This is a genomic window from Fibrobacter sp. UBA2449 (genome assembly GCF_002342555.1).
Lineage (GTDB): Bacteria > Fibrobacterota > Fibrobacteria > Fibrobacterales > Fibrobacteraceae > Fibrobacter.
Genome location: NZ_DDQF01000002.1, coordinates 57,672 through 142,267, shown reverse-complemented (window position 1 = coordinate 142,267; position 84,596 = coordinate 57,672). Strand labels below are relative to the sequence as shown.

The window sequence follows — 84,596 nt, the reverse complement described above, 5'->3', positions numbered from 1 at the left end:
GCAGTTCGCGCCACAAAACAGCCAGCAATTCTGCGCGCGATAGGACTAAACACAGCAAAACGAGCCATTTAGTCCTATTTTCAAAGCGTTCAGCCAGCATTTCTTGTCGCAGGCACCCCGCATAACCCCGGCAATTCTGCGCGCGGTAGGACTAAACGCCCCAAAACGAGCCATTTAGTCCTATTTTCACTGCTTTCTCACCACATTTCTTATCGCAGGCGCCCCCACAGGAGCGAAATTTCGCCGCATTTCCCCGTCACTTTGTAAACCTTTTGCAACAAACGATTCAAAAAGCCCCCTTCGCGCCCCATTTCCCTCAAAAAAATGCCCTTTTTTGCATGCTTTTTCGCAATTTCGCGTTGTAGGTGTTGTAAACCTTTACAATGGAATTTCATCCAAACTACTACCCGAACCCCGCTTCAGAATCTACATTACTACATGTAAACCAAACATCCCATACACCAACAACGGCATCCCCTTGCGGGGTGCCGTTGTGGTTTATAGAGCAAAAGTCTTCCCCCGTTTTCTTAAATTTATGCCGCTATGGATAATGTTTCGCTAAAGCGGCTTCGTGAATGGTTCAAGAAGAATGCGGCAGAGCTGCCGTGGAGGCCCGCCGACCTGGACGCCCCGCGCGACCCCTACGCGGTCTGGATCAGCGAAACCATGCTCCAGCAGACGCAGGTATCGACGGTCCGCGATTATTTCGTGAAATGGATGACGCGTTTCCCGGATATCGAGACGCTCGCGGCAGCTTCCGAAGACGAAGTTTTCCACTTCTGGCAGGGGCTCGGCTACTACAGCCGCGCGAGGAACATCCTGAAGACGGCGCAGGCCATTTGCGGCGTAAACCGGCCAACACGGGGGGCGGCAAAGTGCGAAATGCCGCGCACCCGTAAGGAGCTCGAAGCGCTGCCGGGAATCGGCGCCTACACCGCAGGGGCAATCTTGAGTCTCGCCTACCACCAGAAGGAAGCTATCCTCGACGGCAACCTGGTCCGAATTTTTTCAAGGCTATTCCTGCTCGATTTCCTGCCGACAGACAAGACACCCACCCAGAAACCGCGCAACAGTCAAGGCGAAAGCTGTTCCGAAACCTACTGGAACTACGCGCGCGAAATCGCGGACTCGCCCAAGGCCTACATGCACAACGAGGCGCTCATGGAACTCGGGCGCACCGTATGCAGGGTCAAGAATCCCGAGTGCTGCCTTTGCCCCCTCCAAAGCATTTGCCGAGCTGCGCTCGAAAACCGCACCGCCGAATATCCGCCTTCCAAAAAGCGCACGCAAATGGACTGGCACGGCACCGTCCTCGTCATAGAAAGCGCAGACCACAAGATTCTCGCCGTCCACGGCGGGCAGAAATTTTTCAGGAACCAGTTCACGCTGCCTCATTTCGAATCTCCCCGAGGCGCGACAGCGGGCATTCCCGCCGAAGCCGAAGATTACATCGCCGCAGACGAAATCTCTTCCGTCGAAACCCGCGATTCATTCCGCCACGGCATCACAGTCCACAAGATCGAGTGCGACGTGCTGCTGATCAGGCTAGGCACAACGGCAACAAACGCCACAAGGCATCTCGCCAAACAGCGCAGGGCACATCCAAAACTCGAATTCAAATGGATAGAGGCCAGCACGGCGCAAGCAGCGCTCGCCAACAGTTTCAGCCTCAAGGCTCTCAGGAAGGCTTTCGGCTAGCCGAACCAACAGAGGGCGAATACAACCACAAAGCATGCAATCAGATGAGCAAGCATGCGAACCATGGGATGCGACACGGCAACCGTCTTTTTAGAACAATGATTTTTTAATGTCCGAAAACACATTAGAACGTTTTCCTTACTGTACAAACAAATCGAAGCCTATCGTAATCACCGTTCGGCACCTGGATTACCTCGTCCGCAAGGACATGTATCAGGGTTCCCGTCAGGTACAATCCATGCCTCGGGAACTGCTGTTCGAACGTTGCATCCCAATACCAGTCTCCCTTCACGACTAGCGGGTCGGGGCTGCGCAGGTTCCACTGGGCATCGCTCCTGTAGCGAAGCGAATGCGACACCCGGAAGCTCTTGCGGATGAGCCAGTCCCCGGTAAAGGCGACAAAGTATTCCGCCGGAGTCACCTCGAAGCGTTCCGAAGGCCCGTCGATGCGTTCGAAACCAGCCAGCGCACGGAACTTGAACCAGTCCTCATACCACGTATCAAGCCAAAGTTCTCCAGTGACGCCCTTGATCCAGGAATCGATGCGCGACACATCGCCATAGCGGAACTCGAGAATGCCATCCTTCACAAAATCTTCCACGTCGAACGTCTCGGCGCCGTGTTCCGTCCAGAATGTAGCGCGGCCCCCGAGAGATACCGAAGCAATGGTATCGGCAAAAGCCACGTAGCCCTGCACCAGGTTCATCTGGCCCGAAGGCGAAAGATCCATCGTATCCGACACGCTTTTTACGTTGAAATACTCCTTGTCATCGGCAAGCGGGTTCAGGCGCGTACCCGAAATGTTCTTGACGCCAATCGTAACGCCGAGACCCTTCACGGGAACGGGCATACCCATCTCGACGCTATCCTGCACGAGCCAGTCGGAATCGTTCATGCCGAACATGGCATCGGCACGGAGCCAGCGGAACGGCTGCACGCGCAACTGCATGAACGGCCAGAGCACGCGGTCGTTATCCAGCCCGGTATAAACGTCACCGTCGTCACTCACGAACCGGAACGCGATTCCCGCAGACAGCTGGAACATACCCTTCTGGCAGGCGTTTCCGCACTTGTAGAGGACAGAGCCGTTCACCTCGTTGCGTTCGCCGGACTCGTCGACACGAGCGTCCTGGTATTCCGCATGCTCGTAAGCGGCAGTCAGCGCAAAATTCCAGAAATTCACCCGGCCTTCCACACGGGGCGCCATGTGTACCGGAATCCAGCGGGAAGATTCCATGTATTCCCAGAGATATTCCTCGCCCGCCAAGACGGATGCATTGACGAAATCGTTCGTAAAGCCCACGCCGCCGTATATGGAACTGAACATCGGATAATTTTCACCAAAGATGGCAAACTCATCGGAAACCATCTTTTTGCGGTAACTGTATGTGCGGGCAGAATAATGGTCGTCCTGGAAACCACGCGCCGTCGCCCAGAATCCCTTGAAACTCGGGCTTCTGAAGCCTCCTTCGAGAATTGGCGTGCGGTTCGTGGGCCTGTCCGTCTCGGTAATCACGTCCTGGTAAATCATGTCGCCGAGTTCGTTACCCGTCTTGACCCACACGGAGGGTTCCATCGGATTCCACGAGGGCAGCAGCGACATGCGGTTGAACAGCAATCGGTTGCGCAATTTCTGCGGGGTCCAGAGTTCGGTTTCGGAATGGATTCCACCTGCACCGAGAATGCGGTCAAAGAAATAAGTCGGGCCACCCACGAGGAAGGTGCCGTCGTCACGGCTCACCGCCTCCAAGCCCTCCATTTCGGGGTCCACCGCAGCACCCGCCAAAACTGCAGAAAGCGTAAGTACAGACAACGTTGTCGAGAGCGAGGATTTCATTACCAGACCCTCCTTTCTACATAAACGCCGATGGTCAAGGTATTGGACCTTTCGGGAAGCGTCCAGATCTGTTCCCAAAGCGCATTGAACCCTATCGTAAACGACCTGTAGTACAGGAACGGCATGTTGATCCGCGCGAACCAGCCGAACTCCGTCTCGTTATCGAGAAGCATGCCGCCACGGCCTTTCAAATAGTCATCTTCGCCATCATAATCGGCACGGGCCCAGTTGCAAGTAAAGCCAGCGCCAATCGCAAGCGGCTTGACATATTTCCAGTGCCAGTCGAGACCGAGCCTCCCTACGAACTGGTGGACTCCCGGATACGGGATTCCCTCGGGGCGCACCTTCACGTAGGCGTAGTTGAAGTTGACAAAGCCGTCGAAATCGTCCCAGTAAGAATAGCGGAATCCGACTCCCCCATAGAACGAATTCTCGACAGCATCGATCAAGTCTCCGAAGGGGTACATTTCGCCGCCTTCGATGGAGACATAGATTTTCGAGAAAGCGGAATCTGCCGGATTCTGCGCAAAGAGCGTGGAAGCACAGCACAGGACGATTGACGACAAAATAAGTTTCAGTTTCATACTTTTTTCCGTTCTATAGCCTGTGCAAAAAATCCGTCAAAACGATTATCCTGCGCGCCGGGAAGCACATGCTCGCCACGCTTGACAAACTCGGGATGAGCCTTCAAGAAACGGTTCACGACCTGGGTCGTTTCCAGCGGGTCGGGGCTGCACGTGGCATATACGAGAACGCCGACTTCCGCAAGGCGAGCAGAAGCGGCTTCAAGAATCCCGTACTGCAGTTCGGCAAGTTCCTTCATGGAATCTTGCGTAATACGGTACTTTGATTCGGGCCTGCGGGGCATAACGCCCATGTTGCTGCAGGGCACATCGAGCAAGATGCGGTCGAACTTCGACTGCTGCGGCGAAAGCGCGTCGATGCATTCCAGTCGCACGTTCTTGAGGCCCAGGCGGTCCACCACGTCGTGCATCTTTTCTACGCGGAAAGCGGAAACGTCGCTCGCGAGAATATCGAGTGAGCAGTCCATCTCGCCCATCAGCGCGGACTTGCCGCCGGGAGCGGCACACGCATCCCAAACCTTGAGGCCGGGCTTCAGGTCGAGCAGTTTCACGACCTCGTACGCGGCCGGATTCTGCATGCTGAACTCGCCCTTCGCGAAAGATTCCGATTCCAGAATCGGCTTGAGTTTCGCATCTTCGGGAACCTGGATGTAGCGGTCGTAGAGAATCGAAGCACCCGTAAGCCCGAGTTTCTGGGCAAGTACCGGAGCGGAAGTCTTCTGCAGGTTCACGCGAATCCATTCCACCGGGCGCTCGAGCGTCGCCTTCGCAAGCGATTCTGCACGGTCACCGCCGTAAATATCGAACCAGCGACGCACCAGCCATTCAGGCACGGAGCTTTCAATCGAGACGCGACGCACACGCTGTTGCGGAAGTGCGGGCAACCCGGACCTTCGCGCGGAATGCAGCACGGCGTTCACGAGCCGCGCGGAACCTTCGCCAAGGTTCGCCGCCTTCGTGAGTTCCACACTCGTCGAAACGGCGGCGTGGTCCGGGATTTCCATAAAGAACATCTGGAAGATTCCCATTTCAAGCACGGTCGCCACTTCAAGCGAGGGCATTTTCTTTACGAGAGTCTTTAAAAAGTATTGCAGGTACAGGTGCCTGCGGCACACGCCCAGGGCAAGTTCCATCGCGAAAGGAGAAAGCCCGCTTTCTTTAATAAAGCTACCGTCCTTCTGCCACAGCAGAAGCACGCGGTATGCGTCCATACGCTCTTTCAGGGAATCGTCTAGCAAAAGCAAAGTCCTTCGCGGTTCTGGATTCCACGCATAAAGTCGGCGACAGGCATCGGCTTCTTGCCTTCCGCCTGAATTTCAAGAACTTCGAGCAGGCCCTCGCCCGTACCCACGTACAGGCGGTTGTCCTTGAATTCCACGGCACCCGGGGCAAGCTTCGGGCCGTTCTCCGGGGTATCCGTCTTGCGCAGGTACACCATGCGGCCACCGAGCTTTCCGTAGCCGCCCGGCCACGGATTGAAGGCGCGGATGCGGTCGTGAATTACGGATGCCGGCAGGTTAAAATCGATAAGGCCTTCTTCCTTCTTGAGCTTCGGCGCGCCACTTGCCTGCGCGTGATCCTGCGTCAAGTCCTTCTCGCGACCTTCCATGAGCTGGCGGATTGCATCGTCCAGCGCGTCACAGCCGGGCACCACCATCTTTTCCAGAAGCGAAGCCGTCGTATCCTGATGGTCAATCGCCACGACCTTCTGCGCAAGAATCGGACCGTGGTCCATCTTCTCATCCAAGCGGAAAACCGTCACGCCCGTTTCCTTGAGGCCGTCCGCAATCGCGCGCTGCACCGGGGCGGCACCACGGTACTTGGGCAACAGACTGCCGTGAACGTTCACGGCGCCGAACTTCGCGACACCCAGGATGTTCTTCGGGAGAATCGAGTATGCAACGACCACGAAGAGATCCGCATCGTAGGCGCGCAGGGCGCTCTCGAATTCGGGCGACTTCAAGTCGACCGGTTGAAGAACCGGGAGCCCGAATTCGAGCGCCAGTTGCTTAACTGGCGGGGGCGTGAGAACGCGCCCGCGCCCTGCCGGGCGGTCAGGCTGCGTGACAACAGCCACCACATCCGCAAATTCAGATTCCTTGAGGTGCTTCAAAAAACAGGCCGCGAACTCCGGCGTTCCCATAAATACGACTTTCATGAAAAACAATGTAGAAAAATAGCCTACACGCGTTTCGCATGCAGGCCAATATTCGTGAATTGGTCTAGTATATTTTGAAATGACGGCCTAGTCCTTGATGCAGCGGACCGAGAACTCCAAATACTCGGGAGGGTCACGCACCCACGACCATTGCGCATCATTCGAAAAACGAAGCACCTTGATTCGACCGGCATTCATCCACAGGGTATAATCGGAGGGATACAGGTCAGTCGGAGCCTTGTCCCATCCGGCCATCCAAAGACCCGCACCTTCCCCCTTGCCGTCGCAAACCAAGTTCGAGGAGTTGCATTTGCCTGCAGGGAGCAGAGAGAATCCGACAAGATCCGTCCCCTTTTCAAGCCAATCCCATTTGTCCTTCGCCCTCAAGGCATTGAACGGCGAATCTCCTTCTAGATTCAACGAATCCAATAGTGACGCAATATAGAGTTTCTTAAGGGAATCGGTCTCGTCGGAATTCATCAACTCTTCAAAATCATCAGCCATCTGGTGCGCCATCGGATCATACCCTGTAATGGAATCCACATGGTTAAACAGGGTCAGCACTTCTTCGTGATTCGGCAAATGCCATCCATCGGGACAAATGCCCTGGACATTTTCACCGGCCTTGACCTTTTTTCCCAATGCGTCGCAATCTTCCGTCGGCATCTGTCCAAAGGCCATATCTATACCGCAGCCCGTCTTGACCGAATCCATCACGGCACCCCAGGTATAGAGCCTACCGTACTTGATGCAATTATCGGAATCTCCGCCGTAACAGGCATTCCCATAAATCGAACCACCCGCCTTGTAGGCATAATTCAGGTTTTCAGCCATCCATTCCTGTTCGCCAATTACAATCGTCTTATAGGTTCTGCCGTCACGCTTATCTGTCAACGTACCGTAATCGAAATCGAGGGAATCCTTATCGTCCGATTCGGAAGCTAGGCTCCATTCGTTCTTGGAGCAATAATAATTCTCGCCGTAGGTCGCACTCAGCTCGTTCTTGTTTTTCCGAGTCAAACCGGCAGATTCATCATCGCATTCACCCAATTCGAAATTATACCACCAGAATCTCTTGAAGAACTTTTCGAAGGCCGGGACATCCTCGCCCAATTCCCACGAACGGATGTTCGAACGGATCTCGGCCAGGTCCGCCGTGCTCGCCCAATCCGCGATATCGGTCTTGGTCGCCTCATCTTCCCACGAGCCATCCTTCTCAATGTCGCTTGCAAAGCCAGCAAACCTGTCGGAGAGCTTGCCTTCCGTAAGGTCGCCCTGCATCAAGATGCTTATGGCAAGGAGCGCCGCGTTATCGTCTCCGGTTGCAAAGATGTTCAAGTCTTCGGCAGAAGCATTCTTCACCTCTATACCAAAGGCTTCGAATACTTCAGATTCAGCCTTTTTCTTCGCCTCGGATATTTCCGTTCCATCGGCGACCAGCCCGATAACGCGTTCGTATTCGAGATGTGTCAGCAAATTGATGTTCGCCTTTTCCCGTTCAGAAAGATCCACCAGTGCGTTCAAGGTTATCTGGCTCTTGGACACGTCTCCTGTCACTTCGTTACGGTAGAAGCCTTCTGTTTCGAGCAGAGCAAACTGCGAAATGAGCGAGATGTCATTCACGGAAAATTCGCCCTTATCGTTTGAAATCTTTCCCTTGAAGCTCTTGCCTGTCTGGCGAAGTTTTCCCGATTCAACCAAGGCTTCGCCATCAAGTTCCTGCACCGTAATGCTAGAGCCCTTGAGGAAAGGTCCCTTCTGCGATACACCCGCCACAGTCTTATCCTCTATGGCGATAATCTGGGTCTCTTCGCTGGTTCCGCCAGCACCCTTATTGCTATTGTCATCACCACAGCCAACACACAGGAGTGCGAACAAAGTTGCAAAAAGGAACATTATAAAATTTTCATCAAATTTACGCATTTTGAATCTCCTGTATGTTTTTTGTCAAAGGAAAAAGTTGCAAGTTCAAGCGGTAGACTCTATCCATGCCATCGTCCTCGCTAGCGATGGCAACAATTTTCTTTCGGAACTCTGCCAGTTCCGCCACGATTTTCGTGTATGCCTTCTGGGTAAGCCCCATGGTGATTCCAGAAACGTTCCTTTCCGAAAGGGGCAAGTTCTTGATGGCATCCAGTGCGAAATTTCCCATCTGCAGGTGCATCTGCTGGATTGCAAGCGGGACAAAGCTCATCTCACCCGTAGAAACGGACTTGTCCGACTGTCTGTAGGAGCCATCCTTGTTTTTCTTCAAGAGCCCCAGATCGACCAGATAGCGCACGGACTCCTTGACCTCGGCGGCCGTCATCTTGGGCAAGCAGCAATCCGCCACCTTCTTAGGGAACATTTTCGGCATGTGGGGCACCAACTCGCGGAGCACCGGATTCTTCCAGGATTCATAATAACCCATGGACTTTCGCCCAAGAACATTCACCTTATGGGCTTGGGCCAGCGCCTGCATTTCGTCAAATGCTTTTTTACGCTGTGGGCCTATTTTCGATTGCGTGAACGTCACCAGGTTAATGAAATAGGCCTTTTCGAAACCTTCCAGATCCATAGCCTGTGCAACCCGTTCGACACCGCCCTTCCGCAAGGAACTTTTTCCTTCGCTTACCAACTTGAGGAACACCGGCGACACGTACCCCGCACGATGCGAAAAATCGCGCCAGGTAAGGCCATGACGCAACTTGTTCTCGGCAAACCAGAGCCGCATGAACTCTCGATAATCTTGAAATTCTACTACTGAACGCATACCAGCAAAGATACTTTCGCGCCCCCTTCTCCGCAACAATTTTTGATACAAATCAAGCATTTTTTTGCAAATTTTAGGAATGTATGATAATTTTAAACTTTTTACGATACAAAAACGTCAAATTTCAGCAAAAAAAGCCACTTTGGGTTATTCGTGAGCACTCTTTTTTTAAAGCGCACTTTTTCTAAATTTACGCCCGCAATGAGAATCCCGCTCCAACTTGCCGTCATTTTCGCCATCTGCCTTGCCGGGGAATTCCTCCACCGCATTGTGGGCGTGCCCCTCCCGGGGAACATTATCGGCATGGTCCTGCTGCTCATATTACTTTGTACAAAAGTCATCAAGCCGGAACAGATTTCGGGCGTCTCGAGCTTTTTCCTGAACCACCTGGCACTCTTCTTCTTGCCGCCTAGCATCGCCATCATGGCCGTCGGCGACGACGTACTTTCCAAGTGGCCGCTTTTACTGTTCCTCTGCATCGCCTTCACGCTCGTGAGCATTGCTGCCGGCGGCCGGGTCACGCAGTTTTTTATCCGCAGGCAGGAATACCGGGAAAACCTGGCCCTGCGTGCAGAACGCCTTTCCAAGCGTGCAGAGCGCAACGGCACAATCGGGGGCGAAAAATGAACGCCATCATCAATTCTCCCCTGTTCGGCATATTCCTCACGCTCGTCGCATTCGAAGCCGGCGTTTTCGTCAGCAAAAAATTCAAGTATTCCTTCCTGAACCCGCTCCTGATAGGCAACATCCTCATCGTCGGATTCCTGCTCATCACGGGCATCAGCCTCGAAAGCTACAACGTGGGCGGCGACTACATCTCGGTGATGCTCTCGCCCGCGACAGTCGTGCTCGCCATCCCGCTCTACAGGCAGATTTCAAAACTCAGGCAATTCTGGAAGCCCATACTTGCGGGCATTTTTGCAGGTAGCCTCACCTCGATTGCGTGCGTGATTCTTTTCAGTAAACTGCTCGGGCTGAGCAACACGCTCATGCTCTCGTTGCTCCCGAAATCCGTCACCATCCCGATGGGGAGCGTCATCTCGGCGCAAATCGGCGGCATTCCTTCCGTCACCATCATCGCCATCACCGTCACGGGAATCACGGGTGCGGTCGCGGCCCCCGCCGTATGCAGGTTCTGCCACATAAAGCACAAGGTAGCGCAGGGTATCGCCATCGGCACCGCAAGCCATGCGCTCGGCACCACCCGCGCCATGGAGATGGGCGAAGTACAGGGCGCCATGAGCAGCCTTGCCATCGGGATTGCAGGGCTATTCACCGCAGTCGTCGCACCACTGATTTTAGCGTGCTTGTCCTAAACGCTTCGTCTCTATAGGGAATTATCTAGCGGCCAACGAGAACTTCGGAAAGAAGCGTCTCCCTTTCAGGGAACTTGCAGAGTTTCCGGACTTCGTCTTCGCAAAAGAAGGGTTCGCGACGGGCAAACTTTCCTAGTCCGCGGGCCGATTCCCGAAGCATCTCGGCGATGAACCCCGCGTTCATGTTCAGGTAGCGGTAGGCGCGTTCCCCGAGCATGTTGCACGCTTCCTCGACATCCGCCGTAAAGAACACGGCAAAGGACGCATTCTCCACGGCCTCCGGCGAAAGATGCGCATTGCAGAACTTGCCCCGATTCACCGAGTTCGTCTGCAGATACAGAGTCTTTTTCAGCGGAACATAGCGATACAGGCCGGGAAACACCAGCATCACGTCAAAGCACACGACCCAGATTTTAAGGAGGCCCGCGCCGAACGTGTTCAGGTTGCAGATTTCCATCCAGCGCAGGATCGTCGAAAAGTCATCGAGCGACGCCTTCCAGGGCTTAAAATTCCTGTAGCTCACCTTACCCGGGCCCAGGAATTCATACTCGCGGAAAAAATACTCGTTCGGGAACTTGAGCGGCGTAAGCGGGAATTCCGCCCCGTCCGCAGGCTGGTTCACCACGCGGCATATTTTCATGCACCTCGACAAGTCCGTGATGCACTCGCCACGGTTCTGCCTCAAGAACCTCGATGCGTAGCGTCCTTCTCCTAGGTCGGAATCGCCCTGGATTTCACCCCTATTGGAATAGGCGAAATCCGAAACAGCCTCGTATTTCTTGAGCGATTTCGGCATCAGGCACAAAGCTGCGAGCGGTACCTCGGAAGCCCCGAGGCCAAGAGCCACGGCAACATCGTCATCGACAAACGCACCGAACGGTATCGCGATTCCCCCCAGCGAACGCGCAAGGATGGAGACAAGTCCCGCGATGGAACCCGTATCGATTTCCAGTTCCCTGTAGGCACCTTCCTTGTACCGCCAAACCGCACGGTCCAAGATACCGGTAAAGAAAAGCGATATGCCCGCAGCCTGCATTACCTCGTTCGGCGGGAACGCCGCGCAAAGCTTGTCGATGTTCGCCCTGCGCGCTTTCGCATTCTCGGCGGGGAGCAGCACCAGTTCGCCTTCTGCGTAGTCATAATAATAGAGCCCGTCCGGAAAACGTTCGCCGCGCAACAGCACGTAGATTCCAACCGAATGAAGCCCATCCGCGCTGACATCGTTCTTCAACTGCGAAAGCAGCCTGTTCAACATCGAAGACGACGCATTCACAAGCGAAAGCAGGTCACCGTCGACCACCTTTCCCTGCCCTTCTACCGGGAAACGCTTCGCTCCCGGATAGCTCTTGTCAGGAGGCGTCCTCCTGTCCCAATGAAGAGTAACGGGATCCCCCACATGGCGCAGGGAATGCCTTACGGATTCATGATAAGCGATGGAATAGAAGCCCACGGCATGAAATATATAAAAATAGCGAATCAAACACTTGATACAGTTAGCGATGTTTGGCTCTTACTAGACTCGTTTAGACCCATATCGTTATATATATTAGCGTAGAAAAGAGAAATCAGGACCATGTATAGTTTACCCTCGTAAACGCAAACTATACCGAAATCCTTTTTTTTCGCCCCATACCGATGTAGTTTTAGATTGCACAAAACCCAAAACGAGGAAACGATGAATTTCAAACTCAAAACTGGTCTTACCCTTTCCGCGGCCGCACTCTTCTTCATGAGCGCCTGCGGCGACGACTCCTCCAGCAATCCTTCCAACAAGGACCCCGAAAACGGTGTGCCGACCGATTCCCTGGATGTTCCCACGGATTCTATCCCGACAGACTCCATCCCGACAGACTCGATCCCGGCAGACAGCATTCCGCAAGGCACTGAGAATGTGAGCAAGGTCGTGATGCCCGAAGAGGCCGCCGACATCGTCGCCTCCATCGAAATTCCGAAGGACACCGGCAAGGGCCTCACCATTGACGACTTTGAAGACGGCAACAACGGCTCGCTGCAGGGTGAATTCTACTGGTACACCTACAACGACAACAACGGCGGTGCCGACGGTGACGGCGCATCCGAAATCAAGACTCCCATTGGCGAAGAAGGCTATCCGGTTGCCAGAAAATCCGACAACGGAACGAACTATGTCTGGGCTGTGTACTACTCCCTCGACAAGGGCGAATACCTGTGGGACCCGTACGTAGGCTGGGGCGTCGAGCTCGATCCCGAAATTGACTACAGCCGCTTCGGCGGAATCACCTACTGGTACAAGGGTGGCGCCCACGAAATCCACGTGGAAACTTCCGACGTGACGGACTACGACGTCCACCTCGCAAAGGTCAAGGCATCCCGAGTCTGGACCAAGGCTGTCATCCGCTTCAAGGATCTCGCACAGGGCGGCTGGGGCGAAAAGGTCGAATTCAATGCGGCAAACATTGAAAAGATCAGTTTCCAGGCCAAGGGCAACGGCAAGATTGACTCCGTGCTCATCGACAACGTCTACCTGCAGGACACGAGCGAAGTCGAAAAGGACAAGCCCGACATGACCATCATGGACCCCGAAATTCCGGAAGTGACCATCGGCGACATCAAGATTTCGAACCCGCTCCAGGCCAAGGCCATGAAGTACCTCAACAAGGGTCTCAACATCACCAACTGGCTTGAAGAAGACAAGACCTACTTCAAGGGCGAATTCAAGTTCGACGAATCCGATATCAAGCTCATGGCCGACAACGGAATCAAGTCGCTGCGTCTGCCCATCGACCTCGACAAGTACGTCACCAACCGCGACGAATTCGTGGCCGACACCACCGGCAAGACCGAACTCAAGTTCGACGACAAAAACCTCTTCGCCGTCCTCGACTCCTTCGTCGAATGGACCGGCAAGCACGGCATGTCCTTCGTTATCGACTACCACGAATATGACAACAGCTACAACGCCACAAGCGCCGCGAATCCCAACTACACCAAAATGATGGCAAACGTGTGGAAGCACGTGGCAGCCCACTTCGCAAGCAACGACCGTGAAGATATCTTCTTCGAGCTCCTGAACGAACCCGACATGAGCAACGGCAAGGTTTCTTCTGCAACTTGGCGCGTTGCCGCCCAGGAAGACATCGACTCCATCCGCACGGTCGACACGAAGCACACCATCATCTTCGGTGATGCCGAATGGTACGCCATCAAGCACCTCGCCGCAGGCGAAAAGCTCAATGACGACAACGTTGTCTACGCAATACACACCTACGAACCGTTCGTGTTCACACACCAGGGTGCCGACTGGTCCGAGACCAAGACCATCAAGAACCTGATGTTCCCCTACGATAAGGAAAAGTGGTCCGAATACAGCGCTGACTTCGGCGTCATTTCCACCGGTTCGACCAAGACCGCAAAGTGGGTCGCGGATGCCGTGAAGAACTACTACAAGAACGCAAGCAAGGAAGCCATCCTCAAACTCATCCTCCCCGCAAAGGAATGGGCCGTGAAGAACAACGTGCCGGTCATCATCAACGAATTCGGCGCCTACAGGCCGGCAAGCGACAAGCAGTCCGTCCTGAACTACATGGCCGCCATGAGGGATATCAGCGACACGCTTGAAATTCCGCTCACTCACTGGGGATACACCGGCGGCTTCGCCCTGTTCGAATCCGAAGGCGCAAGCCCGAAGGGCACCAAGCTCATCGAAGGCATGAAGGAAGCCTACGGCCTCTAATCGAAATACAAAGTTCTCCTCCTAACACATAGGTCGCGCGGGCAACCGCGCGACCTTTTTTCGTCAGGGAACGAGAAGGAACAACCCCCAATTGGGTTTTCAAGCGCGAATTTCCTAAATTTATAGAACAATGTTCTTCGACGCGAAAAAAATCCGCGCTATGGCTGCGGCTACTCTTGCAGGCACATTGCTGCTTGCGGGTTCTGCCTTTGCGGCCGGCTTCTACGGCAACCAGAGCGACATCAAGTGGAAGACCGCCGGCACGAAGCACTTCCAGTTCATCTACCCGCAGGAATACACCGAGCACGCTTCCGCGCTTTCCGCATACGCAGAAGCGGTCTACGATTCGGTGGTGGGCCGCTACAAGAAGGACCTGCCGGGCCGCGTGAACGCGGTGCTCAACAACGCTCTCTACAGTAACGGCAGCGCCGTCCCGAGCGAGAACGCGGTAAACCTGTGGCTCACCAACTGGGATTTCAAGGTCCGCAGCAGTCACGGCTGGCTTGCGGACGTGATTACTCACGAGTTCAGCCACCTGGTGAGCATCGAGAACGGCAGCAAGCTCAAGCCAAGCATCTACGGCATCCAAATCGGCTACACCGACTACTACAACGAGCGCATCACGAGCGACTTCGCGACATTCATTCCCTTCACGCTGCAACCGCTGTGGTTTGCCGAGGGCACGGCGCAGTTCGAATCGAGCCGCATGGGCTTTGACGCCTGGGACACGCACCGTGACATGCTGCTGCGCATCGCGGCCCTCAACGATAGCCTGCTCCCGCTCGAATACATGCACGACTTTTCGGACAACTCGCTTTTTGCGGAACTCGGGCCCTACACGCAGGGGTTCTCGCTTGTACGCTACATCGCGGAACACTACGGCGAAGACGCTGTCCCGAAAATCTGGACGGAACTTTCGAAGCTTTATCGCGTAACGCTCGACGGGGCGCTCAAGAAGGTTCTCGGCATCAGCGAGAAGGAACTCTACGAAGCGTGGAAAAAGGAAATCACCGAGGCGTACAAGGCGCAGAAGGATTCCCTCGGGCCGCTCGTCGAGGGCACGAAGATTACCGCAGACGCCTTCTGGCAGGACTTCCCCGTAGTCGCGGGCAAGCACCTCTACGGCGTATCGAATTTCGGCGGACCGTGGTTCGACGGTGCGGTTTTCAAGATGCCGCTGGAACCGGATAGCAGTGCCGCGGACAGTACTGCGAAGGAAGACGAAAAGATTGACGGCATCGAAATCGGCCAGATATCTATCGAAGAAGAAACTGACGAAGATTCCACCATCAATATCGGAGACTACGCGAAGAGCGGGTTCCGCGCGAAGAAGCCCTGGTTCGACAAGGGCATCGACGTGTACGACGCCCCGGAGAAAGGCCCGATTCTTGCCTACGTGACGTTCCAAAACCGCGACAAGGACGGGCACGCCCACTTCGACATTGCGGTGAGCGACACGAACAAGAACAAGCTCACCCTCACCCACCTCGTGGACGCGGTCTACCCCGCATTCAGCCCCAAGGGGAACGAAGTCGCCTTCGTACGGCGCGAACCCTACAGCACGCGCTTCGTGCTGAGCAAGGTTCCCTTCACCGCAGACTTCAGCGAATACACGGCAGAAGACCCGATAGACATCTATGTGCCCGACGCGAAGTTCAGGTACTACAACATCTATAGCCCCAAGTACAGCCCCGACGGCAAGCGAATCGCCTTCAGTTTCTTTGACGACGTGCACCGCGGTATCGCCGTGATAGACGCGGACGGCAAGAACATGAAGGTCGTGAGCACCGAGGGCTACGACGAGCGCGACGTGAACTGGATTGACGACAGCAAGATTGTGTTCGCGAGCAACAGGAACGGAATCTTCAACCTCATCGAGAAGAACATCGACACCGGGTACGAACGCCCGCTCACGAACGTGGTCGGCGGCGCATTCACGCCGGTACTCGCGGGCGACACTCTCTACTTCACGCAATACGACAAGGACGGGTTCTCGCTCTACAAGTTGCAGTACACGAGCATCGCGATGGTAAACGACACGACGATGAACATCATGGAACGCGACAGTACCATCCAAGTTGCCGATACCGTTTGGAACAACTGCGCGGCAGCTGATTCTACAAAGATCCCCGCCTCCGCGGGGATGACGAAGGACTCAGCCTCGGTTGACTCTACCGCGGCACTCGCAAACTGCACGACAGAGCCGACAGTCACGATGCGCGATTCAGCCATCAAGCTCATCGACACGACATACACGATCACGCAGAGGCCCGCCCCGAGCGAAATCGTGCTCAAGGGTTCGCCCCTCCCGCGCATAGAGAAGCATATCGAACTCGAAAGCCGCGAATTCGCCGGCACCGAGCGCGACTACAAACCCATCCCGACAGTCCCGCTGTTCATCCCGATGCTCTCGTTCAACGAGAACGCCCCCGACCTCACCGTATTCGGAGAAGGACAACTCAAGGCAAAGATCGGGCTTGCCGCCATCATCGCGGACCCGCTCAAGAAGAACACGGTGCAAGTCGGCCTCCTGCTCGAAATCGGCAACGGAATCGACTACATCAATTCGGGCGGAATCAACCCCAAGCAGGAAAAGGAGTTCTTCGTCGCATGGGAAAACAGGAGCACGCCCATCGACTTCGGATTATCCTATTCCTATGCGAACTACACGAGCAGGGACACCGTGCGCTACGAAGACGTGCGCGCCCACGACGGGGACAGCCTCGGCATCAGCAACTACGCCGTCCCGATGCAGTCGATTGTCGCAATGGCGGGTTACAGCCCGTTCAAGAGCGCCGACACGCTTCAAATTGCCGCAGGTTACGACTGGGCAGACTTCAACCTCTACGAAGACAACTTCGCATGGACCTACCAGAAGCGGTTCAGCGCGATGGCTCTCTTCGGCATCTACGGCGACAGCGAAGGCGAGGACGGCACGGGCATCAGTGGCCAGGGCGACGGGGCCGTCATCTCGTACCAGTATTCCAACAGCGACCTGTTCCGTCCGGGAACATTCGCCGAAAGTTTCTATGTCACCGAGAGCGGACAGGCAAAGCCCAAGTACAGGAATTTCAACATCCACGAGTTCGGCCTGAGCCTCTACGGGAGCATCCAGAGCCCGCTCACCGGGGCACGCCTCGCCGCGGGAGCAAAGGTTGGCGGCATATTCAGCTGGGACACCGACTCGAAGGATTCCAGCGGGGCAAAAGTAGACACGCTCGACTCCTACTACTACAGTCCCATCTTGCTCGAAGGCTACCCCTACCTGCGCAGTTCCGAAAACTACACGCGCGCAGGCACCAAGACCGCCATGGCCGAGCTCCACTACCTATTCCCGTTCTACGACGACTGGCGCAAGGGTTTCTGGATTTTCGAGACTCGCGATTTCTATATCGATGCTTTCGCGCAGATCGGCGCCGCCTGGAATTCCAAATGGTTCGACACCGACAAGTTCACCGACCATGATTTCTGGGACCGTTCCGTAGGGTTCTCGCTGCGCCTGAGCAACAGGATTTTCTACAGCGTCCCGCTCGACATCTCGCTCACGTTCGCCCGCGCCCTCAGCCGCATCAGCGACGAAAATGGCAGAAGCGAAAGCAGGAAGGTCAAACCCATCGACATCCCGCTATTGCCCGACGCGGCATCGCCCACAAAAATAAAGTTTGCTATCGGAATGGGATTTATAAACACCTGGCAATAGGCTGGTCGCCTGCAGCAGGGTCACTTTCTCGAAGCAACCACGAACTCGCGCAATTTTTCCATGGCATCGCTTTCGCGGTTGAACATCAGATTCTCGACGAGGCAACAAAGCCTATAAGGTATTTCGTCGTATGCGGGTTCCAGCTTGGAATCCACCAACACGAAATCCAGTCCCGCCTTGCGCGCATGGTGCAAAAACACGGAGTGGAACACGCCCCGCAAGCTATCGTCGCCTTCAAACAAGCGGCCAATCTTGCTTATGTCGCAAAGGATATGCGCATATGGCAGGTTCACCTTCACGAACTTGCAGATTCTAAAGAAGGTCTCTATTCCCGAGGCCAAATCGATATCCGAAGCAGGGACGTTCGGTTCGAAAAGGACATCCTCGGCATGGAAAGCAAGTTTACCGATAAGCAGGCGATACATCCGTTCCATAATGGCAGACTGACGTTCGAACGTAGTCGCCTCGCCTTCCTCGTCCTCGGCTCGGAACACGGCGGCAAAGCCATGCTTGCGAATTTCCTCGGCCTTGTAGAGGAACACTTCTTCCCCTTCTCGAAGGCTGACCGATCTTGCAATCCCCTTTCCAAGCACACATTCCATACCTGCGACAAGGGCATCCCACCTTTCCGAACTGACCATGACCGGCAACCGCGCGGATTCATCTTGCAGCAGCAAGCCGTCCAGCTGCGATTCCATGATTTTCTTGGCCTCTTTCTCATCCACATCGACGTCTACCGCAATAACCTTGGCATCGCAAGACTGTTTCCCGATGACAACCACGTCATTTTGCTTCGAGACATCCAGGGCGTCAAGACCGCTCAGAAGCGTGCTGTAACTGCGAGCTGGAATCTTGCGGGGCCGGCATCCCCGGAGCGCCTTTACGACCGTTTTCACCCTGGCCGGAGAAGATCCACGACCGCCACCGACAATGTTGACGACACGGGAATCGGCCAACTTCCACATTTCTTCGGCAAGAGCCCTTTCCAAAGCGTTTGCCGCGACCCCGGCGCACAGCCTCTCAAAATCAACGAAAGCACTTACACGCACCGACGCGAGCGAGAAATCCCGGAGGCTGGGCAATATATCGGAAACCTCGGAAGCACACTCCACCCCAAGGCCAAATATCGGGAAACTACTGACGCTATGCCGCAACGCCCCTACGCCCAGCCCCGATGCTAGGTGCGCACCGGAATCAGACACCAATGCCGAAACAATAATCGGATAGAGCATACCGCGTTCGTTGCAAATCTTAAGGACCGCATACAGGGCGGCCTTCGCATCGAGCGAATTCGATATATTCTCAAGCATCAGGACATCCGCACCACCATCCAGAAGTCCCCTGGCTTGTTCGCCGTAGCAATCCACCAGATCCCGGAAAGGAGCCCGCCGTGCCGACGCACCCATGCAGCCCACAACGAACTTGCGTTCGGGAACCTGGCCCAGCTTCCCTGCGCGAGAGTTGAGAATATCGTCGTTGTATTCTTCCACCGCCTGACGCGCGAGTTCCGCGCCCGCCTTCGCGATGTCATAGGCCATCTTGTCCAAGCGATATTCCGTCTGGCCATGGGCATTCGCGTTTCGCGTAACCGTGCGGACAAGGTCCACTCCCGACTCAAGATAGGCCCGGTGCATTTCTTTCACACGGGCCGGAGCCGTAAGACACAGGACCTCGAAATTGCCTTCAAGCGACACGGGATGATCAGCAAACTCGTTGCCGCGGAAATCCTGTTCCGTAAGCGATTGCGTCCCGAACGACGCCACGTAATCCCCGTCCATCACAAGGATCCGTCCGATGCTCGCACGAGAAAGCTCCTGATATGATTTCGAAAGGTTCATGGGATGATTATCGCCCGGACACTATCGTCTGTTCGGGACTTCGCCTGGAAGCAACTGTCCGGGGCTCGTGCGCTGGGCATCGCGGCCCCTGAAATTCGGGTTGTACTGTTTTACCTGCGAAGCCTTCACCTCGGCCTGCAGCTCCATCAAGTGCGTCTCCCACTCCTTCATGGAGTCGTCGAATTCGCCGCGAGCCTGCAGCATGAGTTCGCGGAGCTGCAAGAGTTCCTGCATCTGGTCTCGCTTCATGATCCACAGTTCCTCCTCCTCGGGCATTCGCTCGATGTTGAAGAGGATGTTCAGGTAACGCTCTTCCGCTTCCTTGTAGGCCTTATAGGTCTCCTTGTACATCATGTAACGGTCGTCGACCATTGTCTGCTGCGGCGACGGGTGCGTCGTGCATCCCGAAAGGACAGCCGCAAGGGATACGGCGGACAGGGCTATGATTATACGGAGGCAAGCGCGCATGGGCTATTCCTTTTCCGCGCGCTTGATGTTGAAGAGGCGTTCGTGCGTGATGTTGCTTTTGAAGGTGACCGTGTCCTTCGTGACCGGGTGCACCATGTAGTGCGTCCCCACCTTCACTTCGCGTTCCTGGCACGGGATGCCCGTCTCGGGGTCGATCATGATTTCGAACTCGGTGTCATATTCCGCCTTGTGGCCGGCAGTGTACGCCTTGAATTTCTCGGGCACGATATTGCTGTTCACGTGCTGCTCCCAGATGTAGTAGGGGAAGCTTTCCGTCTCATGCAGGTAAATCTTGTAATCCAGGCAACGACGGTGGTCACGGTTCTCGAAGCCCTTCGTGACAACAGAATCAATCTTGATGAGCGCAAAGTTCAGGCGTCCCTGGTCCTTGAGCATCTGCGTGATGTTCGCCTTCACGGGCACTGTACCCGTAAGCAGGTGGTCCATTTCCCAGCGATGCTTTTCGAGGCGGCGCAGGTGAGGCTTGTAATCGGGGTTCAGGAGCTGCTTGCGCCAGCGTTCGGGCATCGGGATGTGCGCGAGAAGCGTGTCGTAACCGTCATCGAGGCCCGTAATGCTCGTCACTTCGCGGTCAACGGCCGCAAGGTTCACCTCCTTCACGCGCCATGCAAGTTCGGAGGGCATAAAATTCTTGAGGTAGCCGCGGGAATTGTTCAAGCGGTACAGGCGCTGCACCTTCGTGGTATCGCCCGCAGTAGAGTAGTTCAGGTCCACATAGGCGGCGGTAATCGTGCCCATCTGCTCTTCGCCCTTCAGGTCAATCGTCGCGAAGTAGCTTTCGGTATAGACCTCCACATCTACAGGCTGTGCAAGCTTGTAGTTGAGCGTAACCTCAGATTCGCCGCACCCGGCAAGAGCAAACGGCAAGGCACAAAAAGCGGCAAGCACCCCAATAGAGGCGAAATGTTTTTCTCTAAACATCAAGACATCCAAATTATTTCACTTTGTTCTTTACGAGCGTCACTTCCTTAAACGCGAGGAGCCTATCGCCAGCAGTAGCTTCGATAAGAATCGACCCCGGAGCCTTATGACGCGTGAGTTCCGCAGCCGTCATCAGTCCACCGCGCTTGGAATGTCCCTGCAGCGTGTAGACGCTCACTTTCTCGTTCACCTTGGTCTCGTAGTGCCAGATTTCCTTTCCTTTGCTCTTTTCTGTACCTTCGTAGAAGGTTATCTTCAAGGCAGGGAAATCGAAGCCGGTGCCGTAGCGGAACTGGACAATCATCGGATTGATAAGTTCGAACTCGCTGGTCGTATCAACAACCACCTGGTTCGCCGGGTTCCACTCACGACCGCAAACAATCTTCGCTTCTTCAGTGGAACAGGCGGCAAGGAGCGCGCCAAAGGCAACCACAGCAAGCAAAATCAGTTTTCTCATTCTTAAGCCTCCCATTGAGACAAATGTCTACCTAACAAGGTAGCAAAAAACGCCCTGGAAAGCAAATCAGCGGGCAAGAACGAGCATCATTTCGAGGTGGGGAGTCTGCGGATAGAAGGCAAAGGCCTCGGCGCGCCGGATTTTGAAGCCAGATTGGGCCAAAACGGCGGTATCGCGGGCCAATGTGACCGGGTGGCAGGACACGTAAATCAGGCGGTTCACCGACGATGCGGCGATGGCATCGAGAGCCTCCTTCGGGAGGCCTGTGCGCGGCGGGTCCACGATGAGCGTCGCGGGGATGTTTACCACGTTCTGCGCGAGCCATTCCTCGGCCGGGGCGGAAACATTTTCGACTTTATTGTCGCGCGATGCAGACAAATTAACTTCTGCGTGCTTAAGGCATTTTTCTTCGCGTTCCACGGTCGTCACGCGCTTGAACTTGTCCATGAGCATCGCGGCGAAGAACCCAACCCCGCTGAAGAGGTCGATAAGCCATTCGTCGCTCGATTCGTCGCTTGCAAGGCCCTCGTCTACGGCATCGCGCACAGCTTGTACCAGCGCGGGCAAAAGCGCAAGGTTGCTCTGGAAGAACACGCTCGCATCGGCCTCGATTTTCTTCCCGCAAATTTCGGCGACGCTTACCGCATTCTCGCTGAATTCGCGGGCAGGCATACCTTCGTAATAGTACGAGATTTCGCCAGCACCGTTATCGAAAAGGTTTACTTCCATCTCGCGGCCGAGGCGGAACTTGCCTGCAAAAATCTCGCGGGCGCGTCCCTGCAAAAAATCGTTCAATGCGGGCGTCAATACAGGGCAGTTTTTGAACAGCGCCACGCTGTTGCTTTCCTGCTTGCGGAACCCGAAACGCACAATCGGCTTGTCGCCTGCCTGGTCGCAAACCACCACGACTCGGGCGCGGTTGCGGTACCCCCACGCGGGGCCCGTATGCACCGTAAAGCTTTCGGGCAACTCTATGCGGGCAATGCGCCGGAAGTTCTCGCGCTCGACTTGTGCCAGGTATTCCGCCTGTTTCTCGCTATCCAGGTGCTGCAAGCTGCACCCGCCGCACTTGCCATACAGCGGGCAGCGCGCTTCCACACGGTCGGGATTAGCCCCTTCCAGGACTTCCACGACATGTCCGCGGGCAAAATCCTTTTTCGTGAACGTCACCGCCACCTTGCAGAGTTCGCCCGGCAACGCGCCCGAGACAAAGCACACGCGGCCATCAGGCAGGCGCGCCATACCCTCGCCGCCCTGCACCATCTTCTCGATGCGGGCTTCGAACACCTCACGGGGAACCTCGGGGCGCTTGGGGCGTGGCCTGCGCGGCCTTCCCGGCTTGTCAAAACGGCGGAACATGGGCATAAAGATAGAAAAACAGCCCTGCGCAAAGGCAAAAAATTATATCTTTCCAGAAAAAAAGGAGGAAACACAAATGAAGCATTACGCTTTCTTAATCCCGTCTATTCTGTCTTTTACGCTTCTCGCCGCCTGCGGTGACGACGACAGCAGCTTTGCCCCGCGCGACAGCGATGACTCGTCCTCGTCCATTTGCGACGACTGCGACGATGAATCCTCATCGAGCGAGAAAGGGACTGCCACGACGAGCAGTTCCGCGAAATCATCGTCCAGCAGTTCCGGCGACCTTTCCAAGTACGACTTCGTATGGGACACCTTCGCCGAGGCGTTCAACACCACCTGCGACGCATCCCGCGAAGGCCAGGTCGGCCTCGCCCGCTACGCCGAAAACAGCGAACTCGTCTGCACCCACGACGAATACCTAGACAAATGGGGCTGGCTCTCGCCCTCGAGCAGTTCTGAGGCTTCCAGTTCTTCCATCGCCTACGTCGAAGAATATTACAAGCTCCCCAGAGCAGAGGCTTGCCAAACGGAATCAGAAGACAACTGCGAATACGGTGAACTCACGGACGAGCGCGACGACAAGACGTACAAGACGGTAAAAATCGGTGACCAGGAATGGATGGCCGACGACCTCAAGTACGAAGACAAAGACAAGTACACCTGGGAAGAGGCAATGTCCGCCTGCCCTGCCGGCTGGCACCTTCCCTCTTTCTTCGAACTCGAAAAGCTAATAGCCACTACGACCGGAGGCTCCGCATTTACCAACAACGCATCTTACGTACTGGAATTGCGCCCCTTCATGAACCGCGGGCACAATGACTACGGCTTTTCTGCGTACACGGGAAGCTACTGGTCTTCCACCAGGGCTATGCCATCGGACGAACCGACGGACGACAATGCATACATTATTAATTTTGATAACATCGGCGCCGACGCCTATATTTGGGATAGACCGAAAACATATACATATTATGCCCGCTGCGTCAAGGGAGAAATAGACACCTCGAAGGAACCTGCATACTCCGGGAAATACGGCACGGTCACGGACGACCGCGACGGGCAAACGTACAAGACCGTCGAGATTGGAACCCAGACCTGGATGGCGGAGAACCTGAATATCGAAACGCCGAATAGCAAATGTGCAGGCGACCTGCCCGAAAACTGCGAAAAATACGGACGGCTCTACCTGTGGAGCGAAGCCCTGGATAGTGCCGGCACCTGGAGCGACGGCGCAGACGGTTGCGGATACCGCATGTCTACTTGCAGGCTGACATCGCCGCTGCGCGGCTCGTGCCCCGAAGGCTGGCACCTGCCTACGGCTTTCGAATTCGACACGCTTTTCGCCGCGGTGGGTGGCATCGAAAAGGCCGGAAGGGTACTCAAGGCAACCGAAGGCTGGGCAGACGACGGCAATGGAACCGATGCGTTCGGCTTCGGTGCGCTCCCGGCCGGCTACTATGATGAAGATATCGGTACCGCTATCGGAAATCTCGGCTTCGGCACCGGCTTCTGGACAGCATCCATGCACGATGATTACTCTTACGCCTTCCGCATGTACCTGGTGCACGGAGCCGACGACGCGGGCCTGAATTTCTATCGCCGATACAACTGGCTCTCCATCCGCTGCGTAAAGGACTAAAAAAGGACGAACAAAATGAAGCGCGCCCTCTACATTGCATTTGCATTGACGCTTCTCGCCGCCTGCAGTGACGATGACAGCGATTTTATCGCGCGCCCTGATGGCGCAAAGTCTTCGTCGAGCATAGCAAGAAATTATTCCAGCACAACGGAACCTTACACCATCGTAGACCAATTTAACCCCAAGATTTCGTACGGCGAGATGGTTGATGACCGAGACGGTCAGACATACAGGACCGTAAAAATTGGGGACCAAACCTGGATGGCAGAAAACCTGAACTACCGAGACCTGCGCAAAGTATGGGATTATGATTCAAGTAGCTTCTGTTATAATGATTCAGCCATTTACTGCGAAAGATACGGACGTTTTTACCCATGGAGTACAGCCATGGACAGCATTGGGACTTGGAGTACTAACGGCAAAGGTTGTGGAGGAAACGGATGCACTCCGACTTATCCAGTACGAGGCATTTGTCCAAGTGGCTGGCACCTGCCAGACTCGACAGAATGGAGAATCTTGATTAACACAGCGGGTGGAGACTCAATCGCAGGCGAACATTTAAAATCCAGAAGCCCAGATTGGGAAACTCAAGTCAATTATGATGACAAAAAAAGATATGGAGGAAAAGACACTTACGGTTTTTCCGCACTTGCTTCTGGCACATATTGGGACATCCGTGTAGGTGTTGCATGCATTCCACGCCTTTCAACGGAAATATGGACATCAACATCTTACTATTCGACAGACGCATACGCCATACATTTGGATATATTCAACAACAACGCGTGGTATTATACCCCCGAAAAAAGATCAAGTAATCCTGTCCGCTGCGTGAAGGACTAGCGCATTTAGCCCAAAAAACAACGGCACTTTGTCGGCAAAACGCGCCCGCTATCCCCTTAATGGTCAAAAGCGGGCATTTTTTGGTGTATTTTTCTATATTTCGCCCGAAATTGTACCATGACGACTATTCTCTTGCCAGATACGCTCACGGCAGCGAACAGCAAAGACCTGCTCAGGAATTGCACGAAGCAGCTCCGTAGCGGTGCGCTGTGCCTTGACGGCAGCAATCTCGCAAGCATGGACTACAGCGGCGATGCATTCTTCGCGCTCCTCGCCGAACTTTCCGAAAAGACGGGCAACGCGCTCACCCTCGCCCACTTCAACGCCGACATCAAGGCGCACCTTTCGGCACTCCGCAAGATGGAGCCGCCCGCAAGGCCCGCGAAGGGTACGAACAACGTCCTCGAGATGCTCGGCGGCATCGGATTCGCCGTGCTGAAGGAATCCTTCGAAGTCCTGACGCTCCTGTTCATGTCCATCTACTGGACCATCTTTGGCCCGTTCGACAAGGGCAAGATTCATTTTGGCGGTGTCGCCAAGCAGATGTTCAAGCTCGGGAGCGAAGCCATGGGAATATGCTTCTTGATGGTCGCCCTCATCTGCCTTACGATGGCGCTCCAGAGTTCCATCATGCTGAATGCGGTGGGCGGCGGCTCCTACCTCGCCTCGGGCCTCGGCTTCCTCATCTTCGCAGAAATCGGCCCACTCCTCACGACCATCATCCTCGCGGGCCGCTCGGGCAGTGCCGTCGCCGCCGAAATCGCAAACATGAGCGTGTGCGAAGAAGTCAAGGCCATCAAGTCGATGGCTATCCCGCCAGTGCAGTACCTGGTGGTGCCGCGCTTTATCGCCATGAGCGTCGCCACGCCCATCCTCTCGTTCTGCGCCTCCATTTTCGGGTGCTTCTCCGGGTTCCTCATCGCGTACTTCTTCTGCGACATTTCGTTTTCCAACTACATGATGGGTATCCGCGACGGTATCGCGCCCATCACGTTCCTAAAGAGCAGCATCAAGGCGCTCGTCTTCGGCTGGATAGTGACGCTCATCGCCTGCAACAAGGGCCTGAACGCGCACGGCGGCGCAGAAGCCGTGGGCAAGGCAACCACATCGAGCGTGGTCGCCGCAATTTGCTGCATCGTGCTCGCCGACACCCTCTTCGCCTTCATATTCTACTAGGGAGCAGCAATGGAAGAAATCCTGAAAGTAGACCACCTGAAGGCAAGTTACGGGCGCGAGTCCATTCTGAAGGATATTTCCTTCGGGGTGAAGCGCGGCGAAATCCGCATGGTGCTCGGGAGTTCGGGCTGCGGAAAGTCGACGCTCCTGAACAACATCCTGAAGTTCATCAAGTCCGACGCGGGTACAATCACCTACTTCGGCAAGACCTTCGGGCCCAAGGATGGGCTCGACAGCGAGACCCGCATGCGCACGGGCGTGCTCTTCCAGAGCGGGGCCCTCATTGCCGACCTGACCATCGCCGAGAATGCAATGTTGCCGCTCAAGCGCAGCATGCCCTACATGCCCAAGAACCAGATGGAAGCCATCGTGGCCGACCGCCTGGAGAAGGTGCACCTGCTGCACGCCTTCCACAAGTACCCGGGCGAAATTTCGGGCGGCATGAAAAAGCGCGCAGCCCTCGCCCGCGCCATCGCGCTCAAGCCGGAACTGCTCTTTTGCGACGAACCTTCTACTGGCCTCGACCCGGTGACGGCCCGCTCCCTCGACGAACTTTTGCTCGAACTGCGCGACACGCTCAAGGTATCGATGGTCATCGTGAGCCACGAACTCGAGAGCATCAAGATTATCTGCGACCGTTTTGTGTACCTCAAGGACGGCTACGTGCTCAAGGACGCCACGCTGCAAGAAGGCATGGAGTCCGACGACCCCACGTTACGCCACTTTTTCAACCGGCAGTGCCCCAAGGAGGAATACTCCGAAGGACTCTACCACTTTAATTTTATAGATTGATTCGGAGAAACGATGGAAACCACCCGATCCGAAAGAATTAAACTTGGCGCGTTCATGCTGCTGTGCGGAATACTCATCTGCGTATTCCTGGGCTATGTGCTCAAGCGCTACCTGAGCGAACAGTACGACAACTACTACACCATCTTTGACACCTCGGTGAACGGGCTCTTTGTTGACGCAAAGGTCAAGCTGAACGGCATCGACGTGGGTAGCGTCACGCGCATCACGATAAACGAAGAGAACCTGAACGAAGTCGTGGTCGCCTTCAAGGTCACGCACGGCACGCCCATCAAGATTGGCACCCGCGCGGGCATGACGGCGGGCATGAACCTCACCGGCGAAAAGCAGGTGGTGCTCTCGGGCGGCTCGTTCTCGGAACCGAACGTGCCCGAAGGAGGGCTCGTGCCGGCGGAAGTCTCGCACTTCGACCACATCACGAGCCAGGCGGGCAACATCGTCGCACACGTGGATTCCGTACTCGTTAACATCAACACGCTGATCTCGGCCGAAAATGCGGAGAACCTGAGCAAGGCCATCAAGAATTTCGAAGCCATGACGGCGAACCTGAGCCGCGTCACGCAGGGCATGGCAAAGCCCATCGAGAACATTTCCAAGTCCGCCGAATCGATGCACCGCGTGATGGGTGAAATCGAAGAAGCGAAGATTGCCGCGAAGGCGGGCGAAGACCTCGACATTCTGAAGCAGAAACTCGACGCCATCGACACGAAGGCGATGAACGAGAATTTGACGAAGGCGATGGAATCCATCAGCCAGCTCTCGAAGCGGCTCGACGGCATGGTCTACAAGAACCAGGACCAGGTGGGCGAAGCCATCGTGGAACTGAACGCCGTGCTCGAGAACCTCGAAGAGTTCAGCCAGAAAATCAAGAACAACCCCTCCGCGCTCATCCGCGAACCCGCGAAGACCCGCCGCAAATAAGGAGAGAGCATGAAGAAGTTTACGTTTGCATTTTTAACCGCGGCACTTGCAGCCATGACGCTTACCGCATGCTTTGGCGGAAGCACGAGCGAACCCACCCGCTACTTCACGCTCGCCGTCGAAAACATCGACATGCCGGCCGCAGGCGATGCCAGCGGCCGCCTGCAGGTGCGCAAGTTCACCATCGACCAGGCCTACCAGAGGAACAACATCGTCTACCGCGAATCCGCTTACGACTTCATGTTCTACGACCTGGACCTGTGGGCATCTCGCCCCGAGCAAATGGTGGCGCAGGTCGCCGCAGAATACATCGTGAAAAGCGGGCTTTTCGCATCGGTCGATACCCGCGCCTCGGGCAAACCCGATTTTGAACTTCTGGGCCACATCGACGCCATCGAGGAAATCGACGAAGGCAGCAACCAGTATGCACGCCTTTCCCTCAAGCTTACGCTCCAGAAACCCGACAGCGACGCTCCCCTCTGGGAAAAGCGTTTTGACGAAAGGCAATCCGTGAGCAGTCGCGAGCCCCGCCTTGTGGCAGAGGCCATCTCGAAGCTCCTCGGCAAGTACATGGAAGAGGCCCTCGGGGCCATCGCTGGCGCAGGCAAGTAGGGCGCGCAGGTGGCCAATACCACCGCAAGAAAACACATTTTTCGCGAAATTGGGGATTAAACCTCGCAAAAGTTCTCGTTCAATCCCCAACTTTCAGAACAAATTAACTCATTTTTCTTCAAAAGTGACCTCCGCCCCTCCTTTTTCACTCTCCAATGGGGATTAAATTGCCCAAAAAGCAGCTTTTAATCCCCATCTGTCCCTTTTTTCGAGCAAAAGCTTACAAACAAGCTATCAAAATGGGGATTAAACCATAAAATAATTTGCCTTTTAATCCCCAATTTCGGCTTTTTCGGACACTTCAACCGCCAAACACGTCCAAAACTCGGCATTCCGGGCATTTCGCGGTATTTTAGCGTATAAAAACGCACATTCGTTGTAAAAAAAAGTGAAGGTTTAATCGCTTTGCTTTTTTTGATTTTAAATTTAAGATGGGTTTGGTTGCATACTTAAAATACGGTATGGTGTACAAGATGTTTGACAGTTTCTTTACGCAAAAGATTGTCCCCGCGACGCTCGCCTTCGGGCTTGGGCTCGCACTTCAAGGTTGTTCCGACAACCCTTCCTCGGCAAAGGGCGAAGATATTCCTATCCCCAAGGAAGAACTCCACGTCTCGGACAACCCGATTCTTTCCCTTACCGAGATATCTGCGCTCAACCTCTCGTGGCTCGACCACGAAGGCGATGACCCCGCCTGGGTCGAAATCTACAACTCGAGCAACAAGGACATAAACCTCAAGGGTTACTCACTCGTCGAGAATCTCGCGAACCCGCAAAAATGGGTATTCCGCAACGAGACCGTTCCCGCAGGCACCTACCGTACCGTATTCCTCGACAAAAAGGACATCTCCAATATCGAAGGTTTGGTAGATGGAGTCGACGACGAAGGCCACGTACTCCACGCGCGCACGCACACGAACTGGAAACTCGACAAGAAGGGCGGGACGCTCTACATCATCGACAACCACAACGCCATCCACGACAGCCTCCCCTACCCGGAACTCATGCCCGGCATCAGCTATGGCAAGGTTACCGATGGCAGTCTTATGTATTTCGCAACAGCGACCCCCGAAGCGGCAAACAACGAAGCAGGCGCATACGCAACCCTCGCTCCCGCATTCGACTTCGGCACCAAGAGTGCAGGTTTCTACCCTAGCGAAATCACGCTCGACCCGCCCGCCGTACCGGAAGGCACGACAGTCCGTTGCACACAGAATGGCTCCAAGCCGACCGAAGCGTCACCCGAATTCAACGCGCCCAAGGCTATCTCGGCAAACACGGTTCTCCGCTGCGCCGCGTTCCAGCCCGGAGCACTCACCACGAGCGTCATCACCAAGACATTCTTTATCGGCGAAAACGTGCGCATGCCGGTCGTCGCTGTCAGCGTCGATTCCGCTTTTTTCAAGGAGAGCTACATCAAGACCAACGCGGATTCTCCTAAGAGCGCCCCCGCAGGACTCTTCGAAGAAAAAGAATACCCCGTGCATGTAGAATACTTCCCCGACGGCAGCAAGTCCACAGCACCCGCATGGGAAGTCGACGCTGGCATTTCCATCATGGGCGGTTACAGCAGGCTCAAGGACAAGAAGTCCGTCGCCGTCGTGATGCGCGAAGAATACCAGGACGGCAAGATCAACTACCCGCTGTTCGAAACCCGCAAGGACATCAACAGCAAGTTCCGCGGATTCAACCTGAGAAACAACGGAAACCGCTTCGTGAGCGACTACATCGGCGACGCGATGGGTGGAGCAATTCTCGAAGGGAGTGGCGTCGACTACCAGCGTAGCCGCCAGGTGGTGGTGTTCTACAACGGACGCTACTACGGCATCCACGACATGCGCGAACGCTTCAACAAGCATTACGTAGAAACAAACTACGGCATCGACGCGAACACGGTCACGATGGTAAAGCACCTGGGCCACGATGTTACCGCAAGCAACGGATCTGTCGACGAATACAAGACGCTCCTGAGTTTTGTGGCGCAGAACGACTTCAGCGGCGAAGGCAACAAGAACTACGAGATGGTGAAGACTCTCATGGACGTCGGCAACTTCGCCGACTACATGGCGGCCGAAATCTACATCCACAACGGCGACTGGCCGAACAACAACGTCCGCGCCTGGAAGAGCCCCGAGCAGCCGTGGAAGTTCATGGTCTACGACCTCGACCACGGATTCGACTGGATGTGGGGCGTGAACGGAGGCGAGTTCAACCAGAACAACGAGATGTTCCCGTGGATAAAGAAGGGTGGCGGCAACAAGCCCTGCAAGGACGAAGGTTGCTTTGCGAACCTGTACATCCAGCTCATCCAGAACCCGGAATTCCAGCGCGTATTCCTGAACCGCTCCGCCATGATGTTCCAGAACAACGCGAACGGCGATAACGTGACACGCGTTGTCGACGCGATGACGGCAACCATCGACACGGCCGAAATGACTCGCGACCTGAAGAAATTCAAGCAGAACGAAATGTACTACGAAAACGCCTGCGGCAAGGGATTCAGCAAAACGGGTTCCTGCCTCAAGGAATGGTCTATGATCCGTAACGGGAACGTCGTCGACGAGTACAAAAAAGAATTCGGGCTCTCCGGCATGGTGACCGTGAACCTGAACGTTAGCGGCAGCGGCTACATCTCTGTAGAAGGCCGACCGGCACCCGCCCCCACTTATGCGGGCAAGTTCTTCGCGGGCATCGGGATGCTTATCACTGCGACCCCGACAAACGGCTCCGTATTTACCGGATGGAGCGACGGAGAGACCGCAGCCACGCGATTCATTGTCAACGAAGACGGCGCCACCTACACCGCCATCTTCAAGTAGACCCCTCGTTCTGTCCCAAAATGCACGGGGCACTTGACCCCGTCGCTTTTTGTGTTTATATTGTCTTATGATTCTGAACAAAGGACGGTATTTATGCATAGACAAGATCTTCCCGAATTGGCCAAGTCCTACCTGTTCAACGTAAAGATTACGTTCGAGAACGTCCCTCAAGGCAAGGAAGAAGAATTCGCCGACCTTGCAAACAACCTATCAGCTCGCTGCAGAAAGATCAAGTTTCTCAAAGAAAACACAAGCGACGTTTTTACCATCGTAGAAGTATCCTTCGACGAGTTCGAGGACTACCTCGTCACCACCTGCATCAAGAACGAGTACCTCAAGAGCTTCCGCATGGTCATCATCCACTATTCCTCCGACATGAAGCCCGTGTACGAAGAAAAGTTCTTTGACTGCAAGGCAGTCTATGTGGAGGAATTCGCCTACGACAAGTTCGAAACGAACCAGGAACGGATGGTCAAGACCATCGGCATCAAGTGCAAGCGCGGCCACTAGGCCAGCACAACCATTATCTTCTTATAGTAGGAACGCACGAAAGCAGTTTTTTCGTATAATCGTGCTGCGGATTCGTCAGCACTTCGTCGGCAACTCCGCGTTCCACCACCTTCCCGAAGTACATCACCAGCACATCGTCCGAGATGGCGCGCACAACTTGCATGTCATGGCTGATAAAGAGGATGCTGAGGCCAAGGTCTCTCCTCAGGTCGTCGAGCAAATGCAGGATCTGCGCTTGGACAGACACATCCAGCGCGCTCGTCACTTCGTCACAAAGCAAAATCTTAGGCGAGACCATCAGGCTGCGCGCAATACAGAGTCTCTGGCGTTGTCCACCCGAGAATTCGTGCGGGAATTTTTCCATCGCCCCCACCGGGATGGACACCCGTTCCAGAAGCTCGCACGCACGCCTTTGAGCCTGTTCAAAAGAAACCTTCCGCGCCATCAGGGGAGCCGTAAGGATTTCCGATACTGTCTGTCGCGGGTTCAGGCTGCTGAACGGGTCCTGAAAGACCATCTGCACCAAGTCGCAGACGCGCATCGCCTTGCCGCCATCCATGGCGACCTTGCCTTCATGCACCTCGCGACCGAAAAGTTTCACGCTTCCCGAAGCAAGCGGCACAAGCCCCACCAGCGACTTCACGAGGGTCGACTTGCCGCAGCCCGACTCGCCCACCACGCTCAGGATTTTTCCCTGCGACAGCGTGAACGACACTCCGTCGACCGCGGTAAAGTAGTCCTTCACCTTGCCGAGCACGCCCCCGCGCACCGGGAAGCGAACGGCAAGCCCATCTGCCTCAATGGCAGGGACTCCTTCAAGGAAAGACGCCTCCTGGTTAGGCATCGGCCTCCCCATCCAGACTTTCTAGCGCAGTCTGCACGCTCTTTTCTGTATCCAAGAGAATCTGACGGCACTTTTTCAGGAGCGTTGTCGCTTCCTGAACATTTTCCGCAAGTTCGTCGATTTCCATCTCCGAATTATCGATGCGCGTAAGAATCGCTTCCAGGCGCTCCATTGCGTTCTTATACTCGAAATTTTCCTTACTCATGCGTCTGAATATAGTTAAACACGGGTCGATATGGATTTTTATTCCCGTCAATAATTACATTTACTCCCAGTGGACAAACTAATGCACCACAACCCGCGAGGCAATTCCGCGGGCATCTTCGGAGGTTTCCGCAGGGCTTGCGGAGCGGTTTTTGCCGTTGCGGCACTCGCGCTCCTGGGCTGCCTCGACATTCCCGACGATCCACAAACGAGCCAAGAAATTGAATCCGTAAGCCTCTACATCCTCCAGGAAGGGTCCCAGGATTCGACGCTCCTCAAGATCCGGCCAGGCGACTCCGCCGTTCTCGGGGCGCAGGTCTACCCCAGACAACACAAGAAGGATCTTTCATTCCGCTGGGTCCTGAGGACTTCGGTTGGAGACTCCGTCCTCGGAAGCGAAGCCGTCTACACATTGCCCGCATTTGCGAACGAACTTTCGCTTCCCAACCTCCTGATTCTCGAAGACAGGGTCGGAAACTCGCAAGAGATCCCTGTATCCGTCATCGTCAACACGCCTCCCACACTATCACAAAAAACAGAACCCGCGGACGGCGACACACTATACGGGAGCGAAAACACCGCAGTCCTCTTCAAGTGGAAGTCCTCCGACAGCGACGAATCTGACTTCAAGCAACTTTCGCACACGCTCGTCATCGATAGCGTCAGGGCGTCCGTCGGAAGCGTGACCGAAATCATGCAGTCCGGATTTGCCGAGGGCAAGCACACCTTCCGCGTCGTCGTCTACGATTCCTACGGCGATGCGGATTCCCTTTCCGAAAAGACATTCTATATGCTGGATACGCTGAGGGGGCAACGATGACAAAGCGCATGCTCACCAACATTCCGGCATCTCTTGTTGCGCTCTTCGCAGCCCTCGTGTTTTTCGCCTGCACCAACAGCGATGAACTGCTCTACGACGAATCGCAGTCCATCTTTGTCGACATCTCCGTAGAAATGGCGACATCCTTCGATTCAAGCAGCACGCGCATCAAGGCCGACACGGTCCGCGTCGGCGACTCCCTCATTTTCATCGCGAACATCCTTCCCTCAAAATCCATCAAGCTCAAGCGCTACCTCTGGTTTCTCGACGGGAAGCCCTATTCCTTCGACTTCAGTTTCCGAAGCTCCATAGACAAGCCGGGCTACCACGAGCTCGCCTTCATTCTCGAGACCACCTTCGGCGACACCCTGAGCGACACGCTGCGCCTCTGGGTTTCAAACCCACCCATCATCCGCGACAGCGATTTCTTCCCCGCACCAGGCACACAAGGAATCCCGACATCGGGCGGTGTCACGTTTGCTTGGGACGCCTACGACCCCGACTCGCTCGCAAGGCTCTACTACCGAATCGTCATTGACAAGTTTGTCGATACGATTGTTCCGGAGCCCCACTTTACCTACTGGGGCAACCTTGCCCCCCTACACCATTACCACTGGTGGGTCGAAGCGATAAATGAATTCGGATTGACCTCTGAAAAAAGACTCCTGGGAGATTTCTACACCAAGGGCGCAAATGACGAGAGCGGCATTTGCGGAACCATAAACACGAGTTACAAAGATAACGGGCAAGGCACTCCGCTCCAGACCATCGCGTTCGACATCTACGATACAACCGGGACGCTCATCCGCACCGACAGCATCAACGGCAAGACTCCCCTTTCCTTTTCCATTTCACCCATAAAGGCGGGCACCTACACGATACAGCCCAGAATCTTGAAGTATCCTGAATTCTTTATCGAGCCCATCACGGCAAAACTCTTCCAGAACGAAGTCCTCGACCTGGACATGCTCCTGATGCAGGATACCACCGCGCCCAAGATAGAGCTTGTCATCAACGGGATTCCCATCCAGACCGACACCATCGATTTCACCGACACGCTCACCTTCCTCATCAAGGACTCGGGTTCGACCGCATCCAGCAAACAAGTTTCCATCTATCTGGAATCCTCGCTACTTGTCGAAAAGCAGTCCCTAACCGACTCCTTCACGGTCGTCCTGCCCGAATCGGCACGCTCTTGGAACACCCGGCAACTGAATGTGATCGCCTTCGATGCAAGCCGGAACCGAACCGTCAGGAGCTACATCATCAATCCGTCCGAAAATTGGATAAAGACAAACAGCGACATGACCCTCGATTCGGCACAGGACATCAAGATGTTCATCATCGACAGCAATCCGTACGGCTTTGAGGTCGACTCCTGCATGTTCGAAATAAACGGGAAGCACACGCAATACGGACGTCCCGCGACAGAGTCAATCTGCACGGTTACAGTTCCATCCACCTACATCGCCAGCGGAAAGAACACCATCCGTAGCATCGTGAAATACACAAACGGAATCAGCCTCTGGGAAAAATGGAACATTTTCTATAACGCCGGAGGCGGCAATGACTAAGCTTTTGCAAAAGGCGACATTCGCAAGCCTCTTCGTATCCTTAACGCTTGCTGCAGCCCTTTCGCTGACGGCATGCGGAGAAGGCGCGACAATCGAGCAGGGAGATGTCCCTCAGCTTGTCCAGCACATGTTCGTCCTCCCCGACCGAATTACAGGACAGCCCTACAATTATGGCGCAGTACCGGTCACGACCGTCTATCTCGACACAAACGAGACCGTAAAACTGTGGGCGGCCTATTCGATAGACAACATGTATCTGACATCGGACAATGCGGAAGCCCACTATATAAGCCACAGCTGGACCATCGACGACGAGACCTACAACATATCGCCGCTTCGCTACAGCTTTGCAACTCCGGGATTCCACCGCGGCATCCTCAAAACAGTCGACCTCCTTGGCGACACCCTGCAAGACACGCTCAACATATTCGTGAACACTCCCATTTCTATCCGCGCGATAGCCCCCGTCGACGGATACAACCTGTTCGACCCTACACCGGGAAGCGAACTAGATTTGCAATGGGAACTTGCCGGAGTCGACCCATGGGAAACGGCCCGTTGCTTCGTCTTTGCCTCATTCAATGTCGAAGAAGTCTGGAGCGAAAACATCGGCGAAGTAGACTGCTTCCATGAAGCCCAGTTCATCGGTTCTTTCCTCACAAAGAACCTCTTCGATAATATTGCCGCCGGAGTCAAGCCCGACACCTCGATTACCGTCTATTGGGGAATCAAGGCATCCCTGACAACGAGCCAAGGATTCATCGAGCGCGATTCCTCCAAGGTTTCCCGCTTTTCGACACGATACATCTACACCAAAAATTCCAGGATCGACATTCCCATTGTCTACGAGGACCTCCGCAAGTCCGACGTCCACACTGTCGTCACGATTACCAGTACACAGGGCGATACGCTCTCCATATTGGAAAGCACCAAGGCTCCCGTCACCCTACACGCATACGTGACCGCACAAACCGGGATCCGAATCAACCTCCGGGACACAAAAAAGACAGAATTCCGCACCGGAGACATCACGCTGAATGTCCAGAGCGGGACCCAGATACAGCTCGACACCGTAAGGTTCTCCGACAAGATCCAGCCCCAAGTCGCCCAACTAGCACCCAGGCACAACCAGCGGGACACCGTCATCTTCTACGCCCTCGACAACGGTTCGGGAATCAACCCCAAAAGGATTTTCGTCACGGCAAACGCAGATACGCTCGAGCACACCTACGAAGAGCCCTTCATCAAGTTCCGCAACACCTGCGCAAGCACATGCAAGCTGAGAATCTCCGTAGAAGACAACGCCCGGAATTCAAATCCGCGACTTTACTGGAAACTGGAACCGGACGCTAACTCTGCCGAGGGACCCTTCTCCGAAATGGGAGGCGAGCCATGAGACGCCTCGTCCTGCTTATCGCCGTCTTCCTCTGCTCCATCGCATTTGCGCAGGATGCCCCCAAGTACCTACACGTATCCACGAACCCCTCCTATGCAGACGCATACGTCGGGACGTTGCGCCCGAACCACTCACGCAATCCCGACAGCAAGTTGCCCGGGTTCATCAAAGTTCCCGATGGGGAAAATTCTGTCGCCGTTGCCATTTTCAAGGAAGGTTTCAAGGACACCGTCCTGAATGTCAAGCTTTCGGAATCGGACACCTCCTACCTGATTGTCTCCCTTACCCCAAGCTACGATGACGAGTTTCTCGACGAGCAACGTGCAGCCCTTTCGCGGAGGGCACGACACAACTTCGGATTCCGCCTGATGATCGCATCTGCAGTTCCTTTCGTTACGAGCGCCGTTGCGGCCATCGTCGCAAGCAACAGCATCGACAAGGCAAACGAAAAGAAGAAATTCGTGGAACAGAGTTTATTCCGCGACAGCGAAAGCTACAACCACAACCTCGAACGCTTCGGCGACTATCGAGACCGTGCAGAAACGGCCCGCACGCTATCCATCGACATGCTCATCGCAGGCGCCGCCCTTTTCGGCATCGGAGTCGTCCTTTCCTTCTAGGTATACCATGAAAAAGACCGCCCTATTCCTCATGCTCTTCTTCGTTTCGGCAGCACTTGCCGAAGTTCAGGCCCCGTACGCCCAGGTAGAACTCGTATCGGGCACCAAGCAGAAGGCCCAGTTCCTTGGAATCGCGAATGACACAGTGAGCCTCGGCGGTTACATCAAGAACAAGTTTACCGTCGTCAAGTTTCCCAAGTCGCAGTTCAAAAGCATCGTCGGCGAAGACGGCACCGACCTCCTGAACCTGTTCCCCGCAAAACCGGATTCCACCACCGCAGATACAACCGCAAGAATTGCAGATTCCGCCGCAAGCGAAACAGCAGACTCCACCGCCACTGCGGATTCAGCCGCCATCGCGGATTCTTCCGCGCAGGCCCCCGTCGCAGACGCGAACGGCACCCCCAAGGCAGACTCCGGCACCGAGATTACGCACAAACTATTCCTTGGGTTTGAAACAGTCGTCATCCCCCAACACGGAATCGAAAGGCTCAATGCATTCACGTTCGCCTTGCTGCAGGAACTCGATTCCACCTTCAAAAAGGCAAACATCGAAAGCGCCCCGGGCTGTAGCGACCGCGCCTGCCTCCAGGAATTCTGGAAAGACCGCGGAGAAAGGGACATGTTCTTCGGCAAGGTTTCGCATGCCAAGCACCCCGACTCCGTGGTTCTCGAAATCACGCGCGCATTTTACGAAGAAGAGCTTCCAACCATTTACAGGTCCGCCATTACCGTAAGCAGGAGCAACATGCTCCAGGATATGACCAAGGACGGAAGCGCAACGAACCTCGCGAAGGAACTGCTCGGACTTCCCGTGCAAAAGAAGCTCCCCCGCAGCTATATCCACGTCGAGACAGATCCCGAAAGCGCCACCATCTCGCGACCCGAGAAAGACGCCATCTGCAAGTCGCCCTGCACCTTCGCCGTCACCGACACAGGCAAAATCGAAATCGATGCCTACTGGACCGTGGACCAGCACCTGTGGGGAGCCCAGACCTTCGTTCGTCCGCTTCCCGGAGACACGACCAAGGTATCGCTCAAGCTCAAGCGGATTACTCCCGAAATCAAAATCGTCTCGAACCCCGTCGGCGCCGAAATTTTCCCGGGACAGGGTGAAATCACGCGCAGCAGCGAATCCATCGGCACGACGCCACAGAAATTTTCACTCACCACGCCGGGCATGGCCTACATGCGGCTCCGCAAGGAAGGCTATCGGGACACCCTCGTCCAGTTCTTTGTGGCACCCGTTCCCGAAATCAACCTTGACATCGCCCTGGAACACCTCACGGACTTCGACGAAGTGCGCAAGCAGCAGGACTGGCAACGCGAACGCAACAAGACCCGCATCGGGAAGATTCTGATGGGGTCGTCCGTCGCGCCGGCAATTATCGGAGCACTGTTTCTCTACCTCGCGCAGCAGGATTACGACGAGGCCGAAGATATCAAGGACGCGCTCAAGATGCCGAGCGCCGCTAAAGGCGAGAATTTCAATGCGAAGATCAAGAAAAACAAGGACCTCGTGGATTCCGGCGACAAGAAGAACATCATCGGCGGAAGCCTGGTCGGAGCAGGAGCCGTCCTGTTTGGCCTGGGATTTTTCCTCACATTTTAGCTATTTGGGGTAAAAAAACCTGAAAATGCCCGAAATAGCCTAAATTTCAACCCTCCGAGATTCAAAACCGCCACATAAAAACTAAATTTCAAAACGATGCGTAAACTACTTATCACTTTTTTACTTCTGACTGCAGCGGCCTATGCGGCCGATTTTGAACGCTCCAATTGGCGAGCCCAGATGTACTTGCAGGCAGAACCTGCCTTTGTTCACTTTGAGTCAGACAAGCCCCAATTGCTGAAGGAACCCATCGACGAAGAACGCCTCACCGTCCCGATGAGCGTGGGTTTCTTGTTCAGCCCCCTCTACACTCCGCTCTTCAAGGCCGACATTCCGTTCACCATTTGGCTTGGCGCCGAAGTGAACTCCATCCAGTTCCGTGAAATCGCAAGCGACCCCGCCTACTGGGGTGTAGATGACAATGGCAAGCCAGACCACAGCGAGGACCTCACGCCAGCCGGAGAGGGACGCACGCTTTCGTTCCGTGCCTACGCCCCGTCCGTAGTCGGTGGTTTCTCCGTAAACCTCGCCGGAGATTTCGACCTGCGCGTGCTCGGCGGTTACGGCATGCACTTCTTCACGTTCATCGACAACTACTCCACCAGTACGAAGGACCACACGGAAATGCTCCCGACGGCATTCGTCTCCGGAGCGCTCGAATACCGCATTACCGAAGTTTTCCAGGATGTGGACCTGAAAATCGGCGTAAACGTACGCAAGGAGTTCCTCCCCTACGAAGACCTGAAGGCGACCAATCCCTACAAGTACAACAAGGAAAACCCGACCCCCTCTTCCGGCTATTTGGGAATCACCTTCGACAAGATTTCTTACAAGTGGCCCGTGCGTATCGGACTTGAGCTTTCGCTCGACTTCGGCCGCGAGAGCCACCGCGACCGCCGCATGCGCTTCAACCTGCGCGACCGCGACCAGGTGCTGCGAGACAACAGCGAAGTCAAGGATACCCTCAGCGACTGGGACTGCATGGCCATCGAGCGCGACTACCGGTTCTTCCTCGACGAGAACGGCGACCTGCCCGACATGAGCGACGCCTATACCAAGACCCAGTTCTCCGACGTGCTCGAAAGCTTCCTCGCGTTCTGTCATCCGGCAGACCTCGCCACCAAGGAAAAGCTCTACGCGACACTCGATTCGGGCAAGGTCGAACTGAAGGAATACCAGGTTCGCCAGGAAGATTCCCGCTTCGACCAGGTCATGGCGTCCAACGACCCCGAAATGCTCGAGATGTTCCTGCAGTACTACCCCGACTCCCCACGTAGGGGCGAGGTCGAGGCCAAGATCCGCACCCTCAGCGAATACCACAAGTTCCGCGAGATCCAGGCCCAGAACACCTTCAAGGCCTACCTCTCCTACCTGAATGACAATCCGAACGGTGCCTTCCGCGACGAAGCCGAAGCCGGAATCTTCGAACTCGTCCGCAACAGCAACCGCATGAAGGACTACGAGATTTACCTCAAGCGCTTCCCCAACGGCAAGTATGTCGAAGAGGCGAAGGCCGCCCTCAAGGGTGCAAACAGCAGCGCACCTTCCCAGATAGAATACCAGGCTCCGGAATACGTCGAACCTCCTGCAGAGGAACCGGCGGTCGAGGAACCCGAAGAAGAGGCCGAGGAAGAAGAGGAAGAAGCTCCCGCCAAGGTCAAGAGCAAGAACAAGAAGAAATCGAAGAAAGCCGCCAAGGCCGCAAAGAAGAAGAAAGCCAAGTCCAAGAAGAGAAGATAGGCCTTGAAAAAAATCGCCATACTCGCAGCCCTCGCGGTCTCACTCGCTTTTGCAGCCGGGACCGCCACCGCCAGCCAGGCCGATACGACAACGACAATCCAGACCGTAGACACCGCCAAAGTCGGCATCTACGACCAGGTCATCGGCTGGTACAATGACAACCTCAACTACGGGACCATAGCACTGCTCATGGCGGTGGAGTCCTCGTTTATCCCCTTCCCGTCCGAACTCGTGGTTCCGCCTGCCGCCTACAAGGCAATGCAACCGGAATCGGGACTGAACATCGTGTTCATCGTGATATTTGCGACCCTCGGGGCTCTCGCGGGCGCTTTCATCAACTACTTCCTCGCAAAGCTCCTCGGCAGGCCGATTGTGTACAAATTCGCAGACAGCCGTCTCGGCCACTTCCTGCTGCTGGATTCAAGCAAGGTGACCAACGCCGAGAGGTTCTTCCTCGAACACGGAGCAATCTCCACGCTCGTCGGCAGGCTCATTCCCGCCATCCGCCAGCTGATCTCGATTCCGGCGGGCCTTTCCAAGATGAAGCTCTGGGCATTCACGCTCTACACCGCCATAGGCGCGACCTTCTGGAATATCATCCTCGCCATTCTCGGTTACATCGCGCACGGGCAGAAAGACCTAATCCAAGCCTATAGCCACGAGCTTTCTATCGGGCTCGTTGGGCTCGGCGTATTGTTTATCGGCTACATGACCTGGTGCGCGCTCAAGCCGAAAAAATAGAAGGCGTGAAATCCGTCATTTCACACCTCACACTCCACGCTTCACATTAGTTAAAAGTCGCAGTTCTCTTTGCAGCGGTTGTTTTCGAAAATCGCCTCGAGAGTCTTTACGCCCTTGGTGAAGCGGCGGTACGGCCCGTTGCGCAGTCCGTTCTCGAACGTCATCTCTTCTTTGATTGCGCCCAGTTCGTCAAATATTTTTGCAACGCCATGGATACGGCCGTTCACATACGGAATCTGGCGCCACAGGAGGCCGCGCTCGTTCCACTCCTCGCTCATGCCGTTCAGCACGCCCGCCTTGTAGATTTCTCGTTTTTTCTTCCGGCCATCCTCGTAATAATCCGTCGTCGCACCTTCCTCCACACCGTCCTTGTAGCCTATAGTCTGCCACAAGTGGCCGTTCTCGTAATAGCTCCTGAACACGCCGTCGAGCTTGCCGTTCTTGTACGGGGCCTCGATAGCGATCTTGCCATTCGGATGATAGCTCACGGACAACCCCTCTCGTATATCGGTTCCCTTCTGGAGCGTATAGATGCGCGAAAGGGCTCCATCCGCAAACGTCTCGCGGACCGTATCAAGAGTAGCCTCGTTCTGGGGTGCGTCAGGCTTCTTGACCGCCGCCTTTTTGGGGGCAGCAAAAGCGCAAACGCAGGCACAACCTAGAAGTATCACGGAAATTTCTTTTCTCATCAACGATAAATGTAGTTTTATCGTCGAGAATTATGTATTTTGCTGTTGCTTATGCGTATTACTTTTTTGAATCCTCCGTTCCATCCGATGTTCAGTCGCGAGTCGCGCAGCCCCTGCGTGACCAAATCGAGTACACTTTACTGGCCCATGTTCCTGAGTTACGCCGCCGGCACTGCCGAAGCGGATGGCAACGAGATTCAGCTGATTGACAGCCCCGCCATGGAGCTTGACCTGCCCAAGACGCTGGAGGGCATCAAGAAATTTGACCCGGCGCTTGTCATTTGCAGCACGAGCACGCCGAGCATCTTGAACGACCTCAAGGTGGTGCATGCCATCAAGGACACCCTTCCGAACACGAAGGTTGCCATCATGGGAACGCACGCCACCGCCGAGCCGCTGGAATCCATGGAGATGGAGCCTTCCCTCGATTTCGTGATTATCGGCGAGGCGGACTACACCGCGAGGAACCTCGCAAGGAGCCTGCGCGGCGACGGTGTTCCCGTAAACCAGATTGCGGGCCTTGCCTTCCGCAAGGCGGATGGCACAACCGACTTCCAGCCCGAAGGCCCGAAGATTGAGAACCTCGACGAGCTCCCGTGGGTTTCGAAGGTCTACCGCAAGCACCTGTATAGTTGCTACAAGAAGTATTTCTACGGTGCAAACCTCAATCCGCTGATTGTGATTCTCTCAGGTCGTGGTTGTCCGAACCGCTGCAGCTACTGCGTGATTCCGCAGACGCTCAACGGCCACAAGTTCCGCCGCCGCACGCCGAAGGACGTGGTGGACGAACTGCAGTACATCAAGGACAATTTCGAGGACCTGGGCGAAGTTTTCTTCGAAGACGACACGTTCACCGCAAGCCACGAGCACGTTCGCGAAATCTGCAACCTGATCCTGGAACGCGGCCTCAAGATTACGTGGAGTTGCAACGCCCGCGCCGATGTGCCGCTGGATTTGCTCAAGCTGATGAAGAAGGCGGGCGGCCGCGAGATGTGCGTGGGTTTTGAAAGCGCTTCGCCTGTGGTTCTTGAGAACATCCACAAGGGCGTGAAGAATACCGACAAGGCAATCGAATTCACGAAGAACGCCCGCAAGGCAGGCCTGCTGGTGCACGGCTGCTTCATGGTGGGTAACCCGGGCGACACTCCGGAGACTCTCCGCATGACGCTCGACTACGCCAAGAAGTTGAACCCGAATACTGCGCAGTTCTACCCCATCATGGCGTACCCCGGCACCGAGGCCTACAAGGAAGCCCTCGAAAGCGGCGCATTACAGACAAAGGATTACAACCAGTGGCTGGACAAGGACGGGTTCCACCGCACCACCATCCAGCGCGGCGAACTCAGCAGCCAGGCACTCGTGGACTTCTGCGACAAGGCCCGCCGTGAGTTCTACCTGCGTCCGAGCTATATTCTGCGTCAGGGAATCATGGCCCTCAAGAACCCGCGCGAACGTTACCGCGTGATGCGTGGATTCGGCACGCTCGTGAAGCACCTGTTCCGCAAGCACGGACAGCTCGCTCCTGTGGCGCGCCAGGCCCCGACGATCAAGCAGTAGCACACGGGTCGCTAACCCTCCGCTCTTTTTAAATCCCGGCCCCTGCGCCGGGATTTTTACTACATTGGCTGACAGAGGTTAGCATGATCCTAAAGGACGCAACAAAAGAAACTACGGACGCACTTTGGAACGAACTCACTGTCGATAAGAACCTGAAATACGGTAAAAGTTCCATTTTCTGGAGCAAGGTCCTATATTTCAACGCAGTCGCCATATTCGCCCTCTTGGCAATCGACTGTTTCCTATTCAAGGACAGTGTCGAGGGGGCGCCCCCGACAACCCTGGAAGACCTTTTCTACACAGTCTCCATTATATCAGTCATTGCCATGGTTTTTACAATTCCGATTCAGTGCTTCAAATTCGGTAAATGGGCATACCACACCCTAAAATTCCAGAGGCTATTCACTGAAACACGTTTTTCGCCCAAGGTCGCCGCCTGTCTTTGCAACCTGATATTCGCAAAAGACCTGTTGATCCGTCAAAAGCAGGCCCTCGAGAGTTACAACCAGGAAGCGGTAATCAATCCCCAATGCCGCTCCTGGAAAATCACTCTCATTATAAAGTTCCTTACCGCCGGATTCACCATCGCTTTTTGTGCCGTCATGGTTATTCTAGCGATTCTACAATTCTTTTTCGCCGCAATACTGCTCTTTGTATTGGCACTCCTGTTTTGTGCCGTCTATCTCGCATGCAGCTTCAAAATCATGCGAGCCATCATGGAGAACGAGCGCAGGCTCCATTCCCTCCTGCTCAATGAACTGCTGAACCGCAAAGTCGATGAAATCCTCGCCCAGCGAGGAAATCAGTAAGCATTTTTACTACTATTATACATACTATGAGTGAAAACTGCCTTTTCTGCAAAATCATCAAGGGAGAAATCCCTTCCAAAAAAATCTACGAAGACGACGACGTTTTCGCCTTCTACGACATCGCCCCACAGGCGCCGGTGCACTTTCTGGTAGTGCCGAAGCGCCATATCGCGACCATCATGGACATGAAGCCCGAAGACTGCGAGCTCGTGGGCAAGATGCTCTACCGCGCACAGCTTATCGCGAAGGACCTCGGCCTCGAAGAGGGCGGCGCCCGTTTCGTGTTCAACTGCAAGGCTGACGCGGGCCAGACGGTATTCCACATCCACCTGCACGTCGTTGGCGGGCAGCAGATGGGCTGGCCTCCGTTCCCGAAGGCTTAATAATCGCGGCGCAGCCGCCATTCTATGATAAAGTCCCGCGCGATAGTCCTGCACCGCTTCCCCTACAGCGATTCCAGCTGGATCGTGAAGGCGCTTACGGAAGAAACCGGCACGGTCTCCTTCATCGTGAAGGGAGGCAAGCGAAAAGATAGCCCGTTCAGGGGGGCGCTCGACCCGCTCGCCCTGTGCGAGATAGTGTATCGCGAGAACCCGAATACGGAACTGCAGTTCCTGAAGGAAGCGAGCGTCATCAACTGGCACGCGCACCTTCGCGAAGACCTGCTCGCCCTCGCGAAGGCGCAGGTGATGGCCGAAATCGTATTGCGGTACGCACCCGCGGGTGTCCCGCTGGAAGGGGAATTCTCCCTGCTGGAAGAGGCGCTCGCGGCACTTGACGTACCCGCGGGCAATGCGCCTGAAGTTAAACTGCCCGCAGATTCCGAAGTTAAACTCCCCGCGCGCAACGCCGCGAACAACAAGTCGGGTGTTTTCGCCCGCTGGCTCCTGGACATCTGCGAACTCTGGGGCTACCACCTGGACATGAGCTCCTGCAGCCGCTGCGACCACCAAATCGAAGGCGCTCCGGCCGATTTCCATCCGGAAACGGGCGCGTTCGTCTGCAAAAGCTGCCTCGGGGTCGAAACTCCCCGCGCTCGGCCCGAGACGCTCGCCGGTTTCGAGGCGCTGCGCACCGGCAGGGCCATCGCGCACCCGGAATACGTCGAGAACGCGCTCCTCGCCTACCTGCGCAGCCACATCGGGTTCATGCGCGAAATAAACTCGCTCAAGTTCCTGAACGAGACGCGCAAACTGTTCCCTGACGTGCGCTAGGAAGTAAACAGGCGCGAAAAAGCCATCCGTGCAGAAAAAAACTATCTTTTACACGCTGTGAAAAGCGCTGTTCACAGAAAGCGCGGTTTATAAGCGCGGTTCATAAATAGGAGATGCTATGCTTACTGCGGAAGATATCCGCGCCTTGAAGGGCACGGGCAAGAAAGTTTCGATGATTACCGCCTACGACTTCGCGTTCGCCCAGATGGCAGAAGCCGCCGGAGTCGACCAGATTCTCGTGGGCGACAGCCTTGCGAACACCATGCTCGGCTACAAGAGCACCCGCGAAATCGGCATGACCGAAATGCTCATCTTCGTCGCCGCCGTCTGCCGCGGCGCACCCAACACACACGTGGTGGCCGACATGCCCTACAGAAGCGACAAGGATCCGCAAACCGCATACGATAACGCTAAGCGCTTCATGGACTTAGGTGCAGCAAGCGTCAAGCTCGAGGGCACCCCCGCAGGCGTCATCGAATACCTGCGCAGCAAGGATATTCCCGTCTGCGCACACCTCGGGCTGCTCCCGCAGACCGCCGAGAACTTCAAGCAGAAGGGCAAGACCGAAGAAGAGGCCCGCGCCATCGAAGACGCCGCCAAGTTCGTGGATAGCCTCGGCTGTTTCGAAACCGTACTCGAGCACATCCCCGAAGAACTCGGCAAGAAGATTACCGGCGAAGTGAAAAGCGTCACCATCGGCATCGGCGGCGGTAAATTCACCGACGGACACGTGCTCGTGATGCACGACGCGCTCGGAATGCACCAGAAAAAGCTCCCTCCGTTCGCGACGAAGTTCGTCGACATGTATTCCCTGGGCGTAGAAGGCTTCCGCAAATACGTGGAGAGCGTGAAGAACGAAGCGTAACGCACCGCAAAGAGAAATTTTTCTCGACGCAAACCCAAAAAGTTGTCTCCGCATAGAAAAAATTCTCGAATGACTGAAAATTTTTCTCTCGCGATTGAAAAAAAATTCTGGTGAAAAGAAAAAAATCTCGTCGATGGCGGGATTTTTTTGCAAGTGTTACGAAAATCACAAGTAATCCTTTGAGCATCATCAACTTACAATCAAAAAATATTGTATGGTGCAAAAAATGCCAAATCGTCTGGAATGCCCGTATTTATTGGGCTCGCGCCATTTTACATACAAAGTAATTTTATTTTCCTATAAGACTTTTTTTCTCGATTGTCAATAGACTTTTGAAAAAAAATGAAAAAAATTTTAAAAAGGTGTTGATTTTTTGTGAAAATAAAGTTATTTTAAAGTCATCAAATCATTAAACCCTCAAAAAAGGAAGAATACAATGGCTACAACAAAGAAACCCGCTGCTAAGAAACCCGCCGCCAAGAAGGCTGTCGCCGCCAAGAAGCCGGCCGCCAAGAAGGCTGCTCCGGCCAAGAAGGCTGTCGCCGCTAAGAAGCCCGCTGCCAAGAAGCCGGCCGCCAAGAAGGCTGCTCCTGCTAAGAAGGCTGCCCCGGCCAAGAAGGCTGTCGCCGCTAAGAAGCCGGCCGCCAAGAAGCCGGTTGCCAAGAAGGTTGCCGCCAAGAAGCCGGCAGCCAAGAAGGCTCCTGCTAAGAAGGCCGCTGCCAAGAAGTAATTCTTACAGTGCTCTCTTTTTGGAAAGGACTCGCATCTCGCGAGCCCTTTCTTTTTTCTTATTGCTATCTTTACCGCATGATTTCGGAAAAAGACCTCGAAGAACTCCAGAAAATTCCCCTAGACGAACGCGTCAAGCGCGTTGAGAAACTGCTCGAAGCAAAGGAATCCCCCCGCGGATTCGAACTCGGGCTCCTGCTAGCTCTCAAGATGGGCCAGGAAATCCGCGAGAAGAAGCCCCTCGGAAGCGAATCGGGCGAACTAGTCGCCAGCTGGAACGGAAAGTATTCCGAATACGTCATCGAGGAAGCCATCGCGTCGGCCAAGGAATTCCTGTTGCACCCGGCGAATATCGCCGAGAAAATCAAGGCGGGAATGAAAAAGTTCGAACAGAAGCCCGCCGAAGAGGCAAACGGAAGCAAAGAAAGATCCCCGGACACGCCGGGGATGACAGGTGGAGAAAGCGAGGGCCATAATGGATAACAATCTCCAGGCCACCATCGATATCGGGAGCATGAGCTGCATCATGCTCATTGCCGCCTTCGAGAGCACCCAAGGCGAAGAAGGCCAGGATCCGCGTCAAGTCCTGGTCCCGAAACTCCAGAAAGTCAAAATCTGCAAGCTCGGCGAAGACATCTACGAACACGGGCGCATTTCCGAAAAGAAAATCGAGGAACTTGTCGCCGTCATGACATCGTTCCGCATGGACCTTCACGCCCTCGGGGCCGACATCAAGGCCGTGGCCATGACCGAAGCCATGCGCAGGGCCGAAAACCAGGACGAAGTCATCGATGCGGTCGAAAAGGCGCTCTGGTTCCGCCCGCGCATCATCAGCGGCGAAGAAGAGGGCAAGCTCACCTACCGTTCCGTGAAGGAATGGCACGGCGAAGGCATCGTCACCATCGATATCGGCGGCGGCTCCACCGAACTCAGCAACGGCGAGACCACGTTCTCGATTCCCGTAGGCGCGCTCAAGATGTTCAAGGCGATGGGCCCCATCCCCGGCCCCGAATACAAGAAATTCGTGAAGGAGACCTTCAAGGAAGTCAGCTTCAAGGGCATGACGAAAAAGCCGGTCTACCTCATCGGCGGTACAGGCACCGCGCTCGCCATGGTGTTCCTGAACAAGCAACAGTTCGACTACAAGGCCATCGAGGGGCTCGAAATGAGCATCGCCGACCTCGACGCAGTCACCACGCGCATATCGAACCTTTCGAAGGAGCTCCGCGCGATGCTCCCGGGGCTCGAGAACGGCCGCAGCGACGTCATCATCTGCGGGCTCTTCTGGCTCAAGTCGCTTTTGGAAAAACTGCGCGTAGAAACCTTCCGCATCAGCACCGCGGGCATCCGCTTCGGGCTCCTGTACCCGCCGGAACCCGAGCCGGAAGCTAAACCGAAAGCAAAAAAAATTCCGCCCTGGCTCAAGAAGAAGGAAGAAGAGAATTCTGCTGAAGAATCGGAAGGCGCCTAGGCTTCTACGAGTGTCGCGACAAGGCAAGAATCCTTAGTCGCACCGCTCCCCGCGAAATCGATATCCTGCCCGCGCTTCCAAGCAGTGCGGGCTTCCTTATGCACCGAACTGACGGCAGCAAGCACATCCCGCGCAAAGGAGTCAAGCGCGAACTCGCTGTAGTTGGAACTTACCATGATGAATCCGCGCGGATTCAGAACCTGCGCGCATTCCGAAACAAGCGGCATCAGGTGTTCACGCACGTTGAAGTTGAAACCCTTGAAGCGCGCAAAGCTCGGCGGATCGAGCACAATACCGTCGAACTTGAGTCCCTTCTTGATGGCCCAGCGCACATATTCGAGCGCGTTCCCGCGGAAAAATTCGCCAGGACGCAAGTCGAGCCCGTTCAGCGCGTAGTTTGCGCGGCCCTTGTCAAGAATCTTGCCGCTGATGTCGGCGTTGGTGGCGACCGCAGCACCCCCGAGGCGCGCATGCACCGAAAAACTGCACGTGTAGCTGAATAAATTGAGAAAGCGCGGGCCTTCACTTGTCATCGCACGAAAACGTTCCTCCACCTCGAGGCGTACGTGCCGCATGTCGAGGAACAGCCCCGGATTGACGGTGTCGAGCAAGTCCACATGGAACCGCGCATTGCCTTCGCGCACCGTACCTACGGCAGCATCGCGAGTCCCGAAAGCAACCTCCATGGGCGCGTTCTCTAGCGACTTGCCCGAACGCGAAAGCCTCTCCTTCACAATGATGCAGGCCGGTTCAAACACCGCTGCCACAGCATCCACGAATTCGCGACGACGGGCAAGCATTTCGGGTCCAAAGAACTGCACCTGGAACCGGTCACCGAACCTGTCGAGCGTAAGCCCCGGAAACCCGTCGGCCAATCCGTTCACGATGCGATAGGCATCCGTCACCGGAAACAGCGGCGAACGCTTTTCATTAGCAACTTCTAGGAGACGACGCATGGAAAACTCCGCGTCTAAGCCTTGTCCATCGACTTGATCTGGTCCACGAACTCGCCCACTTCCTTGAACTCGCGGTAGATGGAGGCGAACCGCACGTAGGCGACCGCGTCGAGCTTCTTGAGTTCCTGCATCACGAGGTTCCCGATGGTATCGTAACCCACTTCGGAATTGTCGTTCACCGGCAGGGCGTTTTCGACACGGGTCGCCAGTTCCTCGATATCCTCGGATGTAATCGGGCGCTTCTTGCAAGAGTTCATGATGCCGCGAATCAACTTTTCACGCTGGAAGGGTTGCTTTTCGCCGCTCCTCTTCACGACAGTCAACGGCTGGAGTTCAATATACTCACGCGTCGTGAACCTGCGACCGCAGGCCAGGCATTCACGCCGTCTGCGGATGGCGGTTCCACTCACGCGGCTATCGACCACCTTGTCGTTGTCGTTCTTGCAAAAAGGGCAGATCATGGCTAGAATATATTATTTTGCGGCGGCCGTTTCAAACGCCTTGCCGAGTTTAGCGAGCGCTTCGTCCACTTCCGCGGCGCTCACGTTGAGCGGCGGCAGCATACGCAGCACGTTGCCCTTGGCAGAGAGCACCATGAGATGCTCGGCCCGGGCGGCAGCGATGATGTTACCCACCGGCATGGATTCGTCGAGGGCAACACCGAGAATCAGGCCTTCGCCCCTGATTTCCTTGGCGAAGCTGTACTTTTCCACAAGGGCTGCCAAACCAGCCTTCAGCTGGGCAGAACGTTCGGCGACATTCTTGAGCAGCCCCGGAATCTGCTTCACGACAGCGAGACCTGCGGCGCAGGCAATCGGGTTGCCGCCGAAAGTAGTACCGTGGTCGCCAGCCTTGAGCTGGTCGGCAATCTTCTGGCGCAGGAGAACCGCACCGAGCGGAAGACCGCCACCGATTCCCTTGGCAAGCGTTACGAGGTCCGGATTCAGGCCGTACTTTTCAAAACCGCAGAAGGTTCCGAGCCTGCCCACACCCGCCTGCACTTCGTCGACGATGACGAGGCAGCCGTATTCCTTCTGCAGGCTGTTGATGGTCTCGACCATTTCCTTGGAAAGCGTCATCACGCCGCCTTCGGCGGCCAGCGATTCCAGCATGATGGCACAGGTATTGCCATCCACCTCGGCCTTCAAGGCAGCGCAGTCATTCCAAGTCACGTGAACGAAGTCGCCCGGCATGGAGCCGAAGCCTTCCCTGATAGCCGGCTGGCCCGTCGCAGAAAGCGCGGCGTATGTCCTGCCGTGGAAGCTGTTCACGAACGTGATAATCTTCTGCCTGTTCTTTTCGCCCTTCCGATCGAAGTACTTACGTGCAAACTTGATTGCACCTTCGTTCGCCTCGGTACCCGAGTTGCAAAAGAACGCCTTGTCGAACTTGGTGATTTCAAGGAGTGCCTTGCCGAGATTAATCTGCGGGTAGTTCGGGTAAAGGTTGCTGATGTGGTTGAAGTGGTTCATCTGTTCCACCACCGCATCCTTGATGGCCTGGTTCTGGTGACCGAGCGCGTTCACGGCGATGCCAGCCACGAAGTCCAGGTACTTGTTGCCCTGGTCGTCATAGAGGTAAGAGCCTTCGCCCTTCACGAAGTTGATGTCTGCCTTGCCGTAGAGCGGCGCGATAATTTGTTTGTCCTGTTCGAGCAGGTTAGCGCAAGATTGTGCCATAGTTTAAATCTCCATTAATTTGTTTACCAAAGTGTTCCGCGTCCTTCCATCCCACAATGTGGATGCTCTTGAGTCCTCGTCGGATTGACTTGAAACTCTCGCGGACTTTGGGAATCATACCGCCGGAGATGACGCCAGCTTCGATCAGCTTTTCGGCGTCCGCTTCGCTCAGTTCGGGAATTACATTCTTGTTTTCGTCCATCACGCCCGGCACATCGCTCACCAACACGAACTGGTCGGCCTCCAGCGCCACAGCCAGTTCGCTTGCAGCCGTGTCGGCATTCACGTTCCAACTCACGCCGTTACCGTTAGCGTCAGGACCAATAGAAATCGGGCTCACCACGGGAACAAACCCCGCACCCCAGAGTGCGGTCACGATGCCGGGGTTCACCTTCTTGATTTCGCCCACCAGGCCAAGGTCCACCTTGCCCTGCTTCTTTTCCACCTGGAACAGGTTTGCATCTACGCCCGAAATACCGACTGCACCGCAACCGTTGTTCAGGAGCATGCGCACAAGCTTCTTGTTCACGTAACCGGAGAGGGTCATCTCGACCATCTTCATGATGCCGGGAGTAGTCACTCGGAGACCGTCAATGAATGTCGGTTGTTCCTTGAGCAAGGCAATGTTCTCGTTGATGTCCTTGCCACCGCCGTGGACCACGGCCACCTGACAGCCTGCACCTGGGAGTGTAGAGACTGCCGACACAAAATCAGCCAGCTTAGCTTCGTCGATTGCCAGGCTGCCACCAATTTTTACAACCACTTTTTTCATCGCTCGGTTTGTTCCTCTCGAGTTTTGCCTTGCAAGGCAGTGAAATTACGCGCAAAAATAAAAAAAAGAGGCCGCAGCGGCAATGTTTTTATTATATTATACCCATAATTCAACCAAAGACACAAGAGGTATATTATGGCAATCACGAAAGTTTGGCTCGACGAATCCAACGACGAGTGCGTTTCCTGCGGCGCCTGCGAAGCTACTTGCGACGCAGTGTTCGAAGTTCCCGAGAAGATGAAGGTCAAGGAAGGCGTCGACTATTCCGCTTACGAAAGCGAAATCAAGGACGCTGCTGACTCCTGCCCGGCAGGCGTGATCAAGTACGAGTAACCATTAGGGGCGCAAGGCGTCCGTAACCAACTCTAAACTTATAAAGCCCTGTCTTCGGACAAGGCTGTTTTTTATTTGAGAGGCAGGAAATTGTCGCAACTTGTCTAGCACGGGAAATCCAGCGATTGTATATTACGGGCACAAGGAGATCTCCGAGTCCGAGGTTCTCACCATCAAGACGAATCTTGCAACGCAGGCAGTGAAGTAAGGCTACATAGAAGTCCAAGTAAACGGCGAGGCCAAGGAAGAAGATTACAAATGCGGTGCGGCTAGGCTCATCTAGTCCTTGAGACAACGAACGCTAAACCCGTAGTCCTTGTAGTCTTCGGCCAGGGATGCAATGTCGCCCCCGCGATACAAGTATATGTGGTTCGCGTAGTAGTCATCGTATTCAGTAGAACTCCAAAAGATCGCATAGGTGCCCTCGTCGTAGTAATTCCCTTTGAAGCTCGGGTAGCCAGCAGGCAACGCCGAGAACGAGAAGGCGTCCGTGCCGTTGCCGTCTTTCTGCCAACCGGATGTGGATTTGAGTTTTGTACCGTCGCCCGGTGAACCGCCGACAGCGCCGAATAGGGTACTCCACTCAGAAGATTTTTCATTTTTTCCTCTATATAAGTATTCTTTTATTTTACTCATAGAAAGTAAACGGAACAGTTACTGTCGTTTCGTTTGCGACATTTCCATCATCACATTTAAATTTGCCAAAATTCCAGCGGCTCACAGCGGTCTTGATTTCATTGTCAAATTCGCCGTAACCGGTCGTAGAAGAAGCAATGGAGATGCTGATGATTTCGCCACCCGGAGCAATCGTAAACCTCAAGGAAACCACACCCTGAAAATGTGGTTGCAGCTTCAGAAACTTGTTGTAGATGTGACGCAGACCAGGCATTCTCTGACGCACAACCTCCATAATGTCCGATGCACTACGACTACATGAATTATCCGTAACTTTGCAAGCATTTTCTGCATCTTCTTTTTCCTCCTTATATTTTTTCTTGCAAATCGATCTTTCATAACTTCCTGTAGGGAGTGTTTTACATTTATTAAATGTATTCTTAGCTTTAGCTACCGCAGCCTTACAAGCATCGTGTGAAGACGATTCCGTTGCATCCCCTTCATTAAAATCGGCACTTTCTTTCTGGTCGTTGTCGTTAGCATTCCCCGATAACAAGCCAGCCAACCCATCTCCTACATTCTTTTTTTCATCCTGAACGCAACGGACTGGATACCACATCGAAATTGCTTTTTTTTGTGGAGCAACATCAAAACCATAATCAGCATGCGGTGCTCCCAAAAATGCATAAGCAACCCCCTCTGGCACCGATTGTTGCAAAATGGCATCCTCTGCAGAGTTCCATTGCATCGAAGATGTCCAAAAATAGGCGTATTTTCCTTCATCCATATAAGCACATTTAGCATCCTGGGCTACTACGCATCCACCTGAAGGTTGTGCATTGAATCCGTATTTATCTGTTCCATTCCCGCTCGGTTGCTGGTAGGTGTTCCACCCTTTTTTTGATTTAAGGTCTATGGAATTTCCTGTATAATCCAATAATTTTTTAAATTCTGCAGCACCCGGCAAACGCCAACCATTAGGGCAAGCGGTTGTTGCAGCGGCCATCGCCGAATAATATCGGCCATATTTTTTACAATTCGCTTTTTTCCCGTTACCGCCAAAAATCAAACAATCATTTGTGCTCCCAGGATTTCCGTTTCTCTCGTTTATCTCGAAATCTAAGTTCTCCGCCATCCAGACTTGGTCGCCAATTTTTACAGTCTTGTATGTTTTTCCATCGCGAGGATCTTTCATCGTTCCTTTCTGCTGAGCCGCAAAAGAAACTGATGTGCACAAGGATGCTGTAAGAGCCATGATGGCAACACCTAATTTTAGAATATGCATTTTTTACTCCTTAAAAAAATTGTCAATCTTTGAGACAACGGACATATTGACCAAAGTTCTTAAAGTGAACGTCTGGATAAGCATCACCGAAATCATAGTACATGTTCATGCCATATGCGTAGATGCTATCGTTCTCAGAAGAACTCCAGAAAAACATGGCGGCATCCTCGTAGTCGGTCGATGAGCCTTCAACTACATTGAACAGGGTGATCAACTCCGTCAATGAAGGCAGATGCCAGCCACTTGGACATACGCCGCGCACGGGGTATGTCGGCGAACATGCCTTGCCATAACCGCAACCCTTGCCGTTCGAACTCCATGTACCAGCACTATCCATCGCAGTCGCCCATCTGTAAAATCGACCATAATTGGAGCAATTACTTTCATCGTTGTGGTGGCAGAAGCTAGAGTCCGCTTTGTAATTTAGGTTTTCCGCCATCCAGATTTGCACGCCAATCTTTACCGTTTTGTACGTCTGACCATCGCGGGAGTCGGTCATCGTCCCAAGACTTTTACTAGAAGATGATTCGCCAAATAAACTACTACTCGATTTCTCGGAACTATTTGACATTAGAATTTCACTGCTAGATGACACAAGAACCGACGATGATGAAAGGACCTTAGAAGACGATGATTCGACGATACTGCTAGATGATTTCTCAACAGAACTCGATGATTTTACATTTGAAGAAGACAATGACATCAACGAACTGCTGCTGGATTCGTCTTTTGAACTTGAAACGCCACTTTCCACAGCATTACGAGCCGCACGCCATGAAACAAAGTCTTCATCCATCTGTGCAACATAATCAGTACAGGCCACGAAAAGAATCGCTAATAACAAAAAGCAAAGACGACGTATGTTACGCAAACTCAACACAATCAATCCTTGAGACAACGGACACTTAGCGCATCGATATAGCCTTTGTAATCCAAGAACGCTTGCTCGTTGTAGAAGTGCAGTTGCATGTAGTAGTAGTTTCCATATGGAGCGCTCGAGACACTCCAGAAATACGCGTCAACGCCTTCGAAGGCAAAGTCTCCGCTCTTCCAGCCAGCGGGGAGCGCGGAGAAGCCATAGGCATCCGTTCCATTGCCATTGACGTCACAATTGGACACACAGATTTTTGAGCCATCGATATCAGTATCCCAACTAGACGTGGACTTGAGTTTTGTTCCTGCAATTGACCGTCCGCCAACTGCCGTGAACAAAGTTTCCCATTCTGTTGTACTTGGCAGATGCCAGCCGCTGGGGCAGGCCGTTGTCGCCGCAATCCATGTGTAAAGGCGACCGTACTTGGTGCATTTTGTCGCATCGTTGTTGTAGCAATAACTGCCTTCAGTTTCGTAGTTCAGGTTCTCCGCCATCCAGGTTTGCGTTCCTATTTTAACAATCCTGTAGGCCTGGCCGTCGCGGGAATCCCTAAAAGAATTCGAATTGACAGCAGCAACGCTGCTGGACGACACCGGAACAGAAGACGAAGAAACAACCATAGAGGACGAGGATGCCGCGGCACTGCTACTGGATCTTGCGCTGCTGCTAAATACCGTAACAGAACTCGACGATTTTTCATCTGAAGCAGACGATTTCTGCACCGAACTGCTACTCGACTTGACCTGCGAACTGGAAGATGGTTCATCCTTCGTCAACCGTTCCTCTTTCCACGCTTCAAAGTCCTCATCCATTTGCGCGACATAGTCGGTACAGGCAACAATAGAAATGGAGGCAACTGCGGTGGCAACCCATTTCGTAATATTAAAAAAGGCACTTCGCATAAACACCACAACCTACCTAGAACGCAAAACTTATGCCTATCCCGATGGCACCGACAATGGCAATTCCGATTCCTACACTGCGGAGAGTCTGTCCTGATTCCGCATCTTTGCGGTTCTTCTTAAACTCCGACTCTGTCTCGTATTTTTTCTCGGATGCGGACTTCGCCTGGCTGTTCCCGATAACGGCCAGCACAACGCCTGTCACCGCAGCCGTGACGCCAGTGCCCAGCAAAATCTTTCCAGCCGCACCGCTGCCGTCATTTTTCACCTTCGACGGCCTGCCCTCCCCAGCCAAGAATTCATCATCGCCATCCAATTCTGCATAGGCCGCCTGGGCGCGCAAACGGGTCTCATCGATCTCAAGTCCATCAGGGCTATGAGCAAGTTGGTGCGTCACCTGTACATCTTCGTGCCACTTCGGCCGCACATCGACCTTCTCTGTCCAGCCGCTTCCCACTAGTTCCACCTCGGCACACATCGGCACCTCTCCCGCATAAGGCGTACTTCCCGCTTCCATGCCATCGATACGCACGGTCACCGACTGCGGTTCGCCCTTGAATTCCGCATTGAGTTCAAGCCCGCCCATGCCTCGAGCCATCATCCTGTCGAAGAGTTCCGTTTTGTTCTTCGCTATCGACACCATAAATTCCATCGGATCATAGCAGGGATGTGATATGCGAACCTTGTGTACACCGGGGTCAAGTTCAATTTTCGCATCTTTCTTCTGGTTTCCATCCACAGAGATGGACAATTTCCCTCGACTCTCGGCGTTACCTTCAAATTCAGGATTTACCACAAGCCAGCCGAATGCCGGAGTAAGCGAGAACGAAATCTTCCTGTTATTCTCTCTCACATCCACAACCTGTTCGCCATCGTCGTAACGGTCCTTGGAAACAACAAACCTGTGGCTACCGGCCTCCACCAGCACCTTGCATGGAGTACTCAAGCATTTGGAATCCGCCCTTCCATCTATGGTAGGCACGGCACCCTTCGGTTCGCTAGTAATTTCTACAATAAACTTCTGTTTGCCCGAATAACTGTAATCGCCAATGGAACCGACTGAGCCAATACCACCTAGCCCGTCAAACCCAGTCGATTTGCTTTTCGCACTCCTAAAGAAGTCTGGCGCCTTCTTCTTGATAATGTCGAGCAAGGCGTTCACGTTCTTTCCCTGTCCATTGAAGCTCGAAACAAGCTTGTTTCCCGCGGTCTCGTAGAGTTCCGCCGAAAGTGTGAGCGAGCCACCAAAACTGCCGACACGCGCCTGGCAAATATAGTCGGCGGAGATATTCTTCCCGGTTTCCACAAGGCATTCCCCTTCGCAATCCTCGATGGCCTTGCCCGGCGGCAACATCTGTAAGATGTTTTCGCGGGTCATAATGGTGAAGTTCTGTTCGGCAGGAAGTTGCTTCACGGCCTCTTCACGCAGGACATTCGTCAAATACTGCCTGTCAGAGAGTTTGACCTTGTCCTTCGCGGTGGGATCCGCCATTGTTTCCAGAACAGCGACATGTGCCGCGAACGCAGGAGCCGCAATCAACAGGAAAAGAAATGCAAAAAACTGACGTCTCATAAAGTCCTATTTGTCTCGTACGCAGCGGACAGAAAGCGGGGCTTCATCCGGATAGTTCCAAATTCCAATACCTTCATACTCATACGTTCCCCCTTCCGTGTAATACAAGGAAAAAAAGTCATGCGAATCAGAAATATTCCAGCTGTTAGATGAGCACCAAAAATAGGTGCCATATCCCATAAGCCTGAAGCGAAAACCTCCCTCTCCATTTCCTGTCACATCCCCAGCGGGAACCGCCGAAAAGCCATACAAGTCCAATCCATTACCATTCTTATACCATCCTTTCTTGGAATTCAACATCTGAATCAATATTCTCTCTTTCGCTTGCCGAAGCCTCCAGGAGGCCGCTTCAAGGGGTTCAGAAACAACCGACACGACTAATTTATCGAAATCGCCCTTGCTAGGAAGCCTCCACCCCGAAGGGCAAGCCTTCATCGCGGATGCCCAATCGTAGTATCGTCCATATTTCTGGCAATTACTCTCTTTATTTTGGTAACAGGGGCTATTCCCAACCTTAAAGGCCATATTTTCTGCCATCCAGATCTGATCCCCAATAGTCACGGTCTTATAGGTTTTTCCATCCCTGGGGTCCGTCATCGTGCCCTTGACAACGCTTGAAGGATCGACATACCCCGATTTACTCGTCTTGACTCCTTCCTGGTCGCAAGAAACCAACGCCATGACAAGCAAAAACACAAAACCAAGAAAACAAGGCTTCTTATTCATTTCAATTCCTTTTTTACAAAAATAATATTTAACGGCAACCATTGTTGCCTTCATACAAACAAATATTGTCAATATTCCCTTTTACCGAGAAAGGACGGACTCGTACGTCGCCCTTATCCACTCAGGGCTGCGGGCGCGGGTTTCGATGCTCACGCGGTCGATGACGCCATTCCAGGTTTCTGTCCTGATTTCGTCGCCCCCCACGCGGAACGGAACACTGCGGTTCAATTCGTTCGGCACGAACTCGCCTGCAAATTCGGTACCGTCGCTATCAGCAATCGCTACGGGCTCGCCGTTCACGTACATGCTCACGCGATGGTTCCTGGAGACGAGCACAAGGAACGCCCACTCGCCCACGGGTACGGAAGTCGAATCCCCGAAGAACACCACCTCGGGGTAGCCGGGCATGCTCTTCATTACGGCGAACGAACCGCGATTCACTTCGTAGTGCCACTGGAACCTTGAGGTAGAATCGCTCCAGTAGGCGCGCTGGCAGAACAGCACCTGATGCTCGCCGTTGGGGCCGTTCCACTTGGTCCACAGCGAAAGCGTGAAGTCGCCACCGGTCGGGTTTAGCGTATCGAGGTCGATATACTGGCCAGCACCGAGCAGCACGCCCTTGCCGCTCACGCCATCCACGTAATTCACACTGTCAGCAAGTCTGCCGTCGTGGTTGAACACGTACTCGTCGCCATTCATCTCAATATTCACGGTTGTCCAGCCGGTATCGGACCAGCGAACATAATCGGTATGGTAAGAGTTAAACCCGTACGCATCCGCAAGCATAGGCAGGTCAGGGTTCCAGAGGAATCCGTCGTAGTTTTCAAGCTGCGGCAATACAACGGTATCGCCTTCATCTTGTATGGTAAACGGAATATAGCCCAGCACGGAATCGCTTTCCGAGTAAATTAACTCTTCCTGCATTCCTGGCGGGATAGAATCAAAACTGAACGAACCGTCTTCCTGTATGTCGGCGCTAAGATGCGTCCCGCCGATGTGAACCTTGCCCGAAGTCACACCGGACATGCTCCCGCGCAGGGCCTTGCGCGAACCGATACGGACCTCGGTCGCCTTTTCACCCGGCGGAAGCGAGATACCCGAAAGGGAACCCGACCGTGCATACAGATAAACACCCGAGAACACATTTACCACGCCCTTTGCTGAATCCGCATACTGGATGACAGTCGTTCTCCCATTTTGCAAATAACCATGCAAGTCATTACTTGCCACCTTGAATTCGAACTGCGCATTTGAATCGGCAACAGCCTCCAGCGAGTCCTCAATCGCATAACCGTTATCCCAGTACAGCGAGAGCCGTGCGGCAGGTATCCTGTTGCCCTGCATGTCGACAACAGTCCCCGCAATCTTTGTCGTATCTGGTTCACGTGCAATAGAGTTCCCGATATCGGTAACACCGCCTGCAACATCGTCGCCGTTCGAGCAGGCAAAAAACGCAAGGGAAGCGGCAAGGGCAAGCATCCATGCGCGGCAAATGGCAGGCTGTTTTAGATAAACAAACAAACGTTTCATCTTTCAACCTCCGTTCCGACTTTCTTGCTCATCGGGAACGCCACGAGCATCATCTCGTAAACGCGTTCCACGTTCGTGTCGTTGGACGCACGCGCGATAATCTTCTTGCGGGCTTCTTCGAGGACTTCCACGGCATAATTATAGGAACTTTCGCTCATGGCAAGCGTCGTGAAGGCGGCAAAGCGCTCATCCTTCGGCATGGACTCCACCGCGCCTATCGCATGCTGGATATACTCGCGACGAATCTGCCGGAGGGCAATCGGCGGGATTTCTGCAGCATCAAGCATCTGCGAGGTCTGCACGTAACGTTCGCCCTCCTTTTTCAGGAGGCCCCATTCCAGCAGGTTCTTCACCGCATCGCGCGCCTCTTCCGTAGTTATCTGCGGGGTAAGCGAGCGGGCCAAAATCCGGTAGTCGCCGTGCCACTGCGAATCTGCCGCGAGTTCACGAATTACCGGGTAGTACCACTTGCTGAAGTAGGCCTGCTCGCGCGTGGTGATGTGCGTGAATTCAATCTGCTTGCGGATTTGCAGAATCTGCTTCCAGGCCTGGTCGCGCTCGTCCACCTGCTGCGCCTGGTTGTACTGCACCAGCGCCTCGAAGTATTCCTTTTGCAGGGGCTCGAAATCCATCGCCTTCGAAATCTTCTCGATAGATTTCGGCGTGAGGTTGAACCGCCCGCGAATCACGTTCAGACAGTACGAGGAACTGCTGAACCCCGCCTTCGCCGCAAAGAAACGGTGCGAAAACACGGAGCGCATTTTCTTCTGCTCTTCGAAATAGTCCTGCATGAACTTGCGGAAGTCATCGTAGTCAAAAAGATGTTCCAGCGCGATACTCATGCCCATAAACTACATTATTTTTACACAAAAAGGCCGTTTTTGAGTAAAAAAGCGTGTAAAATGCGTTTAAACTGCAAATTTTTACTACACGCGTTACGCGGCCTGGCGCAAGGTGAACACGACCGAGAGCGGATCCCCCTCTTCGTCCCTCTCGACGAGGATAAACGACAGCTGGACCCTGCCATGCAACTTTCCCTGGCATTCCGCATAAATCATGCTCTGCTGATCCAGACGGGCCGGGAGCGTATTCAAGTCCAGGAACTCGAACATGCGCTGCTTGTCCACGTTTTCCACAAGAGCAAAGACAGCCCTTTCAATGTTCGTCGCAAGATTGTCCTCGTCGCGCACAACATCCGACACAAAGCGGTCGCGCTGCACCACCTCGTAGCTCATGTTCTTGAGATTTATCACGTAGACGCACTGGTACAGGGCCGTAACGGCACGGGTGACACGGTCCTTGTGTTCCTCGTCGCGGTACTTCTGGTCGATAACGATATTGCTGGTATAGATGCTCCTGAAGTGATTCGAAATGCGCTTGCACAGGTAGTATCCGGCAACGCCAATCGCAATGGATTCTATCGTATAGCCTCCCATCACCGCGACGAACCAATCCAGCGGATTATGGAAATCGAGACGGTCGAGGGAACGGAAATCGCTTACCAGCACATTCGACACCAGAATCATCACGTAGTTCATGGCGACGCTTATGAGGTAGATGTTCTTCTCGCAATAGAACAGGCTCACCATGGGCACTAGCGCATAGGTAATATACACCCCGACCTTGGCCATGCACATGAACGTAAGCACGCACATAAAGCCCACAAGCCCCCAGAACACGGTCACGATGCTCAAGGGATAATAGCGGTTCAGGAGTTTCTGCCCAATCGAGAGGAGGATAAGCAAGAGGCTTACCAGGGCGCACGACAAGTACGAGACATCGCAATAACCGAGGAAGCGATCGAGCGCGATTGCAGGGCCCGCAAAGGCACAAAAGAGAAGAATCCTCGACATGGATTCATTCATAGAGCGCCGGTTCTTAAGGACAAATTCCCTATAACGATTGTTTTCGCTACCTTGTTCTGACATATTTTCTCCGCTTGATTATTTGATAAAATAATCAAATTGCATTCAAAGGAACATAATGCAATTATTTTATAACAAAAAAAGGCGTATTCTTACCAAAAAAAGCAGGTTCCACCAAAGGTGGAACCTGCTTTCCAAATCATCGAACGCGAGCTTATTCCCGCGACGCTCGCCTACCGGCCTTGGCGCTGCTACGCAGCGCTAGGCACCGTAGATTTGCCAATGCCGGAACGCAATCGTTCCGTCGCTGTCAAATCTACCTGCCTTTTTTCATCTGCTTCAGGAGGGCGCTCATTTTCTGCGGCTGGGCGACCACGGGCTTCTTGGGAGCAAAACCCGGGCGATCCTTGCCCGCAATCTTGTTCTTGAGGTCTGCGATGGTCGCATGGCCCTGGATGCCGCCCTGCGGGCGGGCATTGCCGCGAACACCATCGCGGCCGCGGCCACCGAAGTTGCCGCGGGGACCGCCAACTCGCTGGCCGCGAGGGCCACTCACACCCGCACCTGCCACACCGTCGGTAGATTCCTGCTTCATCGAGAGGCTGATGCGCTTCTGGTTCGCATCTACGGCAACAACGCGCACCTTCACCACATCGCCCACAGTCAGGACTTCCTTCGCATCGGTCACGTACTTGTCGCTGATTTCAGAAATATGCACGAGGCCATCCTGGTGAACGCCAATGTCCACGAACGCGCCGAAGTTCGCCACGTTCGTGACCACGCCTTCCATCCAGCTGCCCGTAACGAGGTCGTTGATGGTCTTGATGCGGTCATCGAATTTCGCGTAGCGGAATTCCTTACGCGGGTCGCGGCTCGGCTTCTGCAGTTCCTTCACGATATCGTCGAGGGTAGCCTTACCCACCTCGTCGGAGAGGAACTCATCCACCTTGATACCCTTCACCGCTTCGGCATTGCCCACGATATCCTTCACCGGGACGCCGACCTTCTCGGCCATCTGTTCCACGAGGGCGTAGTTTTCGGGGTGCACCGCGGAATCGTCGAGCGGATTTTCGGCACCCGGGATGCGCATGAAGCCCGCCGCCTGCTCGAAGGCCTTCGGACCGAAGCCCTTCACCTTCTTCAGGTCTTCACGGCTTGCAAACGCGCCGTTCTCTTCGCGGTACTTCACGATGGCTTCCGAAAGCGTATTGCTGAGGCCCGCCACATGGGCAAGGAGCGGAGCGGATGCGCTGTTCACGTCCACACCCACCATGTTCACGCAGCTTTCCACCACTTCGTCGAGGCGCTTCTTGAGTTCGCGCTGGTTCACGTCGTGCTGGTACTGGCCAACACCGATAGACTGCGGGTCTACCTTCACGAGTTCGGCAAGCGGGTCCTGCAGGCGGCGGCCAATCGAAATCGCGCCGCGGGTCGTCACGTCTTCCTTCGGGAATTCCTGGATGGCAATCATGCTTGCACTGTAAACGGAAGCACCGGCTTCGCTCACGATAACGCGCGGCGGAACCTTGCCCTTGAACTTGAGGGCCATCTCGCCACAGAAGGCGTCGGTCTCGCGGCTCGCGGTTCCGTTACCGATGGCGATGAGGTCAATCTTGTACTTGTCGATGAGTTGCATCAGGTACACAGCGGCACCGGCCTTGTCGTTCCACGGTTCATGCGGCTTGATAATGCCATGATCCATGAACTTGCCGTTTTCGTCGAGCACAGCCACCTTGCAGCCCGTACGGAAACCCGGGTCGAGAGCGAGCACGGCCTTGTGACCCGCGGGGGCGGCAAGCAGAACGTCTTGCAGGTTCTTGCTGAACACCTTGAAGGCTTCCTCTTCGGCGGCGTCCTTGAGCATCAGGCGCACTTCGCTTTCCATGCTCGGCTGCAGCAGGCGTTCCCAGGCGTCCTGGCACATGGCCTCCAGGTACGGAGTCCAGGTCGTTTCGCCCTTGATAATCTGGGTCTTGAGGTAGCCGACCATTTCGTCGTTCGGCACTTCGATGGTGAGGCGCAGCACCTTCTCCTTTTCGCCACGGCGGAGCGCAAGCATGCGGTGGCTCGGAATCTTGCTGACCGGCTCGCTGAAGTCGTAGTAGTCCTTGAACTTTGTCTCCTGCTTCTCGAAATCCTTCTTGACCTTGGAAACCATCACGCCGGTCTTTTCCATCTTGGCACGGAGGTACTGGCGGAATTCGGTATTGTCGGCAACCTCTTCGGCGAGGATGTCGGCGGCACCCTTGAGGGCGGCCTTCGGGTCGGCGAGGCCCTTCTCCTCGGAGAGGTAGATGCGGGCGATTTCTTCGGCGGTATTGCCGGTATTTTCCTGAGCCCACATCAGGCGAGCCAGCGGTTCAAGACCGAGTTCCTTCGCGATGGTCGCGCGGGTGCGCTTCTTGGGCTTGTACGGGGCGTAAATATCTTCGAGGAGAGTCTTGTCCTTGCAGGCCTCGATCTGGGCCTTGAGTTCGGGAGTGAGCTTGCCCTGTTCCTCGATGCTCTTGAGCACCGTTTCCTTACGGTCGGCAAGTTCCTGCAAATAGTCGCGACGGTGGCTGATGTCGCGCAGTTCAATTTCGTTCAGCGTACCCGTCTGGTCCTTGCGGTAGCGGGCGATAAAGGGGACCGTGCCCCCCTGGTCCATGAGTTCAAGCGCCTTAGCGACGCGCCATACTTCGAGCTTCAGTTCTTCGGCAATAATTGCGGAAAAATCCATTTTCTATTCCTATATGTAGATTCCGTTTCCGGTTTTTAGGGTCATAAATGCCCTGGGTTGACAGAATCGCAATATAGCAAAAGAAAGTGTCAATTTTGTGACAAAGTGGTAATGCTATATTTTTTTTGATGTCCAGCGTCATCCTCTTCAACAAGCCCTTCGGCGTCCTGAGCCAGTTTACCCCCGAAGCGGGGCACCCGGCTCTCGACCAGTTCGGATTCCCGCCCGGAATCTATGCCGCCGGAAGACTAGACCACGACAGCGAAGGGGCCCTTTTGCTCACGGACGACGGAAAGCTCATCAAGAGGCTCCTCGACCCAAAATTCGAGCACCCGAGAACCTACCTCGCGCAGGTCGAAGGCAAAATCACGAAAGAAGCCGTCCAAAAGCTCATGCAGGGCGTCACCTTCAAGGGCTACCGTTCCAAGCCGTGCACCGCCGAAATTGCAAGCGAACCGGAATGGCTCTGGCCGCGCAACCCGCCCGTCCGATTCCGCGCCAACATCCCCACTTCGTGGGTCCGGCTCACGCTTATCGAGGGGAAGAACCGCCAGGTGCGCCACATGACTGCCGCGGTCGGCTTCCCGACGCTGAGACTCATCCGCACCAGGATCGGGAACGTCGAGCTCGGCGACCTGCAGCCCGGACAGTGGCGGGCCGTAACGGAGAAAATCCTTTAAACGGAATTTTCCATGCGCGGACTTTTCCGCGCGTAGATTTCCGGATTCCTGGAATAGAACCTGCGATGAGTCCAGCCGTACCAGAGGGCCGGATTTTCTTTTATGCGGGATTCGAGCCAGATGTTGAAGGCGGGCAAGACACCGCAGGGAGCGGATGCGCGGGGCAGTTCAATCGCATGGAGGACACGCAGCGAACCGCGGGCATCCTCCAGCCAGCAGATAAACACGGGCGTCTCGGGGCGGTGCCGGAGCAAAAAATCCGGAAGCGGGTTGTTGCGTACGGGCCTGTGCATGAACTCGCCCTCGAGCGCGCTCGGGATTCTACTATCCTGGTCAGCCAGCAGACAAACTAACTTCTTGCTATCGAGCAGGCGCAAGAACTCCCGCGGGGTGCGCGCATCAACGCCGTAAGGGCGACCATCGACGGCCCGAATTCGTTTATCCAGAATGCGATTGAGCCACGCGGGCCTTAGCGGGATGTAGCTCGCCACCAGCGGTATGCCGAGGCGACAGAGCCACGGGCCTATCGCCTCGTAGTTTCCGAAATGAGCCGTAAGAAAAATTCCGCCAGCACGCATTTTCTCGAGAACCGGGGCAGAACCTTCCGCGAGGGCAAAGTTCCAGCCGTCGATGCGGCAAGGATATGCGGAAAGTTCGCGGGGCAACTTCTTGAACGAGCCAAACCGGAAAAGGATTTCGCCCGCATGGCGCGTGAGGTTGCAGATGAGCGTGCGGTAGAACGTTCCCGGCCGGGAAATGCGCAGCGGGCTCCCTTCACGGGGTTCCGCGCCATCCACGTGTCGCAAGTTCGCGTAAACCGTCCCCTTTTTCCACCCGCAGGTGCAAAGCACGAAACCGGCGGTTCGCGCGAACACTTTTGACATGATGGAACGGAGCACAGGCATATTTGCATAAAATATACTTAAACGGGCGCGGCCGACACACAAAAAATAATACTAGATTGTTTGCCAGCGCGGCACGTGTCGCGACGGAGTTTTTTTATGGCAATTTTCAATAGCATTCTCGAAACTATCGGCAACACACCACTCGTACGCATCAACAAGTTGAACAAGGGCGGGGCCGAAGTCTACGTAAAACTCGAAAGTTTCAACCCGCTCGGAAGCGCGAAGGACCGCGTGGCGTTCAACATGATTGAACGCGCCGAAAAGGAGGGCAAGCTCAAGCCGGGCGCGCTCATCATCGAGCCGACCAGCGGCAATACGGGCGTCGGGCTCGCCTACGTGGGTGCGGTGAAGGGCTACAAGGTGGTGCTCACGATGCCCGATTCCATGAGCATGGAACGCAGGCTGCTATTGAAGGCGCTTGGGGCCGAGGTCGTGCTGACCGAAGGCGCAAAGGGCATGGCAGGCTGCATCGAGAAGGCAAACGAGATTGCGGAGCAGAACCCGGGGAGTTTTATTCCGCAGCAGTTCGAGAATCCGGCGAACCCGGAAGCGCACTACCTCACCACGGGGCCCGAAATCTGGCGCGATACCGACGGCAAGGTGGACGTATTCATCGCGACGGCGGGCACGGGCGGAACCGTAAGCGGAACCGCGAAGTACCTCAAGGAAAAGAACCCGAACGTTTATGTAATCGCGATTGAACCCGATGATTCCCCGATGATATCGAAGGGCGTGGCGGGTCCGCACAAGATACAGGGAATCGGCGCGAACTTTATCCCGAAAATCTACGACCCGAAGGTGGTCGACGAGGTGTACCTCACCAGCACCGAGAAAGCCGGTAACGCGGCCCGCGCGGCAGCAAGCGAAGAAGGCATCTTTGTCGGGATTTCGTCCGGAGCGGCTCTGGAATGCGCGTTGACGGTCGCCAAGCGCCCCGAATTCAAGGGCAAGCGGATTGTCGCGCTCCTCCCCGACACAGGCGAACGCTACCTGAGCACCTGGCTCTGGACGGAAAAGTAGCCCGTATAGTTATATTTCAATAAACAAGTATTCGAAAATAGGAGATTCACCAAATGGTCATTACCGTATTTATCCTGTACCTGCTGATGATGCTCGGTATCGGATTCTACTTTTCCAAGAAGGCGAACAGCCTGAACGCCTACTACCTGGGCAACCGCGGCATGAACAAGTGGGTCGTGGCCATGTCCGCGCAGGCCTCCGACATGAGCGGCTGGCTCTTGATGGGCCTCCCGGGCGCCATCTTCGTGAGCGGTTTCTCCGAAGCGTGGATCGGCATCGGCCTCGTCATCGGTACGTACCTCAACTGGAAAATCGTGGGCCGCAGGCTCCGCAAGTACAGCCACTTCTGCGGCGATTCCATTACGCTCCCCGACTTCTTTGCAAACCGCTTCCGCGACAACAAGGGAATCATCCGCGTCATCGCCTCGATTTTCATTCTCGCGTTCTTCCTGTTCTACACCGTGTCTGGCTTTGTCGCTAGTGCGAAACTCTTCGGCACCATCTTCAACATGAACTACACCACGGGCCTTATCATCGGTGCGGTCGTCGTGGTGAGTTACACCTTCATGGGCGGTTTCTTCGCCGTGTGCTGGACCGACTTTATTCAGGCGACCATGATGCTCATCGCCGTCATCGCCATTCCCTCGATTATCATGGCAGGTTCGGGCGGTTTTGCAGCCACCATGGATGCGGTGAACGCGCAGAACCCCTACCTGATGAGCCTGTTCACCAACGCCACCACCGGCAAGTCCATCGGGCTGATTGCGTTGATTTCTAGCCTCGCGTGGGGCCTCGGCTACTTCGGCATGCCGCACATCCTGGTGCGCTTCATGAGCATCAAGAACGCCGAAGACATCAAGTTCTCCCGCCGTGTCGCCATGACCTGGGTCACCATCTGCCTCGGTGCCGCCATCATGATTGCCATTCTCGGTCGCTACTACGTGGAAGCGAACGGCATTACCGTCGCCGACCCGGAACGCATCTTCATGATTCTCTGCCAAGCGCTCTGCCATCCGGCTGTCGCCGCCATCCTCATGGCCGCTATCCTTGCCGCCATCATGAGTACCGCCGACTCCCAGCTGCTGGTTTCGGCTTCGGCCTTCAGTAACGATCTCTACAAGCACCTGTTCCGCAAGAATGCGAGCAACAAGGAAGTCATGTGGGTGAGCCGCGGCGTCGTGGTGCTCATTACGGTTATCGCGGTCATCGTCGCCATGCAGGGGGCGCCCGGCGCCGACGGCGCTAAACAGGGCAAAAGCTTCCTCGACGTGGTGATGAGCCTCGTGAGCTTTGCCTGGGGCGGATTCGGTGCCACCTTCGGCCCGATTATGCTCCTTGCCCTGTTCTGGAAGCGTACCACGCTTCCGGGCGCCATCGCGGGCATGCTCGTGGGCGGCATCACCACCTTCGTGTGGAAGTTCTACCTCTCCGGATTCTCCGCCGAAATCTTCCAGATTTACGAACTCGTGCCCGGCTTCGTGCTGAGCTTCGCGACCATCGTGATCGTGAGCCTCTGCACCAAGGCCCCCAGCAAGGAGATTCAAGAAGAGTTTGATGCGGTGGAACACACGCGCCTGAGCGATATGACGCTGTAATCCACCGAAAAGGCTTTAGCATTTATTTCATTTGAAAAACACCCTGCGTAAAAGCAGGGTGTTTTGTTTTTACATTGAGGTAAATAAACTATTTCAGCGTCACAAACTTGTTCGCAAGTATCTTCCCGCGGGCATCGAGCAACTTTGCCACGTAGCGGCCCGCAGGGATTTTTTCAAGCGAAACGTGCGCGAGCCCCGCCACCTGCTTGGAAAGCACCGCCTTGCCCGTCACGGCGAATAGCGAGAGCATACTGCCCGCAGGCGCGGTCACATGGAGCAAGCGTTTTTCCAGCTGCAGGGACGGCACGAAGTTCGCCACCTGGCGTGCAGCGCGGACCGTAAAGAATTCCGTACCTTCGGGCGCTCCGACAATCGTCCCGCGGCCCACGGTGCTCATGTACACCACGCCGAAGTTGTTCATGTCGCCCTGCACAAAGTTCCCGTTACCCGGGCCGCCGAACTGGTGCTTGTCGTCGTTGATGCGTTCGAATGTCTTGCACTTGTCGGTACTGCGGTAGATTCCAATCGGGTCGCCTTTCTTCGCGGCACCCCAGATAAATATCGTCTCGTAGTCAGCGCCTTCCTTGGCCTTGCCGATACCCACCGCAATGGCAGTCTTCGCACCCTCGCAGCGCGTCCAGTCCTTGCCGCCGTTCTCGCTGTAGGCAAGCCCGTTCTCGCTGAAGCCCTTCGGGAGCCACATCTGCGCCTGGTCCATCGGGACCCACACGTGGCCTTCCCTACCCGGCACCGTGCGGATGAGGCCGCCGCCGTTGTAGTATTCGCCCGCGGCGTCGTTCTGCAGGCGCGCGCCGTATTTCGCGAAGCTCTTGCCGCCGTCATCGGAGCGGTACAGGTTCGCCTGCGCATCCATCACGTAGAACACGTCCGGATTCACGGGGTCCGCGACAATGCGGGAATTCTGCGTCTGCCCGCCGTCGAGTTCCACCGCGGTCCAGGTCGCGCCGTTATCGGCGGAGCGGTACGTGGTCGAACCCATCTCGGGGCGGTGCAGCATCACCTTGCCGTCGGCGGAGAGCACCACCATACCCTTCGGGCCCTTGAGCGTCGTCTTCACGCTGTCCCATGTCTTGCCCATGTCGTCGCTGCGGTACATCACGTTGTAGTTGATGCTTTCGTACTGGCCGTACACGGTAATCACGCCCGTGCGCAGCAGGCTTCCGCTGAGCGGCGCGAACGCCATGCTCTCTGTGGAGCCGACCGTCGGCGTGTGCCTCTGGGCGCTCGCGTTGATATCGGTATAGACGGCGCCGTCATAGTCGCCAATCGCGGTCACCAGCGGGCCGCCCGGAATGCTCACGATATCGAGCGGGACGGTCTCCTCGATGCCGCGGGACATGAACTTCCACACGGGCACCTTCGCGGTGATGTCGTCGGTCATGAATATGCCGTTGCCGCTCGTGACCCACGCCTGCTTGTTGTCGAACGGGTTAATCTCGAGCGAACCCGCCCAGTGGATGGCGTTGCCCGGAATCCAGTCCGTGCCATTTGCGTCGATGTTGATGCCGTCGCCGTAGTGCTGCCCGTGAATCCACGTCTTGCCGCCATCCGTGGTCGTGTAGATGCGGTCGCCGTAGTTGTCGCGCTCCTCGCCCTTCGCGTTCTTCGCGAGGTGACGCCCCGTGTACTTGCCGAGCGTCGAGACCACGATGTGCTTCGGGTCCTTCGGGTCGATGGAAATGCCACCGTAAGAACTATAGTCCTTCTCGTAGGTGGTGGGGCTCTGCTCGTGCGTCACCGAATCGCTCGGGGTGATATCTTCCCACGTGCCGCCCGCGATGTTGTACTTGTAGACCGCACCGCTGCTGATATTGTGCGGGCCCGGACCGTCGGCGTAGGTAATGTACATGTCGCCACCCACAATCTTCGCGCGGTGGGGCATCAGGTTCGCGGGACCTCCCGAAACGGCCTTCCAGGTGGCGCCGCCGTCGTTACTCACCTGCAGGTTGTCCTTCGTTTCGGAGATGCCGATGTAAATCGTCTTGGTCGAGCCATCGGCATTCGTGCCCTGCGCCTCGTCGAACATCACGAAGCTGATACCGTTCACACCGTTCAGGCTCGATTCCTTCGCATCGGAAAGCGCGACCTTGTAGGCGCTCGTCCACGTCTTGCCGTAGTCGGTACTCTTGTAGAGGCCCTTCGTGCGGCTCCCGCAGAAGATAATGTTCGGCTTGTTCGGGTCCACCGCGAGCTTTTCGCCGGTCTGGCGGCCCATGCCGTTGCCGTGGGCGAGCATTTCCACGTAGCTCGTGTCCCAGGTGGCACCGTAATCCTCGCTCCGGAGCACGGCAGTCCGGCCCTGGCTAAAGTAGCCCGTCCCGCCGAGCACGTAGATGCGCTTCGGGTCGGTCGGGTCGAGCGCGAACGCCTCGGTGCCGTACAGGCCCTTGTCGTTCTCCGAGATCCAGTCCATCAGCGGGATCCACCTCTTGTTCTCGAAATCGAAGCGGTAGATGCCGCCCACGTCGGTTCGCGCATAGAGCACATTTTCGGCCTTCGGGTGGAAGATTACCGCCGACACGAAGCCGCCGCCATCGAAGCGGACATTGCCCCAGTTGTAGTTTTCGGCCTGCGAAAGGCCCGCACCCGCCGCGACCAGCGCGGCACCCAGCATCAATTTTTCGAACATATTCTTACCAAACATAAAGGTACAACACCCCCATACACCGGATATGAAAATATATTATTGGGCTCCGGTGCGCCACGAAATGCGGCAAGGGCGCCCCAAAAGCGTTTATGCAAACACAACAAGGCAAAAATCGCCCCAAATTTCCAGAATCCCTTTACAAAACGGCCTTTTTTATTAAATTTGGAACACTCGCGGGAGTAGCTCAGTTGGTAGAGCGCGACCTTCCCAAGGTCGATGTCGAGGGTTCGAGACCCTTTTCCCGCTCTAAAAACAAAGAAGACGCCACCAGGCGTCTTTTTTGTTTTTTAGAGTAGGGAGAAAAAGGTGGCGAGAACCCTCGAAGAGGGTTCGGCAGTAGCGCCCGAGGCGAGCGCAGAAAAACAGAATGTTTTTATGCCGAGCCGACCAAGCGGACGTCGAAGACGTCACAAAAGTGCCGTGGGCACGAAGTGACCATGTAATAGGCACTTTTTGAGCTTGATGCGAGTCCCACGAGCATCGAGCCCGTAGGGTTGACAATCAGCCGCGCAGCGGAGTCTGATTGTCAACAAACCCTTTCTCCGCTAGAAAAGAGTCCACTTTTTTTTCTATCATTGTCGCATGCATTTCCGCAAAAACGTTTTCAGTATCTTCGCAGCGACCATCGTGCTCACCGCTTTCTGCGCAAGCCAGAGCGCCGCAGATGAGGAAAAATCCCTGTGGCAGCGTTTCGTCGACTGGTTCAAGCCCGCCCCCTCGCTCGAAGGCGAAGGCCCGCTTTACGACGAGCTGCGCGAACTGGAAACCCAGATTGACCGCATCGAAGGACGCTACTCGCGCGAACGCAGGCCCGGCAACAAGACCCGCCTGAAAAAGGAAATGGAAGACCTTAAAACCAAGCGCGAAAAGCTTATCGACAAGATCCGCGAAGAGGAAAAGGCCAAGAAGAACGCGCAGGGCGCCACGGCAAACAGTGCAGCCTCTCCAGCAAGTTCCGCAAGCAACGCGCCGACAAGCAGCACCCCTTTGACAGACGCTTCGACAGGTGCTTCGGCAAGCTCAGCATCCTTATCACAGGCAGTCTGCGCACACGACACCGTCTTCGTGCGCGACACGGTCATCGTTCACGATACGTTGTACGTAATTGTTTCAGGTAAGCCCGGCGAGCAGCAGGCACCCGCGGATTCCGCTACGGTTCCAGGTAATAAGTAGGCCTCACGCCCAGCAGTTTCTCGTCGGCATCCAGTTCTGCCGCCGGCTCATTGCGTCCGACAACAAGCGCGCTGTCAAAACCAGCGACATACGCGCCGTACACATCCGTCCCGAGCGTATCGCCAATCATAACCGCTTTCGCGCCCGCGGGCAAGGTCGCGCGGACCTTCTGCCATATTCCGGGGAACGGTTTGCCGAAATATTCCGCAGCGCAGCCCGTTTCCCGGCGCAGGCGTTCGCAAAGTTCGCCCGAGACAGGCGCGCGAGTCCCGTCAATCCGCGGGGCCCACGCATCCGGGTTCAAGACCAGCAACAGCGCTCCGGGCCGGCGCAAGATAGCTACCGCCTGCGCGTACATCTCATCCGTCGCCGTCGAAGAAGAAATCGCCACCACGGGCGAAACCGGATTCTCCACGGCAGCAATCCCGCATTCGGCGAGCACGTTCACGCCCGTCGCACGCCCGATGTAATAGACCTCGCGACCGGCACCAAAAGGCGAGCCACCCGCAGGCAGGACCGACAGCCAACCCTTCAGCAGGCTACCGGAAGAAATCGTTTCTGCGACAGTGAAATCGAACCCGCGGGCATCCGCCTCTTCGGCGAGGGCCTGGTCCAGGTTCGACGCCGCATTCGTGACCAGTCGGATTTGCTTTCCTGCACGCCTCAGCGCGCCAAACCACTCCTTCGCGCCCGGGTACACGAAGTCGCCACGGTTGTACAGCGTGCCGTAACCGTCAAAGCAGAAGGCATCGTACTTATCGATAATGTCGGAGAGGCGCACGTGAACAGGTTCCCCCGCAGGACGAGTGCTACCGGCAAACGCGCCCGACTTTTCAACAAGCGCGCGGTACCGCCCGTATATTTCGAGTTCCAGCGGTTCCATGCAAACTAGCGACGCTTGACGCCGAACACCCGCGAGAGGTTTTCCGGTTGCAGGTCGCTTCGGTAAATCACCTTGCCCCCGTATTCAACGGCAGCAAAGATATTCGCGATATAGGCGCCCGTCGATACGCGGCGATGGTGCATGTCCATCAGGTTCCACCGCAGCGAGAGGAACGTAGGCTTGTGTTCGAACCTCGAGTCGCTCCCCTTTATTTCGTAGGATGTCCCCGCAACATACGCTCCGAGATTCGTATAGATCCGGACACTGTAGGTAATCTTCAGTTTCGAAAGATCAAGGGGGGCGTTTGCCTCCATCCTTTCTGCATTACGGACGGCATCTTCAAAACTCTGCCCGAGAACTTCCATTGTCATCCGCCACCTGTGGTAGCCATCATTCTGCTCTTCCTCTTCCGACAAGAAGTCCAGTTCGAAAATCGGCTGGTCATCTGCAACCGAGGTTTCCTCGTCCTCGACAAGTTCCGTCACATTCAGCAGGAACGGATAGAAACCATCCACCTCCACGAACCTGCCATTCTTCAACACGGTATTCGACGAGGTATCCTTGATGCAACCGCTGGTTAGGCGAAGGGAGTCTCCGGGAGAAAGCCTCACATTGAGCGAAAGGTCCTTGTCAAATATGAACAGCGCCTTAGTGGCCAGCTGGCTCCACTCTACCGAAGATGCAGGCAGGTAGCGCACCGTCGAATCGCCAGTCTTCTTGAATTCCAGCATTGCGTCGCAACCGTCGACAGCCTCGGCCCACTCGGTAAAATTCACCTGAAGCGTATCAGCCCTGTTTCCACGGTAGCTCTTCAAATGCGCCTCCCGAATCGCAGGCGACATACCATCCCGCATTACCACATGAAATACCGAACTGTCCGCAAGATACAGATCAACCCTGCCATATGGCCTCACCGACATAAACGCCGAAGAGATTGTCGTAATGCGCTCAAAATTTTTCTGATTCACGCCGACCAACATCTGCCGTACGTTCGTCGTATCAAGCCGCATATCCGCAGGGAACGCAACAAAGTGGGAAATCAAGCCCGTCGTGTCAACCCAGGTATAAGTGAGGCTGTCGATTTTTTCGTCAATATAGTCCTGGCTTATTGCCCCCAGGAACCTTACGACAATCCGGTCCATGCGACCGTCACCGTCGGTATCGCGGAAAAAGTTCTGCTTGGAGCTCGGCGGAATCGGATTCTGGATAAACGCCGCAAACGCCCCACTGCACAGCAGGGCAACCGCAAGACATATTTCTAGAACCTTACGCATCACTCCTTAATATACCATAATCTCGGCCTTCAACGGGAATCACCAGCTGCATCTTGGCCAAAGTTTTGATGTATTTCTGGAAAACGGCCTTGAAATCCTCGCCCAGCACCTCCTCGTCGTCGTTATCGAGGTTGTAGGCGACGTAACTTCCGTCCGCAAAAATGGAAATACAGCAGTCCCAGGTGATGTCGCCTTCCAGTTCTTCCTGGTCGTCGTCTCGGTCCTGGCTTTCGAGCATGAGCATCGGGCGCGGAGCCGGGATAGCCTCCGCATGGCCGTTCTCGTAGACAAAGTAATTGCGGCTGATGAGTTCGTGTTCGAGCGCCATCGTGGAGGGCTCGCGTTCAAACTCGCCACGCAAGCGGCGGATGTTTCCGAGGTCATCCTCGTAGGGGTCCTCGAAATCCTTCGGGAGCACAATCTGGTAGTAGTCGAACTGCTTGCCGCTCGCCGCATAGTTGTCGAGCCAGGCCTGCGGCGGTTCGGGGCGCAACGTCAAGAAGTCCTCGAAAGAATCGAGAATGTCGTGAAGGCGGGATTCCCAACCCTCGCCCCTCTGGGCTTCAATCAACTGCATCAGGTTACCCAGGCGCTCTTCGCCCGGGATGGAAGTGAGTTCCTCTCCCGGCACGCCACTCATGTCAAATTCAGCCATATTACCATTCCTCCACGCTCTTTACGGTCAGGCTCATCGCAATGTCCTTCTCGTAGTAAGCGGGTTCATTGATGAAGATGGGCCACACGCTCTCGCGCCCGTCGGCCTCGCCTTCGTACAAAATGTCCTTCCCGTCGAAGGTGCGGAACAGTTTGTCGCCCTTCTTAAGTTCGCGATAATCCGCCCCAAGCAAATCGGGGTGGATCATCGCCTCGATGGGGGCGCCCGCCCATGCCTTCGGGTAACCGAGGTCGCGCAACTGCGTGTAGACTTCCACCTGGATAGGGGAGCGCTTCTGCAGTTCCCCGCGGTTCCATTCGTCCGCAAGTTCTAGGTAACGCTTCACCAGTTTTTCCGCCTGTTCAAAGAGGCGGGCATCCAGCGTGCCGTGCTGCTGCGGGCCAATTTCAATGCACACGTCCGCCTTCGCGACCGTGCCAAAGTAGGGCGACGCACTGCGCTCCTCCGGCTGGTAGTAAATCCAGGCGTCATCGAATTCCTGCGTCAAGACGGCGGAGGCCTTCATCGTGAACGGGTCACGCGCCGAAAGAATCAGGCACAGCCCCATGTTCGAGCCCGTGTTGTGCACGTCGAGCAACAGGTCGGTCTTCGTGTTTGCGCCCTTCGGGCCGTAAATGCGGTTCAGTTCGCGCGCACGCCTAAACTCGTACTGTTGCGGTTCAAGAGAAGCGTCGAGACAGACCTGCGAAAAGGAACGGTTCAAATCAAAATCGCGATAACGCCGGTTAAGCCGCATGGCCTCCGGGTTCGCAAGTACCAGCGAAACATCTGCGCTGGGGCAGCACGCGCCGTAGCATTCGGGGCACGCCATCCACTTCTCGACCAAGCGAACACCCGTCCGCTCGTTTCCGTGCGTCCCGCCAGCAACGACAATTTTGCGAATTAAGCTCATGTAATATATTATAGTAATTTCTACATTTGCGCGCATGGACCTGGACTTCAACCGCAAGCTTTCCATCGCGCCGATGCTCGACTGCACCGACCGTCACGAGCGCTACTTTCTGCGCCTGATTTCAAAGCATATCTTGCTCTACAGCGAGATGGTTGTCGCAAACGCGGTGCTCCACGCAAAGCCGGAACAGTTCCTCGGGCACGAAGCCTTCGAGCACCCCGCAGTTCTGCAGCTCGGGGGCAGCAACCCGGCCGACCTCGCGCAGGCAAGCAAGCTCGTGGAAACCGCGGGTTTCCAGGAAGTGAACCTGAACTGCGGATGCCCTTCCGACCGCGTGCAGAACGGAAACTTCGGGGCTTGCCTCATGAAGGATAAGAACCTCGTGGCTGACTGCTTCAAGGCCATGCGGGACGCAGTTTCCATTCCCGTCTCCATCAAGTGCCGCATCGGGGTCGACGAGTTCGACAGCTGGGAATTCTTCACTGATTTTGTACAAACTATCAGCAATGCAGGCTGCAGGGTTTTCATCGTACATGCGCGCAAGGCCTGGCTCCAGGGACTCAGCCCCAAGGAGAACCGCGAGGTCCCGCCGCTGCACTACGACTTCGTGCACCGCCTCAAGGCCGAGATGCCAAGCCTGAACATCAGCATCAACGGCGGCATCAAGACGCTCGACCAGGTGGAAGAGCAACTGCAGGACCTGGACGGAGTGATGGTCGGACGCGAAGCGTACGAGAACCCGTGGTTCCTGCACGACGCCGACGAACGGATTTTTAACGACCTGCGACCGGCGAGCGACAACCCCGCAGACATTATCGCCGGCAAGGCACGCCCCGCCACCCGCAAGGCGCTGCTCGAGGCCTACCTCCCCTACGTGGAGAAGCAGACCGCCGAAGGCTGCCCCGCGACCATCCTCGTGCGCCACCTGTACGGGCTATTCACCGGACTCCCCGGCGCCCGCAAGTTCCGCCAGATGCTGAGCAACAACGCCCCGCGCGCCGCACAGTTCGGCGGGGCCGCGGCACTTATCCGCCAGGCGATGGACCAGGTGACCGAAGCCTAGCCCAAAACCGTCCCCGACCACCATCGCCCGTCCGGCCATAAAAACCCAGCCCTTTTGCAATTCCCCTTGACAAAAGGCCAAAAATTTTCTCTATTTGGGTGCACATTTTTAAGTTTAACCTTTAACGGAGATACAACCATGCCTTGCGGAAAGAAAAGAAAGCGCAGGAAGATTGCGACCCACAAGCGTAAAAAGCGCCGTCGTCGTGACCGTCACAAAAAGAAACTTCGCTAATATCCGTTAGCATCTTCTTGTGATTTCCAAAAGACGGAGTGAAAAACTCCGTTTTTTAGTTTTTTTGTTTTTAGGGCTTGCCCAAAGGAATCAAAATGATTGATCGCAACAAGCACTTCCTTCGCCTGATGGACTGGAGTGAAGAAAAAATCCTCGAAACCGTCGAAATCGCCTCCCGCCTGAAGGCCGAAGTTCACGCCGGCAAGGTGTCCGACCGTCTGCACGGCCAGAACATCGCCATGTTCTTCGAGAAACCCTCGCTGCGCACCATCACCACGTTCCAGGTGGGCATGAACCAGCTCGGCGGCCACGCCGTGCTCCTCGCCCCGGATTCAATCGGGCTCGGCAAGCGCGAAAGCGTGAAGGACGTCGCCCGCTGCCTCAGCCGCTGGGTGAATGCCATCGTAGTCCGTTGCTTCAAGCAGCAGCTCGTGGAAGAACTCGCCGAATTCGGTAGCGTCCCTGTGGTGAACGCTTTGACCGACGACTGCCACCCCTGCCAGGCAATCGCGTTTGCGCAGATGATTTGCGAGAACCTCGGCGGTTTCAAGAACGCCGACGGCAAGCCGAAGACTGTCGCCTTCATCGGTGACGGCAACAACGTGGCAAACTCCTTCCTCGCGCTCGCCTCCAAGGTGGGCATGAACTTCACGCTCGCCTGCCCCAAGGGTTTCGAGCAGCCGAAGAACGTGGTGGAAGAAGCCGCCGCCGGCCTCAAGAAGCACGGCTGCCAGTACCGCGTGTTCAACGACCCGAAGGAAGCCGTCAAGGACGCCGACATCCTCTATAGCGACGTCTGGGTGAGCATGGGCCAGGAAGGCGAAAAGGCCGAAAAGCAGAGCCACTTCCTCCCGTTCCAGATCAACGACGAACTCCTGAAGCTCGCTCCGGCCCATTGCAAGGTGAGCCACTGCCTGCCCGCACACCGCGGCGAAGAAATCACGGACTCCGTGATGGACAACCTCGACGTGAACATGAGCTTCGAAGAGGCTGAGAATCGCCTCCATGCACATAAAGCCGTATTGTGGCAAGTGATGCAACCGTTTAACGCTTAATAGCGGGAAAAAGTTAAAATTGTCATGCCCGCCCTGTGCGGGCATCTCCTTTTTTAAGGAATCGAAAAATGTCCTTCGTTCAAGATCTTAAGGAAAAAGTTTTAGGCGGTTACGAAATCAACCGCGAGGAAGCCATTAAACTGCTCGACGCCAACCTCGGCGAACTCACGCAGGCCGCAAACGAAATTCGCGAGAAATTCCACGGAAACGATTTCGACTTCTGCTCCATCGTGAACGCCCGTAGCGGACGCTGCTCCGAAAACTGCAAGTATTGCGCACAAAGTAGTTACTACCACACAGGCGCCCCTGAATACAAACTGCTCAGCGCCGACGAAATCGTGAAAGACGCCAAGAAGAAAGAGGCCGCCGGCATCCCCCGCTATTCCATCGTCACCTCGGGCCGAACCCTTTCGAATCGGGACGTGGAGCAGATTTCCGAAGCCATCCGCAGGCTCAAAAAGGAGACGAAACTTTCCGTCTGCCTTTCGGCAGGGCTCTTGAACAGGGAACAGTTCGACAAGCTAAAAGAGGCCGGCCTTACCCGATTCCACAACAACCTGGAAACCTACCGCAGGCACTTCCCCGACGTTTGCACCACGCACACCTACGACGACAAGATTGCCACCTTGCATAACGCGCTTGCCGCAGGTCTTGAAATCTGCAGCGGCGGCATCATGGGCCTCGGCGAGACGATGGAAGACCGCATCGACATGTGTCTCGACCTCCGCAAGCTTGGCGTCAAGTCCACCCCGGTAAACGTGCTGAACGCTATCCCGGGCACGCCTTACGAAAACTTGCCCAAACTCACGAACGACGAGTTCTGCCGCATCGTGGCGATTTACAGATTCATCAACCCGAAGGCTTTCATCCGCCTCGCGGGCGGGCGCGGCGTCCTGGGCGACGACGGCAAGCGGGCATTCAAGAGCGGCGCGAACGCGGCCATCACCGACGACATGCTCACTACCGCCGGCGTCAACAGCTGCAAGGATTTCGAACTCGTGAAGGGCCTCGGATTCAAACCGCACGGATTCATCGGATAGGAAAGCACAGCCCCCTAAAGGGAGCGCATTTTAATTACATTTCGTAGCGATGGTTTCGCTTTCGAAAATCGCAAGTTTGGCGTTAGTCCCGATATGTGCGGGCCTGATTGGCTGCACTTTCCCGATGCGCACGGGCTACGACAGGAACATCGGCGACTACAAGCCCATTGCGCAAGCATCGGCAGAACAGGAGAACTCTTCAAAAAAAACGCCCACCCAAACCGGCAACCACAAGACATCCGCAGGAGACGTCAAGCAGGCCGCCGCAAAGAAGTCTATCCCGGAACCGCCCGCCCCGAAAACAACCTTCGAAGAATACGCCAGCAAGTGGCTCGGCACGCCCTATGTCTACGGTGCAAATTCCACCAAAGGGACCGACTGCTCCGGCTATGTCATGCAAGTCTATAAGGGCTTTTTCAACATCGCCCTCCCCCACAACGCCCACATGATGTACAAGGACGAACGCGGAAAATCCGTCAGCCGAGGGAGCCTGCGCGAAGCCGACCTCATCTTTTTCGGAAGTTTCTGGAAAATCAGCCACGTGGGAATCTACCTCGGCGGCGACAGGTTCATCCACGCCAGTTCCAGCCGCGGAGTCATCATCTCGAACCTGAACGAGAAATACTACAAGAACAAGTACCAGGGCGCACGAAGGTTCAAGTAGCTTTCTATCTTTCGCACTATGAAGAAAATCGCATTTCAGGGCCGTCGCGGGGCCTACAGCGAAAGCGCCGCATATCACTTGTTCGGAAACGATATCGAAGTTGTCCCGATGGACACGTTCGAGCAGATTTTCCAGGGCATCGAGACCGGCGCCGTGGACGGCGGAGCAATCCCCATCGAGAACTCCACCGCGGGTTCCATCTACGACAACTACGACCTGCTGTACAAGTGGCGCCACCCTATCGTGGGCGAAGTCAAGCTCCAGATTTCGCATAGCCTGTGCGCGCTCCCCGGGGCAAAGCTTGCCGACCTGAAGGAGGTGCTGAGCCACCCGCAGGGCCTTGCACAGTGCAGCCGATTCTTCGGGCGCAACCCGAAAATCAAGAGCACCGCGTTCTACGATACCGCAGGCAGCGCCGAAGAGGTTGCGAAGCGCGGCGATAAAACCGTAGGCGCCATTGCGAGCGCCTACGCCGGCAAGTTCTACGGCCTGGATATCTTGGCCGAAGGTATAGAGAACTTGCCGGGGGTGAACTTCACCCGGTTTTACGCCATCCAGAAGACGGCAAACCCGCTCCCGGAAGAAGGCACAATCAAGACAACGTTGTTGTTCATGCTGAGCGATTCCGGCAAGTCAGGAGCACTGCATGCCGCACTCGGGTGTTTCGCGAAACGCGACCTGAACCTCACCCGCATCGAGAGCCGCCCGCATCCTGACCGTCCGTGGGAATACATATTCCACCTCTCCTTCGAAGGAAGCCCGAAGGACCCTGCCGTCATCGAGGCGCTCGAGGAACTGCAGAGCTACTGCGACTTCGTATACCGTCTCGGGAGTTTCCGCGAAGGCACGACGGAGAAGTTGTCGTATTAGACGAAAGAACGGCTCTGCGAGCCTATAGACGAAAGACGAAAGGAAGATGAAGCCGCCAAACTTTAACCACAAAGTGGATAACGCCGTAACTGAGCCCATAGTTCGACAGGTTCACCAACCACTAGCCACCGTTTACTAACCACTATTTTATCACTATGACTTACACACGTACAGACAGAAAACCTGAAGAATACCGCAATCTCAAGATGACCACCGGCTTTATTTCGAGCGCCGACGGTTCTGTGCTCATCGAGATGGGACGCACCCGCGTCATCTGCAACGCGACCCTCCTGCCGAAAGTTCCCGACTGGCTCGCCGGTCGCGGTACCGGATGGATTACCGCCGAATACAGCCTGCTCCCGCAAAGCACGGGCAAGCGCGTAGAACGCGAACGCAAGGGCGCGAGTGGCCGCACGCAAGAAATCCAGCGTCTGGTGGGCCGTTCGCTGCGGGGTGCCGCCGACCTGGCCGCACTCGGCGAGAATGCCATCGTGGTCGACTGCGACGTGATCGAAGCCGACGGTGGCACGCGTACCGCGAGCATCATCGGCGGCTTCGTGGCCCTTGCCATTGCCCTCAAGAAAATCAAGGAACGCCTCGGCATCACGCAGCAGATTCTGAAGCACGGCATCACAGCAATCTCCGTGGGCGTCGTCTCGGGCAAGCCGCTCTGCGACCTGTGCTACGTAGAAGATTCCGCCGCCGACGTCGACATGAACGTCGTAATGCAGGACGCAAAGAATTTCATCGAGGTGCAGGGCACGGGCGAACACGCGAGTTTCGACCGCAACATGCTCAACACGCTCCTCGACCTCGGCGAAAACGCCTGCAAGGATATCTTCAAGAAGCAGATGGAACTTATTGGCGGAGAACTTCCCTAGTTCCGTCGTCAACCGATATATTCACTCCGTCAATATCCGTACTGACGTTTGACCCACCGGGACGGATTTGATATATCTCGAACGCGCCCTCGTAGACGCCACTATCCAGCTGGACCTCAAACCTGAGTTCCGTCATGTAATCGAAGAACGCCTCTTCAATCGTAATCGAAGGTCCGAATCCCTGCTGTTCGAATTCGGTCCAGCTCAGGCAGCGGAGAACCATATTGCCAACATCCTCCGGCTTGATGAGGGTCGCCTGCGGCAAGTCATACTCCAATTCTCTTTCTTTCACGGGCGACATGCCCATCTTCAGGACAATCGGCGCATCGGAGGTCAGCATATAGCAGGCGCCACCGGTCCAAGTCTTCATCTCGGAGAACACATCCGAGCCTTCCCCGGCAACACGGATTGCCACACCGAACTCAGCGCTGCGTCCCGCATCCGGCGCCCCCAGCATCGACAATCTCCTGTACGAGATTTTCATATTATCATCTTCGCCCCTTTCTATCTGCACATCCAGCTGGCGCTCGTCGACACTATCGCCCCAATACGGCAACCAGTAAGGCAAGTCCATAATGCTGTTCTCTGGCGGTACCTCCGAGCCACTCGAAGCAGGCATTCCCGGACCGGACGAACTCGACGTTCCGGAGGAAGAGGACACGCTAGACGAAGAATCGTTTTCCGCAAGAGCGTTATTTTCATCCGTAGTTCCGGCGACATGCGTCGAGCATGCGACAAGGAGAAGCAGCAGCAAGCCGGGCAGGCACTTCAAACGCTCAAGCATCGTTTTCCTCCGGCACGGGCCAAGAAAGGGGAAACAGTTGCAAATTTAGCCTATAAACCTGCTTCACGTTTTTCGAGGAATTCGCTATCGTCACGATACGGCGGCGAAACGCATCCATCTCGCGTATAATTTGTTCGTAAGTTTCCCGATCGACGCCCATGGTAACACCCTGGAAGTTGCGATCCGATATCGCAAAGTCGTCTACGGCCGCCACGGCGAATTTCGCCATATCGCGGTGCATGGAACGGATCGCCACGGGCATGACCTCGGAATCTCCCCTCAGCGCCTTGTCTGTCTGGGTGTAGCAGCCGTTCCTGTCCTTCTTCAGGAGGCTCACCTTGGTCATGAAGTCCAGGGACTCGCGAACTTCACCCGCCGAGATTTCCTGGCAGCAGCGTTTCGCGATGTCCCCGGGCTTCGCCCCCGGCATCACCGGGGCCAATTCGCGGACTACGGGATTCTTCCATGACTCAAAATAAGCGAAAGCGTCGCCATCGACTACTTTCACCTTGTTCTCCTTTGCTATGCCCAGCATCTCGTCGTACGCCTTTTTGCGGTCGTAGTCCGTCTTTGCATGCGCATACCTAACCATCGCACGGAAGTAATCTACTTCGTATCCGATCAGCCCCATGGCCCGGGCGGTCCGATCCACGCCATCGTTCTTGAGCCTTGTCTTGCCTTCGCAGACAAGCTTCAGATACGTCGGCGATACGAAACCGGATAACCGAGCGAATTCCCGCCACGTGAATGCGGAATTCCTTTTCTCCTCCTCATAGAATTCCTGCATGTAACGACGGTAATCCTGATACTCGGTTATCGGTTTCATACGTGCATTAATATAGCTCTTTTTTATTCGTTTGTCAATAGTCTACGATACAAAATTAACGATTTTACAAAGATTTAAGCACTTTTTTAGTTGTTTATAAAAAACACAAAATCCATGATACAAAAAGCGCGAAAACCAGATAAATTAGGGGAACCCCCTCAAAAAGCCTTAACATGAAAAAACCGGGCTACAGCCCGGAATTGTAAAAAAATCTTTCAATGGACGTCTAAACGTTCCAGTCGCAGAAATTTTTCAGCATGGCAAGGCCCACGTCACCGCTCTTTTCCTGGTGGAACTGGCTTGCAATCAGGTTGTCCTTGCCGATAAGCCCCTGGAAAGTCTGCGTGCCGTAGGTCGTCTCGGCGAACGCATATTCCGCAGGCACCACCGGATGGTAGGAATGCACGTAATAGAAGTCAGAGCCGCTGCGGATTCCCTTCATGATCGGGTGTTCGCGGGTGAAGTTCACCTGATTCCAACCCATGTGCGGAATCTTGAGACCAGGTTCGTCCTTGAAGCGCACCGCACGCCCGGGAATAAGG

At 55.1% G+C, this 84,596-nt stretch carries 77 protein-coding genes and 1 tRNA gene (1 of these 78 only partly in view); 40 read left to right on the top strand and 38 right to left on the bottom strand.

Features of this window, described 5'->3' with window-relative positions; translation table 11 throughout:
* Window positions 1-543: 543 nt before the first annotated feature.
* A complete protein-coding gene (locus B4B27_RS00700; RefSeq protein ID WP_290722675.1) occupies window positions 544-1,698 on the top strand; it encodes an A/G-specific adenine glycosylase in 1,155 nt (384 codons plus the stop codon).
* Between the two features lie 124 nt (window positions 1,699-1,822).
* On the opposite strand, the gene B4B27_RS00695 is transcribed toward B4B27_RS00700, so the two are convergent.
* The 6 genes from B4B27_RS00695 to B4B27_RS00670 all read right to left on the bottom strand — a co-directional run bounded on the left by B4B27_RS00695 (window position 1,823) and on the right by B4B27_RS00670 (window position 9,029).
* Window positions 1,823-3,535, bottom strand: coding sequence for a hypothetical protein (locus B4B27_RS00695; RefSeq protein WP_290722673.1), 1,713 nt, complete (start codon window positions 3,533-3,535; stop codon window positions 1,823-1,825).
* Window positions 3,535-4,119, bottom strand: a complete 585-nt coding sequence (locus B4B27_RS00690) for a hypothetical protein (protein ID WP_290722671.1) — start codon at window positions 4,117-4,119, stop codon at window positions 3,535-3,537. Before B4B27_RS00690 ends, B4B27_RS00695 begins: the two co-directional genes overlap by 1 nt.
* Window positions 4,116-5,330, bottom strand: a complete 1,215-nt coding sequence (locus B4B27_RS00685) for a transcription antitermination factor NusB (RefSeq protein ID WP_290722668.1) — start codon at window positions 5,328-5,330, stop codon at window positions 4,116-4,118. The genes B4B27_RS00690 and B4B27_RS00685 overlap by 4 nt, the downstream gene beginning before the upstream one ends.
* A 20-nt stretch (window positions 5,331-5,350) precedes the next feature.
* A complete protein-coding gene (gene fmt / locus B4B27_RS00680; RefSeq protein ID WP_290722666.1) occupies window positions 5,351-6,277 on the bottom strand; it encodes a methionyl-tRNA formyltransferase in 927 nt (308 codons plus the stop codon).
* Window positions 6,278-6,364: 87 nt separating this feature from the next.
* A complete protein-coding gene (locus B4B27_RS00675) occupies window positions 6,365-8,173 on the bottom strand; it encodes an FISUMP domain-containing protein (RefSeq protein WP_290722664.1) in 1,809 nt (602 codons plus the stop codon).
* 19 nt (window positions 8,174-8,192) lie between these two features.
* Window positions 8,193-9,029: a TIGR02147 family protein gene (locus B4B27_RS00670; RefSeq protein ID WP_290722662.1), complete on the bottom strand. Its 837-nt coding sequence runs from the start codon at window positions 9,027-9,029 to the stop codon at window positions 8,193-8,195.
* Between the two features lie 201 nt (window positions 9,030-9,230).
* On the opposite strand from B4B27_RS00670, the gene B4B27_RS00665 reads away from it, so the two are divergent.
* Window positions 9,231-9,656 carry a CidA/LrgA family protein gene (locus tag B4B27_RS00665; protein ID WP_290722659.1) on the top strand — a complete coding sequence of 142 codons (426 nt, stop codon included), beginning with the start codon at window positions 9,231-9,233 and terminating at the stop codon, window positions 9,654-9,656.
* Complete coding sequence (locus B4B27_RS00660) at window positions 9,653-10,345, top strand: LrgB family protein (protein WP_290722657.1); 693 nt, start codon at window positions 9,653-9,655, stop codon at window positions 10,343-10,345. The genes B4B27_RS00665 and B4B27_RS00660 overlap by 4 nt, the downstream gene beginning before the upstream one ends.
* A gap of 25 nt (window positions 10,346-10,370) precedes the next feature.
* Here the strand turns inward: B4B27_RS00660 and B4B27_RS00655 are convergent, their stop codons facing one another.
* Window positions 10,371-11,795 carry a nitroreductase family protein gene (locus tag B4B27_RS00655; protein WP_290722655.1) on the bottom strand — a complete coding sequence of 475 codons (1,425 nt, stop codon included), beginning with the start codon at window positions 11,793-11,795 and terminating at the stop codon, window positions 10,371-10,373.
* A 225-nt stretch (window positions 11,796-12,020) separates the two neighbouring features.
* Between B4B27_RS00655 and B4B27_RS00650 the strand changes: the two genes are divergently transcribed.
* Window positions 12,021-14,057 (top strand): cellulase family glycosylhydrolase, encoded by a 2,037-nt coding sequence (locus B4B27_RS00650; protein WP_349678218.1) that lies wholly within the window; start codon window positions 12,021-12,023, stop codon window positions 14,055-14,057.
* 130 nt (window positions 14,058-14,187) lie between these two features.
* Window positions 14,188-17,757, top strand: a complete 3,570-nt coding sequence (locus tag B4B27_RS00645; RefSeq protein ID WP_290722653.1) for a hypothetical protein — start codon at window positions 14,188-14,190, stop codon at window positions 17,755-17,757.
* Between the two features lie 20 nt (window positions 17,758-17,777).
* On the opposite strand, the gene B4B27_RS00640 is transcribed toward B4B27_RS00645, so the two are convergent.
* The 5 genes from B4B27_RS00640 to B4B27_RS00620 all read right to left on the bottom strand — a co-directional run bounded on the left by B4B27_RS00640 (window position 17,778) and on the right by B4B27_RS00620 (window position 22,821).
* Window positions 17,778-19,595 (bottom strand): homocysteine S-methyltransferase family protein, encoded by a 1,818-nt coding sequence (locus B4B27_RS00640; protein ID WP_290722651.1) that lies wholly within the window; start codon window positions 19,593-19,595, stop codon window positions 17,778-17,780.
* 21 nt (window positions 19,596-19,616) lie between these two features.
* Window positions 19,617-20,063 carry a hypothetical protein gene (locus tag B4B27_RS00635; protein ID WP_173382296.1) on the bottom strand — a complete coding sequence of 149 codons (447 nt, stop codon included), beginning with the start codon at window positions 20,061-20,063 and terminating at the stop codon, window positions 19,617-19,619.
* A 3-nt stretch (window positions 20,064-20,066) separates the two neighbouring features.
* Window positions 20,067-21,005 (bottom strand): hypothetical protein, encoded by a 939-nt coding sequence (locus tag B4B27_RS00630; RefSeq protein WP_290722648.1) that lies wholly within the window; start codon window positions 21,003-21,005, stop codon window positions 20,067-20,069.
* Between the two features lie 13 nt (window positions 21,006-21,018).
* Entirely contained in the window at window positions 21,019-21,462 is a 444-nt protein-coding gene (locus tag B4B27_RS00625; RefSeq protein WP_173382295.1) for a hypothetical protein, read from the bottom strand.
* A 66-nt stretch (window positions 21,463-21,528) separates the two neighbouring features.
* The gene (locus B4B27_RS00620; protein WP_290722642.1) at window positions 21,529-22,821 is read right to left on the bottom strand and encodes a class I SAM-dependent RNA methyltransferase; all 1,293 of its coding nucleotides are present in this window, start codon (window positions 22,819-22,821) and stop codon (window positions 21,529-21,531) included.
* 76 nt (window positions 22,822-22,897) lie between these two features.
* Between B4B27_RS00620 and B4B27_RS00615 the strand changes: the two genes are divergently transcribed.
* The 8 genes from B4B27_RS00615 to B4B27_RS00580 all read left to right on the top strand — a co-directional run bounded on the left by B4B27_RS00615 (window position 22,898) and on the right by B4B27_RS00580 (window position 32,154).
* On the top strand, window positions 22,898-24,463 hold the full coding sequence (locus tag B4B27_RS00615; protein WP_290722639.1) for an FISUMP domain-containing protein: 1,566 nt from the start codon (window positions 22,898-22,900) through the stop codon (window positions 24,461-24,463).
* 15 nt (window positions 24,464-24,478) lie between these two features.
* Window positions 24,479-25,306, top strand: a complete 828-nt coding sequence (locus B4B27_RS00610; protein ID WP_290722637.1) for an FISUMP domain-containing protein — start codon at window positions 24,479-24,481, stop codon at window positions 25,304-25,306.
* A 117-nt stretch (window positions 25,307-25,423) separates the two neighbouring features.
* The gene (locus tag B4B27_RS00605; RefSeq protein ID WP_073114628.1) at window positions 25,424-26,482 is read left to right on the top strand and encodes an MlaE family ABC transporter permease; all 1,059 of its coding nucleotides are present in this window, start codon (window positions 25,424-25,426) and stop codon (window positions 26,480-26,482) included.
* Between the two features lie 9 nt (window positions 26,483-26,491).
* On the top strand, window positions 26,492-27,274 hold the full coding sequence (locus tag B4B27_RS00600) for an ABC transporter ATP-binding protein (protein ID WP_290722631.1): 783 nt from the start codon (window positions 26,492-26,494) through the stop codon (window positions 27,272-27,274).
* A 12-nt stretch (window positions 27,275-27,286) separates the two neighbouring features.
* Window positions 27,287-28,213 (top strand): MlaD family protein, encoded by a 927-nt coding sequence (locus B4B27_RS00595; RefSeq protein WP_290722629.1) that lies wholly within the window; start codon window positions 27,287-27,289, stop codon window positions 28,211-28,213.
* A 9-nt stretch (window positions 28,214-28,222) separates the two neighbouring features.
* Window positions 28,223-28,825 (top strand): ABC-type transport auxiliary lipoprotein family protein, encoded by a 603-nt coding sequence (locus tag B4B27_RS00590; protein WP_290722626.1) that lies wholly within the window; start codon window positions 28,223-28,225, stop codon window positions 28,823-28,825.
* Between the two features lie 461 nt (window positions 28,826-29,286).
* Window positions 29,287-31,644: a CotH kinase family protein gene (locus B4B27_RS00585; protein ID WP_290722624.1), complete on the top strand. Its 2,358-nt coding sequence runs from the start codon at window positions 29,287-29,289 to the stop codon at window positions 31,642-31,644.
* Window positions 31,645-31,737: 93 nt separating this feature from the next.
* Entirely contained in the window at window positions 31,738-32,154 is a 417-nt protein-coding gene (locus B4B27_RS00580) for a hypothetical protein (protein ID WP_173365986.1), read from the top strand.
* 13 nt (window positions 32,155-32,167) lie between these two features.
* Here the strand turns inward: B4B27_RS00580 and B4B27_RS00575 are convergent, their stop codons facing one another.
* Window positions 32,168-32,998 carry an ATP-binding cassette domain-containing protein gene (locus B4B27_RS00575; protein ID WP_290722621.1) on the bottom strand — a complete coding sequence of 277 codons (831 nt, stop codon included), beginning with the start codon at window positions 32,996-32,998 and terminating at the stop codon, window positions 32,168-32,170.
* Window positions 32,991-33,203 (bottom strand): exodeoxyribonuclease VII small subunit, encoded by a 213-nt coding sequence (gene xseB, locus B4B27_RS00570; protein WP_173365988.1) that lies wholly within the window; start codon window positions 33,201-33,203, stop codon window positions 32,991-32,993. The genes B4B27_RS00575 and xseB overlap by 8 nt, the downstream gene beginning before the upstream one ends.
* A 69-nt stretch (window positions 33,204-33,272) precedes the next feature.
* Between xseB and B4B27_RS00565 the strand changes: the two genes are divergently transcribed.
* From B4B27_RS00565 to B4B27_RS00535, 7 genes are all read left to right on the top strand, one after another.
* Window positions 33,273-34,022 (top strand): hypothetical protein, encoded by a 750-nt coding sequence (locus tag B4B27_RS00565; protein ID WP_290722618.1) that lies wholly within the window; start codon window positions 33,273-33,275, stop codon window positions 34,020-34,022.
* Window positions 34,019-35,596: a hypothetical protein gene (locus B4B27_RS00560; protein ID WP_290722615.1), complete on the top strand. Its 1,578-nt coding sequence runs from the start codon at window positions 34,019-34,021 to the stop codon at window positions 35,594-35,596. Before B4B27_RS00565 ends, B4B27_RS00560 begins: the two co-directional genes overlap by 4 nt.
* Window positions 35,589-36,992: a hypothetical protein gene (locus tag B4B27_RS00555; protein ID WP_290722613.1), complete on the top strand. Its 1,404-nt coding sequence runs from the start codon at window positions 35,589-35,591 to the stop codon at window positions 36,990-36,992. Before B4B27_RS00560 ends, B4B27_RS00555 begins: the two co-directional genes overlap by 8 nt.
* Window positions 36,989-37,612: a hypothetical protein gene (locus B4B27_RS00550; RefSeq protein ID WP_173382283.1), complete on the top strand. Its 624-nt coding sequence runs from the start codon at window positions 36,989-36,991 to the stop codon at window positions 37,610-37,612. The genes B4B27_RS00555 and B4B27_RS00550 overlap by 4 nt, the downstream gene beginning before the upstream one ends.
* A gap of 7 nt (window positions 37,613-37,619) precedes the next feature.
* Complete coding sequence (locus B4B27_RS00545; RefSeq protein ID WP_290722611.1) at window positions 37,620-39,224, top strand: hypothetical protein; 1,605 nt, start codon at window positions 37,620-37,622, stop codon at window positions 39,222-39,224.
* Between the two features lie 96 nt (window positions 39,225-39,320).
* Window positions 39,321-40,964, top strand: a complete 1,644-nt coding sequence (locus tag B4B27_RS00540; protein WP_173382281.1) for a hypothetical protein — start codon at window positions 39,321-39,323, stop codon at window positions 40,962-40,964.
* A 126-nt stretch (window positions 40,965-41,090) separates the two neighbouring features.
* Window positions 41,091-41,705 carry a DedA family protein gene (locus B4B27_RS00535; protein ID WP_349678219.1) on the top strand — a complete coding sequence of 205 codons (615 nt, stop codon included), beginning with the start codon at window positions 41,091-41,093 and terminating at the stop codon, window positions 41,703-41,705.
* Window positions 41,706-41,755: 50 nt separating this feature from the next.
* Here the strand turns inward: B4B27_RS00535 and B4B27_RS00530 are convergent, their stop codons facing one another.
* Complete coding sequence (locus B4B27_RS00530) at window positions 41,756-42,394, bottom strand: toxin-antitoxin system YwqK family antitoxin (RefSeq protein ID WP_173382280.1); 639 nt, start codon at window positions 42,392-42,394, stop codon at window positions 41,756-41,758.
* Window positions 42,395-42,445: 51 nt separating this feature from the next.
* Between B4B27_RS00530 and B4B27_RS00525 the strand changes: the two genes are divergently transcribed.
* The 8 genes from B4B27_RS00525 (at window position 42,446) to B4B27_RS00490 (ending at window position 49,039) form a co-directional block, all read left to right on the top strand.
* Window positions 42,446-43,951, top strand: coding sequence for a B12-binding domain-containing radical SAM protein (locus B4B27_RS00525; RefSeq protein ID WP_290722605.1), 1,506 nt, complete (start codon window positions 42,446-42,448; stop codon window positions 43,949-43,951).
* An 83-nt stretch (window positions 43,952-44,034) separates the two neighbouring features.
* The gene (locus B4B27_RS00520) at window positions 44,035-44,760 is read left to right on the top strand and encodes a hypothetical protein (RefSeq protein ID WP_290722603.1); all 726 of its coding nucleotides are present in this window, start codon (window positions 44,035-44,037) and stop codon (window positions 44,758-44,760) included.
* A 26-nt stretch (window positions 44,761-44,786) separates the two neighbouring features.
* Window positions 44,787-45,143: a histidine triad nucleotide-binding protein gene (locus B4B27_RS00515; RefSeq protein ID WP_173382870.1), complete on the top strand. Its 357-nt coding sequence runs from the start codon at window positions 44,787-44,789 to the stop codon at window positions 45,141-45,143.
* Between the two features lie 24 nt (window positions 45,144-45,167).
* Window positions 45,168-45,974, top strand: coding sequence for a DNA repair protein RecO (gene recO / locus B4B27_RS00510; protein ID WP_290722600.1), 807 nt, complete (start codon window positions 45,168-45,170; stop codon window positions 45,972-45,974).
* Window positions 45,975-46,092: 118 nt separating this feature from the next.
* Window positions 46,093-46,839 carry a 3-methyl-2-oxobutanoate hydroxymethyltransferase gene (gene panB, locus B4B27_RS00505; protein ID WP_173382872.1) on the top strand — a complete coding sequence of 249 codons (747 nt, stop codon included), beginning with the start codon at window positions 46,093-46,095 and terminating at the stop codon, window positions 46,837-46,839.
* Window positions 46,840-47,275: 436 nt separating this feature from the next.
* Complete coding sequence (locus B4B27_RS00500; RefSeq protein WP_173366708.1) at window positions 47,276-47,569, top strand: hypothetical protein; 294 nt, start codon at window positions 47,276-47,278, stop codon at window positions 47,567-47,569.
* A gap of 77 nt (window positions 47,570-47,646) precedes the next feature.
* Window positions 47,647-48,051, top strand: a complete 405-nt coding sequence (locus B4B27_RS00495) for a hypothetical protein (RefSeq protein ID WP_290722599.1) — start codon at window positions 47,647-47,649, stop codon at window positions 48,049-48,051.
* Window positions 48,044-49,039: a phosphatase gene (locus tag B4B27_RS00490; protein WP_290722598.1), complete on the top strand. Its 996-nt coding sequence runs from the start codon at window positions 48,044-48,046 to the stop codon at window positions 49,037-49,039. The genes B4B27_RS00495 and B4B27_RS00490 overlap by 8 nt, the downstream gene beginning before the upstream one ends.
* On the opposite strand, the gene B4B27_RS00485 is transcribed toward B4B27_RS00490, so the two are convergent.
* The 4 genes from B4B27_RS00485 to argB are packed head-to-tail and all read right to left on the bottom strand — an operon-like array spanning window position 49,036 to window position 52,446.
* On the bottom strand, window positions 49,036-49,995 hold the full coding sequence (locus B4B27_RS00485; protein ID WP_290722597.1) for a class I SAM-dependent rRNA methyltransferase: 960 nt from the start codon (window positions 49,993-49,995) through the stop codon (window positions 49,036-49,038). The genes B4B27_RS00490 and B4B27_RS00485 overlap by 4 nt on opposite strands.
* Before the next feature lie 14 nt (window positions 49,996-50,009).
* Complete coding sequence (gene nrdR, locus B4B27_RS00480) at window positions 50,010-50,456, bottom strand: transcriptional regulator NrdR (protein ID WP_173366712.1); 447 nt, start codon at window positions 50,454-50,456, stop codon at window positions 50,010-50,012.
* 12 nt (window positions 50,457-50,468) lie between these two features.
* Entirely contained in the window at window positions 50,469-51,674 is a 1,206-nt protein-coding gene (locus B4B27_RS00475) for an aspartate aminotransferase family protein (protein WP_290722596.1), read from the bottom strand.
* Window positions 51,655-52,446: an acetylglutamate kinase gene (gene argB, locus B4B27_RS00470; RefSeq protein WP_290722595.1), complete on the bottom strand. Its 792-nt coding sequence runs from the start codon at window positions 52,444-52,446 to the stop codon at window positions 51,655-51,657. The genes B4B27_RS00475 and argB overlap by 20 nt, the downstream gene beginning before the upstream one ends.
* Window positions 52,447-52,581: 135 nt before the next feature.
* On the opposite strand from argB, the gene B4B27_RS00465 reads away from it, so the two are divergent.
* On the top strand, window positions 52,582-52,779 hold the full coding sequence (locus B4B27_RS00465) for a ferredoxin (protein ID WP_073115269.1): 198 nt from the start codon (window positions 52,582-52,584) through the stop codon (window positions 52,777-52,779).
* Between the two features lie 279 nt (window positions 52,780-53,058).
* On the opposite strand, the gene B4B27_RS00460 is transcribed toward B4B27_RS00465, so the two are convergent.
* From B4B27_RS00460 to B4B27_RS00415, 10 genes are all read right to left on the bottom strand, one after another.
* Complete coding sequence (locus B4B27_RS00460) at window positions 53,059-53,415, bottom strand: FISUMP domain-containing protein (protein ID WP_290722594.1); 357 nt, start codon at window positions 53,413-53,415, stop codon at window positions 53,059-53,061.
* Window positions 53,408-54,679, bottom strand: coding sequence for a TonB family protein (locus B4B27_RS00455; protein WP_290722593.1), 1,272 nt, complete (start codon window positions 54,677-54,679; stop codon window positions 53,408-53,410). Before B4B27_RS00455 ends, B4B27_RS00460 begins: the two co-directional genes overlap by 8 nt.
* A gap of 22 nt (window positions 54,680-54,701) precedes the next feature.
* Complete coding sequence (locus B4B27_RS00450) at window positions 54,702-55,475, bottom strand: FISUMP domain-containing protein (RefSeq protein ID WP_290722592.1); 774 nt, start codon at window positions 55,473-55,475, stop codon at window positions 54,702-54,704.
* A gap of 86 nt (window positions 55,476-55,561) precedes the next feature.
* Window positions 55,562-56,365 carry a fibrobacter succinogenes major paralogous domain-containing protein gene (locus B4B27_RS00445; RefSeq protein ID WP_290722591.1) on the bottom strand — a complete coding sequence of 268 codons (804 nt, stop codon included), beginning with the start codon at window positions 56,363-56,365 and terminating at the stop codon, window positions 55,562-55,564.
* 106 nt (window positions 56,366-56,471) lie between these two features.
* On the bottom strand, window positions 56,472-58,028 hold the full coding sequence (locus tag B4B27_RS00440; protein WP_290722590.1) for a PEGA domain-containing protein: 1,557 nt from the start codon (window positions 58,026-58,028) through the stop codon (window positions 56,472-56,474).
* A gap of 6 nt (window positions 58,029-58,034) precedes the next feature.
* Window positions 58,035-58,808 carry an FISUMP domain-containing protein gene (locus B4B27_RS00435; RefSeq protein ID WP_290722588.1) on the bottom strand — a complete coding sequence of 258 codons (774 nt, stop codon included), beginning with the start codon at window positions 58,806-58,808 and terminating at the stop codon, window positions 58,035-58,037.
* A 27-nt stretch (window positions 58,809-58,835) separates the two neighbouring features.
* Complete coding sequence (locus tag B4B27_RS00430; RefSeq protein ID WP_290722587.1) at window positions 58,836-60,284, bottom strand: LamG domain-containing protein; 1,449 nt, start codon at window positions 60,282-60,284, stop codon at window positions 58,836-58,838.
* Complete coding sequence (locus B4B27_RS00425) at window positions 60,281-61,126, bottom strand: TIGR02147 family protein (RefSeq protein ID WP_290722586.1); 846 nt, start codon at window positions 61,124-61,126, stop codon at window positions 60,281-60,283. The genes B4B27_RS00430 and B4B27_RS00425 overlap by 4 nt, the downstream gene beginning before the upstream one ends.
* A gap of 93 nt (window positions 61,127-61,219) precedes the next feature.
* Complete coding sequence (locus B4B27_RS00420; protein ID WP_173380854.1) at window positions 61,220-62,137, bottom strand: hypothetical protein; 918 nt, start codon at window positions 62,135-62,137, stop codon at window positions 61,220-61,222.
* 328 nt (window positions 62,138-62,465) lie between these two features.
* Window positions 62,466-64,871 carry a Tex family protein gene (locus B4B27_RS00415; protein WP_290722585.1) on the bottom strand — a complete coding sequence of 802 codons (2,406 nt, stop codon included), beginning with the start codon at window positions 64,869-64,871 and terminating at the stop codon, window positions 62,466-62,468.
* Window positions 64,872-64,999: 128 nt separating this feature from the next.
* Here B4B27_RS00415 and B4B27_RS00410 point away from each other — a divergent pair, with 128 nt between their 5' ends.
* On the top strand, window positions 65,000-65,551 hold the full coding sequence (locus B4B27_RS00410) for a pseudouridine synthase (RefSeq protein WP_290722583.1): 552 nt from the start codon (window positions 65,000-65,002) through the stop codon (window positions 65,549-65,551).
* On the opposite strand, the gene B4B27_RS00405 is transcribed toward B4B27_RS00410, so the two are convergent.
* Window positions 65,548-66,456, bottom strand: coding sequence for a lysophospholipid acyltransferase family protein (locus B4B27_RS00405; RefSeq protein ID WP_290722582.1), 909 nt, complete (start codon window positions 66,454-66,456; stop codon window positions 65,548-65,550). The genes B4B27_RS00410 and B4B27_RS00405 overlap by 4 nt on opposite strands.
* Before the next feature lie 96 nt (window positions 66,457-66,552).
* On the opposite strand from B4B27_RS00405, the gene cysK reads away from it, so the two are divergent.
* Window positions 66,553-67,476, top strand: coding sequence for a cysteine synthase A (gene cysK / locus B4B27_RS00400; RefSeq protein WP_290722581.1), 924 nt, complete (start codon window positions 66,553-66,555; stop codon window positions 67,474-67,476).
* Between the two features lie 53 nt (window positions 67,477-67,529).
* A complete protein-coding gene (gene putP, locus B4B27_RS00395; protein WP_290722580.1) occupies window positions 67,530-69,071 on the top strand; it encodes a sodium/proline symporter PutP in 1,542 nt (513 codons plus the stop codon).
* Window positions 69,072-69,159: 88 nt separating this feature from the next.
* Here the strand turns inward: putP and B4B27_RS00390 are convergent, their stop codons facing one another.
* Entirely contained in the window at window positions 69,160-71,721 is a 2,562-nt protein-coding gene (locus B4B27_RS00390) for a VPS10 domain-containing protein (protein ID WP_290722579.1), read from the bottom strand.
* A gap of 191 nt (window positions 71,722-71,912) precedes the next feature.
* Between B4B27_RS00390 and B4B27_RS00385 the strand changes: the two genes are divergently transcribed.
* Both B4B27_RS00385 and B4B27_RS00380 read left to right on the top strand, forming a co-directional pair.
* Window positions 71,913-71,985: transfer RNA gene (locus B4B27_RS00385), tRNA-Gly, on the top strand.
* 336 nt (window positions 71,986-72,321) lie between these two features.
* Window positions 72,322-72,912 carry a hypothetical protein gene (locus B4B27_RS00380; RefSeq protein ID WP_290722578.1) on the top strand — a complete coding sequence of 197 codons (591 nt, stop codon included), beginning with the start codon at window positions 72,322-72,324 and terminating at the stop codon, window positions 72,910-72,912.
* Here B4B27_RS00380 and B4B27_RS00375 read toward each other — a convergent pair.
* Genes B4B27_RS00375 through B4B27_RS00360 form a run of 4 tightly spaced genes read right to left on the bottom strand, consistent with a single transcriptional unit; the run spans window position 72,890 to window position 76,637 of the window.
* Window positions 72,890-73,795: an HAD-IIA family hydrolase gene (locus B4B27_RS00375; protein WP_290722577.1), complete on the bottom strand. Its 906-nt coding sequence runs from the start codon at window positions 73,793-73,795 to the stop codon at window positions 72,890-72,892. The genes B4B27_RS00380 and B4B27_RS00375 overlap by 23 nt on opposite strands.
* Before the next feature lie 5 nt (window positions 73,796-73,800).
* Window positions 73,801-75,069, bottom strand: a complete 1,269-nt coding sequence (locus B4B27_RS00370; RefSeq protein WP_290722576.1) for a hypothetical protein — start codon at window positions 75,067-75,069, stop codon at window positions 73,801-73,803.
* Window positions 75,062-75,724, bottom strand: coding sequence for a hypothetical protein (locus tag B4B27_RS00365; protein ID WP_290722575.1), 663 nt, complete (start codon window positions 75,722-75,724; stop codon window positions 75,062-75,064). Before B4B27_RS00365 ends, B4B27_RS00370 begins: the two co-directional genes overlap by 8 nt.
* Before the next feature lies 1 nt (window position 75,725).
* On the bottom strand, window positions 75,726-76,637 hold the full coding sequence (locus B4B27_RS00360; RefSeq protein ID WP_290722574.1) for an aspartoacylase: 912 nt from the start codon (window positions 76,635-76,637) through the stop codon (window positions 75,726-75,728).
* Window positions 76,638-76,671: 34 nt separating this feature from the next.
* On the opposite strand from B4B27_RS00360, the gene dusA reads away from it, so the two are divergent.
* The 6 genes from dusA (at window position 76,672) to rph (ending at window position 82,444) form a co-directional block, all read left to right on the top strand.
* Window positions 76,672-77,700 (top strand): tRNA dihydrouridine(20/20a) synthase DusA, encoded by a 1,029-nt coding sequence (gene dusA, locus B4B27_RS00355; protein ID WP_290722572.1) that lies wholly within the window; start codon window positions 76,672-76,674, stop codon window positions 77,698-77,700.
* 329 nt (window positions 77,701-78,029) lie between these two features.
* Complete coding sequence (gene argF, locus B4B27_RS00350; protein ID WP_173365766.1) at window positions 78,030-78,989, top strand: ornithine carbamoyltransferase; 960 nt, start codon at window positions 78,030-78,032, stop codon at window positions 78,987-78,989.
* A gap of 68 nt (window positions 78,990-79,057) precedes the next feature.
* Complete coding sequence (gene bioB, locus B4B27_RS00345) at window positions 79,058-80,029, top strand: biotin synthase BioB (protein ID WP_290722571.1); 972 nt, start codon at window positions 79,058-79,060, stop codon at window positions 80,027-80,029.
* Between the two features lie 49 nt (window positions 80,030-80,078).
* Window positions 80,079-80,693 (top strand): C40 family peptidase, encoded by a 615-nt coding sequence (locus B4B27_RS00340; protein WP_290722570.1) that lies wholly within the window; start codon window positions 80,079-80,081, stop codon window positions 80,691-80,693.
* 18 nt (window positions 80,694-80,711) lie between these two features.
* On the top strand, window positions 80,712-81,563 hold the full coding sequence (locus tag B4B27_RS00335) for a prephenate dehydratase (protein WP_173380840.1): 852 nt from the start codon (window positions 80,712-80,714) through the stop codon (window positions 81,561-81,563).
* Window positions 81,564-81,718: 155 nt separating this feature from the next.
* Window positions 81,719-82,444 carry a ribonuclease PH gene (gene rph, locus B4B27_RS00330; RefSeq protein WP_173380839.1) on the top strand — a complete coding sequence of 242 codons (726 nt, stop codon included), beginning with the start codon at window positions 81,719-81,721 and terminating at the stop codon, window positions 82,442-82,444.
* On the opposite strand, the gene B4B27_RS00325 is transcribed toward rph, so the two are convergent.
* The 3 genes from B4B27_RS00325 to hisH all read right to left on the bottom strand — a co-directional run.
* Window positions 82,422-83,228: a hypothetical protein gene (locus tag B4B27_RS00325; protein WP_290722569.1), complete on the bottom strand. Its 807-nt coding sequence runs from the start codon at window positions 83,226-83,228 to the stop codon at window positions 82,422-82,424. The genes rph and B4B27_RS00325 overlap by 23 nt on opposite strands.
* Complete coding sequence (locus tag B4B27_RS00320) at window positions 83,221-84,054, bottom strand: TIGR02147 family protein (protein WP_290722568.1); 834 nt, start codon at window positions 84,052-84,054, stop codon at window positions 83,221-83,223. The genes B4B27_RS00325 and B4B27_RS00320 overlap by 8 nt, the downstream gene beginning before the upstream one ends.
* A gap of 226 nt (window positions 84,055-84,280) precedes the next feature.
* Window positions 84,281-84,596: the 3' portion of an imidazole glycerol phosphate synthase subunit HisH gene (gene hisH / locus B4B27_RS00315; RefSeq protein ID WP_290722567.1), read on the bottom strand. Its footprint extends 308 nt past the window's final position; 316 of the gene's 624 nt are visible here — the last part of the coding sequence; the start codon falls outside the window, past its right edge; its stop codon occupies window positions 84,281-84,283.

Excerpts from the sequence above, each read along its gene's own strand:
- nrdR (WP_173366712.1), bottom strand. The coding sequence starts at position 50,456 with ATGATCTGCCCTTTTTGCAAGAACGACAACGACAAGGTGGTCGATAGC.
- bioB (WP_290722571.1), top strand. The coding sequence starts at position 79,058 with ATGTCCTTCGTTCAAGATCTTAAGGAAAAAGTTTTAGGCGGTTACGAA.
- B4B27_RS00455 (WP_290722593.1), bottom strand. The coding sequence starts at position 54,679 with ATGCATATTCTAAAATTAGGTGTTGCCATCATGGCTCTTACAGCATCC.
- B4B27_RS00645 (WP_290722653.1), top strand. The coding sequence starts at position 14,188 with ATGTTCTTCGACGCGAAAAAAATCCGCGCTATGGCTGCGGCTACTCTT.
- B4B27_RS00340 (WP_290722570.1), top strand. The coding sequence starts at position 80,079 with ATGGTTTCGCTTTCGAAAATCGCAAGTTTGGCGTTAGTCCCGATATGT.
- B4B27_RS00525 (WP_290722605.1), top strand. The coding sequence starts at position 42,446 with ATGCGTATTACTTTTTTGAATCCTCCGTTCCATCCGATGTTCAGTCGC.
- B4B27_RS00375 (WP_290722577.1), bottom strand. The coding sequence starts at position 73,795 with ATGGAACCGCTGGAACTCGAAATATACGGGCGGTACCGCGCGCTTGTT.
- B4B27_RS00555 (WP_290722613.1), top strand. The coding sequence starts at position 35,589 with ATGACTAAGCTTTTGCAAAAGGCGACATTCGCAAGCCTCTTCGTATCC.
- B4B27_RS00600 (WP_290722631.1), top strand. The coding sequence starts at position 26,492 with ATGGAAGAAATCCTGAAAGTAGACCACCTGAAGGCAAGTTACGGGCGC.
- dusA (WP_290722572.1), top strand. The coding sequence starts at position 76,672 with ATGGACCTGGACTTCAACCGCAAGCTTTCCATCGCGCCGATGCTCGAC.
- B4B27_RS00405 (WP_290722582.1), bottom strand. The coding sequence starts at position 66,456 with ATGCCTGTGCTCCGTTCCATCATGTCAAAAGTGTTCGCGCGAACCGCC.
- B4B27_RS00630 (WP_290722648.1), bottom strand. The coding sequence starts at position 21,005 with ATGTTTAGAGAAAAACATTTCGCCTCTATTGGGGTGCTTGCCGCTTTT.
- B4B27_RS00665 (WP_290722659.1), top strand. The coding sequence starts at position 9,231 with ATGAGAATCCCGCTCCAACTTGCCGTCATTTTCGCCATCTGCCTTGCC.
- B4B27_RS00620 (WP_290722642.1), bottom strand. The coding sequence starts at position 22,821 with ATGTTCCGCCGTTTTGACAAGCCGGGAAGGCCGCGCAGGCCACGCCCC.
- B4B27_RS00660 (WP_290722657.1), top strand. The coding sequence starts at position 9,653 with ATGAACGCCATCATCAATTCTCCCCTGTTCGGCATATTCCTCACGCTC.
- B4B27_RS00325 (WP_290722569.1), bottom strand. The coding sequence starts at position 83,228 with ATGCTTGAGCGTTTGAAGTGCCTGCCCGGCTTGCTGCTGCTTCTCCTT.
- B4B27_RS00380 (WP_290722578.1), top strand. The coding sequence starts at position 72,322 with ATGCATTTCCGCAAAAACGTTTTCAGTATCTTCGCAGCGACCATCGTG.
- B4B27_RS00440 (WP_290722590.1), bottom strand. The coding sequence starts at position 58,028 with ATGAGACGTCAGTTTTTTGCATTTCTTTTCCTGTTGATTGCGGCTCCT.
- B4B27_RS00580 (WP_173365986.1), top strand. The coding sequence starts at position 31,738 with ATGCATAGACAAGATCTTCCCGAATTGGCCAAGTCCTACCTGTTCAAC.
- B4B27_RS00575 (WP_290722621.1), bottom strand. The coding sequence starts at position 32,998 with ATGCCTAACCAGGAGGCGTCTTTCCTTGAAGGAGTCCCTGCCATTGAG.
- B4B27_RS00515 (WP_173382870.1), top strand. The coding sequence starts at position 44,787 with ATGAGTGAAAACTGCCTTTTCTGCAAAATCATCAAGGGAGAAATCCCT.
- B4B27_RS00365 (WP_290722575.1), bottom strand. The coding sequence starts at position 75,724 with ATGGCTGAATTTGACATGAGTGGCGTGCCGGGAGAGGAACTCACTTCC.
- B4B27_RS00675 (WP_290722664.1), bottom strand. The coding sequence starts at position 8,173 with ATGTTCCTTTTTGCAACTTTGTTCGCACTCCTGTGTGTTGGCTGTGGT.
- fmt (WP_290722666.1), bottom strand. The coding sequence starts at position 6,277 with ATGAAAGTCGTATTTATGGGAACGCCGGAGTTCGCGGCCTGTTTTTTG.
- B4B27_RS00700 (WP_290722675.1), top strand. The coding sequence starts at position 544 with ATGGATAATGTTTCGCTAAAGCGGCTTCGTGAATGGTTCAAGAAGAAT.
- argB (WP_290722595.1), bottom strand. The coding sequence starts at position 52,446 with ATGAAAAAAGTGGTTGTAAAAATTGGTGGCAGCCTGGCAATCGACGAA.
- putP (WP_290722580.1), top strand. The coding sequence starts at position 67,530 with ATGGTCATTACCGTATTTATCCTGTACCTGCTGATGATGCTCGGTATC.
- B4B27_RS00435 (WP_290722588.1), bottom strand. The coding sequence starts at position 58,808 with ATGAAGGCAACAATGGTTGCCGTTAAATATTATTTTTGTAAAAAAGGA.
- cysK (WP_290722581.1), top strand. The coding sequence starts at position 66,553 with ATGGCAATTTTCAATAGCATTCTCGAAACTATCGGCAACACACCACTC.
- B4B27_RS00650 (WP_349678218.1), top strand. The coding sequence starts at position 12,021 with ATGAATTTCAAACTCAAAACTGGTCTTACCCTTTCCGCGGCCGCACTC.
- B4B27_RS00495 (WP_290722599.1), top strand. The coding sequence starts at position 47,647 with ATGATTTCGGAAAAAGACCTCGAAGAACTCCAGAAAATTCCCCTAGAC.
- B4B27_RS00370 (WP_290722576.1), bottom strand. The coding sequence starts at position 75,069 with ATGCGTAAGGTTCTAGAAATATGTCTTGCGGTTGCCCTGCTGTGCAGT.
- B4B27_RS00585 (WP_290722624.1), top strand. The coding sequence starts at position 29,287 with ATGGTGTACAAGATGTTTGACAGTTTCTTTACGCAAAAGATTGTCCCC.
- B4B27_RS00460 (WP_290722594.1), bottom strand. The coding sequence starts at position 53,415 with ATGAGTAAAATAAAAGAATACTTATATAGAGGAAAAAATGAAAAATCT.
- B4B27_RS00410 (WP_290722583.1), top strand. The coding sequence starts at position 65,000 with ATGTCCAGCGTCATCCTCTTCAACAAGCCCTTCGGCGTCCTGAGCCAG.
- B4B27_RS00420 (WP_173380854.1), bottom strand. The coding sequence starts at position 62,137 with ATGTCGAGGATTCTTCTCTTTTGTGCCTTTGCGGGCCCTGCAATCGCG.
- B4B27_RS00610 (WP_290722637.1), top strand. The coding sequence starts at position 24,479 with ATGAAGCGCGCCCTCTACATTGCATTTGCATTGACGCTTCTCGCCGCC.
- B4B27_RS00490 (WP_290722598.1), top strand. The coding sequence starts at position 48,044 with ATGGATAACAATCTCCAGGCCACCATCGATATCGGGAGCATGAGCTGC.
- B4B27_RS00415 (WP_290722585.1), bottom strand. The coding sequence starts at position 64,871 with ATGGATTTTTCCGCAATTATTGCCGAAGAACTGAAGCTCGAAGTATGG.
- B4B27_RS00475 (WP_290722596.1), bottom strand. The coding sequence starts at position 51,674 with ATGGCACAATCTTGCGCTAACCTGCTCGAACAGGACAAACAAATTATC.
- B4B27_RS00605 (WP_073114628.1), top strand. The coding sequence starts at position 25,424 with ATGACGACTATTCTCTTGCCAGATACGCTCACGGCAGCGAACAGCAAA.
- B4B27_RS00485 (WP_290722597.1), bottom strand. The coding sequence starts at position 49,995 with ATGCGTCGTCTCCTAGAAGTTGCTAATGAAAAGCGTTCGCCGCTGTTT.
- B4B27_RS00590 (WP_290722626.1), top strand. The coding sequence starts at position 28,223 with ATGAAGAAGTTTACGTTTGCATTTTTAACCGCGGCACTTGCAGCCATG.
- xseB (WP_173365988.1), bottom strand. The coding sequence starts at position 33,203 with ATGAGTAAGGAAAATTTCGAGTATAAGAACGCAATGGAGCGCCTGGAA.
- B4B27_RS00445 (WP_290722591.1), bottom strand. The coding sequence starts at position 56,365 with ATGGATGAGGACTTTGAAGCGTGGAAAGAGGAACGGTTGACGAAGGAT.
- B4B27_RS00670 (WP_290722662.1), bottom strand. The coding sequence starts at position 9,029 with ATGCGTTCAGTAGTAGAATTTCAAGATTATCGAGAGTTCATGCGGCTC.
- B4B27_RS00615 (WP_290722639.1), top strand. The coding sequence starts at position 22,898 with ATGAAGCATTACGCTTTCTTAATCCCGTCTATTCTGTCTTTTACGCTT.
- B4B27_RS00430 (WP_290722587.1), bottom strand. The coding sequence starts at position 60,284 with ATGAAACGTTTGTTTGTTTATCTAAAACAGCCTGCCATTTGCCGCGCA.
- B4B27_RS00635 (WP_173382296.1), bottom strand. The coding sequence starts at position 20,063 with ATGCGCGCTTGCCTCCGTATAATCATAGCCCTGTCCGCCGTATCCCTT.
- argF (WP_173365766.1), top strand. The coding sequence starts at position 78,030 with ATGATTGATCGCAACAAGCACTTCCTTCGCCTGATGGACTGGAGTGAA.
- B4B27_RS00465 (WP_073115269.1), top strand. The coding sequence starts at position 52,582 with ATGGCAATCACGAAAGTTTGGCTCGACGAATCCAACGACGAGTGCGTT.
- B4B27_RS00695 (WP_290722673.1), bottom strand. The coding sequence starts at position 3,535 with ATGAAATCCTCGCTCTCGACAACGTTGTCTGTACTTACGCTTTCTGCA.
- B4B27_RS00450 (WP_290722592.1), bottom strand. The coding sequence starts at position 55,475 with ATGGATGAAGACTTTGTTTCATGGCGTGCGGCTCGTAATGCTGTGGAA.
- B4B27_RS00550 (WP_173382283.1), top strand. The coding sequence starts at position 36,989 with ATGAGACGCCTCGTCCTGCTTATCGCCGTCTTCCTCTGCTCCATCGCA.
- B4B27_RS00500 (WP_173366708.1), top strand. The coding sequence starts at position 47,276 with ATGGCTACAACAAAGAAACCCGCTGCTAAGAAACCCGCCGCCAAGAAG.
- B4B27_RS00545 (WP_290722611.1), top strand. The coding sequence starts at position 37,620 with ATGAAAAAGACCGCCCTATTCCTCATGCTCTTCTTCGTTTCGGCAGCA.
- B4B27_RS00530 (WP_173382280.1), bottom strand. The coding sequence starts at position 42,394 with ATGAGAAAAGAAATTTCCGTGATACTTCTAGGTTGTGCCTGCGTTTGC.
- B4B27_RS00690 (WP_290722671.1), bottom strand. The coding sequence starts at position 4,119 with ATGAAACTGAAACTTATTTTGTCGTCAATCGTCCTGTGCTGTGCTTCC.
- B4B27_RS00625 (WP_173382295.1), bottom strand. The coding sequence starts at position 21,462 with ATGAGAAAACTGATTTTGCTTGCTGTGGTTGCCTTTGGCGCGCTCCTT.
- recO (WP_290722600.1), top strand. The coding sequence starts at position 45,168 with ATGATAAAGTCCCGCGCGATAGTCCTGCACCGCTTCCCCTACAGCGAT.
- panB (WP_173382872.1), top strand. The coding sequence starts at position 46,093 with ATGCTTACTGCGGAAGATATCCGCGCCTTGAAGGGCACGGGCAAGAAA.
- B4B27_RS00335 (WP_173380840.1), top strand. The coding sequence starts at position 80,712 with ATGAAGAAAATCGCATTTCAGGGCCGTCGCGGGGCCTACAGCGAAAGC.
- B4B27_RS00520 (WP_290722603.1), top strand. The coding sequence starts at position 44,035 with ATGATCCTAAAGGACGCAACAAAAGAAACTACGGACGCACTTTGGAAC.
- B4B27_RS00595 (WP_290722629.1), top strand. The coding sequence starts at position 27,287 with ATGGAAACCACCCGATCCGAAAGAATTAAACTTGGCGCGTTCATGCTG.
- B4B27_RS00360 (WP_290722574.1), bottom strand. The coding sequence starts at position 76,637 with ATGAGCTTAATTCGCAAAATTGTCGTTGCTGGCGGGACGCACGGAAAC.
- B4B27_RS00685 (WP_290722668.1), bottom strand. The coding sequence starts at position 5,330 with ATGGACGCATACCGCGTGCTTCTGCTGTGGCAGAAGGACGGTAGCTTT.
- B4B27_RS00425 (WP_290722586.1), bottom strand. The coding sequence starts at position 61,126 with ATGAGTATCGCGCTGGAACATCTTTTTGACTACGATGACTTCCGCAAG.
- B4B27_RS00540 (WP_173382281.1), top strand. The coding sequence starts at position 39,321 with ATGCGTAAACTACTTATCACTTTTTTACTTCTGACTGCAGCGGCCTAT.
- rph (WP_173380839.1), top strand. The coding sequence starts at position 81,719 with ATGACTTACACACGTACAGACAGAAAACCTGAAGAATACCGCAATCTC.
- B4B27_RS00320 (WP_290722568.1), bottom strand. The coding sequence starts at position 84,054 with ATGAAACCGATAACCGAGTATCAGGATTACCGTCGTTACATGCAGGAA.
- B4B27_RS00640 (WP_290722651.1), bottom strand. The coding sequence starts at position 19,595 with ATGAACCTTTCGAAATCATATCAGGAGCTTTCTCGTGCGAGCATCGGA.
- B4B27_RS00390 (WP_290722579.1), bottom strand. The coding sequence starts at position 71,721 with ATGTTCGAAAAATTGATGCTGGGTGCCGCGCTGGTCGCGGCGGGTGCG.
- B4B27_RS00560 (WP_290722615.1), top strand. The coding sequence starts at position 34,019 with ATGACAAAGCGCATGCTCACCAACATTCCGGCATCTCTTGTTGCGCTC.